Annotated in this window: 111 protein-coding genes and 1 tRNA gene (1 of these 112 only partly in view); 60 read left to right on the top strand and 52 right to left on the bottom strand. The window is 58.7% G+C overall.

Translation table 11 applies throughout. The annotated features are described in order from the left end of the window. The 3 genes from D3871_RS01435 to D3871_RS01445 all read left to right on the top strand — a co-directional run. Window positions 1–1,914, top strand: the 3' portion of a protein-coding gene (locus tag D3871_RS01435) for a bifunctional diguanylate cyclase/phosphodiesterase (protein WP_158597844.1). The gene continues 819 nt to the left of window position 1, outside the view; 1,914 of the gene's 2,733 nt are visible here — the last part of the coding sequence; its start codon lies off the left edge, out of view; the stop codon is at window positions 1,912–1,914. A 51-nt stretch (window positions 1,915–1,965) separates the two neighbouring features. Then, window positions 1,966–2,373: a DUF1294 domain-containing protein gene (locus D3871_RS01440; protein WP_119767292.1), complete on the top strand. Its 408-nt coding sequence runs from the start codon at window positions 1,966–1,968 to the stop codon at window positions 2,371–2,373. A 274-nt stretch (window positions 2,374–2,647) separates the two neighbouring features. Beyond that, window positions 2,648–3,583 carry a Tim44 domain-containing protein gene (locus D3871_RS01445; protein WP_119767293.1) on the top strand — a complete coding sequence of 312 codons (936 nt, stop codon included), beginning with the start codon at window positions 2,648–2,650 and terminating at the stop codon, window positions 3,581–3,583. A 206-nt stretch (window positions 3,584–3,789) separates the two neighbouring features. Here D3871_RS01445 and D3871_RS01450 read toward each other — a convergent pair whose 3' ends face one another. After that, a complete protein-coding gene (locus tag D3871_RS01450; protein WP_119767294.1) occupies window positions 3,790–6,417 on the bottom strand; it encodes a sensor domain-containing protein in 2,628 nt (875 codons plus the stop codon). Between the two features lie 193 nt (window positions 6,418–6,610). Between D3871_RS01450 and D3871_RS01455 the strand changes: the two genes are divergently transcribed. Together D3871_RS01455 and D3871_RS01460 are read left to right on the top strand one after the other, a co-directional pair. After that, window positions 6,611–7,747 carry a metallophosphoesterase gene (locus D3871_RS01455; protein ID WP_119767295.1) on the top strand — a complete coding sequence of 379 codons (1,137 nt, stop codon included), beginning with the start codon at window positions 6,611–6,613 and terminating at the stop codon, window positions 7,745–7,747. A gap of 288 nt (window positions 7,748–8,035) precedes the next feature. Then, a complete protein-coding gene (locus tag D3871_RS01460; RefSeq protein ID WP_119767296.1) occupies window positions 8,036–8,746 on the top strand; it encodes a hypothetical protein in 711 nt (236 codons plus the stop codon). 59 nt (window positions 8,747–8,805) lie between these two features. Here D3871_RS01460 and D3871_RS30100 read toward each other — a convergent pair whose 3' ends face one another. Continuing rightward, the gene (locus D3871_RS30100; protein ID WP_158597845.1) at window positions 8,806–8,961 is read right to left on the bottom strand and encodes a hypothetical protein; all 156 of its coding nucleotides are present in this window, start codon (window positions 8,959–8,961) and stop codon (window positions 8,806–8,808) included. A gap of 38 nt (window positions 8,962–8,999) precedes the next feature. Here D3871_RS30100 and D3871_RS01465 point away from each other — a divergent pair, with 38 nt between their 5' ends. Then, window positions 9,000–10,013, top strand: coding sequence for an AI-2E family transporter (locus D3871_RS01465; protein WP_119767297.1), 1,014 nt, complete (start codon window positions 9,000–9,002; stop codon window positions 10,011–10,013). A gap of 96 nt (window positions 10,014–10,109) precedes the next feature. After that, window positions 10,110–10,385: a hypothetical protein gene (locus tag D3871_RS01470; protein WP_233575478.1), complete on the top strand. Its 276-nt coding sequence runs from the start codon at window positions 10,110–10,112 to the stop codon at window positions 10,383–10,385. Window positions 10,386–10,476: 91 nt separating this feature from the next. On the opposite strand, the gene D3871_RS01475 is transcribed toward D3871_RS01470, so the two are convergent. Both D3871_RS01475 and D3871_RS01480 read right to left on the bottom strand, forming a co-directional pair. Continuing rightward, window positions 10,477–11,610 carry a sensor domain-containing diguanylate cyclase gene (locus D3871_RS01475; RefSeq protein WP_119767298.1) on the bottom strand — a complete coding sequence of 378 codons (1,134 nt, stop codon included), beginning with the start codon at window positions 11,608–11,610 and terminating at the stop codon, window positions 10,477–10,479. Between the two features lie 141 nt (window positions 11,611–11,751). Next, window positions 11,752–12,351 (bottom strand): short chain dehydrogenase, encoded by a 600-nt coding sequence (locus tag D3871_RS01480; RefSeq protein WP_119767299.1) that lies wholly within the window; start codon window positions 12,349–12,351, stop codon window positions 11,752–11,754. A 134-nt stretch (window positions 12,352–12,485) separates the two neighbouring features. On the opposite strand from D3871_RS01480, the gene D3871_RS01485 reads away from it, so the two are divergent. After that, complete coding sequence (locus D3871_RS01485; RefSeq protein ID WP_119767300.1) at window positions 12,486–13,385, top strand: LysR family transcriptional regulator; 900 nt, start codon at window positions 12,486–12,488, stop codon at window positions 13,383–13,385. Between the two features lie 94 nt (window positions 13,386–13,479). On the opposite strand, the gene D3871_RS01490 is transcribed toward D3871_RS01485, so the two are convergent. Then, a complete protein-coding gene (locus D3871_RS01490; RefSeq protein WP_119767301.1) occupies window positions 13,480–13,818 on the bottom strand; it encodes a hypothetical protein in 339 nt (112 codons plus the stop codon). A 157-nt stretch (window positions 13,819–13,975) separates the two neighbouring features. Between D3871_RS01490 and D3871_RS01495 the strand changes: the two genes are divergently transcribed. Then, window positions 13,976–14,956 carry a 2-dehydropantoate 2-reductase gene (locus tag D3871_RS01495; RefSeq protein ID WP_119769813.1) on the top strand — a complete coding sequence of 327 codons (981 nt, stop codon included), beginning with the start codon at window positions 13,976–13,978 and terminating at the stop codon, window positions 14,954–14,956. A gap of 30 nt (window positions 14,957–14,986) precedes the next feature. Here the strand turns inward: D3871_RS01495 and D3871_RS30460 are convergent, their stop codons facing one another. Together D3871_RS30460 and D3871_RS01505 are read right to left on the bottom strand one after the other, a co-directional pair. After that, complete coding sequence (locus tag D3871_RS30460; protein ID WP_199724713.1) at window positions 14,987–15,364, bottom strand: hypothetical protein; 378 nt, start codon at window positions 15,362–15,364, stop codon at window positions 14,987–14,989. A gap of 83 nt (window positions 15,365–15,447) precedes the next feature. Further along, window positions 15,448–16,065: a 3'-5' exonuclease gene (locus D3871_RS01505; protein ID WP_119767302.1), complete on the bottom strand. Its 618-nt coding sequence runs from the start codon at window positions 16,063–16,065 to the stop codon at window positions 15,448–15,450. Between the two features lie 332 nt (window positions 16,066–16,397). Here D3871_RS01505 and D3871_RS01510 point away from each other — a divergent pair, with 332 nt between their 5' ends. From D3871_RS01510 to D3871_RS01520, 3 genes are all read left to right on the top strand, one after another. Beyond that, entirely contained in the window at window positions 16,398–17,057 is a 660-nt protein-coding gene (locus D3871_RS01510) for a c-type cytochrome (protein ID WP_119767303.1), read from the top strand. A 9-nt stretch (window positions 17,058–17,066) separates the two neighbouring features. Then, a complete protein-coding gene (locus D3871_RS01515) occupies window positions 17,067–18,350 on the top strand; it encodes a c-type cytochrome (protein WP_119767304.1) in 1,284 nt (427 codons plus the stop codon). Between the two features lie 92 nt (window positions 18,351–18,442). After that, entirely contained in the window at window positions 18,443–19,516 is a 1,074-nt protein-coding gene (locus D3871_RS01520; RefSeq protein ID WP_119767305.1) for a 3-deoxy-7-phosphoheptulonate synthase, read from the top strand. A gap of 24 nt (window positions 19,517–19,540) precedes the next feature. Here the strand turns inward: D3871_RS01520 and D3871_RS01525 are convergent, their stop codons facing one another. From D3871_RS01525 to D3871_RS01550, 6 genes are all read right to left on the bottom strand, one after another. After that, window positions 19,541–20,242, bottom strand: coding sequence for an SOS response-associated peptidase (locus D3871_RS01525; RefSeq protein WP_119767306.1), 702 nt, complete (start codon window positions 20,240–20,242; stop codon window positions 19,541–19,543). Window positions 20,243–20,548: 306 nt separating this feature from the next. Further along, window positions 20,549–21,352, bottom strand: a complete 804-nt coding sequence (phnE, locus tag D3871_RS01530; RefSeq protein ID WP_119767307.1) for a phosphonate ABC transporter, permease protein PhnE — start codon at window positions 21,350–21,352, stop codon at window positions 20,549–20,551. Then, window positions 21,349–22,188 (bottom strand): PhnE/PtxC family ABC transporter permease, encoded by an 840-nt coding sequence (locus D3871_RS01535; RefSeq protein WP_119767308.1) that lies wholly within the window; start codon window positions 22,186–22,188, stop codon window positions 21,349–21,351. Before D3871_RS01535 ends, phnE begins: the two co-directional genes overlap by 4 nt. Window positions 22,189–22,193: 5 nt before the next feature. Further along, on the bottom strand, window positions 22,194–23,039 hold the full coding sequence (locus tag D3871_RS01540; protein WP_119767309.1) for a phosphonate ABC transporter ATP-binding protein: 846 nt from the start codon (window positions 23,037–23,039) through the stop codon (window positions 22,194–22,196). Continuing rightward, window positions 23,039–23,890, bottom strand: coding sequence for a putative selenate ABC transporter substrate-binding protein (locus D3871_RS01545; RefSeq protein ID WP_119769814.1), 852 nt, complete (start codon window positions 23,888–23,890; stop codon window positions 23,039–23,041). The genes D3871_RS01540 and D3871_RS01545 overlap by 1 nt, the downstream gene beginning before the upstream one ends. Before the next feature lie 417 nt (window positions 23,891–24,307). Next, entirely contained in the window at window positions 24,308–24,985 is a 678-nt protein-coding gene (locus D3871_RS01550) for a type 1 glutamine amidotransferase domain-containing protein (RefSeq protein WP_119767310.1), read from the bottom strand. 189 nt (window positions 24,986–25,174) lie between these two features. On the opposite strand from D3871_RS01550, the gene D3871_RS01555 reads away from it, so the two are divergent. Beyond that, window positions 25,175–27,400, top strand: a complete 2,226-nt coding sequence (locus D3871_RS01555) for a molybdopterin-dependent oxidoreductase (RefSeq protein WP_119767311.1) — start codon at window positions 25,175–25,177, stop codon at window positions 27,398–27,400. On the opposite strand, the gene D3871_RS30105 is transcribed toward D3871_RS01555, so the two are convergent. Both D3871_RS30105 and D3871_RS01560 read right to left on the bottom strand, forming a co-directional pair. Next, window positions 27,397–27,537, bottom strand: coding sequence for a hypothetical protein (locus D3871_RS30105; protein WP_158597846.1), 141 nt, complete (start codon window positions 27,535–27,537; stop codon window positions 27,397–27,399). The genes D3871_RS01555 and D3871_RS30105 overlap by 4 nt on opposite strands. Before the next feature lie 127 nt (window positions 27,538–27,664). Next, on the bottom strand, window positions 27,665–27,973 hold the full coding sequence (locus D3871_RS01560; RefSeq protein ID WP_119767312.1) for a hypothetical protein: 309 nt from the start codon (window positions 27,971–27,973) through the stop codon (window positions 27,665–27,667). 229 nt (window positions 27,974–28,202) lie between these two features. Here D3871_RS01560 and D3871_RS01565 point away from each other — a divergent pair, with 229 nt between their 5' ends. Further along, complete coding sequence (locus tag D3871_RS01565; RefSeq protein ID WP_147376731.1) at window positions 28,203–28,562, top strand: hypothetical protein; 360 nt, start codon at window positions 28,203–28,205, stop codon at window positions 28,560–28,562. Between the two features lie 349 nt (window positions 28,563–28,911). Here the strand turns inward: D3871_RS01565 and D3871_RS01570 are convergent, their stop codons facing one another. Then, window positions 28,912–29,100 (bottom strand): hypothetical protein, encoded by a 189-nt coding sequence (locus D3871_RS01570; RefSeq protein WP_119767314.1) that lies wholly within the window; start codon window positions 29,098–29,100, stop codon window positions 28,912–28,914. A 227-nt stretch (window positions 29,101–29,327) separates the two neighbouring features. On the opposite strand from D3871_RS01570, the gene D3871_RS01575 reads away from it, so the two are divergent. From D3871_RS01575 to D3871_RS01610, 8 genes are all read left to right on the top strand, one after another. Continuing rightward, window positions 29,328–29,759 carry a DUF4130 domain-containing protein gene (locus D3871_RS01575; RefSeq protein ID WP_158597847.1) on the top strand — a complete coding sequence of 144 codons (432 nt, stop codon included), beginning with the start codon at window positions 29,328–29,330 and terminating at the stop codon, window positions 29,757–29,759. Window positions 29,760–29,768: 9 nt separating this feature from the next. Then, complete coding sequence (locus D3871_RS01580; protein WP_119767316.1) at window positions 29,769–31,169, top strand: 3'-5' exonuclease family protein; 1,401 nt, start codon at window positions 29,769–29,771, stop codon at window positions 31,167–31,169. 57 nt (window positions 31,170–31,226) lie between these two features. Further along, entirely contained in the window at window positions 31,227–32,864 is a 1,638-nt protein-coding gene (locus D3871_RS01585; protein ID WP_119767317.1) for a diguanylate cyclase, read from the top strand. Between the two features lie 125 nt (window positions 32,865–32,989). After that, a complete protein-coding gene (locus D3871_RS01590) occupies window positions 32,990–33,328 on the top strand; it encodes an HPF/RaiA family ribosome-associated protein (RefSeq protein ID WP_158597848.1) in 339 nt (112 codons plus the stop codon). A gap of 51 nt (window positions 33,329–33,379) precedes the next feature. After that, complete coding sequence (gene htpX, locus D3871_RS01595) at window positions 33,380–34,252, top strand: protease HtpX (RefSeq protein ID WP_119767319.1); 873 nt, start codon at window positions 33,380–33,382, stop codon at window positions 34,250–34,252. Between the two features lie 257 nt (window positions 34,253–34,509). Then, window positions 34,510–35,094, top strand: coding sequence for a GbsR/MarR family transcriptional regulator (locus tag D3871_RS01600; RefSeq protein WP_119767320.1), 585 nt, complete (start codon window positions 34,510–34,512; stop codon window positions 35,092–35,094). 23 nt (window positions 35,095–35,117) lie between these two features. Beyond that, entirely contained in the window at window positions 35,118–36,482 is a 1,365-nt protein-coding gene (locus tag D3871_RS01605) for a cytochrome ubiquinol oxidase subunit I (RefSeq protein ID WP_420799620.1), read from the top strand. 9 nt (window positions 36,483–36,491) lie between these two features. Then, entirely contained in the window at window positions 36,492–37,514 is a 1,023-nt protein-coding gene (locus tag D3871_RS01610) for a cytochrome d ubiquinol oxidase subunit II (protein WP_119767322.1), read from the top strand. A gap of 53 nt (window positions 37,515–37,567) precedes the next feature. Here the strand turns inward: D3871_RS01610 and D3871_RS01615 are convergent. Beyond that, window positions 37,568–37,644 (bottom strand) — tRNA-Met (locus D3871_RS01615). 106 nt (window positions 37,645–37,750) lie between these two features. Between D3871_RS01615 and D3871_RS01620 the strand changes: the two genes are divergently transcribed. Beyond that, on the top strand, window positions 37,751–37,969 hold the full coding sequence (locus D3871_RS01620) for a hypothetical protein (protein ID WP_119767323.1): 219 nt from the start codon (window positions 37,751–37,753) through the stop codon (window positions 37,967–37,969). 122 nt (window positions 37,970–38,091) lie between these two features. On the opposite strand, the gene D3871_RS01625 is transcribed toward D3871_RS01620, so the two are convergent. Then, on the bottom strand, window positions 38,092–38,538 hold the full coding sequence (locus tag D3871_RS01625; protein ID WP_158597849.1) for a winged helix-turn-helix transcriptional regulator: 447 nt from the start codon (window positions 38,536–38,538) through the stop codon (window positions 38,092–38,094). Between the two features lie 156 nt (window positions 38,539–38,694). On the opposite strand from D3871_RS01625, the gene D3871_RS01630 reads away from it, so the two are divergent. Further along, the gene (locus D3871_RS01630; RefSeq protein WP_119767325.1) at window positions 38,695–39,078 is read left to right on the top strand and encodes a DUF4148 domain-containing protein; all 384 of its coding nucleotides are present in this window, start codon (window positions 38,695–38,697) and stop codon (window positions 39,076–39,078) included. 429 nt (window positions 39,079–39,507) lie between these two features. Next, window positions 39,508–41,334, top strand: coding sequence for a DUF4214 domain-containing protein (locus D3871_RS01635; protein ID WP_158597850.1), 1,827 nt, complete (start codon window positions 39,508–39,510; stop codon window positions 41,332–41,334). Window positions 41,335–41,616: 282 nt separating this feature from the next. Here the strand turns inward: D3871_RS01635 and D3871_RS01640 are convergent, their stop codons facing one another. The 7 genes from D3871_RS01640 to D3871_RS01660 all read right to left on the bottom strand — a co-directional run bounded on the left by D3871_RS01640 (window position 41,617) and on the right by D3871_RS01660 (window position 48,682). Then, window positions 41,617–43,236 (bottom strand): CHASE domain-containing protein, encoded by a 1,620-nt coding sequence (locus D3871_RS01640; protein ID WP_119769815.1) that lies wholly within the window; start codon window positions 43,234–43,236, stop codon window positions 41,617–41,619. Between the two features lie 616 nt (window positions 43,237–43,852). Beyond that, complete coding sequence (locus tag D3871_RS01645) at window positions 43,853–44,257, bottom strand: hypothetical protein (protein WP_119769816.1); 405 nt, start codon at window positions 44,255–44,257, stop codon at window positions 43,853–43,855. 112 nt (window positions 44,258–44,369) lie between these two features. After that, complete coding sequence (locus tag D3871_RS31270) at window positions 44,370–44,504, bottom strand: hypothetical protein (RefSeq protein ID WP_274381688.1); 135 nt, start codon at window positions 44,502–44,504, stop codon at window positions 44,370–44,372. Window positions 44,505–44,569: 65 nt separating this feature from the next. Then, window positions 44,570–44,977 carry a hypothetical protein gene (locus D3871_RS01650; protein ID WP_119767327.1) on the bottom strand — a complete coding sequence of 136 codons (408 nt, stop codon included), beginning with the start codon at window positions 44,975–44,977 and terminating at the stop codon, window positions 44,570–44,572. A gap of 110 nt (window positions 44,978–45,087) precedes the next feature. Continuing rightward, window positions 45,088–45,264 carry a hypothetical protein gene (locus D3871_RS30110; protein ID WP_158597851.1) on the bottom strand — a complete coding sequence of 59 codons (177 nt, stop codon included), beginning with the start codon at window positions 45,262–45,264 and terminating at the stop codon, window positions 45,088–45,090. A 115-nt stretch (window positions 45,265–45,379) separates the two neighbouring features. After that, the gene (locus D3871_RS01655) at window positions 45,380–47,290 is read right to left on the bottom strand and encodes a putative bifunctional diguanylate cyclase/phosphodiesterase (protein ID WP_119767328.1); all 1,911 of its coding nucleotides are present in this window, start codon (window positions 47,288–47,290) and stop codon (window positions 45,380–45,382) included. Window positions 47,291–47,524: 234 nt separating this feature from the next. After that, window positions 47,525–48,682, bottom strand: a complete 1,158-nt coding sequence (locus D3871_RS01660) for a GGDEF domain-containing protein (RefSeq protein WP_119767329.1) — start codon at window positions 48,680–48,682, stop codon at window positions 47,525–47,527. 394 nt (window positions 48,683–49,076) lie between these two features. On the opposite strand from D3871_RS01660, the gene D3871_RS01665 reads away from it, so the two are divergent. Beyond that, window positions 49,077–49,589, top strand: coding sequence for a septal ring lytic transglycosylase RlpA family protein (locus tag D3871_RS01665; protein ID WP_233575479.1), 513 nt, complete (start codon window positions 49,077–49,079; stop codon window positions 49,587–49,589). Between the two features lie 77 nt (window positions 49,590–49,666). Here D3871_RS01665 and D3871_RS01670 read toward each other — a convergent pair whose 3' ends face one another. From D3871_RS01670 to D3871_RS01690, 5 genes are all read right to left on the bottom strand, one after another. Beyond that, window positions 49,667–49,849, bottom strand: a complete 183-nt coding sequence (locus D3871_RS01670; RefSeq protein WP_119767330.1) for a hypothetical protein — start codon at window positions 49,847–49,849, stop codon at window positions 49,667–49,669. Between the two features lie 15 nt (window positions 49,850–49,864). Then, window positions 49,865–51,121, bottom strand: a complete 1,257-nt coding sequence (locus D3871_RS01675; RefSeq protein ID WP_119767331.1) for a metal-dependent hydrolase — start codon at window positions 51,119–51,121, stop codon at window positions 49,865–49,867. A 56-nt stretch (window positions 51,122–51,177) separates the two neighbouring features. Further along, on the bottom strand, window positions 51,178–52,071 hold the full coding sequence (locus tag D3871_RS01680) for a helix-turn-helix domain-containing protein (protein ID WP_119767332.1): 894 nt from the start codon (window positions 52,069–52,071) through the stop codon (window positions 51,178–51,180). A gap of 218 nt (window positions 52,072–52,289) precedes the next feature. Then, a complete protein-coding gene (locus D3871_RS01685; RefSeq protein ID WP_119767333.1) occupies window positions 52,290–53,057 on the bottom strand; it encodes a TerC family protein in 768 nt (255 codons plus the stop codon). Between the two features lie 291 nt (window positions 53,058–53,348). Then, window positions 53,349–54,038 carry a Bax inhibitor-1/YccA family protein gene (locus D3871_RS01690; RefSeq protein ID WP_119767334.1) on the bottom strand — a complete coding sequence of 230 codons (690 nt, stop codon included), beginning with the start codon at window positions 54,036–54,038 and terminating at the stop codon, window positions 53,349–53,351. A 176-nt stretch (window positions 54,039–54,214) separates the two neighbouring features. Between D3871_RS01690 and nhaR the strand changes: the two genes are divergently transcribed. Further along, window positions 54,215–55,138, top strand: coding sequence for a transcriptional activator NhaR (gene nhaR, locus D3871_RS01695; protein ID WP_119767335.1), 924 nt, complete (start codon window positions 54,215–54,217; stop codon window positions 55,136–55,138). 22 nt (window positions 55,139–55,160) lie between these two features. Here nhaR and D3871_RS01700 read toward each other — a convergent pair whose 3' ends face one another. Next, window positions 55,161–55,799: a LysE/ArgO family amino acid transporter gene (locus tag D3871_RS01700; RefSeq protein WP_119767336.1), complete on the bottom strand. Its 639-nt coding sequence runs from the start codon at window positions 55,797–55,799 to the stop codon at window positions 55,161–55,163. 68 nt (window positions 55,800–55,867) lie between these two features. Here D3871_RS01700 and D3871_RS01705 point away from each other — a divergent pair, with 68 nt between their 5' ends. From D3871_RS01705 to D3871_RS01725, 5 genes are all read left to right on the top strand, one after another. Continuing rightward, complete coding sequence (locus tag D3871_RS01705; RefSeq protein ID WP_199724785.1) at window positions 55,868–56,761, top strand: HTH-type transcriptional regulator ArgP; 894 nt, start codon at window positions 55,868–55,870, stop codon at window positions 56,759–56,761. Window positions 56,762–56,775: 14 nt separating this feature from the next. Continuing rightward, window positions 56,776–58,041 (top strand): MFS transporter, encoded by a 1,266-nt coding sequence (locus tag D3871_RS01710; protein WP_233575480.1) that lies wholly within the window; start codon window positions 56,776–56,778, stop codon window positions 58,039–58,041. Window positions 58,042–58,115: 74 nt separating this feature from the next. Continuing rightward, window positions 58,116–59,420 (top strand): family 1 glycosylhydrolase, encoded by a 1,305-nt coding sequence (locus D3871_RS01715; protein ID WP_119767338.1) that lies wholly within the window; start codon window positions 58,116–58,118, stop codon window positions 59,418–59,420. Between the two features lie 57 nt (window positions 59,421–59,477). Beyond that, on the top strand, window positions 59,478–59,855 hold the full coding sequence (gene pcaC, locus D3871_RS01720) for a 4-carboxymuconolactone decarboxylase (protein ID WP_119767339.1): 378 nt from the start codon (window positions 59,478–59,480) through the stop codon (window positions 59,853–59,855). Between the two features lie 139 nt (window positions 59,856–59,994). Beyond that, window positions 59,995–60,570, top strand: coding sequence for a CHRD domain-containing protein (locus D3871_RS01725; protein ID WP_158597852.1), 576 nt, complete (start codon window positions 59,995–59,997; stop codon window positions 60,568–60,570). A gap of 21 nt (window positions 60,571–60,591) precedes the next feature. Here the strand turns inward: D3871_RS01725 and D3871_RS01730 are convergent, their stop codons facing one another. Beyond that, window positions 60,592–61,863 (bottom strand): PQQ-dependent sugar dehydrogenase, encoded by a 1,272-nt coding sequence (locus D3871_RS01730; protein ID WP_158597853.1) that lies wholly within the window; start codon window positions 61,861–61,863, stop codon window positions 60,592–60,594. Between the two features lie 356 nt (window positions 61,864–62,219). Between D3871_RS01730 and D3871_RS29700 the strand changes: the two genes are divergently transcribed. Further along, window positions 62,220–62,399: a hypothetical protein gene (locus D3871_RS29700; RefSeq protein ID WP_147376733.1), complete on the top strand. Its 180-nt coding sequence runs from the start codon at window positions 62,220–62,222 to the stop codon at window positions 62,397–62,399. Here the strand turns inward: D3871_RS29700 and cls are convergent. Continuing rightward, on the bottom strand, window positions 62,396–63,826 hold the full coding sequence (cls, locus tag D3871_RS01735) for a cardiolipin synthase (protein WP_119767342.1): 1,431 nt from the start codon (window positions 63,824–63,826) through the stop codon (window positions 62,396–62,398). The two genes, D3871_RS29700 and cls, sit on opposite strands and share 4 nt — an antisense overlap. Before the next feature lie 127 nt (window positions 63,827–63,953). Between cls and D3871_RS01740 the strand changes: the two genes are divergently transcribed. Then, window positions 63,954–64,778 carry a DUF429 domain-containing protein gene (locus D3871_RS01740; protein WP_119767343.1) on the top strand — a complete coding sequence of 275 codons (825 nt, stop codon included), beginning with the start codon at window positions 63,954–63,956 and terminating at the stop codon, window positions 64,776–64,778. Window positions 64,779–64,834: 56 nt separating this feature from the next. Here D3871_RS01740 and D3871_RS01745 read toward each other — a convergent pair whose 3' ends face one another. Then, window positions 64,835–65,083 (bottom strand): DUF6139 family protein, encoded by a 249-nt coding sequence (locus tag D3871_RS01745; protein WP_119767344.1) that lies wholly within the window; start codon window positions 65,081–65,083, stop codon window positions 64,835–64,837. Window positions 65,084–65,436: 353 nt separating this feature from the next. Here D3871_RS01745 and D3871_RS01750 point away from each other — a divergent pair, with 353 nt between their 5' ends. The 5 genes from D3871_RS01750 to D3871_RS01770 all read left to right on the top strand — a co-directional run bounded on the left by D3871_RS01750 (window position 65,437) and on the right by D3871_RS01770 (window position 70,512). Then, a complete protein-coding gene (locus D3871_RS01750) occupies window positions 65,437–66,729 on the top strand; it encodes a dienelactone hydrolase family protein (RefSeq protein WP_119767345.1) in 1,293 nt (430 codons plus the stop codon). A gap of 42 nt (window positions 66,730–66,771) precedes the next feature. Then, window positions 66,772–68,022 (top strand): Hsp70 family protein, encoded by a 1,251-nt coding sequence (locus D3871_RS01755; protein WP_119767346.1) that lies wholly within the window; start codon window positions 66,772–66,774, stop codon window positions 68,020–68,022. 138 nt (window positions 68,023–68,160) lie between these two features. Then, window positions 68,161–68,931: a histidine phosphatase family protein gene (locus D3871_RS01760; RefSeq protein WP_119767347.1), complete on the top strand. Its 771-nt coding sequence runs from the start codon at window positions 68,161–68,163 to the stop codon at window positions 68,929–68,931. A 10-nt stretch (window positions 68,932–68,941) separates the two neighbouring features. After that, window positions 68,942–69,895, top strand: coding sequence for an NAD(P)H-hydrate dehydratase (locus tag D3871_RS01765; RefSeq protein ID WP_119767348.1), 954 nt, complete (start codon window positions 68,942–68,944; stop codon window positions 69,893–69,895). Between the two features lie 32 nt (window positions 69,896–69,927). Further along, a complete protein-coding gene (locus tag D3871_RS01770; RefSeq protein WP_119767349.1) occupies window positions 69,928–70,512 on the top strand; it encodes a DNA-3-methyladenine glycosylase I in 585 nt (194 codons plus the stop codon). A gap of 8 nt (window positions 70,513–70,520) precedes the next feature. Here the strand turns inward: D3871_RS01770 and D3871_RS01775 are convergent, their stop codons facing one another. Next, complete coding sequence (locus D3871_RS01775) at window positions 70,521–71,186, bottom strand: glutathione S-transferase family protein (protein ID WP_119767350.1); 666 nt, start codon at window positions 71,184–71,186, stop codon at window positions 70,521–70,523. A 91-nt stretch (window positions 71,187–71,277) separates the two neighbouring features. Here D3871_RS01775 and D3871_RS01780 point away from each other — a divergent pair, with 91 nt between their 5' ends. Continuing rightward, window positions 71,278–72,171 (top strand): LysR family transcriptional regulator, encoded by an 894-nt coding sequence (locus D3871_RS01780; RefSeq protein WP_119767351.1) that lies wholly within the window; start codon window positions 71,278–71,280, stop codon window positions 72,169–72,171. 144 nt (window positions 72,172–72,315) lie between these two features. Then, complete coding sequence (locus D3871_RS01785) at window positions 72,316–72,885, top strand: hypothetical protein (protein WP_119767352.1); 570 nt, start codon at window positions 72,316–72,318, stop codon at window positions 72,883–72,885. 215 nt (window positions 72,886–73,100) lie between these two features. Here D3871_RS01785 and D3871_RS01790 read toward each other — a convergent pair whose 3' ends face one another. Together D3871_RS01790 and D3871_RS01795 are read right to left on the bottom strand one after the other, a co-directional pair. After that, window positions 73,101–73,583 carry a L,D-transpeptidase gene (locus tag D3871_RS01790; RefSeq protein WP_119767353.1) on the bottom strand — a complete coding sequence of 161 codons (483 nt, stop codon included), beginning with the start codon at window positions 73,581–73,583 and terminating at the stop codon, window positions 73,101–73,103. Window positions 73,584–73,665: 82 nt separating this feature from the next. Next, on the bottom strand, window positions 73,666–74,556 hold the full coding sequence (locus D3871_RS01795; RefSeq protein ID WP_119767354.1) for a DMT family transporter: 891 nt from the start codon (window positions 74,554–74,556) through the stop codon (window positions 73,666–73,668). A 281-nt stretch (window positions 74,557–74,837) separates the two neighbouring features. On the opposite strand from D3871_RS01795, the gene D3871_RS01800 reads away from it, so the two are divergent. The 7 genes from D3871_RS01800 (at window position 74,838) to sugE (ending at window position 80,283) form a co-directional block, all read left to right on the top strand. After that, window positions 74,838–75,572 carry an AzlC family ABC transporter permease gene (locus D3871_RS01800; protein WP_119767355.1) on the top strand — a complete coding sequence of 245 codons (735 nt, stop codon included), beginning with the start codon at window positions 74,838–74,840 and terminating at the stop codon, window positions 75,570–75,572. Further along, window positions 75,569–75,895, top strand: coding sequence for an AzlD domain-containing protein (locus D3871_RS01805; RefSeq protein WP_119767356.1), 327 nt, complete (start codon window positions 75,569–75,571; stop codon window positions 75,893–75,895). Before D3871_RS01800 ends, D3871_RS01805 begins: the two co-directional genes overlap by 4 nt. A 169-nt stretch (window positions 75,896–76,064) precedes the next feature. Next, a complete protein-coding gene (gene siaA / locus D3871_RS01810; protein ID WP_119767357.1) occupies window positions 76,065–78,056 on the top strand; it encodes a biofilm regulation protein phosphatase SiaA in 1,992 nt (663 codons plus the stop codon). Window positions 78,057–78,086: 30 nt separating this feature from the next. Continuing rightward, window positions 78,087–78,626, top strand: coding sequence for a biofilm regulation protein kinase SiaB (gene siaB, locus D3871_RS01815; RefSeq protein WP_119767358.1), 540 nt, complete (start codon window positions 78,087–78,089; stop codon window positions 78,624–78,626). A gap of 17 nt (window positions 78,627–78,643) precedes the next feature. Beyond that, window positions 78,644–79,024 carry a biofilm regulation phosphoprotein SiaC gene (gene siaC / locus D3871_RS01820; protein WP_119767359.1) on the top strand — a complete coding sequence of 127 codons (381 nt, stop codon included), beginning with the start codon at window positions 78,644–78,646 and terminating at the stop codon, window positions 79,022–79,024. A gap of 2 nt (window positions 79,025–79,026) precedes the next feature. Continuing rightward, window positions 79,027–79,812 (top strand): biofilm regulation diguanylate cyclase SiaD, encoded by a 786-nt coding sequence (gene siaD / locus D3871_RS01825; protein WP_119769819.1) that lies wholly within the window; start codon window positions 79,027–79,029, stop codon window positions 79,810–79,812. A gap of 156 nt (window positions 79,813–79,968) precedes the next feature. After that, window positions 79,969–80,283, top strand: coding sequence for a quaternary ammonium compound efflux SMR transporter SugE (sugE, locus tag D3871_RS01830; RefSeq protein ID WP_119767360.1), 315 nt, complete (start codon window positions 79,969–79,971; stop codon window positions 80,281–80,283). Between the two features lie 12 nt (window positions 80,284–80,295). Here the strand turns inward: sugE and D3871_RS01835 are convergent, their stop codons facing one another. Further along, window positions 80,296–80,790, bottom strand: coding sequence for an SET domain-containing protein (locus D3871_RS01835; RefSeq protein WP_119769820.1), 495 nt, complete (start codon window positions 80,788–80,790; stop codon window positions 80,296–80,298). 148 nt (window positions 80,791–80,938) lie between these two features. Between D3871_RS01835 and mnmC the strand changes: the two genes are divergently transcribed. The 6 genes from mnmC (at window position 80,939) to D3871_RS01865 (ending at window position 91,294) form a co-directional block, all read left to right on the top strand. After that, on the top strand, window positions 80,939–82,867 hold the full coding sequence (gene mnmC, locus D3871_RS01840; RefSeq protein ID WP_119767361.1) for a bifunctional tRNA (5-methylaminomethyl-2-thiouridine)(34)-methyltransferase MnmC2/FAD-dependent 5-carboxymethylaminomethyl-2-thiouridine(34) oxidoreductase MnmC1: 1,929 nt from the start codon (window positions 80,939–80,941) through the stop codon (window positions 82,865–82,867). Between the two features lie 471 nt (window positions 82,868–83,338). Then, window positions 83,339–85,261, top strand: coding sequence for a PrkA family serine protein kinase (locus D3871_RS01845; RefSeq protein WP_119767362.1), 1,923 nt, complete (start codon window positions 83,339–83,341; stop codon window positions 85,259–85,261). A 217-nt stretch (window positions 85,262–85,478) separates the two neighbouring features. Next, window positions 85,479–86,744: a YeaH/YhbH family protein gene (locus D3871_RS01850; protein ID WP_119767363.1), complete on the top strand. Its 1,266-nt coding sequence runs from the start codon at window positions 85,479–85,481 to the stop codon at window positions 86,742–86,744. After that, window positions 86,741–88,321 (top strand): SpoVR family protein, encoded by a 1,581-nt coding sequence (locus D3871_RS01855; RefSeq protein WP_119767364.1) that lies wholly within the window; start codon window positions 86,741–86,743, stop codon window positions 88,319–88,321. Before D3871_RS01850 ends, D3871_RS01855 begins: the two co-directional genes overlap by 4 nt. 644 nt (window positions 88,322–88,965) lie before the next feature. Then, window positions 88,966–89,415: a PA2169 family four-helix-bundle protein gene (locus D3871_RS01860; RefSeq protein ID WP_119767365.1), complete on the top strand. Its 450-nt coding sequence runs from the start codon at window positions 88,966–88,968 to the stop codon at window positions 89,413–89,415. 220 nt (window positions 89,416–89,635) lie between these two features. After that, window positions 89,636–91,294, top strand: coding sequence for an NAD(P)/FAD-dependent oxidoreductase (locus D3871_RS01865; RefSeq protein WP_119767366.1), 1,659 nt, complete (start codon window positions 89,636–89,638; stop codon window positions 91,292–91,294). Between the two features lie 54 nt (window positions 91,295–91,348). Here the strand turns inward: D3871_RS01865 and D3871_RS01870 are convergent, their stop codons facing one another. Beyond that, entirely contained in the window at window positions 91,349–91,819 is a 471-nt protein-coding gene (locus D3871_RS01870; protein WP_119767367.1) for a metallophosphoesterase family protein, read from the bottom strand. A 331-nt stretch (window positions 91,820–92,150) separates the two neighbouring features. Between D3871_RS01870 and cysE the strand changes: the two genes are divergently transcribed. Beyond that, a complete protein-coding gene (gene cysE, locus D3871_RS01875; protein WP_119769821.1) occupies window positions 92,151–93,002 on the top strand; it encodes a serine O-acetyltransferase in 852 nt (283 codons plus the stop codon). 26 nt (window positions 93,003–93,028) lie between these two features. Here the strand turns inward: cysE and D3871_RS01880 are convergent, their stop codons facing one another. From D3871_RS01880 to D3871_RS01890, 3 genes are all read right to left on the bottom strand, one after another. Beyond that, window positions 93,029–95,308: a GGDEF/EAL domain-containing response regulator gene (locus D3871_RS01880; protein ID WP_119767368.1), complete on the bottom strand. Its 2,280-nt coding sequence runs from the start codon at window positions 95,306–95,308 to the stop codon at window positions 93,029–93,031. A 222-nt stretch (window positions 95,309–95,530) separates the two neighbouring features. Beyond that, window positions 95,531–96,325, bottom strand: a complete 795-nt coding sequence (gene ygiD / locus D3871_RS01885; protein WP_119767369.1) for a 4,5-DOPA-extradiol-dioxygenase — start codon at window positions 96,323–96,325, stop codon at window positions 95,531–95,533. A 51-nt stretch (window positions 96,326–96,376) separates the two neighbouring features. Further along, window positions 96,377–96,805: a DoxX family protein gene (locus tag D3871_RS01890; protein WP_119767370.1), complete on the bottom strand. Its 429-nt coding sequence runs from the start codon at window positions 96,803–96,805 to the stop codon at window positions 96,377–96,379. A gap of 158 nt (window positions 96,806–96,963) precedes the next feature. On the opposite strand from D3871_RS01890, the gene D3871_RS01895 reads away from it, so the two are divergent. Further along, the gene (locus tag D3871_RS01895; RefSeq protein ID WP_119767371.1) at window positions 96,964–97,878 is read left to right on the top strand and encodes a LysR family transcriptional regulator; all 915 of its coding nucleotides are present in this window, start codon (window positions 96,964–96,966) and stop codon (window positions 97,876–97,878) included. Here the strand turns inward: D3871_RS01895 and D3871_RS01900 are convergent. Together D3871_RS01900 and gstA are read right to left on the bottom strand one after the other, a co-directional pair. Then, on the bottom strand, window positions 97,875–99,029 hold the full coding sequence (locus D3871_RS01900; RefSeq protein ID WP_119767372.1) for a patatin-like phospholipase family protein: 1,155 nt from the start codon (window positions 99,027–99,029) through the stop codon (window positions 97,875–97,877). The genes D3871_RS01895 and D3871_RS01900 overlap by 4 nt on opposite strands. A gap of 199 nt (window positions 99,030–99,228) precedes the next feature. Then, complete coding sequence (gene gstA / locus D3871_RS01905; protein WP_119767373.1) at window positions 99,229–99,840, bottom strand: glutathione transferase GstA; 612 nt, start codon at window positions 99,838–99,840, stop codon at window positions 99,229–99,231. A 187-nt stretch (window positions 99,841–100,027) separates the two neighbouring features. Here gstA and D3871_RS01910 point away from each other — a divergent pair, with 187 nt between their 5' ends. Beyond that, window positions 100,028–101,686 (top strand): long-chain fatty acid--CoA ligase, encoded by a 1,659-nt coding sequence (locus tag D3871_RS01910; protein ID WP_119767374.1) that lies wholly within the window; start codon window positions 100,028–100,030, stop codon window positions 101,684–101,686. 279 nt (window positions 101,687–101,965) lie between these two features. Here D3871_RS01910 and D3871_RS01915 read toward each other — a convergent pair whose 3' ends face one another. Both D3871_RS01915 and D3871_RS31605 read right to left on the bottom strand, forming a co-directional pair. After that, window positions 101,966–102,448 carry a tyrosine-type recombinase/integrase gene (locus D3871_RS01915; RefSeq protein WP_420799621.1) on the bottom strand — a complete coding sequence of 161 codons (483 nt, stop codon included), beginning with the start codon at window positions 102,446–102,448 and terminating at the stop codon, window positions 101,966–101,968. Beyond that, window positions 102,340–102,690, bottom strand: a complete 351-nt coding sequence (locus D3871_RS31605) for a phage integrase N-terminal SAM-like domain-containing protein (protein ID WP_420799622.1) — start codon at window positions 102,688–102,690, stop codon at window positions 102,340–102,342. Before D3871_RS31605 ends, D3871_RS01915 begins: the two co-directional genes overlap by 109 nt. 154 nt (window positions 102,691–102,844) lie before the next feature. Here D3871_RS31605 and D3871_RS01920 point away from each other — a divergent pair, with 154 nt between their 5' ends. Then, a complete protein-coding gene (locus D3871_RS01920) occupies window positions 102,845–103,213 on the top strand; it encodes a VOC family protein (protein ID WP_119767375.1) in 369 nt (122 codons plus the stop codon). A 295-nt stretch (window positions 103,214–103,508) separates the two neighbouring features. Here the strand turns inward: D3871_RS01920 and D3871_RS01925 are convergent, their stop codons facing one another. Further along, complete coding sequence (locus D3871_RS01925; protein WP_119767376.1) at window positions 103,509–104,594, bottom strand: IS110 family RNA-guided transposase; 1,086 nt, start codon at window positions 104,592–104,594, stop codon at window positions 103,509–103,511. A 673-nt stretch (window positions 104,595–105,267) separates the two neighbouring features. Here D3871_RS01925 and D3871_RS01930 point away from each other — a divergent pair. Beyond that, complete coding sequence (locus D3871_RS01930) at window positions 105,268–105,930, top strand: glutathione S-transferase family protein (protein WP_119767377.1); 663 nt, start codon at window positions 105,268–105,270, stop codon at window positions 105,928–105,930. Window positions 105,931–106,299: 369 nt separating this feature from the next. On the opposite strand, the gene D3871_RS01935 is transcribed toward D3871_RS01930, so the two are convergent. Beyond that, window positions 106,300–106,803: a hypothetical protein gene (locus D3871_RS01935; protein WP_119767378.1), complete on the bottom strand. Its 504-nt coding sequence runs from the start codon at window positions 106,801–106,803 to the stop codon at window positions 106,300–106,302. Between the two features lie 116 nt (window positions 106,804–106,919). Further along, window positions 106,920–107,426 carry a DUF1269 domain-containing protein gene (locus tag D3871_RS01940; protein ID WP_119767379.1) on the bottom strand — a complete coding sequence of 169 codons (507 nt, stop codon included), beginning with the start codon at window positions 107,424–107,426 and terminating at the stop codon, window positions 106,920–106,922. A gap of 157 nt (window positions 107,427–107,583) precedes the next feature. Between D3871_RS01940 and D3871_RS01945 the strand changes: the two genes are divergently transcribed. Beyond that, a complete protein-coding gene (locus D3871_RS01945; RefSeq protein WP_119767380.1) occupies window positions 107,584–109,074 on the top strand; it encodes a B12-binding domain-containing radical SAM protein in 1,491 nt (496 codons plus the stop codon). Between the two features lie 6 nt (window positions 109,075–109,080). On the opposite strand, the gene D3871_RS01950 is transcribed toward D3871_RS01945, so the two are convergent. The 3 genes from D3871_RS01950 to aptA form a co-directional block, all read right to left on the bottom strand. Next, a complete protein-coding gene (locus D3871_RS01950; RefSeq protein ID WP_119767381.1) occupies window positions 109,081–109,296 on the bottom strand; it encodes a DUF3717 domain-containing protein in 216 nt (71 codons plus the stop codon). A gap of 193 nt (window positions 109,297–109,489) precedes the next feature. Continuing rightward, window positions 109,490–110,929, bottom strand: a complete 1,440-nt coding sequence (locus tag D3871_RS01955; protein ID WP_119769822.1) for an NAD-dependent succinate-semialdehyde dehydrogenase — start codon at window positions 110,927–110,929, stop codon at window positions 109,490–109,492. 200 nt (window positions 110,930–111,129) lie between these two features. Continuing rightward, window positions 111,130–112,467, bottom strand: coding sequence for an omega-aminotransferase AptA (gene aptA / locus D3871_RS01960; protein WP_119767382.1), 1,338 nt, complete (start codon window positions 112,465–112,467; stop codon window positions 111,130–111,132). Window positions 112,468–112,579: the final 112 nt, after the last annotated feature.

Genomic DNA, 112,579 nt, shown 5'->3' on the forward strand with positions numbered 1-112,579 from the left:
TGGAAAAAGCTCGACGACTTCCCGCTGGTCGCCCTGGCTGCCGTTTCCGAGCACCAGGCTTATGCCGGTTATCGCAGCGTGGAGCGGCGTTATATTGGCGCGGTAACCGTGGCCAGTCTGTTCCTGCTGCTGTGTGCCGCAATCGGCATGTTCTTTTCGACGCGGCTTGCTTGGCGGCGCCAGCAAGCGGAAGAAATCAAGCAAACTTACCGGCTCGCAGTCGACGCCGCGCGTGAAGGCTTTTACATGCTGCGGCCTATTCTGGATTCGAAAGGCTTGGCAATCGATTTCCAGATTGAAGACTGCAATGAACGCGGCGCCGCCATGCTCGGTTACCGGCGGGCCGACATCATCGGTACGCCATTGTCCTCGATCTATGACGAAGATTTTCTTTCGATTGCATTGATCGAGTTGCGGCGCGGGCTCGAGCTGGGTTTCTATGAAGCCGATCTGCGCGTCGACGCGCGCAGCAGAATTCACGCCGGATGGGTCAATCAGCGACTGGTCAGGTCCGGCCCTGGATTGGCGCTTACCATGCGCGATATTTCGGACGCAAAGGCACATGAAGAGGAATTGTCGACGCTGGCCAATATCGATGCGCTGACTTCCCTGCCCAACCGCCACTGGTTGACGCGCTTCCTGCCGCGCGCGCTTGAACTATCGGCCGATGCTGGTCAGGGCCTCGCGATCCTGTTCGTCGATCTCGATAATTTCAAGAACATCAACGACACGCTCGGCCATGCGGCCGGAGACGAATTGCTGCAGGCTGCCTCGATACGTCTGAAATCGCTGGTGCGCGCGAGCGATCATGTAGTGCGCCTGGGTGGCGACGAATTCACCATCGTGCTCGAACAGGTGCACAAGCTGGAAGATGTCACCCGGGTGGCGCGGCAAATCGTCAAGTCGCTGGGCGAACCGTTCACCATCGCACAGTCCAGTGGCCATCATGTACAAGCTTCTATCGGCATCAGCGTGTTTCCGCAGGATGGCAGCGATGGCGAGACCCTGCTCAAGCATGCGGATATCGCGATGTATGCCGCCAAAGCCGCCGGCAAGGGACGCTATCATTTTTACCAGTCGCATCTGTCGGACAGCCTGGTGTTGCGCATCAACCGTGAGCAGGCATTGCGGCTGGCTATTGAGCGCGATGAATTCGTACTGCACTACCAGCCGCGCGTCGATACCGCTACCGGCAGACTGAGCAGCATGGAAGCGCTGGTGCGCTGGATGCATCCCGAACGCGGCCTGGTGCCGCCGCTCGAATTCATTCCGATCGCGGAAGACACCGGGCTGATCCTGACCCTCGGCCGGCTCGTCATCGAAAAATCCTGCGCCCAGCTCGCGCAATGGAAAGCGCAAGGATTGCCAGTGGTGCCGGTGTCGATCAATGTCTCGGCCCTGCAATTCAATGAAGGCAATGTGCGTGAAATTCTCGCGGCCTGCATGGATGAGCATGGCATCGACCCTTCGCTGATCGGTGTCGAACTGACTGAATCCTGCATGGCAGGCGACGATGAAAAGGTTTCCGGCGAACTGGATGGCTTGCGTTCGCTCGGCGTCAAGTTGCTGGTCGATGATTTCGGCACCGGTTATTCATCGTTGTCGCAATTGCAGCGCCTGAACGTGGACGTCTTGAAAGTCGACCGCGCATTCACCGTCACGCTCGACCATGGCGAAGAAGGCAAGGCCTTGTTCAAGGCGATTGTATCCATGGCCGATGCACTCGATATCTGCATCGTCGCCGAAGGCGTGGAAACCGCCGAACAACTCAGCGTATTGCAGGCGCTGGATTGCGATGAAGTGCAGGGGCATTTCGTATCGAAACCGGTGCCTGAGGGCGAAATGGCGGCGCTCATGCTCAAGCGATTCCTGTTTCCGCCGGCTGCAAGGCAACCTGCCGCCATGCCGATTTAATCTGCTTGCACACTCGTGAAAACCGGCGTTTGGCCGTACCATGGGCACGCCATGGAAAATCGTCGAAACAATCAACGCGCGCCGCATAAGGCTACTACTCGCGGTAGCGGTGCTGCCTGGCTATGCGTTGCGGCCATCGCCGGCCTGCTTGCGGCGGCAGTGTATGCGGCGATTCTGTCGCCGGTGGTCGCAGCGGCGTATGCCGTGTTCAGCTTGAGTGCATTCGTCGCTTATATAATCGACAAGTCCGCTGCACGAAACGGGAACTGGCGCACGCCTGAAAAGACTTTGCACCTGTTGGCACTGATCGGTGGCTGGCCCGGAGCGCTGCTGGCGCAATCCCTGCTGCGGCACAAGTCCAGCAAGCGGTCTTTCCTCATGGTGTTCTGGCTGACCGTCATGCTCAACTGCACTGCACTAGGCTGGCTACTGTACTCGGGCTCCCGCGCGCCCGCATGAATCAGGTCTTACCGATACCCAAAGTCTTTTTCATCGCCGCTGCAGGCTTTATCGGGTCGTGAAGATATCGCGCCATGGATCACTCTTTCCGCAAGTTGATTGAGCAATCGAATTATTGTCTGTTTGATATGTTATTACTTCGTATTTTGCGAAACAAGTTTCTTCATTTATTCGCTTTTTATAATGCGCGCGTAAGCGTACGATGGCAACGTTGCGAATGGATTGACGCATAGCGCCGGACGTTTGCACGAACACATTACATTTCGGAGGAAACATGAAAAAGTTTTTGGTCACAATGCTGGTTGCCGCAAGTGCATTGTCGGTAGTTGTGTCCGAAGCCCAGGCCAAGCGCGTGGGCGGCGGCGGATCGATTGGCAAGCAGTCGCAAAGCGTGAGCCGGCAGTCGGCAGCTCCGGCGCAAAGCCAGGCCGCGCCAGCCGCTGCCAAACCCGCAGCAGCTGCCCCGGCAGCCGCAGCCAAACCGGCCAGCCCGTGGAAAGGCATACTCGGCGGCGCATTGCTCGGCCTGGGTCTGGGCGCGCTGCTGTCGCACCTTGGCCTTGGCGGCGCGATGGCCAGCATGATCAGCACCTTGCTGATGGTTGCGTTGCTGGCTGGTGCTGCGTACTTCATCTATCGCATGGTGATGCGCAAGCGTGATGGCGGAATGGCTGCAAAGAATGGCATGACGCCGGCCTACGCAGGGTCATCGAGCGGCTATACGCCGGAAATCGGTTCGCGTGTCGAACCGGTGCAGCCGGCAGCGCTGCAAGCTCCGCTCACCGCTTCCGCCGGCAATGTCGGCGATGAAGCCGGTGAAAAAGCAAGCTTCAGTGTGCCGGATGGCTTCGATACCGTAGGCTTCCTGCGCCATGCGAAGACTTACTTCATCCGTTTGCAGGCTGCATGGGATAAGGCCGACGTGAACGATTTGCGTGAATTCACTTCACCGGAAATGTTTGCCGAAATGAAACTGCAGTTGCAGGAACGCGGCGCATCGGCCAACCATACCGATGTGGTCTCGCTGGATGCCGAACTGCTTGGCATCGAGACCGTTGGCAGCGATTACATGGCGAGCGTGAAGTTCACCGGCATGATCCGCGAAATGGAAAATGCACCGGCAGAGCCGTTCACGGAAGTATGGAACCTGTCCAAGCCCGTCGCAGGCTCGGGCGGCTGGATCTTGGCCGGCATCCAGCAAGTGTCGTAATACAAACAGGCGATACAAGAGCGATAAGGCGATACGCAGCTGCTGTGTACCGCCGATGCGCGCCATAGGCAAAAAAGGAAGGGCTGGGCGACCAGCCCTTTTTTCATGCCCGCTGTGTTTGTCTCCTGCGCTTCGTCCGGCCGTTTGCCGCAGTGGTGTCGCGAGAATGCGCGTTTTAAATTACCTTGCGCGCAAATCGGTGCGCGTCAATGCATGCCGTCGCGTGTGTCCGGCAACGTCTTGTGCTGTTGATCGATCAGCATGCGTTCAAACCATTCGGCCGGAGCCGGCCTGGAAAACAGATAGCCCTGTCCGAAGTCGCAGCCGGCGGCGGTGAGCAGGTCGCGCTGTTCCTGAGTTTCGATGCCTTCGGCGATCACTTTTAATCCCAGGCGGTGCGCCATCATGATGATCGATTCGGCAATCGCACGGTCGCCTTCATTGACCGTCATGTCGCGCACGAAGGACTGGTCGATCTTCAGGTAATCGATGTCGAATTTTTTCAGGTAAGCCATCGACGAATAGCCTGTTCCGAAGTCGTCAAGCGCGACCTGCATGCCGGCGTCGCGGTATTCCAGCAGCTTGTCGGCGACTGTCTGCGACGCATTGAGCAACAGGCCTTCGGTGATTTCGACGGCAATGCTTTGTCCGGACAATCCGACATGGCGCAGATAGCTGGCCCAGTTGATGTCTTCCGAGTGTGACAGAAACTGCACTGGCGACTTGTTGACGCCGATCTGGAACGGCGTGCCGAGTATCTTGCTCCAGCGTTCGGAACACGCGGCGGCCTGGGTAAAGACCCAGTTGCCGATGTCATGGATCATGCCCGATTCCTCTGCCAGCGGAATGAAACGCGACGGATCGACCGGGCCCAGTCCCGGATGATGCCAGCGCAGCAATGCCTCGGCCTTGACGATGCAGCCGCTCGTCAGATCCACGACCGGCTGGTAATGCACTTTCAATTGGCCGGCATTCAACGCATGCCGCAGGTCGCCCGACAGCCGTAGCCGATGGTGCGCTTCTTCCTGCATCGAACGGGTGAAATAACTGAACTGGTTGCGTCCCGCCTGCTTGGCGACGTACATTGCCTGATCGGCGTTGCGCACCAATTCTTCCGGCGTGGCGGCATCGGCCGGATACATCGTGATGCCGACACTGCCGGACAGATACGCAACTTCCTTGCCGAGGCGAAAAGGCTCGGCAAGCGCCGCCAGGATCTTTTGCGCGATGCCTTCGACATGCGCCATCGTGTCAAGCTCGGTGAGGATCACCGTGAATTCATCGCCGCCCAGGCGCGCGACGGTATCCGAGTGGCGTACGCAATCGCCCAGCCGCCGTGCGGCCTGGGTCAGCAGCAGGTCGCCGATATCGTGACCGAGCAAGTCGTTCACTTCCTTGAAGCGGTCCAGGTCGATGAACAGCAAGGCCACATGTTTGCCGCTGCGCTGCGCTTTCCTGACCTCGTTTTCCAGCCGGTCGCGAAACAGGCGGCGGTTCGGCAAGCCGGTCAGCGCGTCGAAATTGGCATGGTGCCAGATCCGCTCCTCCGATTGCCGCTTTTCCGACACATCGGTCATTGTGCCTGTCATGCGCAGCGGGCGGCCCTCGCTATCGCGTGCGACCACCACCGCGCGCGATAGCATCCATTTCGAGCTGCCATCCTTGCACTGCAGCCGGTATTCGCGCGAAAAGGATGAATCCTTGCCATCGAGGCAGGCTTGCAGTGCAAACAAGGTCGGTTCGCGATCGTCCGGATAAATGCGACTTTCCCATTCATCGACGCTAGTAGAAATCTCCTCTTCGCCATACCCGAGCATTTCCTTCCAGCGGCGCGAATACGTCACTTCGTTGCGCACGATGTTCCAGTCCCAGATGCCGTCACCCGAACCTTCAAGCGCCAGCCGCAAGCGCTGATTGGAGGCGCGCAATTCATCGCGTGTGCGCATCGTTTCGCTCACGTCCTGCCCCTGCACGAAGATGCCCGAGACCCTTCCATCGTCTTCCACAATGGGCTGGAAGATGAAATCGACATACAGTTCTTCCAGCGGTCCGTCCTGGCCTCGCTGCACGATGACCTGCGACGCATGTCCGACGTATTCGGTGCCGCTTGCATACACGCGGTCGAGCAAGTCGACATAGCCGCGCGCCTCGGTTTCGGTGAGCACGTCGCGTATCGGCTTGCCGATCACATCGGTTTTGCGGAACAGTTCATGGTATGCGGCATTAGCCAGTTCGAATACATGTTCGGGACCGCGCAAAATGGCGATGAACGCGGGCGCATGATCGAACAGGCGGCGCAAGGTCGTCAGCTCCGCATCGAGGTTGCGGTTTTTGGTTTCCAGTGCCTGCGAGCGCCGGAATATGTTGCCGCGTACATGCAACAGCGCGTTCGATTCCAGTTCTGCTTTCTTGGCTGCCTGCTTCAGTTTCAGCATATCGGTAATGTCCACCGGATTCTGAATCAGGAATTCCACCTTGCCATCGGCATCGAGTATCGGCGTGTGGATAACGCTCCAGTAACGTTCTTCAAAGGTCTGTCCATGGGCCGTTGCGCAAGGCACGCCGTAACGGATCATGGAAATGAAATCGGCCTTGCCGGTTTTCAATGCGCGTTCAAGCGACTCGGTCAGCAGCGCAAGGTTGCGGTACTCGGTAATGGCAGGATTATCAGGAAACGCTGCACCGACATGCAGCCCGACGATATCTTCGCGCCTCCTGCCTACCGCTTGCAGATAAGCGTCATTGGCATCAATGATGATGAATTCCTTCGACAGGCACAGATAAAGATTGGGCGCCACGCGCAACGCGGTTTTGTAATCGAACTGTAGGGTCATTGCGGGTACCGGCGCCGTGTTCGAGCAGCGATGCAATATTGCGTTGAAACATCAAATTGCGCGGCTGCTCTGAAGAAAAGACAAAGTGACAATCATTGTAGATTGCTATGCATGCGTCGCGGTTCCCTGCAAGCATTGACATTCTCCTGCTCGCCCCTACATAGAGTCCACTGTTCACTTTTCGGTAAGCATCATGCGCGTGCGATCGTCTGCAGTTGTCGTGGTATCCATGCTGGCATTGCTGCATGCCTATATCGGCTGGCGCATTCTGCCGGCACTGCCTGTGCCTTCCTTGGTGGAGGGAGTCGGCATCGCATTGCTGCTGTTATCGTGTGCCTTGGTCCCTGCGGGTATGCTCGCACATGTCATTGTCCGCCCGCCGCTCGCGGATCGACTGTCGTGGGCCGGCATGCTGGTGCTCGGCATGTTTTCTTCATTGTTTGTACTCACTTTGCTGCGCGACCTGATGTTGTCGGCATCAGGTTTGTTTGGTGTGCATGGTGCTGAGCTGACGACATGGTCCGCAGTCGCCGTGCCTTCGCTGGCGGCATTGGCGACACTGATCGGTTTTTTCAACGCGCGGCGCGTGGCGCGGGTAGTGGATGTCGAAGTGCCCATCGACAACCTGCCAGAGGCTTTGCACGGCTTTACGATTGCGCAGATCAGCGATATCCATGTCGGGCCGACCATCAAGCGCGGCTACCTCGATGCGATCGTCGATCGCGTGAATACTTTGCAAGCCGATGCAGTTGCCGTCACTGGCGACCTGGTCGATGGCAGCGTGCGCAATCTTGCACCGCATACCGCGCCGCTGGCACGGCTGGCGGCACGTCACGGCGCATATTTTGTCACCGGCAATCATGAGTATTATTCGAATGCACATGCCTGGATCGATGAAGTGCGCAGGCTCGGCCTGACGGTACTGATGAATGAACATGTGGTCCTGCCGCATGACGGCGCTGCGGTGCTGCTCGCCGGCGTCAACGATTTCACCGCCCATCATTTCGATGCTTCCCATCGCAGCGATCCGCGCGCGGCATTGGCTGGCGCGCCCGCCGATGTCGGCGTCAAGATTTTGCTGGCGCATCAGCCGCGCAGTGCCCCGGCGGCAGCCGAAGCGGGCTTCGACCTCCAGTTGTCCGGTCATACGCATGGCGGGCAGTTTTTTCCGTGGAATTTTTTCGTGCCCATGCAGCAGCCGTACGTGGCAGGGCTCAACCGCTTGAAAAAGCTGTGGGTTTATACCAGCCGCGGCACCGGCTACTGGGGACCGCCGAAACGCTTCGGCGCGCCGTCCGAAATCACCCGCGTCACACTGGTTAGGTCATAACGACTGAAGCTTGGGCCGGCGGCGAATCGGCTGGGTCTGGTTGTGCAGTGGGCCAGCTTGCATTGTGGCGTAAAAGAAATCTCTCTTAAAGCTCATCCCGCACTGCAACAAGTAGAAACAAATCACCCGTCAAACATACTCTAAGCTAACGAACCTGCTTCCTAAAAGCAGGTCGAAACCCGGCAAGCCAACGCCGCATGGCTGTCGCGCCTACCTATGCGCGACAGCCATGCCCCGGTCCACGGCAGCAAACGGATTTGAATTGCGGAAACATGTAAGGAGATTGACGTGGGCATCCTAGGCAGCATCATGGGCAGGCGTGAGCCTGAGGTCGCATATCGCACGGTCGATGGAGGACACCCTGCCCCCTATCCGGACATGACGGATGAACAGCTCTATAACTACGAGATGACGTTCGACGTGCCGCGGCGCACATTCGATAAACCGCCGCATTCCATCAAGCCGAAGGAAGAGGAGCCAACCATACGACGCGAACTCAAGACGGAGATACGGGCCGAACCGCGCATGGAGCCGCGCGCACGACAGACCGAAACGGCATTCGACGCGCCACGCTATACCGCGCGCCCGACGCAGGGTAGCGACAACATGCGTGAACCGGCGTCGGTATTTACCCAGGCCGCTACGCCGGCGGCCGCACGCACGCTAGACTTGAGCAAGCCGGTACGGCTGACGACGACCAAGCAGTCGGTGGAAATCATTACGACCCGCGCACGGCATCCGGTCTACAAAGTGCATGGCTATATAGGCGACGATGATGTGGTGACGGTATTCACGATCGATGGACGGCTGTCGGAAAACGGTTTTCCCTATCTGGAAAACATTCCGACCAAGCAGCAATTGCATGTCAATATATATCCGAATCCCGACAACCATAGCCGCGACCGTTATCTGCTGACACAGCATGCGAGCCGGGACGAGGCGGACGCCGAGGCGCGGCCCGGAAGACTCGCTTGCGTGCCGGTGCAGTTCAATGCGTGATCTCCGGCTACGATCCTCCGGCTTCGCTCAAGCTCGCTCTTCCGTGGTGAACAAGGTCTTCAGTTCACGCGGTTGCGACCGCCAGTACCGGGACGGCGCATCGACCTGCGCTGCAAGGCGGCGCCATCTGGCGCAACCGGCGTCTCGGCAGCCTGCGTAAATGGCGGCACGACGGTGTAAAAGGTCTTCAGCCATCGGCCGCCTGATGATCGCATGCGTTTTTCCATAAGAAAGCAAAACATAACCTACAGCCATGGCCGTTCCTAGCAAGTCCCAGCTAATCATTCTTGCCTCCTATTTGCTGGCGGGAGCTGCATTGCTGCTGGTGCTGCTAAAAGGTTTGCTGGCGGCCCTGTTTTCCGGCCTGCTCGTGTATGCGCTGGTGCATGTGCTGTCGCCGCCGTTGGCGCGCAATATCAGTGACCACCGTGCGCGCATGCTGGCGGTGATCATCCTCGGCAGTGTGATCGTGCTGTTGCTGTCGCTTGCAGTCTGGGGGGCAATCAGCTTTTTTCAAAGCGATGCCGGTAACCTTGGCGTACTGATGCAAAAGATGGCCGACATCATCGAAGCCTCGCGCGACCAGATGCCGCCCTGGCTCAAGGACAGTATTCCGGCCAGCGCAGAAGCGATCCGCGAAACGATTACCGCCTGGCTGCGCGCCCATGCATCGCAGGCGCAAACAATCGGGCAGCAAGCCGGCCGTACTGTCGCCCATTTATTGATCGGCATGGCGATTGGCGCGATGGCGGCGTTGTACGACACCACCACGCCGCCCAATTACAAACCGCTCGCATCGGCCCTGCATGCGCGCGTGGTCAACCTGCATAGCGCCTTCCGCCAGATCGTGTTCGCCCAGGTGCGCATTGCCGCCATCAATGCCGCTTTTACCGCGATTTATCTGGTGGTGGTGTTGCCGCTCGCAGGTATTCATCTGCCGCTGACCAAGAGCATGATTGCGATTACCTTCGTCGCCGGCTTGCTGCCGGTGATCGGCAACCTGATTTCGAACACGGTGATCGTGATCGTCGGTCTGTCGCATTCACTGTCGATCGCATTGGCATCGCTGGTATTTTTGATCGTGATCCACAAGCTGGAATATTTTCTCAATGCGAAAATTATCGGCGCGCATATCAATGCGAAAGCATGGGAATTGCTCGCAGCAATGCTTGCCATGGAAGCGGTATTCGGATTGCCGGGGGTCATTGCCGCTCCGGTGTTTTATGCCTATGCGAAAAAAGAGCTCACCGATCGTGGCCTTGTTTGAGAAATATTCAAATCTGAAACTTCGGCAATTTGCCGCTATCCCATTGATACGGACCGGCACATCAGGTCCATGACGCATAGCTAACCGGAGAACCATATGTCGAATCTGAAGCGCACCCCTGCAGAGGATGAAAACCAGCAAGCGGCTTCATCGCATGGCAACAATTCGAAGTCGGTGACCCCGAAGGATGTATCGGCAGGCGATGCAGCGGCGCGCGATGTCCGCGAACGCAAGACCCGTTCGGCCGACAAGGCGGAAAAAGAGGAAGAGCAGATTGACGATGCGGTGGAATTGACTTTCCCTGCCAGCGATCCGATCGCGATTCCCAAGCCGGAAACCGAAGCCGACAAACGCAAAGCGGGCCGCGCCTGAGCCGGCCGCGCCTAAGCCGGCCGCGCCTGAAGTCGCGGTAAGCGTAGCGCCCGCAACGCAGATGGGTAGGTACCGGCCCATACGGTATGGACTAGGCGCGCGCACCGGTGTCAAACAATTGCCAGTTTCCCCTGCCGCGCCGCTTTGCCAGATACATTGCATTGTCGGCCGCCGTCAGCAGACGCTCGCCGTTTTCCGCATCGTGCGGGTACAGGCTGATGCCGATACTGGGAGTGATGTGGAGTTCATGGCCTTCGATCTGATAGGGTTGCGACAGCGCTTCCAGTACTTTTTGCGCAATGTCGCCGGCGGCCTTGGCGACATGGATTTCGGGCAGCACCAGCACGAATTCATCTCCACCGACGCGCGATACCGTATCGACCGCCCTTAGCAGGCCGCGCAAGCGCAGGGCGACCGCTTGCAGCAACAGATCACCGATGCGATGTCCCAAGCGATCGTTGACCGGCTTGAAGCAATCGAGATCGATGAATTGCACCGCGACCTGATGGCCATTGCGGCGCGCCATTTCCAATGCCTGTTCCAGCCTGTCTTCGAGCAGACGGCGATTGGGCAGGCCGGTGAGTGCATCGTGGTTTGCCAGGTAGCGGATCTGCTCTTCCGCTTGCAGGCGTTCCTGGATTTCGGCTTGCAGACGGGCGTTCGCCATGGCCAGCTCGGCTGTCCTTTCCTGTACCCGCAATTCCAGTTCATCGCGGGCACGCAGCAGCGCTTCCTGCGCATGCTTGCGATCGGTAATGTCTTCCGTGATGAAGATGGCGCCCTTGCTGCTGTCGCCGGGATCGACCAGGCGTCCCAGCATGCGGCACCAGAAAGTGCTACCGTCGCGGCGCGCCATCAAGACTTCGGTATCGAGCCGCTGGCCACTGCGCAGCGCCGGCGTCGCGATGCGTATCCAGTCGTCATAAGCGGCTTGGCTGGGGTACGTGATGCCGGCCGCCTGCCCGACCAGTTCATTGCTTTCCCAGCCGAACATATCGGAAAAACGGCGATTGCAATGCAGGAAAGTGCGGCGGCGGGTAAAGGCGATGCCGAGCGAAGCGTTATCGAGAATCGCCTGGTATTCCAGCAGCGTATCGCGGAGCTGGAGTTTGCCTTCCGACGGCGGATTGTGATTGATGCTTGCGGACAGGATAAGGCCTCCCGATGGACTCCCCGTTCCGTCTGCATGGATCTGATGGCACTGCCTGGCGACAGCGGGTGGCATACGGAACGCGCGGTTTATTTTTGGTGATTTTGCGCGACACCGTATCCTACTCTTTCTTTACTAAAATGGCGTTGCCAGATTTATATCGATCCCTGTACTTCGCATGGATGGGTGCGCCATCCATGCGAATCCGGCCGCTACTTACCAGACGCGATAGACGTTGCCTGTATGCAAGCCATCAACGCTTTTGACGTACGCTAGCGCCACGCGCCGCCCCGGCACCGGTTCGAAGCCATGGAAATACGGCCCGTAGTTATCCATTGATTCTTCCAGCACCGAGGGGTTGACCGCATTGATGCGTAGCCCGCGCGGCAATTCAATCGCCGCGGCGCGGACAAAGCCTTCAAGCGCGCCATTGACGGTGGCCGCGCTGGCGCCATAGCGTATCGGCTCGGCACCGACGATGCCGCTGGTCAGCGTGATCGAGCCGCCGTCGTTCAGATGGCGTTGCGCGGCCAGCGCTACATTGACCTGTCCCATCAGCTTGTGCTGCAAGCCGATATTGAATTGTTCCGGCGTAAAGTCGGCCAGCGGCCCGAAATGCACATTCCCCGCCGCGACCACCACGGCATCGGCCTTGCCGACCCGGTCGAACAGGGCTTCGACGCTGGCCAGGTTCGCAATATCCACCTGATATTGGCCACCGCTGTTGCCCACGCGGATCACTTCGTGACGTGCGGCGAGTTGTTCGGATACTGCCTGACCGATGGTGCCGGTGGCACCGATGACGATAACTTTCATGTTGTTCTCCATACGCGGGTAAGTGGGACTGCCGCATGTCGCTGCATGCGGCCAGTGAAGCCATTCTCCATTTGTTCAAAAAAGGAATAAATGAGGTAAGGTGAACAACATTACTAATCTATAGTTAGCAATCGATGGATAAGTTACGCAGCATGGAAATCTTTGTCGCGGTGGTCGACAGCGGCAGTTTTACCGCCGCCTCCGAGGCTTTCAACATTTCGCCGGTCATGGTCGGCAAGCATGTGCGGGACCTGGAAGAACGCCTGGGAGCACGACTGCTGACGCGTACCACCCGCCGCCAGAGCCTGACTGAAATCGGCCGGCAGTATGTCGAACGCTGCCGGCAGATCCTGGCCGATATCGCGGTTGCCGAATCCGGCGCCGAAGCGATGCGGGTAAGTCCGCGCGGCCTGCTCAGCATCAGCGCGCCGGTATCCTTCGGCTCGCAATTGATGGCGCCGGCAATTGCCGATTATCTCGCGCGCTATCCGGAGGTCAGCGTCGACCTCAACCTGAACGACCGGGTAGTCGATGTGGTCGACGAGGGAATCGATATCGCGGTCCGGATCGGCATACTCAATGATTCAACCCTGGTGGCGCGGCCGCTGAAGTCCTACCGCATGCTGATCTGTGCCTCATCCGATTACCTGGCGCGCGCCGGCACCCCGCGTACGCCGGAAGATCTTGCACGGCACCAGTGCCTGGATTTCATGCACTGGAACAAACAGGTACGCTGGAAACTCGCCGGCACCGGAGGTCATGCCGACGTTCCGGCCAGCCGCTTCCGTTCCAATAATGGACAGGCATTGCGCATGGCGGCCCTGCGCGGCTATGGGATTGTGATGCAGGCCGAAATCCTGCTGGGTGAAGATGTGCGCGCTGGGAGGCTGATACCTCTATTGGAAGAGTTTGTACCGGAGCCGCGTCCGATGCACCTGGTCTATCCGCGCGACCGGCAGCCTACACGCAAGCTGAGCACTTTCATCGACTTCATGCTGGAGCGCTTCGGATCGAATCCGATCGACGCGGAATAGAAAGGCGAAAAAAAAGCCGGCGATTAAGCCGGCTTGTGAACGTTGCGAATGAGGATTGGGAGATAATTCGCAACGACTTGCTGCTCAAGACAAATTATTCGAATTTGCCGCGTGCAAAAAAATTCATCAGCTTGTCGACTTCGCTGCGTTCTTCGTCGACCTTCATGCTGTTGATCAGCTTCTGGTATGCCTGGGGATCCGATGTTGCAAGTTCGGCGAATTCGAGGACCGACATCGGCTTATGTCCGGCGGCCGGCTGCACGGGCAGCGAATCGACCGTGACATTCTTGATCTGCGTGCCCGCTAGCCCCTGCAGTGGCAGCGTCGCAGGATCTTGAGCGGCGCCCGCGAGACCGATTGCCTGCATGATGTCCGGACTGCGCCAGCCGATGACGCAGAGGGATACGAGCAGCATGATCAACATGGTCTTCAAATTCTTCTCCGATGGATTGGGGCTGGTGCTTTGATCGTGCCGCGAAGTTATCACATTCAACCGAGCGCAACCATGCCATGAATATGTGATGCAGCCGTGCACGGCAAACGCGCACACTCCGCGCTACACTGCGCAATTCACTTGCGAGGGCAATCAGATGAAAGTCACTGTGTACGGCTTCGGCGCCATCGGTGGATTGATCGGTGCGCGCCTGGCTGCGGCCGGCTGTGAAGTCAGCGCGGTCGCACGCGGCGCAACGCTGGAGGCATTGCGCCGGCATGGCGCCCGCGTGCAAACCGCCGAAGGAATGGCGGCTATGCCGCTGCGTGCGGAACAAGATCCCGCGGCGCTCGGTGTGCAAGACTTGGTTATCGTTGCCGTCAAGGCTACTGCACTATCCGAAGTGGCACAGCAGATTGCACCGCTGATCGGATCGCACACCATCGTCATCACCGCAATGAACGGCGTGCCGTGGTGGTTCTTCGCGGCCGATGGTTTGCCTTATGCCGGCACCCGGCTGGCTTCGCTCGATCCGGACGGCGCATTGCTGCGCGCCGTGCCGGTTACGCAAGTGCTCGGTTGCGTGGTGCACCTGTCGAGTTCCTGTCCCGAGCCGGGACTGGTACGGCTCGGTTTCGGCAGCCGCCTGATTCTGGGTGAGCCTGGCGGCGGGGCTAGTGAGCGCGTGCAGCGTCTGGCCGCACTATTGACGAAGGCCGGTTTCCAGGCCGAGGCGAGTACCGATATCCGTACCGATATCTGGTACAAGTTGTGGGGCAACATGACAATGAATCCGGTGTCCGCGCTGACCGGCGCGACAGCAGACATGGTGCTCGATGATCCGTTGGTACGTGCATTCTGCCTGGCTGCGATGCAGGAAGCGGCAGCAATCGGTGAACGGATAGGCTGCCCAATTACGCAAAGCGGCGAAGACCGCATGCAGGTCACGCGTCAATTAGGCGCGTTCAAGACCTCGATGCTGCAGGATGCGGAAGCAGGCAAGGCGCTGGAGATCGATGCGCTGGTGACGGCCGTGCATGAAATCGGCAAGCTGGTGAACGTGCCGACGCCGACGATCGATGGCTTGCTTGGCCTGGTGCGCCTGTATGGCCGCACGCATCGACTCCATCCGGCCTGATGCGTGTACCGTCCGCAGGGCTCCATTGCATCAGCATTGCAGCAAGGCGCCGACGCTGCGGCAGGTTCTTCCCTCGGGCGATACATAGTTGCCGCCGCTGTTCAGATAACGAGTTCCGCCGCTCCAGCAACCGCCGGCATCGCAGCCGGTAACGGGTGCCGGGGCCGGCGGTCCGACCGGTTGCGGCGTCGCGATCACCGGCGGCGCGGGTACCGGCGCAGGCGCCGGAGGTTCCGGCATGCGCACGATGGTCGCGGGTACCGCGCGGCGCGTCACGGGTGGTTTGGTTCCGGAAGGGGCTTGCTGCGTATCGGTGGCGGGCAGGTCCTGTGGCAGGGGAGCGTCGGCTATCACAGCGGCTGCCGTAAAGGAGAATGCTGCAGCGATACAAACGTGAATGCGATTCATCGCGAAGTTCCAGCCAGACAGTTCAATTCAGTATCGGCGGCAAATCGCAATAAGCAAGCTGCACGCGCATTGCCGGCAAGCGGTCAGGCTGCCTGGCGGCGCAGAAAATCCGGCACCTTGGCGGCGCTCAATGCATTCACGCGCGACAGCAATTCGGTATCGACACATTCCAGACCGTAGTGGCGCTTCAAATGGTCACCGATATGCAGCAGTACATTGGCGCTGACTTCCGCATCCGCTTCGGCCCGGTGCGCCTTGCCTTGAAAGCGGATGCCGAGCGAGGACGACAGCGTGCCGAGCTTGTAACTGGGCAAGCCCGGAAACACGCGGCGCGACAGCTTCAGTGAACATACCAGACGCCGATGGCGCGGCATCATGCCGAGGTCGCGGCTTTCCGCAACCAGGAATTTTTCATCGAAACTCGCGTTATGTGCTGACAGCGCATGGTCGCCGATGAAGCGCAGCAGTTCAGGCACGACTTGCGATACGCATGGGGCAGTATCGACCATGCGCTGCGTGATGCCGGTTAGTTCCGTGATGAACGACGGAATGCGGACATGGCAATTCACCAATGACACATAACGGTCGACGATGCGCCCGTCATGGATCTTCAGCGCGGCGACTTCGGTAATGCGCGCACCGGCCGCCGGCGACAGGCCGGTGGTTTCAAAGTCGAGCATCACGATCGGTTCGTGGTACATGAAGGAGAGCAGTTATCGTTGCGGTCGGAGCGTTATAGCCCGGCAAACAACGACGACCATGGACAGTTGAAAGAAGATCAGATTTTACGGCAAGCATCGCCATGAAGCGATGTCGTAACGGCCATGAAGTCTTGCAGGCAAACTACCCAACGGAACCCGTTAGCACATGCAATGGTCTTTTTAACATGCGGATGTTTTCGGTCGGTCCATGTCATTCGCCAAGCTTGTCATTGCTTTAAAATTTCGCTGGTCTCTCTCTCGCATTCGCTATCTTGAAAACTTTCCTTTGCCGCTTTTTCCACCACCGCATAGGGGGGCTGGTCGTGATAAGCATGCTTGGCGTCAACGCAGCAGCGCAGGGAGGACCGAACGATGGGATTGCCAAGCGCGTGGCCCCCTGCATGACTTGCCATGGAAAGGAAGGTCGCGCCGCCAATGATGGCTACTATCCGCGCATTGCGGGAAAACCGGCGGGGTACCTGTACAACCAGTTGCTGAATTTTCGCGATGGCCGGCGCCAGCAGTATCCATTGATGGTTTACATGGTGCAGCACCTGTCGGACGACTATTTGCACGAGATGGCTGGCTTTTTCGCCGACCAGCATTTGCCTTATCCGTCGCCGCAAGCGGTCGGGGCATCCGCGGCCACGCTGGAACGCGGGCGTCACCTTGCGACGAAGGGCGATCCGGGCCGGAAGCTGCCCGCATGCATCGCCTGTCACGGCAATGCGTTGACCGGTGTGGCGCCGGCGATTCCGGGATTGCTCGGCTTGCCGCGCGACTATATCAATTCGCAATTCGGTGCATGGCGCGAAGGAACCCGGCGTGCGGCCGCGCCCGACTGCATGGCTGAGATTACCCGCCAGCTCAGCACCGAGGACATCAGCGCGGTATCCGCATGGCTGTCGGCTCAGCCGGTGCCGGCCGACGCAGTGCCCGTACGTTCGCTACCCGACAAGCCGCCGATCGCCTGCGGCAGCGTGCCGCAATAAGGGAAAAGCATGAAACGTATTCTGTCGCTGGTACTGGTCGTGCTGTTGGGCGCACTTGGCTTGACCGCTTATCTGGGCTTGCGTGAAGACGATGTCGGGGCGGCAGCGTCACCGACTGTCGTCAATGCGGAGGAAGTCGTCAAGCGCGGCGCTTACCTCGCACGCGCCGGCGACTGCATGGCCTGCCACACTACGCGCGGCGGTGCAGCCTATGCGGGCGGACGCGCCATTCAGACGCCGTTTGGCGCAATCCATGCGCCCAACATCACGTCCGACAAGGAAACCGGGCTCGGCAACTGGAGCGCCGACGACTTTTGGCGTGCCATTCATAACGGCAAATCGAAAGATGGAAAGCTGCTGTATCCCGCCTTTCCCTATCCAAACTACACCCGCATCACGCGTGCTGATTCCGATGCGATGTATGCGTATTTCCGTACCGTGACGCCGGTGCATCAGCCCAATCGCGAACCGGAGCTGCGCTTTCCATTCAATATGCGCTGGCTGCTGGTCGGCTGGCGCGCCTTGTATTTCCGCCCCGGTGTCTATGACACGCAGCCGCAGCAGAATGCCGAATGGAATCGCGGCGCTTATCTGGTGCAGGGACTCGGCCATTGCAGCGCCTGTCATGCGCCGCGTAATTTTCTCGGTGCCACCACCCGCGGCGATGACCTCAGCGGCGCCATGATTCCCATGCTGAACTGGTATGCAGCGTCGCTGACCGGTGAAAGCGGCGAAGGTCTCGACAAATGGGAAGTACAGCATATCGCCGATTTACTCAAGACCGGTGTGTCGATGCGTGGCGCTGCATCCGGGCCGATGGCGGAAGTGGTGCGCGAAAGCCTGCAACATCTGGACGCGAAAGACATCAGGGCGATGGCGGTCTACCTGAAATCCCTGCCGCAAAACGCGCAGCCGGAACAAACGCAGGCGCCGCCGCGCACGCCGGACACCGAACGCATGCTTGTACTCGGTGCATCGCTGTACGAAAAACATTGCGTCGAATGCCACAAGGCATCCGGTGCGGGCGAGCCGCCCGGTTATCCCGCGCTGTCAGGCAATCGCGCCTTGCTGCTGGCATCGCCGGTCAACCCGATCCGGGCGGTACTGCATGGCGGCTATCCGCCTAGCACGGCCGGCAATCCTCGTCCCTACGGCATGCCGCCGTTCAGCGCGATACTGAGCGACGATGAAGTCGCCGCGGTGGTTTCCTATGTGCGCAATAGCTGGGGTAATCAGGGGACGATGGTTTCGCCCGGCCTGGTCAATAACTATCGATCGATCGCGCTAGAGTAAGCGCTGCAGGTACACTATGGGGTTTTGACCGGGCCGGGCGAATTTCCCTGCCTACCTATCCCGTAACCATCGTTCCTGCCGCGCACACTGCCATGACCAGCTTCCACGTAGAAAACGTCAACGTCACCCGTTTCGACTCCATGCCCACACCGGAAGACTTGCATGCAAGCCTTCCACTGACCGACGCGGCCGGCATAGCGGTCACCAAGGGCCGCGAAGCGCTGCGCAATATTCTCGACCGCAAGGATTCGCGCCTGTTTGTCGTGGTCGGCCCCTGTTCAATCCATGATCCGGTCGCCGGCCTCGACTATGCGCGCCGTTTGAAAAAGCTGCAGGAAGAAGTAAAGGACACGCTAATGCTGGTCATGCGCGTCTATTTCGAAAAGCCGCGCACGACCACAGGCTGGAAGGGTTACATCAACGATCCCGACATGGATGACTCGTTCCATATCGAGCGCGGCATGGCCAACGCGCGCCAGTTCCTGCTCGATGTCTGCGAGCTGGGCTTGCCGACCGCTACCGAAGCGCTCGATCCGATTTCACCGCAGTTTCTCGGTGACCTGATCACCTGGACCGCGATCGGCGCGCGTACCACTGAGTCGCAAACCCACCGTGAAATGTCGTCCGGCCTGTCGACCCCGGTCGGTTTCAAGAACGGCACCGACGGCGATATCAGTATCGCGATCAATGCGATTCTGTCGGCATCGCATCCGCATTCCTTCCTTGGCATCAATGGCCATGGCAAGGTAGCGATCGTGCGCACCAGCGGCAACCGCTATGGACATGTGGTGCTGCGCGGCGGCGATGGCCGGCCCAATTACGATACGGTATCGGTCGCGATGGCCGAGCAGGCGCTGGCCAAAGCCAAGCTGCCGGCCAATATCGTGGTCGACTGCTCGCATGCGAACAGTTTCAAGAATCCGGAACTGCAGCCACTGGTGATGGCTGATGTGGTCAACCAGGTCAGGCTGGGCAGCAAGTCCCTGATCGGCGTGATGATCGAATCCAATATCGTGGCCGGCAAGCAATCGATTCCGGAAGACTTGTCTCAGTTGAAGTACGGCTGCTCTGTCACCGATGGCTGCGTGGACTGGGCAACCACCGAGAAAATGATTCGCGACGCGGATGCGATGCTGAAGGATGTGTTGCCGACCCGTCGCGGCTGACAAGTACACGTAAGTGCGGCCCAATCAGGCGGTGTCGTCATCGCCGATCGGCAGGATCAGGTGCGGGTCGTTATTGCCGACCCGATTCACATCGGTACTGACCCGGTACCATTCAAAGGTTTCGGGCGGCAACGCCATGGCACGGGCCAACTGCTCAGCCTGGTCCGGAGGCAAGCTGTGATCCATCCACATTTCCGCATCTTCCGCGGAAAACACGACCGGCCTGCGATCATGCACATCGACCAGGCCGCCTTCGGCAGCTGCAGTAACGATGACAAAGCCGGTATTTTCACCCGGTTCCTTGTCCGGCCGGTAACCGGTGATTGCGGCAAGGAACATCGGTCGGTCTTTTTTCAGGCGGATATACCAGGGTTGCTTGTGGCCTTTCTCGCCTGTCCATTCATACCAGCCATCGGCTGGAACGATCGCGCGTCCCGACTTCCAGAGCGGACGAAAATAGGGACCGGTTGCCGCCTTCTCCAGGCGCGCATTGATGGCAAGCGGAATTTTCTTCTCGGCAGCCCAGGAAGGACGATATCCCCAACTCACCGGGTCGATATGCTCGCGGTCGTCGCCGAAGCGATGCATCAGCCAGGGATGCGTGCCGGGCGCCACATTCCAGCTTGGACCGCGATCTGTGCCGAGCCGGCCGAAGTCGTCGACGTTCCAGCCCATTTCACGGGCATAGGCGACTTGCGATTGATGTTGGGTTATCCGTCCGCACATGAAAATAGTGTAACCATAAATGCGTTCAGCCGCGCGCAAAGCCGTACAGCATCGCGGCATTGAACGACACGATAATGGCGACGACCAGCCAGACTAAGCTTCGGGCTTGCAATAACTATTTTGAGGACGGGCTTAGGAACGTGCACGAAATAATTTCCCGATTTGGTCCACGTCCGACGGGCGCGCTGCAGCGTTGCTCGGCGTCGCCATAGCTCGCTATGACTCCTTCTCGCGCCCCTCGGCGGACCCCTTGCAACGCATCCCGTCGGACGCGTCCAAATCGGTAACTTATTCCGTACACATTCCTTAGCGCATCATGGCGCGCCGCAGTGCAAAGCTGAACGCGTCGACCATCGCTACCAGCAACAGCATGGCGATGATGACCGTGGCCGCTTGATGCATCTGGAAAAGAGAGAGATGGTATTTGAGCATTTGTCCCAGCCCACCGGCACCGACCACGCCGAGAATCGCCGCAGCGCGGATATTGTTTTCCCACCGATAGAGCGTGTACGACATCATTTGCGGAATAGCCTGCGGCAATGTCGCGTAAAAGAAAGCGGCCATGGCGGAGCTGCCATTGATGCGCAAGACCGCCTCGGGTTGCGGCGAGGTGTTTTCCAGCGCATCGGCAAACAGGCGGCCGAGCACGCCGCTGGTATGCAAGGCCAGCGCAAGCGTGCCGGCGAACGGGCCGAGGCCGGCTGCCACCAGCAAGATCGACGCCCATACCAGTTCCGGAATCGAACGCGATGCATTGAGCAGCATGCGCGTTGCCGCCCGTGCCGCCGCGCCGAATCTGCCACTCGCGGGCAAGGCGAGTGCAATGCCCGCCAAGGCTGCGAGCAAAGTGCCGAGCGCGGACATTGCCAGCGTCTCGGCTGTGCCGTTGCCGACCTTGCGCAAAAAGTTAGGCGCCATTTCCGGCGGTGCGAAACCCTGCAGAAAATCGCTGGTCGTGCGCACTGCGTCGAGGGTAAAGAACGCACGCCACTGCAACGGCAGCGTGGCAAAGCTGGCGACCACCAAGGCCAGCAAGCCGAACAAGAGCAGCAAGGTGGATGCACGCAGCAATGGTGGCGGGGCCGGCATCGCGCGATGGTCCAGCTTCATGCAAGCCTCCGTCGCAACATCTTGCTGACGCCGTCCGCGCCGGCCACGAGCAGAATGAAAATGATCAGCATCGTGGCGACCTCGCCGCCGGCCAGCATCTTCATCGATTCATCCATGCGCTGGCCCAGCCCGCCCGCACCGACGAAACCCATGACCACCGAGCCGCGTATTGCGCATTCCCAGCGATAGACGGTGTACGACACCAGTTCCGATGCCGAGTCCGGCAAGGCGCCATAAAACAGCGCGGCAACACGGCTGCTGCCGTTATGCAGCAGCATGTCGGTCGCATGCGGATCGGATGACTCCAGGATTTCTGCGTACACCTTGCCGAGCATGCCGCAGTAAGTCAGCGCAATTGCCAATACTCCGGCAGTCGGACCGAGGCCAGCGATGCGCACCAGCAGCAGTGCCCATACCAATTCCGGCACGCTGCGCAACAGGATCAGCAGCCAGCGCACGCCTTGCCGCACAATGCGGCCGGCAAGGCCGATGCGTCCGGTACCCAGGCGCGACACCGATAACCGTTCCGTGACGACCAGCGTCAGCGGTATGGCGCCGCATAAGGCGAGTGCCATGCCGGCAGTGGCCATGGCGACGGTTTGCCAAGTCGCTTCCGCCGCCAGCAAGAGAAATTCACGGGAATGTGCAGGCGGCAGGAACGACATCAGAAAATTCCCGGTCGCCTGCAGGCTTTGCGTATCGAACAATATCCATGGCTTGAATTCGCTCCATACCAGCAGGGGCCACAGGATCATCAGCACGATGAACAGCGTCGCGATCCGGCCATGCCAGGCCGGGTCTTGAAACGCAATGGAATCGGAGCGGACGGAATTCATTGGTATTAATAACAGCCGGGGGCGAAATGACGCGGCGCAGCGCCTTCTCCGTTCGGGCCGCAGACGAACGCATCGTCCTGCGCCTCAGTGGCGGACGTGCCGGACTCGGACTGGTCATACAGCGCGGCGATCATGCGATCGCTGACTTCGGCGCGAGGTGCGTCGAATATGATGCGGCCGGCGCGCAAGCCGACAATGCGTGGAAAATGCGCACGCGCGAGTTCGACCTGGTGCAGGCTGCATACCAGGCTCGCATTGCGCGCAGAGGCTTCTTGTTGCAATACGGAGAGCGTTTGCCGCGCCAGCGTAGGATCGAGTGCGGACAGCGGTTCGTCGACCAGCAGCGCTTCCGCCTGCGATACCAAGAGGCGCGCAAGGCTGCAGCGTTGGCGTTCGCCGCCCGAGAGATGGTCGACGCGCGCATACAATTTGTCTTGCAGATTAAAGCGGGCGAGGGCATCGAATGCGGCACGCGGATCGGCCGGTTTGAACAGCGACACCAGCGCCTGCGTCAGCGTCCAGTGCGGCAGGCGTCCAGCCAGCACTGCAGTGACCACGCGCTGACGCGGAGGCAGTGGTGGCGTCTGAGGCGCCAGGAACAGACGCGTGCGCAAGCCGTGCCGCTGTGCCGACGACAGTGCCCATGGTTCGGCATCGAACGCGCGAAAGCTGCCATTTTCCGGCGAACGTGCCAGCGCAAGCGTGTGCAGCAATGTCGTCTTGCCGGCGCCGGACGGACCGATCAGCGCGAGCTGTTCGCCGCGCGCGATCGAAAGCGTAATATCCGACAGGGCGTGTTGCGGCAATGACGGTGCGTAGCGCACCGATACGCCGCTCAACTCGAAGCTCATTACTTCAACAGTCCTGCTTGTTGTGCCGCCCTCTCGATCGACTCATAGTTTTCCGGCTTGGTTGGAATGAAGCGCGTTGCACGTTGCAATTCGAGGATTTCCTTGCCTTGCGGGTCGTTCTTGTCGAGCGCAAGGAAGGCATCGGTCAGTTTCTTGCGCATCGCAGGGTTCATGTCGGCGCGCACGGTCCAGTTGTAATCGTAATAGCCGGGCGTGGTGTAGAACACGCGTACTGCATTGCTGTCGACCTTGCCTTGCGAAAGCAGTTTTTCCCATACCGAGATATTCAATGCGCCGGCATCGACCTTGCCGCCCGCAACCGCCGCAACGGTCGCATCATGCGCGCCGGAGAACGCAATGCGCTTCATGTCGGTATCGGGATTGATGTTGGCGCTCAACAGATAAAAGCGCGGCATCAAATGGCCGGAGGTGGAGGATTCCGATCCGAATGCGAAGGTCTTGCCCTTCAGGTCGTCGAGCTTGTTGATCGACTTGTTGGTGGTGATGAATACCGATTTGAATTTTTCATCTTCTTCGCGTTGCACCAGCGGCACGACCTTGCCGCCGCTGCGCACCTTGGCTTGTACGAAAGTGAAGCCGCCGAACCACACCATGTCGAGCTTGTTGTTGACCAAGCCTTCGACCGATGCGGCGTAATCCGTGACCGGCACGAACTCGACTTTCATGCCGAGCTTTTGTTCGAGATAGCTGCCCAGCGGCTTGAACTTGCGCTGCAGCTCGGTCGGCGCCTCGTCGGGAATCGCGGAGACGCGAAATACTTGCTGTGCCTGTGTCAGGCTTGCAAAGGCGAGGGTGGCAATAGCCAGGCTGAAGCGAATTATTGTTTTCATATAAGCAGAAGGTTCGGAGTGAAGAAGAGAAAGCTTGTGTGCGGCGGCGCTTTGCCAGTCCGGCAAGTCAGAAACGTGCGACAAAAGTGCACTGGCCGCCATGATAACAAAGTCGCCGCTTGGCTCCGACGCTGTTGGCGGACACGGACTGTCCGGCAGGAATTTTCGCGGGCGCGGCCTCTCTTAGACGATCCTGTGCCGCCACGCGCGATATTTCCCCGTGGATGACACAGCGTCACATCCATGCCCTGATCGCCTTAGGAATGTGTACGGAATAAGTTACCGATTTGAACGCGTCCGACGGGATGCGATGCAAGGCGCGAGAAGGAGTCATAGCGAGCTATGGCGACGCCGAGCAACGCTGCAGCGCGCCCGTCGGACGTGGATCAAATCGGGAAATTATTTCGTGCACGTTCCTTACTGCAGCAGCTTCAGGGTGGCGCGTGCCGCTTCTTCGGAGGATGCCGGATTTTGTCCGGTCACAACATTGCTGTCGACCAGCACGTATGATGCCCAGTCCGGTCCCCGTGAAAACAAGCCGCCGCTTTTCTTCAGCGAATCTTCGACCAGGAAGGGAACCACCTTGGTCAATTGCACTGCTTCCTCTTCGGTATTGGTAAAGCCGGTGACGCGCTTGCCCTCGACCAGCGGGCGACCATTGTGCAGCTTTGCATGCCGGAACACGCCGGGCGCGTGACACACGGCGGTCACCGGCTTGCCGGCCGCATGCATGGCTTCGATCATCGTCAGCGAATCGCGGTCTTCCGATAGATCCCACAGCGGGCCATGGCCGCCTGGATAAAACACCGCATCGAATTCCTCATGGGATACGCTCGACAGCAGCACGGTATCGGCAAGCGCCTGCTGCACCTCCTTGTCCTGCCTGAAACGTTCGGTTGAAGGCGTCTGCGCATCGGGCGCATCGCTCTTCGGATCGAGCGGCGGCCGGCCGCCTTGCGGCGATGCCAGCGTGATTTTCGCTCCCGCATCCTTGAACACATAGTAAGGCGCGGCAAATTCTTCCAGCCAGAAACCGGTTTTCTTGCCGGTGTTTCCCAATTGGTCATGGGACGTCAGCACCATCAGGATATTCATCGCGATCCCCTTTGCTTGATATAGAGTCAACGTAGAGTGAGTGCAAGGAGCGAAAGTTCGGCCATGTAATGCAGCAACCTCGTCTGAGAGGGCTACCTTATCCGGGCGAAACGATGACCTGCAAGGTCATCGCGCTTCCCGCATAATGGTCCGACAATAAGCTACCTCGACAGCCATAAGGAGACCGCCATGCCCAGCAATGCCGAAACGATTGCCCACCGCATATGTCCGCTGTGCGAAGCCTGCTGCGGGCTGGAATTGAAGATCAGCGGCAACAAGGTGATCGGTATCCGCGGGCACGACGCCGATGTGTTCAGCCACGGCTACATCTGTCCCAAGGGCGCATCGCTGAAGGACTTGCATGAGGACCCTGACCGTTTGCGCACGCCGCTCATCAAACGCGATGGCAAGTTTGTAGAAGCGTCGTGGGATGAAGCTTTTTCTGAGATCGAGCGCCGCCTGCCGCCCCTGCTGCAGGCACATGGGGCCGATACGGTCGCCACCGTGATCGGCAATCCGTCGGCGCACAAGATCGGCTTGCTGCTGTATTTTTCGCGGCTGGTGCGCGCGCTCGGCACACGCAATGTGTTTTCGGCTTCCACGCTCGACCAGATGCCCAAGCAGCTTTCGTGCGGATTGATGTTCGGCCACTGGTTGTCATTTCCGGTACCGGATATCGAGCGCAGCGATTTTCTGCTGATTCTGGGCGCCAATCCGATGGTATCGAACGGCAGCCTGTGGACCGTGCCGGATTTTCGCGGCAAGGCCAAGGCGATGCGTGCGCGCGGCGGAAAGATCGTCGTGATCGATCCGCGTCGCACCGAGACTGCGGCTGCAGCCGACGGACATCATTTCATCCGTCCTGGCGCCGACGTGTTTCTATTGCTGGGCATGGTGCATACCTTGTTCGATGAAAAGCTGGTGCGACTGGGTGCGCTTGCCGAATATGTGAACGGCGTTGAACTGGTCGAAGCGGCGGTGCGCGAGTTTTCTCCCGAAAGCATGGCTGCGCGCTGCGGCATCGAGGCAAACGTGATTCGTACTCTCGCACGCCGGCTTGCAGGGAGCGCACGGGCGGCGGTCTATGGCCGCATGGGCACCTGCACGCAAGAGTACGGCACGCTGTGCAGCTGGCTGATCGATGTCTTGAATGCGTTGACCGGACATCTGGATCAGGAAGGCGGCGCGATGTTCGCAAAGGCGCCCGCATTCGCTGCCAATACCGCCGGCAAGCCCGGCATCGGCAAGGGCGTGGCGACCGGCCGTCGCAAGAGCCGCGTGTCGGGTGCGCCGGAAGTCATGGGCGAGTTGCCCATCGTCTGCCTGGCGGAAGAAATCCAGACACCCGGCCCCGGGCAGGTAAAGGCTTTGTTCACGATTGCCGGCAATCCGGTGTTGTCGGCGCCGAACGGGCCGCGCCTGTCCGGCGCTCTCGATTCACTCGAATTCATGGTCAGCATCGATATCTATCTGAACGAGACGACGCGCCATGCCGATGTCATCCTGCCGGGTTCGTCGCCGCTGGAAGACTTGCATTACGATGTCGCCTTTCCACAGTTCAGCTATCGCAACTATGCGCGCTACAGCGATCCGGTGCTGCCGCGCGACGATGCGCATCCGCCGGAATGGCAAATTTTGTTGCGCCTCGCCGCGATTGCGCAGGGCAAAGGTGCGCAGGTCGACGTGCTGAAACTGGATCAGGAATTGTTTGCCGAGGATGTAAAGCGCATGGCAGGCGAACATGCGGATGCCGTGTTGTCGGCGCTGGCACATCTGAACGGACCGGAGCGGCAGATCGACTTTGCATTGCGAACCGGTCCCTATGGCGATCAGTTCGGGCGCACACCGGACGGCATCAACCTTGCCAAAGTGAAGGTTGCGCCCGGCGGCATCGATCTGGGCCCATTACAGCCGCGCATACCGGAGATGTTGCGCACACCCTCGGGCAAGGTGGAACTCGCACCCGAAATGCTGCTTGCGGATCTGAGCCGGGTGCGCGCGGATCTGGCGCAGCCCGCACCGGCACTGGTCGTGGTGGGACGGCGTCAGGTTCGCTCCGGCAACAGCTGGATGCATAATCTGCCGACGTTGGCGAAGGGGCCGTTCCGCTGCACCGCCCTGGTTCATCCGACCGATGCGCACAGGCTGGGCTTGCAGTCGGGAAGCAAGGCGCGCATCAGCAGCGGCGGGCGTGCCATCGATGCACAGGTGGAAATCAGTGAGGAAATGATGCCGGGCGTCGTCAGCCTGCCCCATGGCTGGGGACATGACATGCCGGACATGCGCATGGCAGTCGCAGCCGAACGACCGGGCGTCAACCTGAATGCGATCCTGGATGAAACGCGGCGCGATCCGTTGTCAGGCAATGCTGTGCTGAGCGGGGTGGCGATTGAGATGACGGCATTGCCTGGTTAGAGCAGTTTCACCCTGACTGTGCCGTCGATGCCGGACGCTTTGCCCGTGGCACGGCGTTGCGCCTCCTTGCCATGGCTCGCCATGTCGCGTCGCCGCGCCTTGTTCCACAGGCAAATCGCCTCGGCCTCGCCTGGCAAGTCAGGGTGAAACTGCTCTAGGGTAGGGCTTTTACGCTACGACATGGCGCTCGACGGATGATGAATAAAAAAGGCAGACCATGGTCTGCCTTTTTTATCGCCATGCCGGCGTTGTCTTATGACTGCATTACTTCTTTGCCGCGTCGGCCTTATCTTCAGCCGCATCCTTCTTGGCTTCGGCAACTTCCTTCTTTGCTTTCTTGTCGGCTTTGGCTTTCTTCTTGTCTGCATCGGCATTGGCCTTGACCGCCTTTTCCTCGGCCTTTGCGTCAGCCTTTGCCGATTTTTCCGTTGCCTTTGCATCTGCCTTGGCGGCCTTCGGATCTGCAGGTGCAGTGGTTGTTGTCGTTGTCGTGCCGGCCGGTGCAGCGGCGGTCTGGGCAAATGCTGTGGTAGCAAACAGTCCGGCGATCAGTGCAGCGATCAATGTCTTCATGGGTTCCTCGTTTGATGTAATGAAAAGGTGACTACATCACGACAAACGAAGTGCTTTCGCTTGCAGTTGACCGCTGCTTTGTAAGCAATTGTTATAGCGACATCATGGGTGCTTCCATGCTCTGGTTCGTAGCTTACACCGGCTTGCGCAAGATCAAGCTTCGTGAGCATTTCCCACCGCAAAAAGTTTCGCAAAGGCAAAATTGCTCATCGTTTTCAAGGAGGCAAGCATGCGCAAGAAATCACCGCTGATTGGACAGGAAGGTTATACGCCCAACCATTTGCTCGACACGCTGATGGAAATGCTGGAAACCAAAAGCGACGCGGCACTGGCGCGGGTTTTGGCTGTACCGCCATCGACCATCAGCAAGGTAAGGCACAAGCAGGTAGCGATCAATTCCGATCTGCTGCTCGCTGCACATGAATTGACAGAGATGAGTATTCGCGAGTTGCGCGACCTGATGGGCGATACCAAGTCCAAGTACTGGCTAGGTGGTATGGATGGTGCGATTAAGCCCCGAAAAACACCGGCACTGCCGCGTTTTCGTGAAGTCATGCACCGCGATGCGGCGCAGGCGACGCATATGTAATACCCAGGGAATTGATGTCAACCTGATGTGGAGCCAGCCTACGCTGCCGACCAGGCAGGTTGGCCGGCATAGGCGCTAAGGAATGTGTACGGAATAAGTTACCGATTTGGACGCGTCCGACGGGATGCGCGGCAAGGCGCGAGAAGGAGTCATAGCGAGCTATGGCGACGCCGAGCAACGCTGCAGCGCGCCCGTCAGACGTGAACCAAATCGGGAAATTATTTCGTGCACGTTCCTAAGACCGATTGCGCGGTCCGGCTTTCGACGCGTGATCAAGGCAAGTGTGCCAATCCGACGCTATGCGGCGAGGAGCCGCTTGCGACTCCCCTTGTTTCCTGGTTTCTTTGCGCTACAAATCGCCGCCATCCTTTGCAATCACATCCTGATCGACGTGCTTGCTGCCTGTGTTTGCGCCATTCTGATTTGCCCGGCGGTCCGCCGAATTGCGTGGAACCGAACGCCGCTCGGCCATGCGACGTTCCCTGAATTTGTTCAGGTCATAACTCGCTTGTTCAAATGGGGTTTCGGGTCGCGTCATTTTAGTCTCCACCATAAAGCCCAAAACGGGCATGACTTCAGTCTAAAAGATTGTCTCTGGGCAACTTTGATGCAAAGCAAACCCGGACGATTCCCGCAGAAAGTGCAACAGTGCGCCTCTCGCTTCCGATCTGTGTGCCGAGGCGGTCGCCGGCACCTTGCCTTTGCATGCCGCCACTGATGTTCCCTCGATACAGATACCGCGATGCCTGCTGGCCATGCTCTAAAGTGCCGCCGATTGCTGGCCTTTTCTGTCAAGGTGTTGTAACACTGGAGCGTGAAAAGCACAAGATTCATGCATCCCTGCGCTTGCGGGAACGGCCGGCGGCAGAGGATGATCCAAGATTCGTTGCCTGGTTCAAAGCCGAGCATTTTTCCTCTCGCATGGGCCCGCGCAGCTGGCTGATCGCCACACCGAAGGGATCGGCCATGTGGGATCGCCGCCGCCTGCATGTTGATGCGCCCGTTGCGCTTGCGATTTGCCGCAGTACCTTCAATCCTGCCCGCCTCAATACCGGGGCAATGGAGTTGCATATGCCGGTGCGTTACCGGAAGAATCTGCCCGAAAGAAAACTGATTCCCGAACCGGCAAGCCGTAGCGCTTGCCGACATGATGAATGTGTTGCAGACCGCGCAGCGTCCGGTGGCCGAAGGCGCTGAACCATCACCATGAGCGGCCGAAAATTTCCCCGCCTTGCCTTCGTCGATCTGGAAACGACAGGTGGCACCGCTACCGAAGACCGGATCACCGAGGTCGGCATCATCGAAGTCGATGAAACGGGCGTGCGTGAATGGAGCAGCCTGGTCAATCCCGGCGTGCGAATTCCCGAATTCATCCAGTCGCTGACCGGCATTTCCAATGCGATGGTGCAGGATGCCCCGCCGTTCGCCGAGATCGCCGATGAAGTCGCGGCGCGGCTTGCCGACAGGGTATTTATCGCGCATAACGCGCGCTTCGACTATGGCTTTCTGAAGAGCGAGTTCCGGCGCACCGGCCACGCGTTCCAGCCGCCGGTATTGTGCACGGTGCGGTTGTCGCGCAAGCTGTTTCCCGGCTTCGCACGCCATAATCTGGACACGCTGGCCGAACGGCATCGCCTGCATGTCACCGAACGCCACCGTGCGCTGGGCGATGCGCAACTGATCTGGCAGTTTTGGCAGCGCATTCATGAAGAACATCCGATGGAAACCATCGATGAAGTGGTCGGAAAACTGATCAGCCGGCCTGGCTTGCCGTCGCGGCTTGATGTGCTTCAGATCGAAAGCATGCCATTCACGCATGGCGTCTATCTGTTCTACGGCGAAAATGACTTGCCGCTGTATATCGGCAAGGCGAATAACCTGCGGCGACGCGTGCTCTCGCATTTCAGCGGCAATCCTATGTCAGCCCGGGAACAACAGTTGAGCCAGCAGGTGCAGCGCGTCGAGTGGATCGAAACTTCCGGCGAACTGGGCGCACTGTTGCAGGAAGTCGCACTGGTTAAGCAGTGGAAGCCTGCTTATCATCACAAGCTGCGGGACAACGACGAAGTCTGTTCCTGGCGGCTGGCGATGCGCAGGGGCAGGCTGCAACCCATGCTGATCACGACTGACGATCTGTTCTTCGGTATTGATCCGGATCTGTTCGGCCTGTACGGCGATGCAGGTAAGGCTAACGAAGCCATGCGCGCGATCGCCGATGCGCATGGCTTGTGCCACGTGCTGCTTGGCCTTGAAAAAAGCCGAGGGAACAAGGCTTGTTTCGCCAGCCAGGTCGGCAAGTGCTACGGGGCATGCGTGGGCAAGGAAACCCTGGAAGCGCACAACGAACGGGTGCTGGCAGCCTTGAATCATCTCCGGATACAGGCATGGCCATTCAGCGGCGCGGTAGGTATACGCGAGAAAGATACTTTTCACGTAGTCGACTGCTGGTCCTATCTCGGCGCGGCACGTACTGGGGAAGAAATTGAATTGCTGCTGCAAAAAGGCCGGCATCGCTTCGACCGCGATGTATATCAGATTGCGCGCAAATGGCTGACGAAGCCCGACGTACAGATTGTCGATTTGCACCAACTGAAAGTTAATTTTTGAAGTTGCTTACAAGCCATTGATCCACGATAATGCCGGATCGTTTGTGACGGGCCGGCCATGCCACAATCTTCCCCGAATTCGATCGAAGACCGCCTTTACGTGCTGCAGAAGCGCTGGGACGTGTACGTCGCCGACGGACGTTTCGAGCAATTCATCGAGTTCGCGGTCGCGGTCAACAGCCTTGCCGAATACTTCAACCGGTTACGGCTGCCAGGCCTCGTACGCCTGTGCGAAGGCTTGGAAAATGCCGCCCTTTTCAAGCTTGGCGATAATTCCAGCCATCCAATTGCGCCGCAGGACGTCTTCTCGCTGCAGCGGCAGATCGAAACGCTCGCTGCCGCAGTCGTCTCATCCAAATCGTCCGGTGTCGCCAGACGTACTCCTGAATCCACCACTCCGGCTTCCGACATCGACTGGATCAAGCCGCGCTCGGTCTGGATGGTGGTCGGGCCGGAAAAGCGCGACATGGCCGATGCGCTGACGCGTCAGTTGCAATTCTTTGGATTCAAGGTATGCGAGCATGGCTGGGACGAGGAGGAATATGTCGAAGACAAGCCGCTTGCCGTGCTTTTCATTCCTGCCCAGGAAAATGCCAGTTCGGAAGAGATTGCACGCATTGCAGCGATTCGCGCCGAATGCCCGGCCAGCCAGCTGATTTACCTCGGCGTCGAATCGGCGATCGAACCGATCGTCGCGCTCATGCGCGCCGGCATCGATGTCACGATCCCGGCGGAAGACCAACCGGCCATGGTGCTCAACTGCATCCTCGACCTGGTGCAGACCAAGGAACAGGAGCAATACCGCGTGCTGGTGGTGGAAGATTCGCGCGTCGCGGTCGCGCTGATCCAGCGCACACTTGCCCAGCATGGCATCGACACGCACGCGATCAATGATCCCGGCAAGCTATTGGATGCGCTGGAATCCTACAAGCCCGATCTGGTGCTGATGGATATGTACATGCCGCGTTTCAACGGCGTGGAAGCGACCCGTGTGCTGCGCCAGATGGCGGCGTACAGCAGCCTGCCCATCGTCTATCTGTCCGGCGAATCCGAAGTCGGCATGCAGGTCGAAGCGTTGCGGCTCGGCGGCGACCAGTTCCTGATGAAGCCGTTCAACCCCGTGCTGCTGGCTGCAGTCGTCAAGACGCGAATCGAGCGTTTTCGTGAAGTCAGGCGTTCGACCCGGCTTGATGGCTTGACCGGCCTGTTCAACCATACGGCGGCAAAGTCGCGCCTGAAGGCATTGGTCAATGAAATCGATGACAGTGCGGCAACCGAATCCGAAGCGCTGCGGGGCAACGAACTCACCGTCGCGATGATCGACATCGATCATTTCAAGGCCATCAACGATACTTACGGGCATCCGGTCGGAGACCAAGTGATCCGCGGACTGGCCTGGCTGTTAAAGGGAAGATTGCGCTCCATCGACCTGATCGGCCGTTATGGCGGCGAAGAATTTCTTATCGCCTTGCCCGGCGTCGGTCCGGACAAGGCAATTGCGGTAATCGATCGGATCCGGCGCGACTTTTCCGGTCTGCCGCATGCCCAACCCGATGGCGCCTTGTACGCGACGTTCAGCGCGGGCATCGCGTCCTATCCTGCAATGTCTGCGGCTGCCGCCCTGACCGAAGCGGCGGATGGCGCGCTGTTGCAGGCAAAACGCCTTGGACGCAATCGCGTCGAGTATGGCGGCTGAGCAATATTCGGCATTGTCGACACTTCCATGTTCCATTTTTTTCGAATCAATCATCTTGAGAACTTCGCTTTTTCATAAGTGGCGACTTGTCTACGATGGGGGCTCCTTTTCCACCGGAGATATTGATGAAACCTACTATCGTTGCTAAAGGCGTCAAGTTGCCGCAAGTTCTGCGCGATTACGTAGTGCGGCGACTCCAATTTGCACTGAGTCATGCGCGAGAAGCCATCGGCGCCGTGGTGGTGCGCATCTCCGATCAGAATGGCCCCAAAGGCGGTGTCGACAAGCAATGCCGGATTCAGATCACGGTGCCTGGCATGCCAAGCATCATAGTGAGCAGCAAGGCTGGGCGCATTGCCGAGGCAATCGATCTTTGCGCACACCGCGCGGCCCTTGCGATTGATCGCTTGCGTTCACGCACGCGGAGTATCGAACACGCCCGCTTCCCGGCGCTGGATTCCTGATGCGGCTGTTCATTTCCCTTTTTTCCGTTAATCCTTTACTCACATAAGATCATGAAAAGAGTCATCCTGTTTATCGGTACCAACCTGGCCATCATGCTGGTGCTCGGCATCAGCGCCAGCTTGCTTGGAGTTAACAAATACCTGACCTCCAATGGCCTTAACCTGGGAACATTGTTGCTGTTTTCCGGATTGATGGGCTTTGGCGGCGCCTTTATTTCCTTGTTCTTGTCGAAGCCGATGGCCAAATGGACAACCGGTGCTCGGGTGATCGAGTCGCCATCCAATTCGACCGAACTATGGCTGGTCGACACGATCGCCGGCCAAGCGCGGCGCGCGGGCATCGCGATGCCGGAAGTGGCGATTTATGGCGGCGAAGCCAATGCCTTTGCAACCGGAGCGACAAAGAACAGTTCGTTGGTGGCCGTTTCGACCGGCTTGCTGGAATCGATGACGCGCGAAGAAGTCGAGGCCGTCCTCGCGCACGAAGTCGCCCATATCGCCAATGGCGACATGGTGACGCTGACCCTGATCCAGGGCGTGGTCAATACCTTCGTTACTTTCCTTGCCCGTGTCGTCGGTTATCTGGTCGACCAGGTAATTCGCAGGAATGAAGAAAGCACCGGCCCAGGCATTGGCTATACGGTGACCGTGATCGTGTGCGACATCGTGTTCGGCATCCTGGCCAGCATCATCGTCATGTATTTCTCGCGTCAGCGTGAATTCCGTGCCGACCGTAGCGCGGCACAACTGCTTGGCTCGCCGCGTCCGATGATTGCCGCATTACAGCGACTTGGCGGCCTGTCGCACGGCGAATTGCCGAAAAACATGGCGGCATCCGGTATTGCTGGCGGCGCCGGCATCATGGCCTTGTTCTCCAGCCACCCGCCGATCGAGGACCGCATCAGCGCATTGCACCGCGCTTAAATTGCAACCCCGGCGGCACGCGAACCAGCGTCGCCGCCGTCGCACCCTCTTCCCATCGCTGCTTGCATCTGGCTGAAAACGCCATGAGGTAAGCAGCGAATTCCTCCTCTTCGCAGAACGCGGTGCCTAAGGGCGTTCAAGCGTTTGCCTGCAACCCAGCAGCGAACCCTACAACACAACATTCGCTCACACCCGAATACAGTACGTCCATTTCTGTTAGAATTTTCAGTAATTCCTGAAAATTCAAAACGGAAACTATGAACCTCACTCCGCTAGTCCAGACGTTTGTTCTTCATTTCGGCGAAATGGGGAGCCGCTGGGGTATCAATCGCACCGTCGGTCAGATCTATGCGCTGCTCTACGTATCCGCGAATCCGCTGAATGCCGATGAAATCGCCGATGCACTCGGTTTTTCGCGCTCCAACGTCAGCATGGGTTTGAAGGAACTCGAGTCCTGGCGGCTGGTGCGGCTGCAGCATTTGCCGAATGACCGCCGCGAATATTTTTCCACTCCCGACGATGTGTGGGCCATCTTTCGCACCCTCGCCGAGGAACGCCGCAAGCGTGAAGTCGATCCCACCCTGTCCATGCTGCGCAATGCATTGATCCAGCCGCCGGGCAGTGAAGAAGAGCGATTCGCGCAGCAGCGGCTGAAAGACATGCATGACCTGATCGAACTGGTCACGCAGTGGTTCGGCGACATCCAGCAACTCGATACCAAGACCTTGGTGCAACTGATGAAACTCGGATCGAAGGCGCAAAAATTACTTGAAATGAAAAACAAGCTGACCCTGGTGGGCAAATCTGCCAAGGCAGCCAAAGGTCCGTCGCAGGACGGCTGATCGATATCTACACGGAGTGCATCATGACAGATCCATTCATGCTTGCCCGGATTCAGTTTGCAAGCAACATTACCTTCCATATATTGTTCCCGACAATTTCGATTGCTCTGGGCTGGGTGCTGTTGTTCTTCAAGCTGCGCTATAACAAGACCGCCGATCGCAAATGGTCGGAGGCCTACCAGTTCTGGGTCAAGATTTTTGCACTGACATTCGCACTCGGCGTGGTGTCGGGCATTACCATGAGTTTCCAGTTCGGCACGAACTGGCCCGGGTTCATGCAAACGGTGGGCAACATTGCCGGCCCCTTGCTCGCCTATGAAGTGTTGACCGCCTTCTTTCTCGAAGCAACCTTTCTCGGCATCATGCTGTTCGGCGCGCAACGGGTATCGAACCGGGTGCACACGCTGGCAACCCTGCTGGTCGCCGGCGGCACAACGCTGTCCGCGTTTTGGATCATCGCGCTGAACTCCTGGATGCATACACCGGCCGGCTTCAAAATGATCGATGGCAAAGCACATGCAAGTGATTGGCTGGCGATCATTTTCAATCCATCGATGCCATATCGGCTCACGCATATGCTGATCGCATCCGGGCTGACGGTCGCATTTCTGGTGGCCGGCATCTCGGCCTATCGCTGGCTGCGCAAGGATCGCACGCCAGCGGTAATCGCCGCATTAAAGACAGGGGTCACGGTCGCGGCCCTGCTTATCCCGATACAAATTCTGGTTGGTGACCTGCATGGCCTCAACACGCTTAAGCACCAACCCGCAAAGATCGCTGCGATCGAAGGCATCTGGAAAACTGAACGAGGCGCGCCGCTCCTGTTGTTCGCCTTGCCCAACGAAAGCGAACTCGCCAATCGCTATGCGATCGGCATTCCGCAACTCGCCAGCTTCGTGTTGACGCACGACTGGAAAGGCGAATTGAAAGGTCTTGATAGCTTTGGCGACAAGCGTCCACCGGTGGCACCATTGTTCTGGGGTTTTCGCATCATGGTGGGTATCGGCCTGCTGATGCTCGCCGTGTCCTGGATGAGCGCATGGCAGTTGAGGCGACGCGGCGACCTGGCGCCATGGTTGGCGCGCGCACTGGTCGTCATGAGTTTTTCCGGATGGGTGGCAACGGTCGCCGGCTGGTATGTCACCGAAATCGGTCGACAGCCTTATCTGGTGTATGGGGTATTGACGACCGCCGACGCGGCATCGACCGTGCCGGCAGCCATGATTGCCAGCACACTGGCGATGTACCTTGTGCTGTACGCGGTTCTGATCGCGGCCTACATCGCGGTTCTGTTCCATCTGGCGCGCAAGGCGGGCGACCGCAAGGACGATGCGAAATATCCAGCGCCGTCAGTGCCGGTTCCGCCATCGCAACTGATTCAATATTGAGGAGCGCACATGAGCGATTTTTCCCAACCCGACGCATGGCTGCCTCTGGTCTTTCTCGGACTCATGGGCGTGGCGATGCTGGCTTATGTCGTACTCGACGGCTTTGACCTTGGTGTCGGCATCTTGTTGCGACGCGCCGACGATGCCGACAAGGACATGATGATTGCGTCGATCGGCCCATTCTGGGATGCCAACGAAACCTGGCTGGTGCTGGGTGTCGGCATCCTGTTGGTGGCTTTCCCGCTCGCGCACGGCGTGATTCTGGGAGAGTTGTATTTGCCGGTTGCATTGATGCTTGCGGGCCTGATCCTGCGCGGCGTCGCCTTCGACTTCCGCGTGAAGGCGCGCGACGATCACAAGCATGCATGGAACATGGCATTCTATGGCGGTTCCGTGATCGCAGGCTTCGCGCAAGGGATGATGATCGGGCTGTATATCGTCGGCTTTCAGCATGGCGCGGCACAATTTGCCTTCGCGGTCTTCACCGGCTTGTCGCTGCTTGCGGGTTATGCGCTGCTCGGCGCAACCTGGCTGATCATGAAAGCGGAAGGCGAGTTGCAATACAAGGCGATTGCCTGGGCGCGCGGCAGCCTGCTGTTGTGCGCGCTTGGCGTGGCCGCGGTATCGATCGCGACGCCATTGGTCAGCGAGCAGATTTTCGACAAGTGGTTTTCATTTCCGAATATCCTGCTGCTGGCACCGGTACCGTTGGTCACAGCCGGATTATTCGTGGTGATGGAACTGGTATTACGCCGCTTACCTGCACGCCTGAAGGCGGGAAGCGATGCCTATTGCTGGGTGCCGTTCGCGGCAACGGTCGGCGTTTTCCTGCTGGCCTTCAATGGCTTGGCCTACAGTATCTTTCCGTATCTTGTGTTGGACCGTATTACGATCTGGCAGGCAGCGAGCGCGCCAGAATCGCTGATGATCATTCTGGCCGGCGTCGCCATTGTGCTTCCGACCATCATCGCGTACACCGTGTATTCGTATAGGGTGTTCTGGGGCAAGGCGAGAGAGCTCAGCTATCAATAAGCCAGGCAAGCAGAAATGAAAAAGCCGCGCATGGTGCGCGGCTTTTCAGGATTTGGTTGCGGGGACAGGATTTGAACCTGTGACCTTCGGGTTATGAGCCCGACGAGCTGCCAGACTGCTCCACCCCGCGTCTGAGGGATCGAATTGTACAGGCGATGATCTATCGATGCAATCGAAACCAGCCCCGATACATGAAATAATATCGGCTTCTTCTTCACGCTTCTTATTTTGACATCATGAGCAACAAACCTTCCCGTACCCTGACCTTCAAATGCAAGAAATGCACAAAACCGGTCACGGTCTTTTTGCAAAAAGTCTCCGCATGCTCGCATATCCAGCCTTATCAAGGCATCTGTACCTGCGGCGAAGTGATGCGCCATGCAACCGGACAAAAAGATGCAGTCGAAGCATTCCTGGCCTCGCCTGACGGCAGCTGGACGCATCACCATCACTAAAAATTCTTTACGTGCCAACTGTCGGGACGCCGCATGTTGGCACGCATGCATGTCCTCAGACGTGAATGCACGTCGTCCTTATCCCGCGTATCCCGCGTTACCGTGGCAATCCATTTGCCGTCCTACGACTCTTCTACCGTTACATTGCCAAGCTTCAGCGGGCCGCCGCATTCCGAACAGGTCTGGCCGGGCTTGGACAATTTTCCGCAATCGGCATGTCGCAGCCTGACCGGCTTTGCATCAGGACATGGCAGATATTCTTCGCCAAAACGCATCAGTTCCAGCACCACAGGAAAGAGACCGCGACCGGCATCGGTCAATTGGTAGTTGTACCGCAGCGGGCGTTCCTGATAGGGCACCTTTTCAACCAGCTTGCCTTCAATCAAACGGTTCAGCCTTGTCGTCAGGATATTGGTTGCCGCACCAGTCAGCTTCTGTAAATCATCGAAGCGCAGCGGTCCGCGAAACAGCGCGCGCAGCACAAGCAATACCCATTCATCACCCAGCAACAGGGCCGATCGCACAATCGGGCAGGAAAACGGCGCGGCACATTTGATCGATTTATCCATGATTTTCATTTTAGACGCTTGCAAATTAAAAGTCACTAGGCTATGATGAAATCGTTACTTGCAAAACGCAAGCTACTAGGGGGCATGCGCAGCAAGGGCAATTCATCGGCGGCACCGAGCCGCCTGGCGTTTCAATCAACCTGTGGAGAATGACAAATGAACATCAAAATGACCAGCATCGCTCTTGCCTTGATTGCTACTTCGGCAGCCGCTTTTGGCGCAGAATATGTTGAGCACACCAATATCACCTCGACCAGAACCCGTGCCGAAGTGTTGGCTGAACTCGATCAATCGCGTGCTTCGATCCAGGGGGCACAACAACAGGAATTCGTCGACCATCAACCGGTTGCCACCGCCAAGACTCGTGCCGAAGTTCGCGCGGAACTCGAAGCGGCCTATGCACAAGGCAACCTTGGCCATACTTCGGAATATGTCGAACACACTCATGTAGCCTCGACCAAAACGCGTGAAGAGGTTCGCGATGAGGCCATTCAGGCTGCAAAAATCGCGCGCGGCGACACCAGCCGCTTCGGCAGCTGATCCATCGATTGAAAGTCGCACGATCCTTATTCGTGCGACATGCCTGTCTGTCTCGTCCATACCGCCCGTATGGATTTGGCCCGCCACGAGCGGGCTTTTTTACATCGGGCCAGGCATCGGCAGACCGCCATGGCGTTCTGTTGTACTTCAGCCTCATCGGCATTGCGCGTTTGATACGCCTCAAGCATCGCTCAGGCGTGCTTGATATTGTTGACCACGTGTCGCAATAGGGCGGTAACTGCCAGTGCTGCACACAAACAATAAGAAGAAGTCATGCCAGGGAGTTCATTGCCATTCGCTAATGACTTGCGGCCGTTTGCCGTACGCGAATGCAAAGCAAGATTCGGGAGCCCTTACATGCTGCGCCAACGTTTGTCATGTCTTTCAAACCCACGTCCGATTCTTACCCTCACTATGCTCTGTGCAGCCTTGACCGCTTGCGGAGGCAATGACCAGACAGCATCATCGATTACGCAAAACAGTTTTGCGGCGGCAACCATATCCAATACGACTGCCGTGTTCACTGGTGTTCGCAACAACTACACCATCGTGAAGGCAGCCAGCGGCTATACCGTGATCGATAATGTCGGAACCGACGGCACAAGCAATCTCGGACCAGAGATACGCACTTTCCAGTTTACGGACATCAAAGTCGACCCGGGAATCGGTGCGAAATCGCTTACGTTGCCAGCGGCCGATCTCAAGCTACTGACCGAACTCTACATCGCGTTCTTCAACCGCGTGCCCGAGGCTGAAGGCCTCAGTTACTGGATAGACCAGTTCAAGGCTGGACAAAGCGTCAATCAGATCGCCGACATCTTCTTTAGCGCGGCAATCCAGTACACCGCACTGACCGGTTACTCGGCAAGCATGAGCGATGCCGATTTCGTTCGGGTGATCTACAGGAATGTGCTCGGCCGCAGCGGCGCAACCGCCCCGCCTGACGAAGACGTGCAGTTCTGGGTCGGTGAACTGAGCAGCGGACGGCAATCGAAAGGCACCCTGGTACGCAGCATGCTCGATTCGGCCCATACCTTTGTCGGTCATCCGACCTGGGGATTCGTCCCTTCGCTGCTCGATAACAAATATACGGTCGGTCATTACTTCGCGGTACAGCAAGGGATCAGCTACAACACGCCTGAACTATCCATCCAGAGAACGATGGACATCGCCGCTGCGGTGACGCCGACCGATACCGTGGCTGCGATCAATCGGATTCCTGTCTCGCCCAGCACGCAACCGGTCGATCCCAACACCCCGGCTGCGTATCCGGCACGCGCGCTCAATGCCCGCTTCAATGCGCCGCGCGCCCTGACGGTCGATACCAATGGCAAGCTGTATATCGCCGACAGCGGCAACGATACGGTTCGCAAGATCAACAACATTACCGGCGCGGTCACAACCTTCGCGGGCACGCCAGGCCAGTTCGGACAACCCGGCGCGCCGGCTGTCGACGGTGTCGGCGCGGCAGCGCGTTTCAACGTCCTGACTGGCATTACCCTCGATGCTGGCGGTAACCTGTATTTGACCGATACCTTCCTTGATACCGGGCGCATACGCAAGATCACCCCGGATGCGACCGTGTCGACGCCGGTCGAGTCGGTGTATGCGTTCGGCATTGCCGCGGACGCCACCGGTACGCTGTATTTCACGAACAATTTTTCCGGACTGGTCGAGCGCTTTAGTCCGCAAGGTGTCAGAAGCACCGTCGTCGCGATCCGCGAGCCGCGCGGCTTGACGCTGGATACTGCCGGAAACCTGTATGTGTCCAATACCGGCAGCGACTTCGGACCGCTCGGGCAGTCGGCCTTCAGTTGCACGGTGGACCGCATCGCACCTGCCGGCGCGGTAACGACATTGGCCGGGGCAATCGCGACGCAGCCGGTCGAAAACACCTGCGGCTATGCGGATGGCGAAGGTGCTGCAGCGAAAATCGGGCGCAATGCATTCGGCGTCGCAGTGGATGCGACCGGCAATGTCTTCGTGGCCGATACCAGCAACCATGTGATTCGCAAGGTGACGCCAGCCGGTGTCGTGACTACCGTCGCCGGGACTGCGGCGGCCCCGGGCAGCGCCGACGGCACTGGAGCGGACGCACGCTTCAACGGACCGCGCGGGATTACTGTCGATTCCGCCGGCAATCTGTATGTGGCCGATACCAACAACCACACCATCCGCAGAATTACCGCGGCCGGCGTGGTCACCACGATCGCGGGCAGAGCCGGCGAGGCCGGCACCGCCGATGTGACGCCATAACGAAGTTCTAGAGCCCTTTCGTCCTGACTGTACCGTCAATCCCGGACGATTTGCTTGCGGCACGGCGTTGCAGCTCCTTGCCATGGCTCGCCATGTCGCGTCGCCGCGCCTTGTTCCGCAACCAAATCGCCTCGGCCTTGCCTGGTCCACTCAGGACGAAAGGGCTCTAGCGACTGGACGCTGTCGCCATGGCCTTCGCCACCGCGACAGCGCCGACAAACCTTCATCGAATGCGCAATCGGCCGGTCCGGCTGTCACAGAACTGCCGCTGCCGGCAGTTCGCTAAGTCGGTTGCGGCCAATCGCCGTTGTGCACAGTCGGTGGCGCCGTCTCCTTGCGCGGGACAAACCTGACCGTTGCGCGCCCCGCATTCTTTGCGGCATACATGGCAAGGTCAGCTGCCTTGATCAGTACCTTGCCTTCCACGCCGTCCTCCGGATAGATCGCAGCGCCTATGCTTGCCGAAATCTCGAAACGATGCCCCGCAATTTCATAAGGCTGCATCACACGGTCGAGAATCTTGGTGGCGACCAGAGCCGTACCTTCTCGGCCTTCGATATCCGGTAGCAGTATCACGAATTCATCGCCGCCTAGACGCGAGGCAGTATCGGATTCGCGCATGCAGCTTTGCAGGCGCTTTGCCACCTCTTTCAACAGCAAATCGCCGTAGCCGTGGCCGAAGTTGTCGTTGACCGGTTTGAACTTGTCGAGGTCGATAAACAGCAGGGCGACATGGCTGCTACTGCGTTTTGCCTTGGTCAGTGACTGGCCCAGGCGCTCCTCCAGAAGCTTGCGGTTAGGCAGGCCGGTCAGCGCATCATATAGCGCCAGTTGCATCGCCTGATCTGCAGCATGCAGCGCCCGCGCCCGATCGTCGAGAAACAGCCAGAGCAGCAGTGCGATCAGCAGGCTGATACTGGTTCCCGACTGCAGGATGAGTTGCGGGCGGTCCCAGCGCATGCGTCGCTCGAACTCTGGCACAGCAGTGATGACGATCGTCCAGGTACGGTTGGCGGCCTGAATGAAGCGGACCCGCTTGAGCTGGTGGACGACCGATGTTGCATCGATCAGCTTGTTGCTGTCGAACATCTTTGCTTCTGCGCTAACCCGTTCATCGTCATAGATTTCTATGTCAAGGTCCTCAGCCAGTTCGCCGCTAATGCCAACCATGAAATCGTCGATCCGGAACGGTGCGTACACCCAGCCGATCAGATTGGCGCGCCGCTGTTCCAGCGTCGCATGAGGCGCATCCTTGCGATACAACGGCACATACATCAAAAAGCCGTGCTGCACATCGCCGCCGGTTTCCTGCACCAGCTTGACCTTGCCTGACACCCCCGTTGTTCCGCCGTCGCGCGCGTGATCCATTGCGGCCCTGCGTGTCGGGTCGGAATACATGTCAAAACCGAAGGCGCGCAGATTGCGGCCGAAGAAAGGTTCCAGATAAACGACCGAGGTATAGACCTCGCGTTTGCCTTCAGGCGTGATGGCGTACTCCGGGAAGCCTTCCGCACGTACTGTTGCCAGATGGCGCGACATTGCAGCGGGTGACACGATAACGCTCAAACCGATGCCCTGGATTCCTGGAAACATCTCGGGCAACGACAGGGAAGCGATGAATGAGCGGAATTCGCCGCGCGTGACATCGTCGGCGGAATTGAACAATCCCTTGGTAGCGCGCAGCATCTGTTCATAGATGGCGAGCCGCTGCTCGATCCGCACGGTCGATTCCCGAACCCGGAAATCGAACGTCATTTGCTGCGCCTGGTCTGCCGAACGCACTGCCGTATCCCAAAGCCCGTATGTAATGAAAAGCGACAAAACAAGTACCGTCACGGTCAGGAGATCGCGTGCTTTAAATACCTCGCGGAAATGTTGATGGCGCTGTCCCAGTTGATTCATGCCGATCCCTGACGGCGTGGAATTGTCGCCGCATTGTACGGTTCTGCCCCTGATCAGGACCATCCTCGATGATCGGTGTTCTGCATACCGTGCATATTGAGAACCTGCAATCGCAGGTGGAATCACGAGCGTAATCCCGATCGAACGCAAAAAGCGCAGCAAGAGCAAACACGCTAAGCTCGCGTCTTGCCATACCGTTGCCGTCAGTGCCCATCATTACCTTAATGAAAAATCCGCTGTTCGAATATCCTTCCTTTCGCCATTTTTTTCCAGTCGTATAGCAACCTCTATCTCCAACCAGAGGGTGATGGTGATCGTTGCCTGGCAGATGTACGACATTACTCGAAGTGCCTACGACCTTGGCATGGTCGGCCGGATACCTGCACCGGAACCATCAAGTAGGTGCGGCGTCTGAAAGACATCTATCGGATTTCCACAATGGAGGTTTTCATGCGCAAGATGATTTTTCTCGCGATTGCCGGTTTTTTGTGGCGTACGGTTCAGTCCCGCATCTTTCGCAAGCATGCCGGACGCACGGTGCGGCGCAGCCGCTATTGATGCCGGCACACAGCAGGATTAAAACAGGGCGGTCGATCACCGCCCTGTTTTGTTTTGGTCAGCATGCTGCGACGGCCGCATTCTTGCGCAACGCAAAGTATTCCAACTCGGCAAAGACTGCAACGACTACCGCCTGCAGGACGATGAATCCCTGTCCCAGACTATTGGGCGCAATCCAGCCCGAAAGCAAGAGGACAAAACTGTCGATGGTCCACATCGCATTGCAGGCGATGACCGCCCATACTGCGATGCGTGGCGGCTGGGCACGCGTGGCAAGCAAGGCGATCAGGCCGGCGAGGGGCAGCAGCACGATGCCCGCGCTCTGCAGTAGGGCGGCAGGAATAGCCAGCAGGCTTTCCAGTGCATCGGCACCGAACACCAACATCAAGCCTGTGGCAACGCCGGTAATGGCATCCGCCAGCAAGACGCGGCGCAGGAAAGAGGGCGATTGAACGTTGAACATGGCAAGCTCCTTTATCGGCGGCATGCGGCCGCAACAGGGTGGATGATCCGGAGCGGCACACGATTTGCCGCGTCGGTGAACACATCATCGTTGCTTGCCATGCGTGGGTCGATTACGCGTGAGGTAATAGAGTGAGTGCCGCCTGATCAGGCAGGAAGCCGGTGGCGAAATCGTCGAGCGCCACCTGCACGCCATTGTCGCGGAAACGCAGCAGCTGGTCGGTCACGCCGGCCGAAGAATCCATCAACTAAGTAAAACCCTAGAGCAGACCGCTTCGCTACCCTCACACCGATACGCAATCTGCTCTAAACCTCACCACACTTTGCGAATCTTGAAATCATGATTCACCACAATCCGCGTGGTAGCAATCAAGGGACTTAGTCCAAGAATCAACTGCGTCAACGCATCTCCCGGCAACGCCCAGATCTGCGATGCCGGCTGCGCAATATGCGTCGCCGCCGAAATCAACGGCGCCACCCATTCCGCCTCCGGCGTCACGTCCAGCACCACATCCCCGTCCTGCGTGGTATGCAGATAAATCTCTCCGCCATGCTCAAGCCCGAAGCATATGCCATGGCCATTCGTATTCTTTTTTTCTATGGCCCGCTGCAGTTCCCAATTGTAGTTATCGATCCATGCTTCGACGTCATAAGTCGTCGTCAGCACGATCCAGGGCCGCGCGACCGGTTCTTGTGTTGTTTTGTCGTTTACGCTGTCCATCGCTTTGTCCGATAACGAATATATGCAAGGTAGGGAGGAAAGAAGGTACCAGGTGCTTGCGCCCCGCCATTGTAGTCGCTCCGCGAACACTTCGTTTCAGCGTCGACTCACTATCCGCGCACCCCAAGTGCGGGAACGACATTCCAGCTCTTTTGCGTTTTTGCCGGCGACGTCGGCTGGGTCGCGGCGCGGTCGATATCGCGCGCTTTGTTATCGCATGCCGCCACGGCTGCAGTGAGCACGAAGACAAGAATCACGATGCGTTCAGGGGGCGAACGAGGAGGCATTCTTTATTCTTCCAGGATGGAGACACCTGACCTAGACAGAATTTCATTTCCCTAGTTCAATACCTTTTTGTATATCGTTCGAATACATAACAGAACGGCAATCCAGATTGACAAGCTACGATGCCAACCTGGCATAAGGAATGTTCAACAATTGCTCGAATGCTTCCGGCGGTACCGGTTCCGAAAACAGGAATCCCTGCGCAAAATCGCAACCCGCTTCCGTCAGCCAGTTGCGCTGCTCTTCTGTTTCAACGCCTTCCGCGATCACTTGCAGCCCCAGCTTATGGGCCATCACGATGATGGTTTCAGCAATCGTGCGGCTAGTGCTGTTGCATGCGGTATCGCGAATGAAAGACTGATCGACCTTCAGATAATCGACAGCGAATTTCTTCAGATAAGCCATCGATGAATAGCCGGTGCCGAAATCGTCGATCGCCACCTGTACGCCGGCATCACGCAAGCTGAACAATTTTTCCGCAGTCGCATCGGTCGCATTGAGCAGCAAGCTTTCGGTGATTTCCACCGACATGCTGTTCCAGTCCAGACCCAGATCCTTGAGATACGCGCCCCAGTTCGGCGACTTGGCATTGGCAAGAAACTGTACCGGCGATTTGTTGACGCTGATCTGGAATACGTTGCCGCGCAGCGTGCTCCAGCGTTTCGACCATGCCGCCGCCTGCATGAAAACCCAATTGCCGATTTCATTGATCAATCCGGTTTCTTCGGCCAGCACAACGAACTCGTTGGGGCATATCAGGCCGCGCACCGGATGCAACCAGCGCAGCAGCGCTTCACCCTTGACCACTTGACCGCTGCGCAAATCCACGACCGGCTGGAAATACACTTTCAGCTGCCGCTGCGGCAGCGCATTGCGCAATTCGCCGATCAGTTTCAGGCGTTGCCATGCCTGATCCTGCATCGACTTGGTAAAGAAGCTGAACTGATTGCGTCCCGCATTCTTCGCCACATACATTGCCTGATCGGCATTGCGCACCAGGCGCTCGGGTTCGCTTGCATCGCCTGGATGCAGCGTGATGCCAATGCTGCCGGAAACATAGATCTCTTCCTGATTCAGCAGGTAGGGACGGCTGATGGCGGACAGAATTTTCTCCGCGATGTTTTCCACATGCGAGCGGCCATCGAGATTGGTCAGAATGACAGTGAATTCATCGCCGCCCAGACGCGCTACGGTATCGACTTCGCGTACGCTGGCGCGGATGCGCGCCGCGGTCTGCTTGAGCAGTTCATCGCCCGCATCATGGCCGAGCAAGTCATTGACTTCCTTGAACCGGTCGAGATCGATAAACAGCAAGGCCAGCAGGCGGCCGCTGCGGCGCGAGGCGGTGACTTCATATTGCAGGCGTTCACGGAACAGGCTGCGGTTGGGCAAGCCGGTCAGCGCATCGAAATTGGCGCGCCGCAAGGTCTCCTGTTCCGATGAAATATCGACGGTGGTGCCGACCATGCGCCGCGCCCACCCATCCTCGCTCCGGTCGACCACGGCGCCGCGTGCCAGCACCCATTTCCAGTTGCCGTCACGGCAACGCACACGGTATTCGCAAGACATGAAGGAGAGGCGTCCTCGTATGCAATCCATCACATGATCACGCACACGCTGGAGATCTTCAGGATGCGTAATCGCGATCCAATGTATCAGCGATGTGCCGACATCGGTTTCGCTATAGCCCAGCATGGCACGGCCACGCCGCGACAAGATGAATTCGTCGCCGCCGATATCCCATTCCCATACGCCATCGCCTGCCGCTTCCAGCGCAAGGCGCAATCGTGCTTCGCTCGCGTGCAAGGCATCGACCGGCACCAGATCGGGGTGCGCATTATCAGCCGGCATGCTGTCGTGCTCAGGAAATAATTCAAAGATGCTGCGGCCCAGCACTTGTTCTCGCTGCAAGGCCCGGCGCTGCAAAAAAGAAGGGTTGGCATCGACAATGCGCAAGTCGCTCGACAATAACAGTAAGCCCTCCGCCACCGCATGTAACGCGGTTTGCAGGTCGGCGGAATGCGTCATCTCGCGCTCCTCGAAAGCCTAGGTGGCCATTGGGTGGAATAGCCACCTGTGCGAGAACATGTAAGTAGGACCGATCAATCCAATCAGTCATGTATCGGCAGGCGGCGCGTCAGTTCAGTATGCCTTCCGCTGTTGGAACATGAATTCGGAATGCTCAAACGAGCGGTGATTATTCTGTGCCTTGAAGCACCAAACCGAATGGATGGATACCGACAGCCCTCTACGCTGTCCCGTTCAGTCGCAGGCGACGCGATTTCGCCCCGACGCTTTCGCCGCATACAACGCTGCATCGGCCCGTCGCATCAATTCCTGGAAGGAATCGGTGTCGCGCAGCATCGCCAGGCCGATGCTCACGGTGTATGCCGGTGTCTCCGGCTGCCCTTCGATATGGATTGCGTGCGCACTGCCTTCCATTGTGATGCGTATGCGTTCGGCCACCATGACGGCGGCACTGCGGCTGGTTTCCGGCAGCAGCACCGCAAATTCCTCGCCGCCGACCCGGGAGAAATAATCGACGCCGCGAATCGCGGTTTCGGCGCGTAGCACTGCATCAATCAACACCTGGTCACCGGTTGCATGTCCCCAGGTATCGTTGATCGCCTTGAAGTTATCGATGTCGAGCAGCAGTAAGGCCATCGAACGGCTGGTACGCCTTGTCAGCGATAATTCACGCTCGGCCAGTTCAAACAGTGCACGGCGCGACCAGGCGCCGGTCAGGAAATCGCGGTTGGCTGCATGCTCCGCCTTGGCCAGCATGGTGTCATGCACCATCATGACGGCGCCGATGGTGAGCACCGGGAGTACAAAGGTACCTGCCGACAGGAAAAACAGATTCCATGGCGACGGTTGCAGCAGCGAGGTCAATTCGCCTTGGCGTGACAGATACAGAATGGCACGCATTGCGTGCCCGGCCATAATCAGGCCTGCCATGCCAGCCGTGAAGAAATAAGGATAGCGCGAGCGCCACGCCTGGCGCGACCGCATGATCGTCATGCCGATGCCTAGGCAGATTGCGCCTTGGAAAAGCGCGACCGATACTGTACGCAGTGCGAATGAATCGATAAGGTAATGGAAGACTGCAATGGCGGCGACCATCGCCACTACGGCTGCCGCCAGGATACGCATATGCAGTTTGCGACTGAAAAAGCGTCGGAAGCCGGCCAGGATGGCTGCGCTCGCCGCTGCATAGATTCCATTGGCGACTTCATACGCGACCGGTGCCGACAACTCCTTGCCGAACGCATATAACAGCAGGGCAACGAAGCCCAAGCCATTGGCAACTGCCCATTCACGTATGCCAGGTGTACCGCTGCGCAATAGCGAAATCAGCACGAGCAGCATGACGACGCAAAATAGCGCGCCAATGATGAGAATGTTGAACGTGCTCGGCATGATGGCTTAAAGACAGAAGTCGATCGGATGAAATGCGCAAGAGACGGCATGGGCAAGCTGCTCAGGCGCACTGCACGATGAGATTGCAGCATTGCACTGTAATTCATTCTAAGATGCCATGGAAGCGAAGAATGTTCCGCTTCGAAAGAACAAGAATTGCATGGTTTTTATGCGTACGATCAAAGTCGAATCGCGGCAGTTATCCGATGTTAGCCAAGAGCAGAAACTTTCGTAGTACAGGCCTATCGAACCGGTAACCCTATAGAGCGCTGCGATCACGCAATTGCCGCATTCTTCCCTCGCGGCCGATCCACGCTCCCTGCGCGCATCATCATCAATTTCCCCGCATTTCCCGGCGCGCATTTCGGAGTCCATTCTATGAGGAGTACCGACGATGAAGCATCTGTCATGCTGTCTGCATATCGGCGCCGCGCTAATGGTTTCCTGCCTTGCAGCTCCGGCCCTGGCGGAAACAGCTAAAGACGCAGCCAAGCCGCAAGCCACGCAAAAAGCGACTAAGCCCAAGCTGGATCATTCCGGTCAGCCACGCAAAGGCGAGGCCTCGTATTACGCAAAAAAATTCACAGGGCGGAAAATGGCGGATGGTACGCCGATGGACCCCAATTCCAATAGCGCCGCCAGCAAAACCTTGCCCCTTGGTACCAAAGCTGAAGTGACCAATCTCGACAACGGCAAGTCCGAAGTGGTGGAAATCCGCGATCGTGGTCCGTATGTCGATGGCCGCATCGTCGACTTGACGCCGCAGACCGCAAAGAAACTGGATATCCAGGAAAAGGGCGTCGCACCGGTCGTGGTCACCCCTATCGAAGTGCCGCAGCCGGACGGCAGCGTCAAACCCGGCGCTGCAGCCCTTGACCATGTGAAAGAGGCTGCCAACAACCGCTGATGTGGAAGTACGGCGACACGCGCCACTCTCACGCCGATACGCGAACAGGCTCTATTGGTGCGGTGTTCGAAGTGCCGTCACATTAGCTTCGTAAAGCGGGGATGGCGCAAGACCGCCAGCGGATTGTGCAGCGGCGCCGTCGGTTCATGCGGCAGCTTCCTGCCAAGCGCCAGTACACCGACCACGCACCGCGCACCATATAGCCGGTACACATGGTCGCTGCGCTCGGTCAGCAGCGCTGCAGGAAAGAGGCTCCGCACGGAAATTTCTGTACGTTATTGCGCGGCGTGATTGAAAGAGGAATCCGGAATCAATAGATCAAGCCGCGGGTAACCCCATGCCGGGACATTCTCAGGACAGGCGGATTCGGCAAATGCGGCAAATTCCAGCGTCGAAAAATTGCCGCGCGGCGAGCTGGCAAAGCGGATATCGGTAGCCTGTTTGTTATCGACCAGCGGTGTGCGCGCAAAGCGCAGCCATGCATCGAAATGACAATTTTCCGAGCGCAGCGAACGCAGGGCATGCAAGTTCCCTTGGTCTTCCGCAAACAGCGCAATGGCCGGGGTGGCGGCTTTCTGGCGCGCCACGTCGGCGAAATTTTCCGGACAGGAGGCGGGCGGCATGATGTCGGGCGCGATGCTGACGATGCCGCGCTTGAGATCATAGGTGCCGGCGATTTCATTACTCTCGACGGAGACGAACGCCCAACACAAGGGATTGGCCGGAAAGGCCGACATCGATGCATCGAGTACCCGCGTGCCGGCATCGCGCTGTACCAGAAAGTGCGCGACGATTTCTTTCGCGCGCTGCGAAGCCTGGTACTGCAGCAAGACAAAGCCGCAAGCAAAGACAATGGACAGTGCAAGCGCAGCGCGCCCTTGCACCGATGCGCGCCACTGCACAATGCCGGTCGCGGCGGCAATCGCCAGCAGCGCCGCAAGCGATCCCCATGACAGAAAGCCGCGCAGGGTAAAGTACACCGAGATCGCAACCAGCAGCGCGGCCAGCAGCGCTTTGAGCGCACGGCCCGGCACCATCAGCGCCAGCGGCATGCCGAACGCGATCCAGAATACCGGTTCCAGGATGAACACCATGTCGCCATACAGCCAGCGCGAATCGAAAGGGTGAAATGGATGGATGCCGTAGGAGTTCAGGTAATCCATCATCAGATGCAGTCCGAAACCGATCGCCAGGCTCAGGGCGAATCCGATGCGCGCGGTACGGCTTGCCGTGAGCAGGCGCCGTGCGGCAGGCCATAACAGCCAGAACAGCAGCGCCAGCAGCAAGGCTTGCGGCAAAGCGTACAGCATCGTATGCGTATGCCCGCGGTGATGCAGCAGATAGCCCAGCGGCGCCGGCATCAGCGGCGTCAGTATCAGATCCAGATCGGGGAAATTACTCGCCAGCCAGCAGGACAGCAATAGGAGGCGATGACGGACGCTTTGGCGGGCAGGGTCGGATTCGGGGGTAAGGCTGCGATGGAGCAGTTCGCCGGCAGCGAGGCCGGCGACAGAGTGGCTGAGATTATCCATCGCCAGATATTACCGGCTTTGGATTGGCGCCGTCATTTGCCGGCGGCGGCATTGCGCTATGCCGATGTGGCTTCCGGGCTGATGCGGCCATTGGCCGCGACTGCGTGAAACCATGCGGCGGTTGCGGCGTCGGCCGGAAAGAAGGACTCGACGCGCAATTCGTGCACGGTCACATCGTGCGGTGTACCCAGCGTCGCAATGGTGGTGAACAGATTGAGCGACACACCACCCTTTTTCAGCATCACCGGCAGGAAAGGCAACGCGCGCGCATCGAGATTGGGCGTCCGCGTGGCAGCGGCAATCCCGTCGAACGCCAGCAATTCATCCAGCAGCAGCATTGCATCGCTGCCCGGTCCGTCGCTCATCGCTTCCCGCTGTATCCAGTGCAGCATGTCGCCGCATACATCGCGCCAGTTTGGAATATAGGGCCGCAGGCCGGCCGGGTCGAGCATCAGTCTTGCCATGTTGATTTGCCCGTCGCGCGGAATCGGTTGCTGTTCCGGCATCCCGAGCAACCACCGGACCATCATCGCTGCCGGACCGTTCGGCATCACCAGGTTCCACAGACGGTCGACCACCACTGCCGGATACGGTGCCTGCTGTTGCAGCATGAAATCGAGCGCCTGCTTGACAGCATGCAGTTCGGGGTCGGACAGGCTGCGTTCCTGGTAAGCCGGCGCAAAGCCGGCCGCAAGCAACATCACGTTGCGCTGCCGTAGCGGAACCTCCAGCACGATCCCGAGCTTGAGCACCATTTCCTTGCTCGGTTGCGAACGGCCACTTTCCAGGAAGCTGATATGGCGCTGCGAAATGCCGCTTTCCGCGGACAGCCGCAACTGCGTAAAACCCCGCTTTTCACGCCAATAGCGCAACGCCGACGCGAAGTCGCTGAAATAGCGCTCGTGGGTGGCGTTCGGTGTACGGACTGCCTGTGCCTGAACTGGTGTCATGGTCGTTCCCGTGAAAATTGCAGCTTCTGTGAATTTGCAAGCAGCAGTGTATCGCTTGCGCAGCGATCTGTTTTGCTGTTGCAACAAGTGTCGGCCTGAACGGGAGTTACGTCGATTACCTGGCAAGTAATCGATCGGCGCAGCACGAAAAAAAGCCGGCAGGAAGCAGATGCTCCGTGCCGGCCAAGTAGCAGCATAGTGCTGCTTCAGAGGAGGTATCAGTGGTGTTTGTGTAGGCCCGAGTCCGGTGTATAAGTGGTCGCCGCCAATTCCTCGCGCGTGGAACGCCTTCTCAGGCGGATATTCAGCATTTCCACGATGACCGAGAATGCCATTGCACTGTAGATATAGCCTTTCGGCACGTGGTGACCGAAGCCTTCGGCGATCAGCACCACCGAAACGACAACCAGGAAAGACAGCGCGAGCATCTTGATGGTCGGATGTTCGGACACGAAGCGTCCGATCGGACCGGCGAAAAACATCATCAATGCGACCGATACCACGACGGCGGCAATCATCACGGCAATCTGGTCCACCATGCCGACGGCAGTGATGATCGAATCGAGCGAAAACACCAGGTCGATCACCATGATTTGCAACACGATCCCGGCAAACGTGCTTTTCACCGCAGCGCTTGCGCCATGTTCGGCGCCTTCAAAGGTTTCGTGAATCTCGCCGACGCTCTTGTATAGCAGGAACAATCCGCCAAGCAGCAGCACGATATCGCGTCCCGAGAAGCCTTGTCCCAATATCGTAAACAGCGGTTGCGTCATGCCGACGATCCATGACAAGGTCAGCAGCAAGCCGATACGCATGAACATGGCGAGGAACAAGCCCAGGCGCCGCGTGAATTCCTGTTTTTCCTTCGGCAGCTTGTCGACCAGAATGGAAATGAAAATGATGTTGTCGATACCCAGCACCAGTTCCAGCGCGGTGAGGGTGAGGAAGGCAATCCAGACCTGCGGATCAGAAAGTAATTCAATCATGCTGCTGTCCTATTTCAATTGTCGTTGTTATGCCCAAAAAGCGAGGGCGCCGGTTGCGTTGGCGCCCTCGATCGATCCGCGGGCCAGGGGGAGCGGCGAGACACGCTCGCCGCCTGTTGCTTGTTCGTTACTTAGGAACGTGCACGAAATAATTTCCCGATTTGGTTCACGTCTGACGGGCGCGCTGCAGCGTTGCTCGGCGTCGCCATAGCTCGCTATGACTCCTTCTCGCGCCTTGCAGCGCATCCCGTCGGACGCGTCCAAATCGGTAACTTATTCCGTACACGTTCCTTAGTCGCTGGTGCTGAATCCCAGCAAATGCAGCAGGCTGGTGAACAGATTGAAGATGGATACAAACAAGCTTAGTGTCGCCATCACATAGTTGGTTTCGCCTCCGCGTACGATGCTGTTGGTTTCATACAGGATCATGCCCGACATCAGCAGCACGAATACCGCCGATACCGTCAGCGACAGGGCTGGGATCTTCAGAAAGATCGCTGCCAGCCCCGCCAGGAAGGCGACCAGTATGCCGATGGCGAGGAAGCCACCCATGAATGACAGATCGCGCTTGGTCACCAGCGCATATGCTGACAGCCCCATGAAAATTGCGCCGGTACCGCCCATGGCCAGCATCACCGTCTGCGTGCCGTTGGGCATGTTCAGATAATGGTTCAGCACGGGACCGAGGGTGTAGCCCATGAAACCGGTCAATGCAAAGACAAGTGCCACGCCAAGGCCGCGGTCTTTATACTTGTTAACCAAAAACAGCAGGCCGAAGTAGCCGACCATGGTGAGCAGTATGCCTGGGTGCGGCAGTCGCAGAGCGGCCGAGACGCCTGCAGTGATGGCGCTGAAACCCAGCGTCAATGCCAGCAGCATGTAGGTATTGCGCAGTACCTTGTGCGATGCGGCGTCAATAATGGCAGTCGCGTTTTGCGCGCCGAAAGGCGCACGACGCAGCGAACCGGTGCGTTCATTCATGATGTTGTCCTTTTAAAAATGCTTAAACAGTGTCATTTACTTATTCCTTACAGCGATCTAATAACTGTTGTCACTGTTGCATCGGACTCTCCTTTCAAATGCAGCCAGAATGGTAAAACGCTTGCCATCCGTGAAAAAGCGAAGATAATCAGAACCTGACTTCGAAAAAACAGAATATGAAAACAACCGGACTGAATTTTCGCCATCTCTACTATTTTTGGGTAGTAGCCAAAGAAGGCAGCGTGACCCGGGCAGCAGAACGGCTCGACGTTGCCATCCAGACAATCAGCGCTCAGCTCGCGTTGCTCGAGCAGTCGATCGGCAAGGCCTTGCTTGCGCCGCAGGGACGCCGTCTGGTGCTGACCGAGGCAGGCCGGGTGGCGCTCGGATATGCCGATCAGATTTTTCTGCTCGGCGAGCAGATGCAGGAAGTGCTGACCGAAACCGATATCGGCAAGACCATGCGCCTGACCGTCGGTCTTTCCGATTCCTTGCCGAAACTGATCGCATCGCGTTTGCTTGAGGCGGCGCTGAAACTGCCGCAAAAGGTCAAGCTGGTTTGTCACGAAGACGATTTCGAATCCTTGCTCGGAGACCTGTCGGTTCACAAGCTCGATGTGATTCTTACCGACCGGCCGGTACCGTCAGGCACGACCCTGCGGGTGTTCAGTCATTTGCTGGGGGAAAGCGAACTAAGTCTGTTCGGTTTGCCCGCGCTGGCCGAGCGTTATCGCGAAGGCTTTCCCAAAAGCCTGCATGGCGCGCCGCTATTGCTGCCGACGCGCAATCATGCGATTCGCGGCCGCTTCGATCAATGGTTTGAAAGCCATGACGTGCGGCCCGATATAGTCGGCGAATTCGATGACAATGCCTTGCTCAATACCTTTGCGCGCCATGGACACGGCTTGTTCCCGGCACCATCGGCGCTGGCCGATGATGTGCGCGAAGAAATCGGGGCCGAACCCGTCGGCGAACTGTCGCAATTGCGGGAGCAGTTTTATGCGATATCGAATGAGCGCAAGATCAAGCATCCGGCGGTCGACGCGATTCTGACGGCGGTGCATGGCGGACTTTTCATCAAGGGATCGACTTCGGGTTGATCGGCTTTGTTAGCCGCCACGCTCATCCCGGCTGCAGGATCAGCGTGGCGGCCAACAACAGCATGACCGCACCGATCACGCCATCGAGCATACGCCATGCCGCCGGCTTGACGAACCAGTGTGACAATAGCCGCGCGCCGAAGCCAAGCAGCGTGAACCAGACCAACGCTGCACTCATTGCGCCCGCTGCAAACCACCATTTCTGCTGCGGTCCCTGCTGTGCCCCGACTGTGCCGAGCAAGAGCACGGTGTCGAGATAGACATGCGGATTGAGCAGGGTAACAGCGAGCACCGTCAGTAGCGCTTGGCGCAGATTCAATTGGGCTGATGCCCGCGCCTGCAAGGCTTGAGGCGCAAATGCGGATCGCCACGCCCGTAATCCATACCAGGCCAGGAAGCTAGCGCCACCCCAGCGCGCCAAGTCGACCAGCAGAGGTTGCCGCTCGATTGCCGCGCCCACGCCCGCCACACCGGCAGCAATCAGCAAGGTTTCACATACGATGCATACCAGCACCGTAAGCGCGACATGCTGACGTTGCAAACCCATGCGCAACACATGCGCGTTCTGCGAACCGATTGCAACGATCAATCCGGCGCCCAGGCCCAGCCCTTTCAGGTAATACGTTAGCAAGGCAATCTCCTTCTCATGAATGACTGCCATTCTTGCCGGTCGCAGGTATTTAATGAACAAAACTTAATATAATTTAATTATCCTTAATTTTTCTTCATATTAAAATGAAGCTCGATATCCGCCAGTCGGAAGCAGTGCTTGCCGTGATTGAAAGCGGCAGCTTTGAACAAGCCGCGATAGTGCTCCACCTGACGCCGTCGGCAGTGTCGCAACGCGTGCGTGCACTGGAAACCACGCTGGGTGCGCCGCTGGTTGTGCGCACCCGTCCTTGCCGCGCCACCCCGGCCGGCCAGCGGCTGTTGCAGTATCTGCGCCGCGTGCAATCGCTGGAACAGGACCTGCAGGCAGAGCTGGCCGACAGCGAGGCAGCACCGCTGTCCGTCGCCATCGCCGTCAATGCAGATACGCTGGACAGTTGGCTGTTGCCTGCACTTGCACCGTTTCTGCTGCGGGAGAGAATGCTGCTCGATCTGAGCGTCGACGATCAAGACCATACCTATACCCTGCTTGAAGCCGGTCTGGCGCTCGGTTGCATCTCGACCGAAGCGCTTCCCATGCGCGGATGCAATGCAGAAATGCTGGGCAAGATGCGTTATCGCTGCATGGCATCGCCGGATTTTCGCGCGCAGTGGTTTGCCAAAGGCATGACTCGCGCGGCCGTGCGTCAGGCGCCGGTGATCGTTTTCAATCGCAAGGACCGGTTGCAAGCCGATTTTTTGCTGAAGCATTACGGTTTGACCGATGGCGCCTATCCCTGTCATTACGTTCCGGCGTCCGAAGCGTATATGCAGGCGATTGCGCTGGGGTTGGGGTGGGGCATGGTGCCTGAACTGCAGATGGGCGCATTGCAGCGGCAAGGCGCATTGGTCGATATCGCGCCGCAGCGCCCGACCGATGTTGCGTTGTACTGGCATAGCTGGAAAGTGCAGTCGCCGCGTATGGAACGTCTGTCGAAGGCGCTGACAATGGCCGCACGCAAACTGCTCGGCTGAGAGCTGCACCGTACATGAAACGCGGCACTGGCATCCCGGTTACACTGGAACCCGACTTAGCCGCCACCTGCGCCATGACCGTCCGCGAACCCTGGAAAATCGTCCGCCTGCTCGCCTTCACCCAAATCGTATCGTGGGGTTCGCTGTATTACGCGTTTGCCATCGTCGCTTTGGATATTCAGCGCGAGCTTGGCTGGCGCACCGACATCGTATTCGGCGCATTTTCCTTGAGCCTGCTGGTGGCTGGCCTGGCAGCCACCCCGGCCGGCATGCTGATCGACCGCATCGGTGGCCGCGTGGTGATGACCACCGGCTCGCTGCTCGCCGGGCTGGGCATGATCGGCGTCGGACTCAGCCACTCGCTGGCGATGTATTTTGGCGCATGGACGCTGATCGGCATCGCAATGGCGATGACCTTGTACGAAGCCGCGTTTGCCACCATCAACCGGGAATTCACGCATGCATCGCGCAAGGGCATTTCGGTGCTTACCTTGTTCGGCGGTCTGGCCAGTACCGTGTTCTGGCCGCTGACGCTCAAGCTCAATACGCTCTACGGCTGGCGCGATACCTTGCTGATCTATGGCGCGATGCATCTGGCGCTATGCATGCCGCTGCATGCGCTGCTGGCTGCCGGCGTGCGGCGGGCGCGGCAAGTGACAGCCCATGCTTCACGCAGCTTTACCCTGCATGAAGCGCTGCGCGAGCCTGCATTCTGGAAACTCGCGTTTGCGTTTTCGACCAACCTGTTCATTTTTTCCGCGCTGTCGGTGCACCTGATTCCGCTGCTGCAACGTTTCGGTCACTCGGTCGCCGCTGCGGTACTCGTATCGATGCTGATCGGTCCGATGCAGGTGGCGGGCCGGGTCGGCGAAATGGTGTTCGCGCACAGGGTGCGGCCGCAAGCGGTGGGCATATTGACGTTTTCCATGCTGCCCGCCGCGCTGGGTGCTTTATTGCTGCTGGGGGAGCAACAGATCGCCGTCGCGGTGTTTTGCATCCTTTACGGAATGAGCAACGGCATCCTGACCATCGTGCGCGGCATCGTGCCGCAGGCCTTGTTCGGGCGCGAAAACTATGGCGCGATTGCCGGCGCGCTGGCAGGACCGTCGCTGCTATCGAAAGCGGCCGGACCGCTGGCCGCCGCTGCATTCGTCGAATACAACGCATCGCCCGCATGGCTGGTTGGCATTCTGTTTGCGGTATCCATTTTGTCGCTTGGCTGTTTTCTGGCTGCGATCAGATCGCGCAGCGGCGCTGCAGCCATGGCGACCGCCGATTGAGCGCGCTTTAGCTTTAACATGGCGAAACTTCGCTGCCGGCCGGCAGTCTACGAGGCATCTGGAAAGGATTCCAAATGTCGCCCGGATTTATTTTCGCTACCGGTATTGAAAACAGCGCACCTACCATCGCCGGCGGTCGCATCCGCATGGACGAGATGGAGAAATGCGGACACTACCGCGACTGGGATACCGACTTCGATCTGGTACAGGAACTCGGCATTCATTTCCTGCGTTATGGTCCGCCGCTGCATACCTCGCTGCTAGGCCCGCGGCGCTATGACTGGTCGTTTGCCGACGAAACATTTTTTGCGCTGCGTACGCGCGACCTGGTGCCCATCGTCGATCTGTGCCACTTCGGCGTGCCAGACTGGATAGGTAACTTCCAGAACCCCGATTTCCCCGCATTGTTTGCTGACTATGCGCGATCGTTTGCCGAACGCTTTCCCTGGGTGCAGTTGTATACGCCGGTCAATGAAATGTTCGTCTGCGCGATGTTTTCCGCGATGTATGGCTGGTGGAATGAACAGTTGAGCAGCGACCGTGCGTTCGTGAAAGCGCTGACGCATCTGGTCAAGGCGAATGTGCTGGCGATGCGTGCCATCCTGCAAGTGCGTCCCGACGCCTTGTTCATTCAGAGTGAATCGTCCGAATACTTTCATGCGGAAAACCCGCGCGCGATCCGGCCGGCCGAGCTGGCTAACGCGCGGCGCTTCCTGTCGCTCGACCTGAACTATGGCAGGCGGGTAGATTCCGAAATGTATGAATATCTGATGGACAACGGCATGAGCCGTGACGAATACCACTTCTTCATGCACAACAACCTGAAGCATCATTGCATCATGGGCAATGACTATTACATGACCAACGAGCACCTGGTGCACGAAGACGGGAGCATGCAGGCGTCGGGTGAAATTTTCGGATATTCGGTCATCACCAATCAATACCATGCCCGTTATGGCTTGCCGGTCATGCATACGGAAACCAATCTGGTGCAAGGCCAGAAAGGCGATGAAGCGGTGTGCTGGCTGCGCAAGCAATGGGCGAATGTGCTGCGCGTGCGCAACGATGGCGTGCCTATCGTCGGATTCACCTGGTATTCGTTGACCGATCAGGTCGACTGGGACAGCGCGTTGCGCGAAAACAATGGCAACGTCAATGCCTTGGGCTTGTACGATCTCGAACGCAATATCCGTCCGGTCGGTGTCGCCTATGCGAAATTGATCCATGACTGGCGGCAGGTATTGCCGACGCAAAGTGTCTGCCTGCAGGTACCGGTCGTGATGCCGAGCGAAGCCGACCAGGAATGGGCGCGGCGCCAGCGTGCCCAAGCTTACCTGACCCGGCACTCGACTACTGCGGCACCGAGCAATGCCGAATGACCACGGTGCCTGTTATATCCCTATAATTTGCGGCTTCACCATACACCGGAGAAACGCATGGATCAGCAGTTCGAAAACGGCCTGGAAAAGCGCAAGCAGGTCATGGGCGAAGACTTTGTCGAAAAAGCCTTTGCCAATGCCGATGACTTCACCATGCCCCTGCAGGAATTCATCACGCGCAATGCCTGGGGCACGGTGTGGTGCCGTGAGGGCCTGGAAATGAAAACGCGTAGCTTGATCACCGTCTCGATGCTGACCGCGCTGGGACGGGCGCATGAATTGAAGGGACATCTACGCGGCGCGCTGAACAATGGCGCGACACCGGAAGAAATCCGTGAAGTGCTGCTGCATGCCGCAGTCTATTGCGGCGCACCGCTGGCAGTCGATGCTTTCCGCGTCGCGCAGGAAGTCGTGGCAGACTGGAAAATGAAGTAGCCCACTCATCGCTCATTTCGCCATCGCGATAACCGCTCCCTGAACAGGCATGTTCCTTGTCTATCGTTTCCGCAACAATAGGTAGGCCGATCAATGCTGTATGTTCTACAGTGTAAGTAGCTGTCACGAGGAGGCGGAAATGAACACTTTTTTCCTTCGTATTTTTTACATCGTGTGCGGCTGTTTGCTGCTGTCATCCTGCGGCGGCGGCCACGATACCGCGTTGAGGGCATTCAACGCGATCCTGATCGGCGCGGAACAAGTGCCCCCGACGGCCAGCAATGCCTTCGGCACCGCGATTGTCACGGTCAACCGGGATAGCGGGGCCATGGTCGCCAGCATCGTCACTACCGGACTCAATGACGGCGAGGCACACCTTCATCTGGGTGCGCCAGGTACGGCCGGACCTGCGCAATTCGCGCTCACGCGTGGCCAAGGTGCGACAGTCTGGCTTGCCAGCGCGGTGCTGACCGAGGCCCAATGGCTTGCGCTTCGCTCCGGCAATTTTTATATCGATGTGCATAGCGCCACGTTTCCGAACGGCGAAATACGCGGTCAACTGGTGCGCGGTTTTCCATTTTCAGACCAGATCGTGCGACTGCAGCAGGCGCGCACACAGTCGCCGCTGGTCGACGAGCAATTGCGGCAACTGGATGAAATCGAAGATGCGCATGACGGCATCTTCACCGGCATCGGCCTGACGATAGGCTTTTGACGCCGGGTAGAAGCAGATGCGTCAGCGCGGATAGAGCTGATAGATGGCGTTTGCGTAGTCGTCCGATATCAGCAGGTTGCCCCTGGCATCCGGGACGACATCAACCGGCCTGCCCCACACGGTACGTGCAGCGGGATTGATGACAAAACCAGTCACCAGGTCAATTTCCATCCCCGCATTGCCGACTGCATCAAAAGGAAAGAACGATACTTTATAGCCGGCACGCAGGCTGGTGCAATTCCAGCAGCCATGCTGCGCGACCGCCGCACCGGTGCGGTAGGCCGCCGGCACTGCGCTCGCATGCAGGAAGCTGAAGCCGAGCGGCGCGGAATGCGCGAGTATCCCCTTGGCCGAGCGATCCACGCTTGCGCAATTGAGCACGCTATTGTCCCTATTGAATTCATAATCGGGCAGTGTGTCCAGCGTGCTCATGCTCGAACTTGGGATTGCATTGCAGAATGGCCAACCGTAATTGCCGCCCGCGCGTACGGAAGTGAATAATTCGGGCGGGTTGTCGTCGACATACGATGGCATCAATTTTCCACGGTCGCTGATGTAATCGCCGTCAAGATCGGCATCGATCGGCACCCTCACGTCATCGCGATTGTTGACCGATACCCACAGCGTTGTTGTTCCTGGCAGGAAATCCAATCCTTCAGCGTTGCGCAAGCCGCGCGCGAACAGCCGGGGGCTGGTTCCATCGGCAGAGTATTCATAAATCGCGCCGCGCACCGGATCGCTATTGTCATCTTCGACACAGGCATTGCAGGTCGAGGCGATCGAGACATACAGCTTGTGGTCGGGCGACAGTGCGATGTTTTTCAACTCGTGGCCATAGCGGCCCTGCAGCTCCGGCGTTGAATTGTCCGGCAAGCCGTCAATTAAGATTTCTCGCGCCGCGCTCCCCACTTCGCCGCCTTGATAGACCGAGCGCGTGATGCGGTTGGATTCCGCTACGTACAGATAGGTCACATCGCCTATGCGATGAAACACCATGTCATGCGGATTGCGCATGCCGGTCGCGTAATCGAAAGCTTGCGGCGTATCGTTGGGGCGCTCGCGCAGCAGTACGATCTTGCCGGCGCTCGGCACCGATACCAGCACATCGCCGTTCGGCGCTACTGCCATGAAGCGCGCCTTTGCCACCCGGGCAAAAACGCGCACGCCGAATCCGGGCGGCACCAACAGGTTTTTCGGTTCGTCGAATGGCGATTGCGCCAGTGCGGGCGGCACTTCCAGCGGCTGAATGACCGAGGCCACCAAGTCCGCAGCTTGCAGTGCCTGTGGTGTCAATGAGGCAGAAACCGTTGCTTCAGATGCAAACGCCGCGTTAGCGCTGGTGCCTCCGTCGCCGCAAGCGGAAAGAAATGTTGCGCAGAACAGCAGTGGCAATGCGGCACCCTTCCTGCGACGGCGCACAGATTGAATTGGAGAATGCATTAATTACGAACTTTCTCGAATTGTTTCCACTGAACAGATGGATGCGAGATCGTTAATTTGGTTCAAATTTGATAAAGGCCAAATCCATGCATGACAAATATTCGCGTGGATCAATACAATTTAGAAAAGTGCCATTGAAACCTATAACCTGAATGGCTTATCGATAGAAGAACTGCATATTCGACGTCAACAGACAGGCCTGCTGTCGCTTGCTAGAGCAGCTTCACCCTGACTTGCCAGGCGAGGCCGAGGCGATTTGCCTGTGGAACAAGGCGCGGCGACGCGACATGGCGAGCCATGGCAAGGAGGCCTCGGCGGCCCCGCGACAACGCCGTGCCACTGGCAAAGCGTCCGGCATCGACGGCACAGTCAGGGTGAAGCTGCTCTAAAGCCAGTACTGCAATATGCGCACCGACCATTCACGGAACCGATCGCGCAAGCCACGCCGGCTCCAGGCTTCTGCGGTAATTTCATCCGACTCCTGCAAGTCGCGCTGGAACAGCGATTCCATGCGATCCGCGAATTCGGTGCTCAATACCACGGCGTTGATTTCATCGTTGTGCAGGAAGCTGCGGATATCCAGATTGGTGGAACCGATGGTCGACCAGACGCCATCGATGACGGCGGTTTTTGCATGCAGCATCGCCCGTTTGCGTTCATAGACCTTGATGCCGGCGGCGAGCAATTCTTCATAGTAGGAACGGCCGGCATACAGGATCATCCCGACATCGGTAAAGCTGGGAAAGATGATGCGTATATCGACGCCGCGCCGCGCCGCCTCCACCATCGCCTGCACGATCTGTTGGTCGGGCACGAAGTAAGCGGTCGTGATGTGCGCATACTTGTCGGCATGGGTCAGCGCCGATACATAGGTCTTGTACACCGCGAAGTCGGCATTGTCGGGCGTGCTGCCGATCGCGCGCACCAGCGAATCGCCTTCCGCCTTCAGCGGTGGAAAATAGCGTGCGTCAGTCAAGGCCTTGCCGGTTTGCCGCTGCCAGGTGCCCAGAAACAGTTTTTGAAATTCGGCGACCACCGGTCCTTCGACTTGCATGTGCGTGTCGCGCCACGCGGCTTCCTGCGCGTTTTGCGGCGCGGGTTTGCTGCGCCGGCTCTTGAGGAAAGAACTTTTGCCGTAGACCTTGCTGATATTGACGCCGCCGGTAAAAGCGATGCGGCCGTCGACGATCAAGAGTTTGCGATGATCGCGCTGGTTGATGTCCCAGTTACCCTTGGCATTGAGCGGATTGACCGGATTGAATTCCAGGACGCCGATCCCGGCGGCACGCATCCTATCGAAGAATTCGCGCGGCGTATCGAGTGCGCCGACACTGTCGTAGATCAGCGTGACCCGCACCCCTGCGGTCTGCTTCGCGATCAGCAGATCGGCCAGCGCGTGGCCGACTTCATCGGCTTCAAAAATGTAGGTTTCCAGATTGATGTGATCACGCGCGTTCCGGATGGCAGCAGTCATCGCGTGTATCGTGGCGGGGCCGTCGTCGAGCAGCACGACCTTGTTGCCGGCAACCAGCGGCTGGCCGCTGATCGCTTCTTCGGCGGCGATATGTTTGGCAAGGATGTCGGTATCGCCCGCCCGGGCCGCCATGCCGTCGATCAGACTCTTTCGCTTGCCGTCGGATAGGGTGCCGCTTGCAGTAACAATGGTGGGATTGGCCTTGCCGACCAGTTCGCGGTTGCTCAGGTAGCGCACATCCGGCAGGCTGGCGCATCCGCTGGCGAAGGCAATCAACAATAGCGCGCCCAAGCGGCCCAGGCGGCGGGGTAATCTCCATGACAATGCAGTCGCACTGCACATTCGGCTCTCTCTTTTTGTTATGCAACGCTACGCCCTGCGGGTATGCGCCATGTGTATTGGAACCTATTTTCCGCTTGATAATTCCACATTAAATCAAACAAGCTGCAGAACGGATACACTCGCCGCCATGCAGATTGTTGGAATCGACTTTACTTCGGCGCCGCGCCGCGCAAAACCGATCACCGTTGCTCATGGCGAGACACACGGTGCACAGTTACGCATCGATACGATTGCCATTCATTCCGACTGGCAATCGTATGAAGCCTGGCTGGCCCAACCCGGCCCCTGGATAGGCGCCTTCGATTTTCCTTTCGGCTTATCGCGCGAATTGGTCGAGCATCTCGGCTGGCCGCAAACCTGGTCTTCATTGGTCACGCATTGCTCGACACTGGAACGCGCCGAACTGCGTGCAATATTCAAGGCGTTTTGCGATGCGCGTCCGGTTGGCAACAAATTCGCTCACCGGATCACCGATGGTCCCGCCGGCTCAAGTCCTTCGATGAAATGGGTGAACCCGCCGGTCGCCTACATGTTTCATGAAGGTACGCGCCGCTTGCTCGCTGCCGGCGTGACGGTATTCGGCCTGCATGAAGGCGATCCGCAACGGATCGCGCTGGAAGGGTATCCCGGCCTGGTCGCCCGTGCCGTCACGCGTGCATCCTACAAGAGCGATGAACGCGCCAAGCAAACCCCGGAACGGCGCGCCGCGCGGCAGGCCATCGTCGCTGCGCTGGAAGACGGCAGCCATCCGCTGGGTATTACGGTAAGCATGAAGAAAGCACTACGTCGTCAACTGATCGACGACGGCAGTGCCGATAGGCTGGATGCGGTGCTGTGCGCCGTCGCGGCGGCATGGGCGGCACAGCGACCGCACTATGGATTGCCGCTTCAGATGGATCCCGTCGAAGGCTGGACCGCGGGAGCGGACCAGCCTTCGACGGGATCCATCTGAAGCGCATGGCCAGCCGCGCAAATGGACCGGCCTGAAAAGGGAGGCAGGCAGGAGGCTCAGACGTTCGGGCCTATCCTTATCTTGTTGACGCTGGAAATCGCGTAACCCTTGGCACTGATCTGCTGGAATGCATCTTCCGCAGAAATGCCGTGGATCGGCTCATTGTCTTCATCGAGATCGACATTGTTCTCGGCAGTTTCCCAATCAATGTTGGTGGCTTCCTCGGGAATTGGACGTCCCTCGGGTACGGCGAGATAAGAAAACTTGCCTTCCTGATCGGGGCGTTTATACACATCAACTTTCATGGTGACATCCTTATAGGAACAGGTGTCTGCTATTGACCTTTCGCTACCTTAAAAGGTTGCGCATGGCAGCAAAAACAGCTCGTGTTTTTCACATGCCTTGTTTGCAAGCGCCGTTGCGTTTGCTCTCCCTCCTTTCCCTCCGCCTTAACGATTACGCAAGTTCCTCTGCGGAAGTCTTGCTACATCGTCACGCATTCGTAAATAAATGTTTCAGAGTTGCATAAACGAATATTGAACCCCGGAAAGTGCCTCTTTAGAATGGGCAACATTGCGTAACGTCAAGAGAGGGCGTAACGCGATTCGGTGGTTCGCACGACGAGCCGTGTGTTCGCAGTTCGACGTGGATCGGGTATATGTCATTCTTACTCCTACAGAAGCGCGATGCAAGGAAAGGCCGAATCCTTTCTGTCATTTGCTCGACAGCCTTCGCCGCTGTTGCCTTCGCAAGCAGCTTCGGCTTCTCCACACCGGCTCGTGCGCTGTCGCTCGATGCCGCACTCAATGAACAAGTCGTGATGGTGCCAGCGGTTTCCGGGGCGCGTAACGTGGAACTGGAAACGACCATCTTCAAGCCAGCCGGTAACGGTCCGTTCCCGCTGGTAATCATGAACCATGGAAAAGCCCTCGGCAATCCACGCAACCAGAACCGCGACCGCTTCGTCGTCATCAGCCGCGAGTTCGTCAAGCGCGGCTATGCAGTCATCATCCCGATGCGCAAAGGCTTTTCCAAATCCAGCGGCGACTATGTCGATCCCGGTTGCAACATGACCGCGCACGGTCAGGTACAAGCCGATGATCTGCAAGCCACACTGGAATATCTGCGCACCCAGAGTTGGGCCGACAAGGATCGCATCGTCGTCGCGGGCCAGTCTTACGGCGGCTTGACGGCACTGGCAGCCGGCACGCGCGACATGCCTGGCGTCAAGGGTTTGATCAATTTTGCCGGCGGGCTGAAAATGCATGGCGGCGATTGCCGCTGGCAAGATTCGCTGGTGCAGGCATTTGCCACCTATGGCGCAAAAACCGCCTTGCCCAGCCTATGGTTCTATGGCGAAAACGATCACCACTTCAATCCCGATCTGGCTGCGCGCCTGCATAGCGCGTATGTGCGCGCCGGCGGGCATGCCACGCTGATCGCCTACGGTCCATTCAAGCGCGATGCGCACGGCATGAGCGGCAGCCGCGACGGCGTCAAGATCTGGTGGCCGGAAACCGAAAAGTTCTTGAGGGAACTGGGGATGCCGACCGATCCGGTTTACGCGATCAATGACGAGATCAAGGTGCCGAAGAATGTGTATGCGGCAATTGACAACATCGATGCGCTTCCTTATCTGCGCGGCAGTGCGCGCGAACAATACCGGGTCTTTCTCGGCAAATCGTCGCCGCGCGCCTTTGCCGTATCGCCGACCGGCGCATGGAGCTGGGCGGAAGATGGCGACGATCCGGTGCGTCAGGCGCTGGAAGATTGCCAGAAGAACAGTAGCGTGCCTTGCCGCCTCTATGCTGTCGATAACCAGGTGGTCTGGTCCGACGACCAGGGGATCAACCTCAACGACACAGCCACCGCGGCAGTTGCACCACCCGCAACGCCGCTGATACCTGCGGCGCCCACACCGGCCAGCACGGCTGCTGTGACCGGGCCTTGATTCACGTATCATGGGCGGCCTTTTTGTGAATCAAAGCCGGCCATGAGCAACGCATGCGGTGTCGATTTCGGCACATCCAATTCCACCATCGGTTTTCACCGTCCCGGACAATCGGCCTTGTTGGCGCTGGAAGACAGCAAGCCGACGTTGCCTTCCGTCGTCTTTTTCAATGCCGATGACAATGCGGTCAGCTTTGGCCGCGCGGCGTTGACCGATTACCTTGCCGGGCATGAAGGCCGCCTGATGCGTTCGCTGAAAAGCCTGCTCGGCACCAGCCTGATCGATGGCCAGACCGAAGTGCAGGGCAGGGCATTGTCATTTCGTGACTTGCTCGCGCAATTTCTGCGCGAATTGAAGCGGCGCGCCGAGCACTCCGCCGGGCGCGGCTTTACGCAGGCAGTGTTCGGCCGGCCAGTCCATTTCGTCGACGACGATGCCAAGGCCGACAAACTGGCCGAGTCCACACTGCTCGACATCGCGCGCAGCGCCGGCTTTAGCGATATTGCTTTTCAGTACGAGCCGATTGCCGCCGCATTCGATTACGAATCCAGCATTGCACGCGAAGAACTGGTGCTGATCGTCGATATCGGCGGCGGCACGTCCGATTTTTCGCTGGTGCGCCTGTCGCCGCAGCGTGCCAGCAGGCAAGAGCGACGCGACGATATCCTCGCGACTGCCGGCGTGCATATCGGCGGCACCGACTTCGACAAATACCTGAACCTGTCATGCGCGATGCCCTTGCTCGGCCTTGGCACGCGGTTGATCAACAATAATGAAGTGCCGTCGAGCACCTATTTCAACCTGGCGACATGGCACACGATCAACTTCGCGTATACGCAGAAAGTGTGGCGCGAATTGCAGGATGTCTACCGCGATGCGCGCGAGCGCGACAAGCTTGCACGCCTGCTCAAACTGATCGAGCAGCGCGATGGCCATTGGCTGGCCTTGAAGATGGAAGAAGGAAAAATCGCCTTGTCCGGCGCCGAGCGCACCGAATTGCATCTGGACCGGCTTGCCGCCGATTTGCGCCTGGTCGTGCATCGGGCCAGCTTCGATAGCGCCATCGGTCATCTGGTTGACAGCGTCGCCAGCACGGTCGATGGCTTGCTGCGCAATGCCGGCGTCAATGCCGCGGCAATCGACACGGTTTTCTTTACCGGCGGTTCGAGCGGCGTGCAACTGCTGCGGCAAAAGATTTCCGCCTTGCTGCCCTCGGCGCGGCGCGTCGAAGGCGATCTGTTCGGCAGCATCGGCGCAGGGCTGGCACTCGACGCGGTGCGCAAGTTCGGTTAACCCTCCGATTACCCTCTGATAGTTGCGGCCAGGCAGCGCAATCACCGCATTACGAAGAATGCAGGGTTTGCGCTTGCGCAGGCGCGCGAAACTTCGCGTCAGCCTGGTTGTCATTCCTTTCGTGGAAAGGAATGCAACATGCCAGAACAAAAATGGCCGCAAACGATCTGGGTCGTGCGCCACGGCCAGAGCGCCGGCAACGTCGCCCGTGATGCTGCAGAAGAAGCCGGCCTGCATTTGATCGATATCGCCACGCGCGATGTCGATGTGCCGCTGTCAGCGCTGGGGGAGCAGCAGGCCACGGCGCTGGGCCACTGGTTCGGTGAAATGCCGCCCGAGCACAGGCCGAGCGTAGTGCTGTGCTCACCCTACGTGCGCGCCAGGAGCACGGCGGAACTGGCGATGCGCACGGCCGGTATCGATCGCGACGACATTACCTTCGTTGCCGATGAACGGCTGCGCGAAAAAGAATTCGGCATCCTTGACCGCCTGACCAAGTTCGGCATCGTGCAGAAATATCCGGAATTGCATGAACAGCGCACGCATGTCGGCAAGTTCTATTTCCGCCCACCCGGCGGCGAAAGCTGGTGTGACGTGATTCTGCGTCTGCGCAGCGTGCTCGACACCATATCGCGCGAATACCGGAAGGAGCGCGTGCTGATCGTCGGCCACCAGGTCATCGTCAATTGCTTCCGCTATCTGCTGGAGCGCATGGATGAACGCCTGATCCTGGAAGTCGATCGTGCGGCCGACGTGCCCAATTGCTCAGTGACCTCGTACGATTACGATCCTACGCGCGGCAAGAACGGCAAGCTGGTGCCACACCTGGTCAACTTCGTCGCACCTTTGCGCGAAGCGGGCGCCAAGGTCACCACCGAACCCGACGTGCCGGCGGCACCGAAGTCGTGACGGGATGCACATGAACGATCATCCGGGCAAGGTTCAAGACAGCGACGTCATCAAGGTCGACGATGCATTCCTGCGTGGCTGGCCCTTGCCCATGCCATCCGACGATGGCGACAAGGAAGAGCGCGGCCGCGTGCTGGTGATTGCCGGTTCACGCGAAATGCCGGGCGCCGTCATCCTGGCCGCGACCGCGGCATTGCGTGCCGGCGCGGGCAAGCTGACCATTGCGACCGCAGGCAGCGTCGCAACGCTGGTTGCGCTGGCCATTCCCGAGTCGCGCGTGATCGGCTTGCCGGAAACGGCGACCGGCGGCATCGCGCCGTCGGCAGTCGATGTCATCGGCACGCTCGCGTCGCGCTGCGGCGCGGTGCTGATCGGCCCCGGCATGCTCGACGAGCCGGCGATCTGCGCCTTCATCCTTTCGCTCTTGCCGCGTCTGGCCGAGACCAAGGTCGTGCTCGATGCCTGCGCCATGAATGTGGTGCGGCGGCAGCTGCAGGCGGTCGATGCCAGTCATCATGCGCAGCAAAAATACGTGTCGAGCTTCAGCTCGCCGGTGCTGCTGACCCCGCATGCCGGCGAGATGGCGCATCTGGCCGCGCTCGACAAGCAGGCAGTGCTCGACAACCCCGTCGAAGCTGCCCGGCAGTCTGCGCGGCGCTGGAATGCGCTGGTGGCTCTCAAGGGAGCCACCAGCGTGATGGCCGCACCCGACGGCCGGATCTGGCGTCATGAAGGCGGCAATGTCGGCCTTGCGACGTCGGGCTCGGGTGACACGCTCGCCGGCATCATCGCCGGCCTGGCCGCGCGTGGCGCGCCGCTTGAGCAAGCCTGTGTCTGGGGTATCGCGCTGCATGCGCGCGCCGGAGTACGCCTGGCGCTGCGCCATGGCCCGCTCGGCTACCTGGCCGGCGAACTGGCGATGGAAATCCCGGCGCTGATGCATGCATTGCGACCGGACGAGTAGAATCGACGGCTCCAGAACTATCACCGACTACCGTGACGACTCCGATTCGCTGTGCCTGGGCCAATCCGGCCAACCCGCGTTATCTTGCCTACCATGACGAAGAATGGGGCGTGCCCTGCCATGATGAATTGTGCCTGTTCGAAATGCTCAACCTGGAAGGCGCGCAGGCGGGATTGAGCTGGGAAACCGTACTCAACAAGCGCGACAGTTATCGGCTTGCATTTGACGGTTGGGATGCTGAAAAAATCGCCCGCTACGACGATGTCAAGGTGGCCGAACTGCTTGCCAACCCGGGCATCATCCGCAATCGATTGAAAGTCGCCGCCACCATCGTCAATGCCCAGGCCTACCTGCGGCTGCGCGACGAGGTCGGCGGCCTGGCCCCCTATCTATGGGCTTTTGTCGATGGCAAGCCGGTACAGAATGCCTGGAATGGTAAGGGCGATACGCCGGCGAAAACCCCGCTGTCCGATCGCATTTCCAAGGACTTGAGCAAGCGCGGTTTCAAGTTTGTCGGGTCGACCATCGTGTATGCCTACATGCAGGCGATCGGCATGGTGAATGACCATGCGACCGGTTGCTTCAAGCATCCGCGACATTCACCGAGCGCCGGATAGCGCCAGCATTACGCCGCTGCTTGCAAGCGTTTGCCCAGTATGCCGCCCTGGCGTATCACGAAATTTGTCAGCAACACCGAATAGTCGGATGAGACGGCTTCCCGCACCGAGGGGCGCGCGGCAAGCGCTGCGCGCCATGCACGGGTTTTCGGCAGCGCGGCCAGGAAGTCGATTCCGCTGGCGCCGTCGAATACATCGAAGTAACGGAATGCCGGTGCAAACGCGGCATCGACCAGGCTGAAGTGGCTTCCGCTGAAGTAGGGGCCAGCACCAAGCACCGCTTCGATTTGCGCAAAGCGTTCGGCCAGTGCGGCGGCGCTGCGTTCGTATGAGGTGCCGTCGGTAGCGACATAAAAATTCCAGATTGCGTTCAGCGTCCCGGACGCGAACTCACTCCATGCGCGATGCCGGGCGCGCTGCAACGGGTCGGCCGGATGCAGTGCGGGGCCGATGGTGTCTTCCAGGTATTCGCAGATGACGGCGGATTCGAAGATCGCTTCGTTGCCGACCTGCAGCACCGGGGTTTTGCCGGTGGGGGAAAGTGCGAGAAACCAGGCGGGTTTGGCGCTGAGATCGATGTCGATGCGGTCGTAGTCGGCCTGTTTTTCGGCGAGGGTGATGACTGCGCGCTGCACATAGGGGCAAAGTGTGTGGCTGATGAGGGTGGGTTTCATGTTGTCGTCCTAAGCGTCGGTGTGCTTTATCGGTTACAGGTTGGTGTGGTGCTAATCTACGTTTGCATTTATCCAATGAAAATAGGCATTCATGAAACCTTCCTATGCAAATACGCAATCGCCGCTGTCGTTGGCCGATCTTGAACTGCTGCTGGCGCTGATACGCGGTCGCACGCTGAACGGCGCGGCTGAACGGCTGAAGGTCGATACCTCGACCGTATTCCGTTCCATCAAGCGGCTGGAAAAGGAACTGGGTGAATTGCTGTTCGAGCGCAGCCGCCAGGGGTACCTGCCGACCGAGCTGGGGCGCGAACTTGCCGCCCATGCGGAGCGCATCGAATCGCATTTGCAGCAGGCGCGTGAAACGGCATCCAAGAGCGGCAGTGAAGCGGCCGGCGTGCTGCGCATCACGACCACCGACACCATTCTCAACGGCTTGCTGTTACCGGCGCTGGCCGGCTTTGCGTCTGCCTATCCAAAAATCGACCTTGAGCTTGTTGTCAGCAATGCGCTTGCCAATCTGAGCCAGCGCGATGCCGATGTCGCTATTCGCGCGACCCGCAAGCCGCCCGAACATCTGGTCGGCAGCCGCATCGGCACCTTGCCGTCGGGCGTGTTCGCCGCGCACGCCTATCTGCAGCGGTTCGCGCAAAAGCCGACGCTGGAAGAAATGGAATGGATAGCGCTGGACGAATCGCTGGCCGATCATCCTTCGCAAAAATGGCGACGGCAGCGGCTGCCGCGCATCCATCCGCGCTATCGCTGCAACAGCGTACTGTCGGTGGCCGGTGCGGTAGTGTGGGGCATGGGGGCTGGCGTTGTACCCTTGTTCCTGCTCAAGGACAACCCGGCGGTGAGCATGGTCGCAGGACCTTTGCCGGAACTGGAAACGGATTTGTGGATGCTGGCGCATCCGGATATTCGCCACCTGCAACGGGTGCGGTTGTTGTTCGATTTCCTGAAGAGCAATCTGTCGCTCGCATAGATCCGAATCGACTGTGCAGCCGGGTTTGATCGGCGACAGGCAGCGTTTGGCTTTGTCGTTGCGCAAGTTCAAGAAGAATGGGCGTGAATTCTGTTACATCTGGAGAAGCCCGCATTTTCATCATCGAACCACGGAGACTTGTTCATGACTCGCCTGTTGATGCTGTCGACGCTACTCGCGCTGGCCCCGGCTGCCGTTGCCGACGACGATTTCAGCGGGGCCTGGGTTGCTTCGCTATGTCCGCCCGGCGTGCAGCGCGAATCGGGCCAGTGTGCCAACTTCGTGCTTGAACTGCACCAGCAAGACGACCGCTTGTGCGGCGCGCACCTGTTTTCCACGGCCGGCGCGGAACGCATCGATGAAGGCGCGGCGCCTTCCATCAGCGGAGAGATTTCCAACGGTGTCGTCAATGCTATTGCCATCAGTGGGCGTGCACCGATACGGGTGCGCGCGGAAATCCGCAAGAGCGGTGCAACGCTGCAATGGTTGCGGCAGGATAATCCCCGCGGCGACTATTTGTTGCCCCCTTCTGCGCGCCTGACCAAAGCCAGAAAAAAAACCTTGTTCGCGCCACTGTTCGAGCAGGAACTGAAGGCGGCATGTTCATCGGTATTCGCAATGGCTGCCGAAGCAGCCGCCCGGCAAAAGGCGCAACAGGCCGCTCCGGACACGTCCGGCCGGACCGGGACACCGCCGGAACCCCCAACGCGCTAAATCTTCTTAGAAGAACACACGCTCTTTCAAGATTTTCTCCGGCCTGAGGACTGCTACATTGCTATGCGTGCCCGGTTGATCCCGGTTATGCATGCGTCATCAAGTTGTGCCATGCGCCCGTATCCGGCGCGCATGTCCCAGTAGTCTCCTCAGTGTCTCCTGGGGTTTCGGGGTGGAGATGAAATGTCTCCATCCCTTTTTTTGCGCCCACAATATCAACCGCAGATAGCAACCGGCGTTCCTGCGGGAACGAGCTCAAACAGTTCAATGATGTCAGCGTTGCGCATGCGAACGCAGCCTATCGATGCGGGTATGCCCATCGGTGCGGTGTCGGGGCAGCCGTGGATATAGATATAGCGGCGCATCGTATCGACATCGCCCAGGCGGTTGATGCCGGGTTCGCAACCGGATAGCCAAAGAATGCGCGACAGGATCCAGTCGCGTTCCGGCTGCTGTGCCGCCAACGCGGGAGAGTGGATTTCGCCGGTCGCGCGGCGGCCGACAAACACGGTGCCGGCCGGCATGCCTGCGCCGATTTTGGCCCGAATGATATGCGCGCCGCGCGGCGTGCAATTGCTGCCTTGCTGTTCGCCAGGACCGTTGGCGGCGGTCGAGATGGAATAAGAGCGCAGACGGCTGCCGCTGTCGTCGAACAGTGCTAGCGTCTGGTGCGGAATGCTGATCAGGATGCGCGGCATGATGAAGGCTTGTGTAGCAGATGACAGCTACGATAGCAGCCCTCATGCCGTCAAACAAGCATACGTCTAAGGCGGCGCCTACCTAAGCACGCAGCATACTGCGCCACTTTCCGAAGATGCCCAGTGCCAGTGCGGTTGCACACAGTACGGTCGCAATACCGGCCACCGTGCCGAGGGTCACCGCTTCGCCAAGGAACAGCCAGGCCCAGATCGATGCGGTCGCCGGGACCAGGAAGGTGACAGTGATCGCCTTGCTCGCGCCTTCGGTCGCAATCAGATGGAAGAACAGTGCATAGGCCAGCCCGGTACAGACTACGCCAAGAAAAATGACCGAGATCGCAACCGTCCAGTTCAGGTTCGCTGCCGCTTGCGGCAGGTCGGGCAAGGCGAACGGTAACAGCGCCAGCGATGCGGTGATTTGACTGCCGGTCGCGGTCGCCAGCGAGGGCAGGCTGCTCGCCTTCATCCGTGTATAGGTCGCCGCGTAACCGTAGCAAACAGCCGCGCCCATACCGGCCATCACGCCGAGCAGCGTATACAGCGTGACTTCGGTCGGGCCAACCCCCACCAGCACCGCAACGCCCATCAATCCGAGCACGCATGCGGCCATGCGTGACGCAGTCATTCGTTCCGACAGCAGCAGAAAGCCGAACAGGCCGGTAAAGATCGGTGCGAGCGAATTCATCGTCGCCATGTAGGCCGATGGAATATGCAAGGCAGACCAGGCAAACAGTGCAAACGGGATCGCGGTATTGAACAAGCCGATGATGAGATAGGTGCGGGCATTTTCACGCCAGCCGAACTCGATCCCGCGCGAGCGCGCAAACAGATAAAGCGCTGCGCCGCCAAGCAGGGCGCGCAGGAAGGTCGTCAGGATGGGGCCCAGTGCCGGCGACGCGATACGCATCAGCATGAAGCTGGTTCCCCAGATTGCGCCGAGCAGTATCAATCTCAACAGATTGGCGGTGGACATAGGTATCGGCCTCTAAAAAAGAATCGGACAACTTGGCATCGAACAAGCGCAATACGGAACAGGATTGGGATCAGGATAGCGATTGAAACATGTGGGGCAGAGTGAGGATTGTAGGAGGCGATATGCCAAACCGCTAACGACATTTATTGACATGACCTGTTAGTAAAACTAACAAGCGAGCATGCGTCGGGCAATCATCGCGCTGCCATGCGACGCTGCGCAAGAATGTACAAGCGCGTCGTTTCCATTCGTACTAATATCCGCGGCTGAAAGGAATTTTCATGTCGCATCCTACCCGCCTGTCCAGCTTTGCCGCCGGCGCGCGCGATACCTTGCCGATGCTGGTCGGCGCCGCGCCGTTCGGCATTATTTTCGGCACCCTTGTCACCGCCGGCCCGCTTGCCGCATGGCAGGGACAGCTGATGTCGCTCAGCGTGTATGCCGGTTCCAGCCAATTCATTGCGGTCGGGCTGGTGGCCAGCCATACCGGCATGCTGGTCATCTGGCTGACCACCTTCATTGTCAACCTGCGTCACATGTTGTATGCAGCGACCCTGTTGCCGTACGTTGCGCATCTGCCGGCGCGGTGGCGCTGGGCGCTCGGTTTTTTCATGACCGATGAAACCTTTGCGGTCATGAACGGCTATTACCGGCAGCACCCGAATGCTCCGCTTGGGCATTGGTATTTTCTCGGTTCCTGCATGTCGATGTACGTCAACTGGCAGACCTGGACCGTGGTCGGTCTCCTGTTCGGCGCGGTGTTCCCGCAACTGCAGTCGCTGGGACTCGATTTCGCCATGGTGGCAACCTTTATTGCGATCGTGGTGCCGCAACTGACGCGGCTTCCGCATTTCTGTGCCGCTGTGGCGGCCGGCAGCTTTGCCTATCTGCTGCGCGATCTTCCCTACAAACTGGGCCTGATGTCGGCAGTATTGACCGGCGTCGCCGTGGGAATGATGCTGTCGCGCTGGCAGGCAAGATCGGAGGCAATCGCCGACAACAAGGAGCCGGCATGAATGCGACCTGGATGATACTCGGCATGGCGGCGATCACCGTCGCTATCAAGGCGACGATCTTCGTGCTGGGCGGACGGATAGTGTTCCCACCGTTGCTGCAACAGGCACTCGGCTTTGTACCGGTCACCGTGCTGACGGCGATCATCGTCCCGATGATCCTGGCGCCGCATGGCGAAGGACTGGAACTGACATGGCGCAATCCGCAACTGGTCGCCGCGATTGCCGCAGTGCTGGTGTGTGCAGGAACACGCCGTCAATTGCTGACGATTGTCGTTGCTCTTTGCGTGTTTTTTGGCTGGCAGTTCGGTGTGCTTGCCACATAGCTAAGCAATCTTCGTCGAGTTGCGTAAAGCTGCTGCATCATTTCGTTAGCAATCCGCCAAGCCTGCGCCTGCTGATCACCATCGCAGGAAGCCCGCAGGCCTTTTTCATTGCAGAGCAGCAGAATGGCTGTCAAAATTTCCATTATTCATCATTTTTGCTGGAGAAGAGATGGCACGCGTGTTCGGACTTCGCGGAAAATCCGTTCTTGCGCTGCTCGCTACCTGTGTATTCGTATTGCTGATGGCAAGCGTGGCCGGTTGGCAGGCCGTCGCGTCGGTGCGTTCCCATCTCGGAACTGCATTTACCCGTAACTTCACCCTGCTCAACCGCGAGCGCATTCTCGCGCCCGTGACGCGGGAACTTGCCTTGTCGCTGCGCCTGGGGCGTTCCGAAGCGATCCGCCTGTGGCTGCTCGACGAAAACGATCCCGAGAAAAAAGCGCGGGCGCTGCATGAGGCGGAAAGCTTCCGCCAGGACTTTTCCAACAAGTCTTATTTCATTGTCTCGGCCTTGTCGAATCACTATTATTTCGGCGACGCGAAGTCGCCGCAGACCACGGCTCCGCGCTATACCGCCGAGGCCAGCGATCCGACCGACGCATGGTTCTTCAACACCATGAAAACCGATGCGGTGTTCAATATCAACGTCGATCCGGACGTCAAGCTTGAGGTAACCAAGATCTGGTTCAATGTGTTGGTGCGCGATGGCGAGCGCAAGATCGGCTTGAGCGGCACCGGGTTGGATCTGTCCGACTTCGTGCGCGATTTCATCGGCACCAAGGAACCCGGGGTGACGCCGCTGATCGTCGATGTCAACGGCGCGGTGCAGGCGCATCCCGACAGTCGCCATATCGCCTTCAATTCCGCCACCAGTACCGCCGCCAGCGACAAATCGCTGTTTGGACTGCTCTCCGGCGCCGGGGATGCCGAGGTTGCGCGGACCGCGCTGGAGGCTGCCGCACGCCGCCCCGGCGAAGCAGAACTGTTCGAGGCCAGCCTGCATGGCAAGAAGCAGATGCTGGCCGTGGCCTTCATCCCGGAATTGAAATGGCATGTGCTGACCGCCGTCGACCTGGATGCGGCCGAAGTCCTCGATGAGAATCTGCTCATCTGGATTGCGGCTGCGGTTGTCATCCTGCTTGCCGCCGTGATGGCTGGATTCGTATTCGCGCTGAACCGCCTGATGCTGTCGCCGCTGGTCAGGCTGACCCAGTCGGCGCGCGAGATGGCCGCCGGGAATTATTCGCTCGCATTGCCGCCGGCACGCAACGATGAAATCGGAGAACTGACCGCTGCCTTCGGTGCGATGGCCGGCAAGGTCCGTCACCACACCGGCGAACTGGAAGACATGGTGCGCGAACGCACCCGTGCGCTGGTCGACGCCAACCGGGAAATGAGCGTCGCGCACAAGAAGATCAGCGATTCGATTTCGTATGCGAGCCTGATCCAGCGCGCCATTCTGCCCGACCGTGAACTCGCCGGTGCGCTGGGCGACAATCATGTCGTATTGTGGCGGCCGCGCGATGTGGTGGGCGGCGATTTTTACGTGTATCGAAAGGTGGATAACGGTTGCCTGCTCGGCGTGGTCGATTGCGCCGGCCATGGCGTGCCCGGCGCGTTCATGACCATGCTGGCGCGCGCGGCCATCGATCAGGCGATCGATGAAGCCGGCGCCGCCGATCCAGCCGGCATTCTGGCGCGCACCGATCATGCGATGCGCGCGATGCTGCATGCCGGCGGACACCAGCGTGACATTGCCACCATGATGGATGCCGGTCTCGTGCATATCGACTTCGGCACGCGCCGCCTTACCTTTGCCGGCGCCAAGATCGCCCTTTATTGGAGCGACGGCCAGACCGTCGAAACCGTCAAGGGCGCACGTCGCTCGCTGGGCGATCGACAGCCTGGGCAGTATGGCAACGAGACGCTGGATCTGCTGCCGGCGCGGACCTTTTACCTGACGACCGATGGCTTCCTCGATCAGGCCGGCGGCGAAAAAGGTTTCGGTTTTGGCAATGTCCGTTTTGTCGACATGCTGCGCCAGCATGCGAACCGGCCGCTATCCGAGCAGGGCGACGCATTTGCTTCTACACTGGCTGCTTACCAGGGAAGCCACCAGCAGCGCGATGACATAACGATAATATGCTTTCGGTTTGCCTGAGCGCGAAGCGGAATAACGAAGGGAGAAACCATGCAGATCGATCTTTTCTCGCTGCAGCAAACGTATAACCAGCAGCGCATCATGCTGTGCTTTAACGGGCCGCTGACCAAGAGCCTGATCGAGGAAATCGGACATGCGCTGCGCAATTACATGGAACGCGAACATGCGACCGCTTCGTCGTCCATGGATGTGTTCGGCGCGTATATCGAAATGACGCAAAACATACGTCACTACGCATCGAGCCGGGGATGGAGTGATGCCGATGCGTCGGCGACAGTGGTGATTGCGCGCGATGCCGAAGGCCGCTACGTGGTTTCGGCCGGCAATATCGTCGACAGCACCGACGGCAACTCCCTCGCCGCGCGCGTCAATGCGCTCGGTGCGCTGGACAAGGCGGCGCTCAAGGCGCAATACAAGGAGCAATTGCGCAAGCCCCGTTCCGAAGGAAGCGCCAGCGGCGCCGGACTGGGCTTGATCGACCTGGCGCGCAAGGCGAGCGAACCGCTGGCCTGTTCGCTGCAGACCCTGGATGACGGCCGTGCGTTCTTCAGTATTCGTGTCGTGATGTAATCTGGAAGGATAAATAAATGGATAACCTGAATATTGGCATCACGCCATCGACGCCGGCCATCATTGCCGATGCAGCGGCCGGCACGGTCGAGATGCGCGGCGATTCTTACCCGGAAAACTCGTTCGAACTGTTTTCACCGGTCATGCGCTGGATCGAAGACTACCTGCGCGACACCTCGGGCAAACTCACATTGAACCTGCATCTGCTGTACCTCAACACCAGCAGCGTCAAGGCGATGATGGATATCTTCGATCTGCTGGAAGAGGCGCATCGCGCGGAGCGCCCGGTGGCGGTCAACTGGTATTACGACGAACAGAACGAACGAGTGGCCGAGCTGGCGGAAGAGTTCAAGGAAGACTGCAGCTTTCCTTTCCATATCACCAGCCAGGTTTCTTGATCGTGCGCGACGACAAGCATGTCGCGCCGCGGATCGAAGAGCTGCTCGCCGATCCGGCACACAGCGAAAATCCGCTGCGGATTCCGCTCGACGATCTGTATGCGGAGTTCCGCAGCCTGCTGCACCAGATCGACCGCGTTACGCGCATCTCCGACCGCTACCAGAGCGTCAGCCAGGAAGAAAAGATCTCGCTGACCGACCGCTACCGTAAGCAGTTGCGCCAGCTGGAAAAGATCGCGCGCATTTCGGATCGCTACCAGTCGATGATGCGTGACCTCAACGAGGCGCTGAAGGATGCATCGACGCGCGACGCACTCACTGGAATCGGCAACCGGCGCATGCTGATGGACAGGGTCAAGGCCGAGGCCGCGCGCATGGAACGCATGTCGCGGCCGATGACCGTGGCGCTGCTCGATGTCGATCGTTTCAAGGCGGTCAACGATGCGCACGGCCACGAAGCCGGCGATCGCGCGCTGATCGAAATCGCGCAGGTGATCCAGTCCAGCGTGCGCGATTACGATATCTGCGGCCGCTGGGGCGGTGAGGAATTCATGGTGATCATGCCGGAAGTCGGCGCCGCCGACGCCGCGATGGTGATCGAACGCGTGCGCAGCACGATTGCTGGACTCGACCTGCGGGTGGGCGATACCCAGCTCGTCCTATCGGCCAGTTTCGGCATTGCCGAGCGCCGGGCCGGCGAAAACGCATCCGATACCATCAATCGTGCCGATGCCGCGCTGTTCGAAGCCAAGCGCGCCGGTCGTAATCGCGCCCAAGTCGCGATTTGAAGGATCGGGTATACTAGAATCCTGCTGCCAATCGGCGGCAATCCATGCGGATATTGCTGCCGCATACACTACGCTGTTTCCCGCAGCGGGGACGACCCCGCTTCCCGTTTTATTTATCGTGGACGACCACATACACACTAACTAGGTAGGTGGAATATGTCCTGGACGCTACTTTTGATCGCCGGTTTGATGGAAATCGGCTGGGCCGTCGGCCTGAAATACACGGAAGGTTTCACCAAGCTGTGGCCGTCGGTCGGCACGCTTGTCTCCATGGTGCTGAGCGTGGTCTTGCTCGGTATCGCGATGAAGACCCTGCCGGCCGGCACTTCATATGCGGTCTGGACCGGCATAGGCACGGTGGGAACCGCCGTGCTGGGCATGGTGCTGCTCGGCGAATCGGTATCGGTGCCCAGGATCGCCTGCGTGCTGCTGATTCTATGCGGGGTGGCGGGGTTGAAGTATTTCGATTGAATCGGCAGGCGGTCAGGCCGCCTGCTTTTTCTTTCGCTTCGGCGCCAGCAGGGTGCCGCGGCAGCTCGGCGTGCCGCACAGGCAGCAATAGGCGCGCTTGAGCGCCGCCGTGTGCCGCTCTTCCATGATCAGCCCGTAGTCGTAGTACAGCTCTTCCCCGCGTGCAATATCGCGCAGCGCATAGATGAACACTTTGCCATCGTCTTCCTGCGCCTCGCAATTCGGTTCGCAGGAATGATTGATCCAGCGCGAATCGTTGCCCTGGTCGCCGCCATCGATGATCTTGCCGCTATCCAGGCTGAAAAAGAAGGTGTGGAAGCAGTCGGCCGGCTTGTCGTTTTCGCGGCGCACCGCTTCCTTCCAGCTGATGCGCTGCCCCTGGTATTCGATGATGCAGGTCCCTTGCGGGATCTTGCGCGTCGCGAAGACGCCGTTGCCATGGATTTTCGAATGCCTGACGGCGTAGAACGGTTTGTCGGTCGGAACGGTGGTGCTGGAGCGGGTCATGGGAAGATCAAAGCCTGTCACAGGGAATTCGATTGCGAAAGCACGCAGTGTAAACAATGATTGCTTTTTGTGCATGCGGTCGCAGCCGCTTTTTTGAGCGGCACGACCTGCGCCGTTAAAATGAATGCTCTTTTGTCTGATCGCCATCATGCCCGGCCGCCGTCTCGTTCCTGCTACCTTGTCCTTTGCCGATGGCATTCCGTATTCGGAAAGCTTCGGCGATGTCTACCATTCGGCCGATGGCGGGCTGGCGCAGGCACGTCATGTCTATATCGGCGGCAATCGACTGCCGCAACGCTGGGCTCATCGGCCCCGCTTCGTCATCCTTGAGACCGGCTTCGGGCTCGGCCTGAACTTCCTGGCCACCTGGCATGCATGGCGTGCCGATCCTTCGCGCCCGGAGCAACTGCATTACATCGCGATCGAAAAGCATCCGTTCAGCGCGGCCGACCTGCATACCATCCACGGCTTATGGCCTGAGCTGGCCGAGGTCGCGCATGCGTTGCGCGCCTGCTGGCCACCGTTAGTGCCCGGCTTTCACCGCCTGTTGCTGGATGAAGGACGCGTCGTGCTGACCCTGGTGTTCGGCGATATCGCCGATTGCCTGCCCGAGATCCATGCGGCCGCCGATGCGTTTTATCTGGATGGTTTTGCGCCGAGCAAGAACCCGGACATGTGGGCGCCGGCGATACTCACCCGCCTGAACCGGCTGGCCGCGCCGGATGCCACGCTGGCGACCTACAGCATCGCCAGCGCGGTGCGTGCGGCTTTGACGCAAGCCGGCTTCGTTTGTGAACGCGTGCCCGGCTTTGGCCGCAAGCCGGAAATGCTGGCGGCGCGCTTTGCACCGCGCTGGCCGCAACCGGCACGGGCGGAGCCGGTGTCTAGGCGGGCGCTGGTGATCGGCGCCGGCATCGCTGGCAGTGCGGCCTGCGAACGTCTGGCCGCGCGCGGCTGGCAAGTCACGCTGATCGAGCGACACGCCGCGCCGGCGCAGGAAGCCTCCGGCAATTTGGCCGGCATCGTCATGCCGCTGCTATCGCGCGATGACAATCTTGCATCGCGCCTGGCGCGCGCCGCCTATCTGTTCACCTTGCATTTGTGGGGCCGGCTCGGCGGCGCCGGTCGCGCATTCGATGGCGCTGCATGCGGCGTATTGCAACTGGCAGCCGATGCGCGCCAGGCGCTACTGCAGCAGGCGACATTGGCCGATAGCGGTTTTCCTGAAGATTATGCGCGCTGGGCCGATCCGTCATGGGTGGCCGGGCACACCGGCAATGTCGCATCGCATGGCGGCTGGTTCTTTCCGCACGGCGGATGGGTGACGCCAGCCAGCCTGTGCGATGCCTTGCTTGCCGCTTGCGACACCCGCCTGAATACGCGGTTCGGACAAACGGTGACATCGCTGCAGCGCATCGGTTACGACTGGGTCGCCTGTAATGAGAGCGGCGCAGCAATCGCGCAGGCACCGGTCGTGGTGATCGCCAGCGGTGCCGGCGCCAGCCTGCTGCCGCAGACGCAGGCATTGCCACTGCAAGCGATACGCGGACAGGTCACGCATCTGCCGCCGGCAACCATGACAGCGCCCTCCATCGTGATTTGCGGCGAGGGCTATGTCACGCCAGTAGTGCAGGGCATCTGTCCGGTTGGCGCATCGTATGACTTCGACGTCGACAAATCCTTGCGCGCGAGCAGCCATGCGGAAAACCTGCAACGGCTGACGCAGCTTTTGCCGCAAGCGCACATTCCCGATGAGCATGCTGTGCAAGCGGCCGGCCGCGTCGGCTTTCGCAGCGTAGCGCCGGATCGCCTGCCGTTGATTGGCGCCTTGCCCGATCCCTCGGCGGCGATTGCCGGCACCCGCTTGCGCGATGTGCCGCGCCTGCCCGGACTGTACGGTTTGCTCGGCTATGCGTCGCGTGGTTTGATCTGGGCGCCATTTGCGGCGGAGTTGCTGGTCGCTTCGCTGGAAGGTGAGCCGCTGCCGATCGAACAATCATTGCTCGATGCGGTCGATCCCGCGCGCTTTGCATTGAAAGCCTATCGACGCGATAGCAAAGAATTGAACACGGATTGATGAAATGCGGATTCGCCGCAATGGCGAAGGCTTTTTATCTGCCCCGCGGCATGATGTCATTGCACCATCGCAGACCGCAATCCGACGAATTGCAATGTCTTTTCATTTTAGTTTTCGCGATTGAAAACTAAGCGCAGCAATCGCCGCGAAAAAAAACGGACGAATGTTTTTTAGGCTGTGGCGTTTATGCTGCAGCGCTATTGCATGGTGATTCACAAAATGCGTTGCGCACGACAGCTTATGCGCAAAAAAGTTTTACGCAATCGAATCGTAAAACTAAAAAAATACGCCATAAATAGCTCTTTGAAAAGAGCATTTATTAAGCCTATTTTTTAACATTCTCTCTCTATGAAAAAAAGCCGAAAATTTCCTAGCGACCAGAGAAAATCGGGCGTAGTATGAAATTGCGGAGTGGAAATTCAGTCTTGAATCCGACCCACAAACGACCGGCAATTACATCAAAGGACCCCCATGAAAATCTTTGACAACTACGCAGCACGGTATGAGCGGACTCGGGAAGAGGAATACTCCCTGCAGGAATATCTGGAACTGTGCAAGCGCGATCGACTCGCCTTCGCCACCGCTGCCGAGCGCATGCTCGAGGCGATCGGCGAACCTGAGATGATCGACACGCGCCATGATTCGCGCCTGTCGCGTATCTTCGCCAACAAGGTTATCAAGATCTATCCGGCGTTCCGTGAGTTCTACGGCACGGAAGAAGTGATCGAGCAGGTGGTGTCTTACTTCCGTCATGCCGCGCAAGGCCTCGAAGAGCGCAAGCAGGTGCTGTACCTGCTCGGCCCCGTCGGCGGCGGCAAATCCTCGATCGCAGAAAAGCTCAAATCGCTGATGGAGCAAGTCCCGTTCTATGCGATCAAGGGATCGCCCGTCAACGAATCGCCGCTCGGCCTGTTCAATGAAATCGAAGACGGCGACATTCTCGAAGAAGACTACGGCATCCCGCGCCGTTACCTGAAAACCATTCCCAGTCCGTGGGCGGTCAAGCGCCTGCACGAGTTCAATGGCGACATCAACCAGTTCCGCGTGGTCAAGCGTTATCCATCGATCCTGAAACAGGTCGCGATCTCCAAGACCGAACCGGGCGATGAAAACAATCAGGACATCTCCTCGCTGGTCGGCAAGGTCGATATCCGCAAGCTCGAAGACTATTCGCAGGATGATCCGGATGCGTACAGCTACTCCGGCGGTCTGTGCCTGTCGAACCAGGGCTTGATGGAATTCGTCGAAATGTTCAAGGCCCCGATTAAGGTGCTGCACCCGTTGCTGACCGCAACGCAGGAAGGCAACTACAAGGGGACCGAAGGCTTCGGCGCGATCCCGTTCGACGGCGTGGTGCTCGCACACTCGAACGAGTCGGAGTGGAAGGCATTCCGCAACAACAAGAACAATGAAGCGTTCCTCGATCGTATCTATATCGTGAAGGTTCCGTACTGCCTGCGCGTGTCGGAAGAGATCAAGATTTACGACAAGCTGATCCAGAATTCGTCGCTGTCGAAAGCGCCGTGCGCACCCGGCACCCTGAAGATGATGGCGCAGTTTGCGGTGCTGTCGCGAGTGAAGGACCCGGAAAATTCCAGCATCTTCAGCAAGATGCAGGTATATGACGGCGAAAACCTGAAGGATACCGATCCGAAGGCGAAGTCGCGCCAGGAGTACACCGATTACGCCGGCGTCGATGAAGGCATGAACGGTCTGTCGACCCGCTTCGCGTACAAGATCCTGTCCAAGGTCTTCAACTTCGACAATACCGAAGTCGCGGCCAATCCGGTGCACCTGCTGTATGTGCTGGAACAGCAGATCGAGCGCGAACAGTTTGCGCCCGAACTCGAACAGCGCTACATGTCCTATATCAAGGAATACTTGGCGCAGCGTTACGTCGAATTCATCGGCAAGGAAATCCAGACCGCCTACCTGGAAAGCTATTCCGAGTATGGCCAGAACATCTTCGACCGTTATGTGACGTTCGCTGACTTCTGGATCCAGGACCAGGAATTCCGCGATCCGGATACCGGCGAAAGCTTCGACCGCGATTCGCTCAACAACGAACTGGAAAAGATCGAGAAGCCGGCAGGGATTTCGAACCCGAAAGACTTCCGCAACGAGATCGTCAATTTCGTGTTGCGTGCCCGCGCGCAGAACAACGGCAAGAACCCGGCATGGACCAGCTATGAAAAGCTGCGTACCGTGATCGAGAAGAAGATGTTCTCGAATACCGAGGAACTGCTGCCGGTGATCTCGTTCAACGCCAAGGCCAGCGCCGACGATGCGAACAAGCATCAGGAGTTCGTTGCCCGCATGGTCGCCAAGGGTTACACCGCGAAGCAGGTTCGCCTGCTGTGCGAATGGTACCTGCGCGTACGCAAATCGTCGTGATGTAATACCCGCTCCGCACGGACTCCTTCCCCCTCTCAGGGGGAAGGGCGGGATGGGGGTAGGGAGGTTGTGCGAAAGCCGTTGTTGATTCGACCTCACTACCCCCACCCTAGCCCTCCCCCTGAGAGGGGGAAGGGACCGGTAGGATGGAGCGAAACCCCTTTCCCGCTCGCGGGAGAGGGGAATAACAAACGCCCATACTGTTTCAGGAGGCATTTTGGCTTACCTCATCGACCGGCGCTTGCAGGGTAAGAACAAGTCCGCTGGCAATCGCGAACGCTTTCTCAGGCGTTACAAGGGCCAGATCAAGGACGCCGTTGCACGCGCAATCAAAGGCCGCTCGATCAAGGATATCGAGCACGGCGAAAAAGTCTCGATCCCCGTCAAGGATATCAACGAACCCAACTTCGGCCATGCACATGGCGGCGTCTGGGAAGTCGTGCGGCCGGGTAACAAGGAATACCAGAAGGGCGACCAGATCCAGCGGCCGAAAAGCGGCAGCGGTTCCGGCAAGGGCAAGGCTGGCAATAGCGAGGAAACCAGCGAAGACGATTTCGCTTTCGAGCTGACGCGCGAAGAGTTCATGAATTACTTCTTCGAAGACCTCGAACTGCCGAACCTGGTCAAGACCCAGCTCAAATCGATCACCGAGTTCAAGCAGCAGCGCGCCGGTTATACCGTGTCCGGTACGCCGTCCAACATCCATGTGCTGCGCTCGCTGCGCGGCGCGCTGGGACGACGCATCGCCGTCGGTTCCAAGTCGCGCAAGCGCCTGAAGGAAGCCGAAGAAGAACTTGAAGTCCTGATGCGGACCGCATTCGAAGACGATCATCGCATCCTGGCGCTGCGCAAGGAAATCCATCACCTGCGCACCAGGCTGCATGCGATCCCGTTTCTCGACCCGATCGATCTGCGTTACAGCAACCGCATCAAGGTACCCAAGCCCTCGAGCCAGGCCGTGATGTTTTGTGTGATGGACGTGTCGGGATCGATGGATCAGGCCAAGAAGGATGCGGCAAAACGCTTCTTCATCCTGCTCTATCTGTTCCTCGAGCGCGCGTATGAAAAGATCGAGGTCGTCTTCATCCGTCACCATACGCAGGCGACCGAAGTCACCGAAGACGAGTTTTTCAATTCACGCGAATCGGGCGGCACCGTCGTGTCTTCCGCGCTGTACTTGCTCGACAAGGTGATCCAGGAGCGCTACGCCAGCAGCGACTGGAATGTCTACGTCGCGCAGGCGTCGGACGGCGACAACTGGGACAACGATTCCGTCACCTGCCGCGAACTGCTGATCAACAAGATCATGCCGATGGTGCAGTACTACGCCTACGTCGAAATCACCGATGGCGAGCCGCAAAACCTGTGGCATGAGTACACGCAGATCCCCGATGCATGTCCGCACTTCGCGATGCAGAAAATCGAGTCACCGGCCGACATCTATCCGGTTTTCCGTGAACTGTTCAAGAAACAACCGAAATGACGACGACAGCGATCAAGAAACCCGCAAGGAAGACGGCCGCCAAGCCCGCTCGCAAAAAGGCCGGCAAGCCGTTCCGCCTGCCCGAGCAATCCGAATGGACTTTCGAGCTGATCGAAAACATCCATCAGGAAATCCGCCGCGTGGCCGAAGGCTTTGGCCTGGAAACTTATCCGAACCAGCTCGAGATCATCACCGCCGAGCAGATGATGGATGCGTATGCCTCGGTCGGCATGCCGGTGTCGTATGCGCACTGGTCTTACGGCAAGCAGTTCCTGGCGACGGAAAAGAGTTACAAGCGCGGTCACATGGGCCTGGCCTATGAAATCGTGATCAACTCCAATCCCTGCATCGCCTACCTGATGGAAGAGAACAGCCTGATGATGCAGGCGCTGGTGATCGCGCATGCCTCGTACGGCCACAACTCCTTCTTCAAGAATAACTATCTGTTCCGCACCTGGACCGATGCCGAAGCGATCATCGACTACATGGTGTTCGCGAAGAATTACATCGCCGACTGCGAGCAGCGCTATGGCATCGAAGCGGTCGAACTCTTGCTCGACTCTTGCCATGCCCTGCAAAACTATGGCGTGGATCGTTACAAGCGTCCGGCCAAGCTGTCGATGGCCGAAGAGCGCGAGCGCCAGGAAGATCGCGAGCGTTATCTGCAGTCGCAGGTCAACGACTTGTGGCGCACGGTGCCGCGCAAGGCCGAGGTGGTGCAGGAAGCCGGACCGTCGCGCTTTCCCGCCGAACCGCAGGAAAACCTGCTGTACTTCATCGAGAAATCGGCGCCGCTGCTGGAGCCATGGCAGCGCGAGATCGTGCGCATCGTACGCAAGATTTCGCAATACTTCTATCCGCAGCGCCAGACCCAGGTGATGAATGAGGGTTGGGCGACGTTCTGGCATTACACGATCCTGAACCAGCTGTATGACGAAGGCGTGGTCGGCAATGGCTTCATGATGGAGTTCCTGCAAAGCCATACCAATGTCGTGTACCAGCCGCCGATCACCAGCAAGTATTTCAATGGGATCAATCCGTACGCACTGGGCTTTGCGATGATGCAGGACATTCGCCGTATCTGTGAAAACCCGACTGACGAAGATCGTCAATGGTTTCCCGATATTGCCGGCAGCGACTGGAAGAAGACGCTCGACTTCGCGATGCGCAACTTCAAGGATGAAAGCTTCATCGCGCAGTATCTGTCGCCCAAGGTGATCCGCGACTTCCATTTCTTTTCAGTGTTGGACGACGACAAGAAGGACAAGCTGGCGATTTCCGCGATCCATGACGATGCCGGTTATCGCTATCTGCGCGAACAGCTTGCGGGCCAGTACAACCTGGGCAACCGCGAGCCGAACATCCAGGTGTGGTCGGTCGACACGCATGGCCATCGTTCGCTGACCTTGCGCCATAACCAGTATCAGCGCCGGCCGCTGAACAATCAGACGAATGAGGTGTTGAAGCATGTCGCACGCTTGTGGGGATTCGACGTGATTCTTGAAACGGTCAATCCCGAAGGAGCCGTGCTCGACATCATCGAATGCAAATGCGAGAAGAGGCAACGCGGTAGTTAAGAGGGAGGGGCTCGCAGGGCGCCGCAGAAAAAGGGGAGCGTCGCAAGACGCTGCGGCGCCCGTTGCGGCCCGGCCGTGTTGGCTTGCTTTGCATCCAGGGCGGTCATGCTCCGTCGCGTCTCTTTTCATGGGCGCTTGCCGGGAAACCGGCAAGACTTGATGCCAAGGCGAAAGCCTTGGCATTTTTTTGTTTACTTCCAATACACCTGTACGCGTAATTCCTCGATTCAATGCAAGTTGTCAGGAGAAAAAGCGCCGGCCTTCTTGCCAGCCGTCTCTCTTCCTGTTCAGCCGAGCTGTCGCCTCAACAAACTTATACATCTGTAATTTTTTCCGCTCCTCTGTAGCCTCTGCCAGAGATATCCGCATTTAAACGCCATTTCAGCGTTTTTCAATCCTTGAATCGTCGCGAAAACGACTGGCACGCACATTGCCTGCATGTCGTCCACATCAAGCGATGTAGTTCGATGGCGCATGCCATTACGTTACCAAGGAGATTTTTCATGCAACGCCATAAAAAGTATGTCGCATGCTTGGCGTTGCTGCGCTGGAATCGTAGCGGTGATGCGGTCGACCGGTTCTGCCGGACGGCTTGCAGTATTTCATGAATTGCCCGAATTTCCACCAACCCTCATGGAGCCAACATGGATAACGATGATGTGATCACTACACTGAACAACCTGATCGAAACCAGCAAGGATGGCGAAGAAGGTTTTCGCGCCTGCGCGGAAGATGCCAAGGATCCGACGCTCAAGGCATTTTTCTCCACTCGCGCGCAAAGCTGCGCCGCAGCCGCGGTGGAATTGCAAAATGCCGTGCGGTCCTATGGCGGCGACCCGGAAACCAGTGGCGGCCTGGGCGGCGCGATTCACCGCCGATGGCTCGATATCAAGGCGATGGTGACTGGCAAGGATGACAAGGCCGTGCTGCAGGAATGCGAGCGTGGCGAAGACGTCGCCGCTGCCAGCTATCGCAGCGCACTGGAAAAAAATCTGCCGGTCGAAGTACGCGCAATGGTCGAGCGCCAGTACCAAGGCGTGCTGCAAAACCACGACAAGGTGAAAAGCCTGCGCGACCAGTATCGCAGCGCTTAAGTAAGCACTCAGCTCGGCGCCTGCCCGTTTGCCAGGGCGGGCGCCAGTGAACCGACTACCCATTGCATGCCGCAGGATGCCGGCCCCGTCACCTGTTGGGCCAGGATTGGTATAAGATACCGGCCTGCCGATGCCATCCCCTCCCGTGCCGGCCACGACCGCGCCAAGCCGCCACGACGTCGCGAAAGCCGGTCCGCATAGAACTTTCCGGATTGCCCGCATGCTGCGACTCACCAATGTACAACTTCCGCTCGACCATCCCGAAGCCGACCTCAGCGCTGCCATACTCGCGCGCCTGCAGATCCCGGCCGAGGATCTGCTCGGGTACACCGTTTTTCGTCGTGGCTACGATGCCCGCAAGCGCAGCGCGATCAACCTGGTCTACACCATCGATGCCAGCGTACGCGATGAAGCGCTGGTGCTGGCCCGGGTGCAGGGCATACCCAATATCGCCATCAGTCCGGATACCAGTTATAAATTCGTCACGAACGCGCCCGCGCAACTGCCGCTGCGCCCGGTCGTGATCGGTTTCGGGCCGTGCGGCATCTTTGCCGCGCTGATCCTGGCGCAAATGGGATTTCGCCCCATCATTCTTGAGCGCGGCAAGGTGGTGCGCGAACGGACCAAGGATACCTGGGGCCTGTGGCGCAAGCGTGAACTGCATCCGGAGTCGAATGTGCAATTCGGCGAGGGTGGCGCGGGAACGTTTTCCGACGGTAAACTGCATAGCCAGATCAAGGATCCCAAGCATTACAGCCGCAAGGTCTTGACCGAATTCGTGAAAGCGCATGCGCCGGAAGAGATCCTGTTTGTCAGCAAACCGCATATCGGTACCTTCCGCCTGGTGAAGATGGTCGAGGCGATGCGCGAGACGATTACCTCGCTGGGCGGCGAATTCCGGTTCGAGACCAAGGTTACCGATTTCGATATCGACCACGGAAAAATGCGCGGCGTCGTTCTGGAAAGCGGCGAACGCATCGCGGCCGACCATGTGGTGCTGGCTGTCGGACACAGTGCGCGCGATACCTTCCAGATGCTGTACGACCGGGGTGTCTATGTCGAAGCCAAACCGTTTTCGATCGGCTTCCGCGCCGAACATCCGCAATCGCTGATCGACCGCGCCCGCTTTGGCAAATTCGCCGGCCACCCGCTGCTCGGAGCGGCCGACTACAAGCTGGTGCATCACGCGAAAAACGGCCGCTCGGTGTACAGCTTTTGCATGTGCCCCGGCGGCACGGTGGTCGCCGCCACGTCGGAGCCGGAGCGCGTGGTCACCAATGGCATGAGCCAGTATTCGCGCAATGAGCGCAACGCCAATAGCGGCATCGTCGTCGGCATCACGCCCGACGACTATCCGACCGATCGCGGCCCGGGCCACCCACTGGCGGGCATTGATTTTCAACGTGAACTTGAATCGCGGGCCTATGTGCTGGGCGGACGCAACTACGATGCACCCGGCCAGCTGGTCGGCGACTTCATCGCCGGTATCCCGTCCAGCGCGCTCGGTTCGGTGCAGCCTTCGTACAAGCCCGGCGTGCATCTGACCGACCTGTCGCCTTCATTGCCCGATTATGCGATCGAAGCGATCCGCGAAGCGCTGCCGGCGTTCGACCGGCAGATCAAGGGTTATGCGATGCGCGATGCGGTGCTGACCGGCGTGGAAACCCGCACGTCGTCACCGGTACGCGTCAGGCGGCAGGAAAATTTCCAGAGCATGAACACGGTCGGCCTGTTTCCCGCCGGCGAAGGTGCGGGTTATGCCGGCGGCATCCTGTCGGCCGCGGTCGACGGCATCAAGGTCGCCGAAGCGGTGGCGCTCAGCATCGCGGGCAATACCGACGTGCGCGGCGGCGGGCATGCGGGGGAATTGCTGTATTGATCGCGAATACCATCTGCGGCGCGACCCGCAGAAGCCGGCGCTGACTACCTCGCATCAATCGACTTCGAGCATCTGCAACTCCGCCTTTGCCACGCCGTCGGCAATTTCCAGAAACGCTATCGAGATCGGCAGGCGAAAGCGACGCGGGCCGGCGCTGCCGGGATTCACGTACAACACGCCCTTGTCCCGGCGCACCGCCGGCCGGTGCGAATGTCCCGATACCACCACCTTGATGCCTGCCGATACCGGATCGACATCCATGTCGTGCAGGTCGTGCACCACGTAGACGGTCACGCCATCGATGTCGATCACTTCCTTGTCCTGCAGGTGGTTTGCCCATTCTCCGTGGTCGTTGTTGCCCCGTACCGCGACCACGGGTGCAATTTCTTCCAGTTGCTGCAGGACCCCGGCATTGCAGATATCGCCGGCGTGGATGATGCGGCTAACGCCCGACAGCGCCAGGCGTGCCTCCGGCCGCAGCAAGCCATGCGTATCCGAAATCAAGCCAATACGTTGTATCTCCATGATGAAATGCCAAAGCGGAATTCAAAAAACCAATGCACGAAAGGTATGCAAGACGCATACCTTCGTCCATTTCGCTGCCCTGTACGGGAAAAATAAAATTATGTTTTAATGTCTGCACAGATTTCGCATATCGATATTATTTTTTTGACACATGAACAAGCAGCACGTTTCCAACCACATGATTGGATGTTGTCGCGGTCGGCCTGAGGGGCTGCCGACACGCTGACGTTCGCGTTTTTCGTCGATTACCCATGGCCGCAAAGTTGCAAGACTTGCGGCCATTTTGTTTTTCCGTCCGCTCGCGCGGCAGGAAAATTGCAAAGGATTTTTCATGAACAGCTTGGCCAGCAGATCACCGCAGCTTGTCGTGCCGTTTCCAACCGGCATCGAAAGCGCAGCATTGCCGTTACAGCCGGACGCTGCCGTTGTATGGGAAGACATGCGTACGGAGGCAGAGGACATCGCACGGCGCGAATCATTTCTGCGGCCGCGGCTGCAGTCACTGGTGCTGGCGCAGCCGGATTTGCCGAATGCGATGGCCGCTACGCTGGCGCGCCGGCTCGCCAGTGCCGACATGGGAGAGGGCGCGCTGAAAGCCTTGTTTGCAGGCCTGCTCGATGAGCACCTGAACGCGCATGTCGTCGCTGATCTGTTCGCGGTAAGAAGCCGTGACCCGGCTTGCGGCGGTTACCTGCATGTCATGCTGAACCTGAAAGGCTTTCAGGCATTGCAGACTTACCGCATCGCGCATGCGCTATGGCAGCAGCAGCGTAGCGCACTGGGGCACGCGCTGAGCAGCCAGGCATCGCTGGTGTTCGCGCTCGATATCCATCCGGCCGCGCGCATCGGCAGCGGCGTGATGTTCGACCATGGCACCGGCATCGTGATCGGTGAAACCACTGTCATCGAAGACAATGTCTCTATCCTGCAGAACGTCACCCTGGGCGGTACCGGCAAGGAGCATGGCGACCGTCATCCGAAGATCCGCAGCGGCGTGATGATAGGTGCCGGCGCCAAGGTGTTGGGCAATATCGAAGTCGGGACCATGAGCAAGGTGGCGGCCGGCAGCGTCGTGCTGCGTCCGGTGCCGCCGCATTGCACGGTCGCCGGTGTGCCGGCGCGCGTGGTCAGGCATCACGATGATGCGGCATGTCCATCGGTCGATATGGACCAGATGATTTGAGCCCGGGCGCGACAACGATGGCTCGATCAGGCCTCCAACGTTTGCCAGCCCTGTCGTTGCAGCAGTTCGGTGAAGGCGTCGGCCGATACCGGTTTACTGTAGTAATACCCCTGTGCCGACGGGCAGCCATGACTTTGCAGGAAATCGATTTGCTCCAGCGTTTCCACGCCTTCGGCTAAAACCTGCAAATGCAGGCTGTTCGCCATGGAAATGATCGCGGCGACCAGCGCGGTATCGCTTGAATCCTGACCTATGCCGCTGACGAAAGAGCGGTCGATCTTGAGCGCGTTGACCGGAAAGCGCTGCAGGTAGGCCAGGCTGGAATAACCGGTGCCGAAATCGTCGATCGATAGCTTGATGCCCATGTGCGACAGCTGGGTCAGGGTTTCGACATTGTCTTCGGTGCGATGCATCAGCGTGCCTTCGGTAATTTCCAGATCGAGGCGGTCGGCCGGAATGCCGGTTTCATTCAGTACATCGACGATCATGTTTTGAAAGTTGGGCTGGAAGAACTGGCGCGGCGACAGATTGACTGCAATCGTGAGGTCGGTATAACCGCTTTCGCGCCAGCGCTTGAGTTGTTCGCAAGCCTGGCGCAATACCCATTCGCCGATCGGCAGGATCAGGCCGGTCTCTTCGGCAATCGTGATGAACTCATGACAAGGCACCGGCGGTTCGTCATCCTGTTTCCAGCGCAACAAGGCTTCCGCCGAAAAAATCGCGCCGCTTTCCAGCGTCACTTGCGGCTGGTAATACAGCATCAGTTCGCCGCGTGTCAATGCATGGCGCAAGGCCATCGTCAGCTGATGACGTCTCTGCGCCGCCTTGTTGAGGCTCTGTGTAAAAAACTGAAAATTGCGGCGTCCCTTTTCCTTCGCGTAGTACATGGCGGTGTCGGCGGCGCGCATCAGCGTATCGACATCCCGGCCATCATCCGGATACATGCTGATGCCGATACTGCCGGCCACATGCAACTCGTGCGTGCTGCAATGAAACGGCGCATCCAGCGCATCGAGCACTTTTTGCGCGACCATCGCGACATCGCTGGCGCCGCCGACGAGCGGCAGCGCCAAAACGAATTCATCGCCTCCCAGGCGCGCCACACTGTCGCCTTCGCGCACGCAATGCAGCAGACGGTCGGCGACAAAACGCAACGATGCATCACCGACCTGATGGCCCAGCGAATCGTTAATATGCTTGAAGTAATCGAGATCGATGAATAGTACTGCGGCGTTGGTATGGGTACGGGCGGCATGGGCAAGCGCCTGCTGCAACCGGTCGCGCAATAGTGCGCGATTCGGCAATCCGGTCAGGGCATCGTGGTCGGCCATGTAGCGTATGCGATCTTCTGCCTGCTTGCGCTCGCTCAGATCGAGCACGAAGGCAGCCCCGGTTTTCTGACGCTGGCTGATGACCGCCCCGCCGATCAGGATCGGCACCCGGCTGCCATCCTTGCGCATATATTCTTTTTCATAAGGCGTAAAGCATCCGGTTTCGACCAGTTCCTTGATTCCGCGCTCGGTCTCCATCTGGTATTCCGCCGGAGTCAGCTGATCCCAGCGTACCTGTCCGGCCAGCACGTCTTGCTGGGTATAGCCGATCATGCGCAAGAAAGCATCGTTGGCTTCGACAATGCGGCCATCGGCTTCCCAAAAATAAATTCCGATGATGTTGGCATCGATCAAACGGCGCATGCGCAATTCGCTGCGGCGCAGCGAATGTTCTACGCGGCGGCGTTCATCGATTTCGGCGGTCAATTGGGCATTGGCCTGCGCAAGTTCTTCGGTGCGATGCGCGACTCTTTCTTCCAGCAGTTCATACGCGTATTGCAGATAGGATTCGATTTCCTCGCGCAACGCGACTTCACGCTGCAGCATCTCGTTTTGTTCGGCAAGGCGGCATTGCGTCCAGCGCAACGCCAGATGCGTATGCATGCGCGCCAGTACTTCATCGATCCGGAAAGGTTTGGTCACGTAGTCGACACCGCCCGCAGCAAAGCAGGCCAGCGTCTGGGCATTGTCATCCGACGCCGTCATGAAGATGACTGGAACCTCGCGCAAGTCCTCTTGTTCCTTCAGGTGGCGGCAGGTTGTCGGGCCATCCATGCCTGGCATCATGACATTCAGCAAAACGAGATCGGGTAAGACATGCTGCACGTATTGCAGCGCCTGTTCTCCATTCTCAAGCACCACGACGCGATCACCGCGTTGTTCCAGCAAATGTACCAGTGGCGCGAGTTCGGCAGGCTGGGCATCGACGATCAGGATGAGGTGGCTGCCCGCCGGCGCATCCTCGCTTGCAGTCATGTGAGCGTCCCTTCAATACGCGGGCGGCGCCGCCTGCGAACGATGCCGCCGCGCGCTGATGCGGGCGGTATCGGACGGGAATGCAGGTCGAAGATCATGAGGTCGCTGTCGTCGAATCGCATCGCATGCCTGCGACGCGCTGGTTGCTCTTGCACCACGGTGAGATGGTGTTATACAGCCGCAACGGCCGTGCAGGATTAGATGCACCGCTCCGCGCTGAGTTCAGACAGTCGCGCCAACGACCGCCGTCAGCATGCTGATCGAACCGAGCTCGATACCGTCGACCGCAATGCTTACCGCTTCGTCATCACGTCGTGCGCCTGCGATATAGAGCAGCGGCAGAAAATGCTCCGGCGTCGGAACCGAGAGCATCGCATCGCTGCCCCAGCTCGCGTAATCGACCAGCTTCGCATTGTCGCCTTGCAGCAATGCGTCACGGACTTGCTGGTTGAAACGTTCGGCCCAGTCATAGGAACCGGTCGCCCCACGCCGCATTGCGCGCAGGTTATGCACCACGTCGCCGCTGGCAATCAGCAGCACACCTTCATCGCGCAGCGCGGACAGCTGCCGACCCAGTTCAAAATGAAAGTCATTGGGCCGGGTTGCATCGATGCTGAGCTGCACGACTGGCACGTCGGCCTGCGGATAGGCCTTGACCAGTACCGACCAGGTGCCATGATCCAGCCCCCATGCATGATCGAGTTGGACCGGCACCGGATCGAGCAAGGCTTGTACCCGCCTTGCGAGAGCCGGATCGCCCGGCGCCGGATAGCGGATATCGAACAAAGCCTGTGGAAACCCGCCAAAGTCATGAATCGTCGGCGGACGCTCCATCGCTGTGATGGCCGTGCCTTCGGTGTACCAGTGGGCGGAAATCGCCAGTATCGCCTTCGGCTTTGGAATCGATTGTCCGAGGCGTGTCCATGCCTGGGTATAAGCATTGTCGTCGAGCGCATTCATCGGACTGCCATGACCGAAGAAAATGGCAGGCATGTGGGTGGAACGTGAACTGTTCATGATTATCCTTTTGCGGGCCCCGTCAGGTAGCGGGACCGCTCAATCGCTGGTTCAGGCGGTACGCAATTTGTGTGACGTGCGCGGCAGGCTTAGGTTCGCGAGCGCAAAGGCGCCATCGCCAAGCAGTGCAACCACCGCTGAGGTCACTACCAGGAACGCGGGATATTCCCAGCCACCATTCTGCGCGGTGAATAGCCAGCCATTTCCAATATGCACGAAAAGTGCGCCGACGAGTACTGGCAGAGAAACGATGGCGGCAACACGGCTGTGCAAGCCAACAATCATGGCAGCGCCAGCGAGGATTTCCACTGCGATGACCGGGTAAGCCATCCATCCCGGAAAGCCCTGGCTGGCAAAAAAGCCGACGGTGCCGGGCAGCGTGAAGACGAAAACTTTCAACAGTCCATGCGCAAGCAGGACGGCGCCGAGAGAAATGCGAAGGAAAGCCGCTGCGTAGCCGGAGAAGTGTTGCTGATTCATGATAGGTCCTTTATGGGTAGAGGTTCAGGTGGCCGCCGCCGGTACCGTTCGGTTCGGTTCGGCTTGTGGCATTTCCAGCACTGTAATCCTTTCCGATTTACTGAAAAATACGATAGTGAGAAAATGATTGTTCCGAAATCCGTAAATATGGTGGGATCATGGATCTGTTTCAGGCTATGAAGGTATTTGCCAAGGTTGCCGAGGCGGGAAGTTTGTCCGGTGCGGCACGCGCGCTGGACATGTCGAACCCGTCGGTGACCCGGCATATCGCCGAGCTTGAGGCCTATCTGAATGCGCGGCTTTTCAACCGCACCACGCGCCGCCTCAGCCTGACCGAAACCGGCAGCAACTACCTCGAACGCTGCCGCCAGCTATTGCAGGATCTTGACGATGCGACACTGGCGGCCGGCAGCAGCGCAGTCAAGCCGGGCGGGACCTTGCGCATCAGTGCGCCGGTATCGTTCGCAGTTAATCACCTCGGGCCCATGCTGGCCGACTATCACGAACGCTATTCGGATGTGGCGCTCGATATCACGCTGTCGGACCGGACGGTGGATCTGGTCGAAGAAGGTTTCGATCTTGCGATACGGATCAGCCGCATCCGCGATTCGGCACTGGTCGCCCGCCAGTTCGCCAGCGCGCGCAGCATCGCGTGCGCGGCGCCAGCCTATCTGAAGAAGCATGGCATGCCGCGCGTGCCGGAAGATCTGGCGAGGCACGCCTGCCTCAGCTACACCTACCATGCGACGCGCGGCGAGTGGCATTTCCAGCGCGGAGGAAAAAGCCATGCGGTGCGTGTCAAGGGACCGGTCGACGCCAATAACGGTGACCTGTTGCGCGAAGCGGCGATCGCCGGCATGGGGATCGTGCTGCAACCCTCGTTCATCGTCGGCGACGCGCTGCGCAGCAAGAAACTGGTACCGGTGCTGGCCGGTTACGACATGGCGCCATTGCCTATCTATGCGGTCTACCCAAGCCGGCGTCATTTGTCGGCCAAGGTACGCACTTTCGTCGATTATCTGGTGGAGCGTTTCGGTAATACACCGGACTGGGACCGCGACATGCAGGCCTAGCCAGGCATGCTTCGATCGCGAATTCCCGAAGGCCCAACTTCATGTACCAGCACACCGGCACCTTCAGGCGCACCCACGCGCCAAGCGCCGTGCTCGATTCCGCGCAATGCATCCTGGTAGCCCTGGTCCCAGCGCCATTCAATCGATCCGCGTGAAAAATTGATGTCCTTGGATGCCATCTGCCAGTCGCGTCCCGCATACGCCAGCCGCACGATATGGATGGTCGACTCGGTGCCTACCGTATCGACTTCGCGCTGCTGCTCCGGACTGAGCGCGCCATCCGGCAGGAGGGCGCGCAGCATGCGCACGGTGCGGCGCAGGCGGTGGCCGCGCAGATAGGCATCGATATGGCGCTGCGAACGCGATGCAAACATCACATCCTTTTGCCGTGTCTGCACCTGTTCCAGCGTTGTCGGTTCGGGCCCGTCCGCGCTCCACAGATCGACCATGAAGCACACGGTATCGACGCGCGGTTCGTCGGCAAGCACCATCTCCAGCGGCGTGTTGGAATACAGTCCGCCATCCCAGTACAACTCGCCATCGATGCGTACCGGCGGAAACCCCGGCGGCAGCGCGCCGCTGGCCATCACATGCCGGATGCCGACAGTCTGCTTTGCGGTGTCGAAGTTGTCGAGCTGGCCGCAACTCACCCGGATCGCGCTGACAGTCATGCGTATGCCGCGCGGACTGTTGAGACAATCGAGATCGACCAGACGCGCAAGCGTGTCTTCCAGCGGCTGCGTTTTGAAATAGCTGGCATGGTCCGGCGCGACCGGCCAGCCTGCGGCAAAAGGATTGAACCAGCGCGGTGAATAGAAACCGGGCACGCCTTGCGTCATCGCGCACCAGGTCGTCAGCATGATGTTGAAGCGGCGCACCGAATCGGGCACGCGCTGCATGTCGAACAGGTCGCGCTGTGCGACCTCGTCCCAGAACTGTTTGACACGCACAAGCCGGTTGGCGCGTTCGTTACCCGCGATCAGGGCGGCATTGATCGCGCCGATCGAGGTTCCGACCACCCAGTCCGGCGACAGTCCGTGTTCATGCAAGGCTTGATAGACGCCTGCCTGATAGGCGCCAAGCGCGCCGCCGCCCTGCAGCACCATCACGATGCGCGGCCTGGCGCTGATGGGGGTAACGATAGAACCCATGTGCCTGTCCTCCCGAATGCGCGCACGGGAATGCGTGCGTTATACCAATCCTGACCTGTAACGTGACAAATGAAATCGATGGATTTTTTCGTCTGGCAAGGCGCAGGAGGAGTCAATAGCGGTGCTATTGACGACGAATGCAACGCAGCCAGACGGAAAAAGACGCGGTTTCATGTCACGTTACAGGTCGGGATTGGTATTACTCCTTGATCAGCCCTTCCGCAACCAGGGCCGCCTTGACTGCCGGTCGTTCCGCCACCCGCTGATGAAAGCCGTGCACCGCAGGCCAGCGGCCCAGGTCGAGCTTCACATGGCGCGCCCATCCCAGGATGGTGAACATATACGCGTCTGCAACGGTGAATAGATTGCCTGTCAGGAAGTCACGGCCCTGCAACTGCTGTTCGACAAAATCCAGACGCAGCGCAATGGTGTCCAATGCGGTCTTCTTGCTTTCTTCAGGCGTCGCCGGTTTGAACAGCGGCGAAAAGGTTTTGTGCAGTTCGGTCGAGATAAAGTTCAGCCATTCCACCAGCCGATAGCGTTCCATGGTCCCGGCCGGCGGCGCCAAATGTTTTTCCGGTGCCTGGTCCGCCAGATATTGCACGATTGCCGGACCTTCGGTCAGCACCTCGCCGCTGTCGAGTTGCAGCGCCGGGACATATCCCTTGGGATTGATTTGCCTGTAGTCGCCGCCGCTTGCGGTTTTCTTGTCTGCAAGATTGACCTTCTCGGTATCGAACTGCATGCCGAGTTCGCGCAGCACGATATGCGGTGAAAGAGAGCAGGCGCCGGGGGAAAAGTACAGTTTCATGCGAACTCCTAAGTAACGGTGCGGTGTGCGTTTAATGCATATCAAAATGTGAACGCGTTGACAGTCTTGATGGTAGCCCAGAGTGCAGAATCCTGCTGTCGGGTGCGCACATGCATCCCAAGTGCAACGAAAATAAGCCCGGCCTATAATGAATTTCCAATACAAAATTCAAAACGAGACGGAGACTATGAACGCCCCCCACTACGCCCATTGGCCGAAGGGCTTGCCCCATGCCATCACAACGCCCGATACCAGCGTGTACGTCAATCTGCAGGTGGCCGCGATGCGTTATTCGCGCAAGCCCGCCATCATTTTTTACGACACCGTCCTGAGTTATGCGCAGGTGCATGAACAGGTACTCGCACTGGCCGGTTACCTGCAACAGGTATGCGGCGTGCAGCGCGGCGACCGTGTACTGCTCGACATGCAGAACAGTCCGCAATTCATCATCGGCTATTACGCGATCATGCGTGCCGACGCGATGGTGGTGCCGGTCAACCCGATGCTGATGACCGACGAACTGCATCACTATGTCGACGACAGCGGCGCGAAGGCTGCGCTGGTGTCGCAGGAAATCTTTTCACGCATTGCTCCATTGGTCGGCAAGACTTGCCTGTCGCAAGTAGTGGTGGCTGCGTATTCCGATTACCTGATTGCGCCGACCGAGTTGAACGTGCCGGACTTTGTGCGTGCGCCCTATGCGGTAACGGCGATGCCCGGCGTAACGCCATGGAAGCAAGCACTTGATGCCGGCCATGCGCCGCGCGCGCATGCAGCCGGACCCGATGACCTCGCGTGCATGCCCTATACCTCCGGCACGACCGGCAAACCCAAGGGCTGTGTGCATACGCATCGCTCGGTGATGTTCAATTCGGTCGCCAGTCCGACCTGGTCGGGTCCGATGGCGCCGGACCATGTGACGCTGGCGGTGCTGCCGTTCTTCCATGTGACCGGGATGCAATCGGTGATGAATGCAATGATCTATACCGGCGGCACCATCGTCGTGCTGCCGCGCTGGGACCGCGACGCAGCCGGGCAATTGATCACGCGCTACAAGGTCACGACCTGGACACTGATTCCGACCATGATGATCGACTTCCTGTCCAATCCGCGCCTGGCCGAATACGATATTTCCCGCCTGCAGCGCGTGTCCGGCGGCGGCGCGGCAATGCCAGCCGCGATTGCACAAAAGCTGCTGGACCTGACCGGCCAGACCTATATGGAAGGCTATGGCCTGTCTGAAACGATGGCTGCATCGCATGTCAATCCCCCTAACCGCATGAAGCAGCAATGCCTGGGCGTGCCCTACCTGAACGTCGATGCGCGCATCGTCGATCCGGTGACGCTGAAGGAAGTGCCACAGGGAGAAAACGGCGAAATCTGGATTCATGGTCCGCAGGTATTCCAGGGTTACTGGAACGATCCGAAGAAGACTGCCGAAGCTTTCGCCGAACTCGACGGCAAACGCTTCTTCCGCTCCGGTGACCTCGGCTATGTGGATGAAGAAGGTTTCTTCTTCTTTACCGATCGCTTGAAGCGCATGATCAATGCCAGCGGCTTCAAGGTCTGGCCGGCCGAAGTGGAAGCCATGATGTATCAGCACCCGGCCGTGCAGGAATGCTGCATCATCGCCGCGCGCGATCCATATCGAGGAGAAACCGTCAAGGCCGTGATCGTACGACGGCCCGGCTCGGATGCGAGCGCGGAAGACGTGATGAAGTGGGCGCAGGAAAAGATGGCGGCGTACAAGGTTCCCAAGCTCGTCGAGTTTGTCGATGCCTTACCCAAGTCGGCAACCGGGAAAGTGATGTGGCGCAGCCTGCAGGAAAAAGAGATGGAAAAATAAGCCGCCTGATGTGGGTTGGGTAGATCGCCAATGTTATTCAAACCTATGCGACAGGTTTGCAACTGACGGGCGCAGGTTCAGTGAAAGGCCGAACAGAAAGGGCTAACCATCGGGTTAGCCCTGTTTGCTGATGTCTTTATGAGATTGGTTTTTCGCTCAATGGCCGCTTTGGGATGGTACCGGTCAGTGTGAGGTGTTATGGGTATTTCTGCAGGCATCCTACAACCCTTAACATTTCCGGCCGCTCGCAATTCAATTTCAGCGCTCCGAAGCGGACTCTCAGCATGGAGCCGGAAGATCGATTGGTGATGAAACACCTCTTCCTCCTTTATTGAGGACGTGGGCGTACACCATCGTGGTCGAAACATCGGCATGACCGAGCAGTTCCTGTACCGTTCGAATCTCCTCATACATCGACTTCGCATATGTCAGTTGGTCGCGCAATGGTTGTTTAAGGGAAAGCGGCAGCATGGTAAGGCGGTCCTTGCCACCTTTGCCACGCCGGATCGTTATTTCCCGTCGTTGAAAATCGATATCCTTGACCCGCAACTGTGCGCATTCCATCAGCCGCATTCCGGTGCCGTACAGCAGTCTGGCAATCAACAGGTGGACTCCATTCATCTGCGCAAAGATGAGGTCAACCTCCTGCCGCGTCAGTACGGTGGGCTGCCGTGGTGGCTTCGATGGCTTTGGCAGGTTATCGATCCAAGGCAGTTCCATTTGCAGCACATGTTTGTACAGAAAAAGCAAAGCACACAGCACTTGATGATGCGTTGATAGCGAAACGTTTCTTTCGTTGGACAGGTACGACAAAAAGCATGGATTTCAGGGTCTCCCATATCATTGGGATGGCGCAGCTGGTGAAAGCGGATATACCATCTTGCCCAGTACACATAAACGCGTTCGGTTCGTAGGCTATAGTGCTTATCTCTGAGGCAACGTCGTAGCTGATCGAGCAGCTTTGGCGGTTGCCCGGAAGCAGTATTTAGAGAGGCGTTTTCCATATTAATTAACACTGTGTATATGTACAGTATTCTGCTGTGTGCTAGACGGCAGGCACCTTGCGGAGGATCAAGCGAAATGACTTATCAGGCAGCACACTGGTTTATCAGTCAGACCACGCCGTTGAAATCTAGTTAGGTGCTTGGAGAAGCCCACATGACCACAAAGCCAAAGTTCACTGCTGGCCGCAACATCGCTCTGAAAGTGCCACCTCATTTATACGAGGCCACCATTCAGTTTTATCGCAATGTGCTCGGCCTCAAAGAAATAACGAAGCACGCGCCGTCTGTAGTCTTTGAGTTCGGCTCCAACAATCTTTGGATAGATCGTGTTCCCGGCATAAGCCAAGCCGAAACATGGCTTGAGGTTGTCACCGATGACATTGCGGCAGCGTCAGAGCATCTCAAAGCCGCTGGCGTAGTACGCTGCGACGAAATCGAGCCATTGCCCGAAGGCTTGCAAGCATTCTGGGTTTCAAGCCCAGCATCAATTATTCACCTCGTCTGCGAAGATACCGAGTCATAGTCGTAGGCGCACCTAACAAGTCGTATATGGACTCCCTCCGAAGTACAAGGGACTGATCGACAGGGATGACATGAGGGATAAGCCTGCAGTCGTATATCCGGCATCTGAAGTGGACTCTTTTTTGGTCCGTGCCGACATGGAATCTGCGTCACCGCTGCGCCAATCGATACAAGCGGCAGGCGTGAAGCTGCCGGAAGAGTTATCGGCGTCAAGCGGTGTGGGTGCGTCCCGGTGTGCCATGATGGGCGATCAATCTCTGTGCAAAGGCGGGTGGGTCAAACGTGGTCCAATCGATTCAGGCTGGCATCGCGTAAGCAGTGCGTTCCATTTTCTTGCTCATGCGCGTCACCGTTCCGGTATAGGGTTCCCCGTCGCGCAGCGTCGCGTAGCAAATGCGAGCGAGTTTGTTGGCCAGCGCACAGGTGGCCTTGTTGTGGTTCGACCTTCCCTGAACAGTGAGCGCCCAAATTCGCAAGTGATCGATGCGCTTGCCGGCGGCCTGTGCAACACTGGCGGCACGCAGTATCGACCGGGCACCGTGGGTGAGCAACATGCGCAGGTAGCGGTCGCCGCGCTTGGAGATGTGGCCGAGAGAGCGGCTGCTGCCGGAGGAGTATTCCTTGGGTGTGAGGCCGAACCAGCTGGCGAAGTGGCGGGCATCTCGGAAGTGTTCGACGTTGCCACTGGTGGCGGCAACCATGGCGGTGGCAGTGAGCAGACCGACGCCGGGGATCGACAGCAGAGTGGTGCAGGCAGGGCTGTGCCTGGCCAGCTCAGTCAGTTCGCGTTCCAGTTGCGCGATGCGCGCTTCGAGCAGGTGGATTTCTTCGACCAGCAGTTTCATGGTGCCGCGGATCAATACAGGAACAGCGGAATTCGGATCGGCCAGGACACGGCTGATTTGTTCCAGGCCGTTGCGGCTGCCAGCCGTAACGGAAATACCGAATTCCCGACAGAAACCGCGCAGTGCATTGATACGCGAGGTGCGGGTGCCCATCCACAGGGAGCGGGTGCGATGCAACCCTTGCAGCGCCTGCTGCTCAATCGACTTGACCTTGACGGGTACGATGTCGGCGCAGCGGGCGGCCTCGAGCAAGGCACAGGCATCAGCGGCATCAGTCTTGTTGCGCTTGACGTAGGCGCGGATGTAGGCCGCAGGCAGCAACTTGACGGTAATGCCCAGGGCATTGAACTGGCGCGCCCAGTGGTGAGCCGAACCGCAGGATTCCATGATGACGAGGGAAACATTACGATTGACGAACCAGCGCTCGAACTGGCTGCGGGTCAGGCGGTGCTGTTCAATGACATGCCAGGAGGAATTGGCCACGGCGAGCTGAAAGACGGATTTGGCCAGATCGACGGCCACAGTAGTAGCATTCATAGTGGGCTCCTTTCGTTAACTGATTCCCGTCTCCACGTGAACCAGTACGCCTACTTTGGCGCAAAAAGACGGAGGGAGTCCATCCCATCATTCAAGGCGGACGCGCTCCGCGCCGCCTTAACTCCAACGTTAAACATCACTAAGTAGCCATGCCGCTGACTCGACCGTTTCGATTCTTTGCATTTACTGCAGTTTGGTTCTTAGTCGTAGGGCCGGCAGTTGTTATTCCTATTCCTTTTTTAATTCCTTGGGCGTACGTAGTTGGTAGCCTTCCTGCGCTCGCCGCTGGGGTGGTTTTCGGTGTCAGATACAGATCAAGACAGATTCCTTCTCAATGGTTGCGTCGCGCATGGTCAGGAGTACAAGTCGGGTCAACGACGGCAGTCTTGGCGTCTTTGGTTTGGTTCGTATCGTATGAGCAGTTTTCTTTGATTCCTGTCGGCTTCGAAGGAACTGCTGCGGTGACATGGCTATTTGCGGTATTCGGGGCGCTTGGCGGCGGACTAGCGGCCGTAATAATGCCAGCCGCTTTGCGGAATTCAGGTATCGTAAATGACGTTTAACATTTCAATTGACACATATGGCTACGCCATTGGTCATCTTCAGCGTTAGACGGCTTATCAAGACGTGTCGTTGTTTGAAGCCTTTGCTGTTTTGAGTGTTGGAGGTCTCCATGATTACCCTCTATTGTTATGGACGCGTTTACCCTGGGATGATTGGCGAGGCGCGCGACCTACGGGCGCAATGGGCGCTTGAGGAAACCGGGTTGCCCTACCGCGTCCATGCCCTCGATTTCATCGCCGGCGAACTCGACGGTCCAGACTATGGCCGGCTCAGCTATTTCCGTCAGGTGCCGGTGATTGACGATGACGGCTTCGTCATCGGCGAGTCCGGCGCGATTGTTCTCTACATCGCCGAGAAGGCAGGCAAGCTAATCCCCACTGACTTCTCTGGACGCACGAAGGTCGTGCAATGGTGCTTCGTCGCGCTCGCGACCGTCGAGCGACTGTTGTTCGAGATCCAGATGATCGACGCGGGCATGGGTGGAATGGGAGCTGAAGAGCGGCGGGCGGCGCTAGTCAAGGAAGCCCACCGTCGGGCGCTCCCCGGGCTGGAACGCCGGCTCGACGGCCGCGAATGGATCGCCTGTGAGGGGTTCACGGTCGCCGACATTCTCCTTGCCACAGTACTGCGGCAAGTGCGCCATACCGATCTTCTAGCGCCATATCCGCGCCTGGAGGCCTATTACGCGAGGGCCCTGGCACGCCCTGCGTGGCAGCGCACGCTGAGCCTTTGCGCCGAGCGGCAGGGTGGAACCGTTGCCGACATTCCTTGAGAATTCGCACAGCCGCCTAACAAGTCGTTCAAGGCCGACGCCTTCGGCACGGGCTTACCTCCAACCTTAGGGCCGTCTACAGCAGTTCATCGATCGATTCGTGATGGCCGCATACCGATGCAATCCAAACGAAAAATGCCTCTTCTCTGATGCGTTCACGAAGGGCGGTGTATCCAGTCAGATCCTCTGGTTTGGTTGCACTTGCCATCGCGCGAATTAGGCCAGTTGCACAAGTATGGCCCTAGCCCTATTCCATCAGTGCTGCGACATCCGTTCAATGCTTCATCTTTTCGAATGATCAGCAATTACTCAGTCGCTCACAGGATGGATCCGGCGTCGGGCGTGATGGCCGACGCCGAAGCCGCGCCGTCATGTCGTCGGAGGATGCTCTTCCAGCCGCAGATACATGCCGCTTGCCACCATGCCGAACAGCAGATGTCCCATGACCGCGGCCCAGCCGCGCATTTCCTCGAACCATGGGAACAGGCGCACCATCACGAAAAAGTTAAACAGGTAGAGCAGCAGCCCGAATACCGCGCCGGCGAACAAGGCCATGCCGGGATTGCGGTCCATTTGCATCGAGGCGACGATCGTTGCGAACACGATTGCAAACAGCACGCCCAGCAGGTAATGGGTGATCAGCGCGACAGTGATGACGCCGACGTTGAAATCGAACGATTGCAGTACGCCTTGCCCCATGATGATCGCGGCGACCATATGGGATACTTCCCAAGGCGATTTTCCCAAGGTGGTGGTCGACCACAGCAGTTCGAGTACCATCAGCACCGCGCCGGCGACCAGGCCGGCCGCGACTGCTGCTTTCCAGTCTGGCGCATGTGCATGCCAGCGACGCATGTTGAGATGCAGTTCCATCTAAACCTCCGAGTCAGAGATGAGTTAACTTAGTCGTTACTGAATCGTTACTTAGCGTTACGTTACTTAGGCGTCAGCTTTGCAACTGCGCAGGCCTGCTCCAGCACAGCTCTTGTTCAGGGAAAGACCGGTACTCCCGCCGCCTCGCCCGCGAATCGCATTTCAGGATGACGGTCGGCCATGACTTTCTCGATCTTGCGCACTTGGCGCGCCGGCACGTCCACAATCATCAGCAGCTTACCTTTGTCCAGTTCCGGATAAAACGATTTGAGGCGGGAATTGGGCAAGGCTGCAGCCACCATGCTGGCTGCCCAGCCGCCGAACACCATCGCCGCCAATGTGATGGCAATTGCCAGCGTGGCTTTTGCCACCGGATCGAAATAGGCAACCACGCCAGTCGCTACCATCATTCCCAGCAGCGCGCCGACCAGCATGCCGGCCTGGGCACCGTGAACCACATCGGTCTTTTGCAGTACATTCGCTTCGGGCAGATCCGGCGGCACCGGGCTGCGTTCGCTCATGAAATGAATATGCCGCACCTCTATGCGATTGAGCAGCATGTCATCCAATGCACGGCGCGCACTGTCGATATCGGGAAGCAGATAGAAAAGGCGATGTCGCATGGTTCACTCCTTGGGATCGGTTATCCGTCAAACCAGTATATGCAGGATTTTCAGGGTTGCAATCAAGCTTGAAAATCCACGCTCTCATTGCCTGGCTGAATCCGCTGCCGATGGGGACAAGCGTAAAATAGTCGCTCATTCATCCTGTTGTTGCCTTATGACTATCCTGTTGTCGACCCTTAACGCCCGCTATACGCACGCGTCGCTTGGTTTGCGTTATCTGCTCGCCAATATGGGGGAGTTGCGGGAATTGACCCGCTTGCAGGAATTCGTGATCGGCGCAAAAACCGCCGATGTGGTCGAGCGCCTGCTCGCGCATCAGCCGCGCATTATCGGGTTTGGCGTGTATATCTGGAATGTCGAGGAAACAACGCGGGTGGTGGCGTTGCTCAAGCGCATCGCGCCTCAAGTGAGCATCGTTCTTGGCGGACCGGAAGTATCGTATGAAGTGGCCGAGCAGCCTATCGTGCAACTGGCCGATTACCTCGTAACGGGCTGGGGCGATGTGACTTTTCCCCAGCTCTGTCGGCAACTCTTGCACGGCCCCAAGCCGCTGATGAAAATCCATGCCGGGGTGCAACCACCGCTCGATCAGATCAGGCTGCCGTATGCCGACTACAGTGACCGGGATATCGCACATCGCACGCTGTATGTCGAAGCGTCGCGCGGCTGTCCGTTCAAATGCGAATTCTGTCTGTCCTCGCTCGACAAGACCGCGTGGCCCTTCGACCTCGATGCATTTCTGGCGGAACTGGAAGCACTGCATGCGCGTGGCGCGCGGCTATTCAAGTTCGTCGACCGCACCTTCAACCTGAATATCAAGTCCAGCCTGAAGATCATGCAGTTCTTCCTCGACAAGCTGGCCGCGCAGCCGGACGATCCGGTATTTGCGCATTTCGAAGTGGTGCCGGATCATTTACCGGATGCCTTAAAGCAAGCAATCCAGTTATTTCCACCGGGAACACTGCAATTCGAAATCGGGATCCAGAGCTTCAACCCTGAAGTGCAATCCGTGATCAGCCGCAAGCAAAACAATGATAAGTCGGCCGACAACATCCGCTGGCTGCGCGAACATTCACATGCGCATCTGCATGTGGATTTGATCGCCGGCCTGCCGGGCGAAGACCTGGACAGTTTTGCGCAGGGTTTCGATCGTCTGGTGGCGCTTGCACCGCATGAAATCCAGTTCGGCATACTCAAACGCCTGCGCGGTACGCCCATCATTCGCCATACCGATGCTTACGGGCTGATATTCGATCCGTATCCGCCGTATACGATCCTGGCGACCGATTGCATCGATTTCGCCACCATGCAGCGCCTGGTGCGTTTTGCGCGTTACTGGGATCTGGTCGCCAATTCCGGCCGTTTCGCCAATACGCTGCCGGCCATCCTCGGCGGCGCGCCGTTTGCCAATTTCATGATGTTGTCGGATTGGCTGTATGCGCATACCGATGCGACGCACCGGATTGCGCTCGACAAGCTGGCTGCGCTAGTTGCGCAATGGCTGCGCAGCCGCGGCATGGCCGCGGATCGGGCCGCGGCGCTGATCGACAGCGATTATGCGGGACAGGCGCACAAGGGACGAGTGAAAACCGCGGCAAATGCCGAGGCGACGCCGCAGCGGCAGGCGCGGCATCTCGCCGCATAAACGAGACTAAACTTTTTTCTCGCGCCAGTTATCCAACAGCTGGCGCACCGGCTGATCCAGCGAGTCCAGCGGCACCGCATGCGCCTTGTTGAAAATCATGATCGCGTAAACCGTCGCCAGCAGGTTGACTTCGGGCGATAGCGCGCGTTCTTCACCGCTCGATGGCCGCAGCGCGCGCCAGTAATTGATCGCTTGTTCCAGCTCGGGAAGGGTAATGTCCATCCGGCTATTGTAAAGCAGGGCTAAGCGGCACGGGCTAACCCGAATACCGCGCCGAAGCGCGTTGTTATTGGTTCCTACGCCAAACAACAACCGGAATCGCCGATGTCTGGGCGACCCCGCCAAATTGTACCGTTGATGCTATTGAACTGGGGAAGGTTGGACGTCATACCGGGCCCGGGTACTCGATGTTGTCTCAATCGTGTGCAAGAGAAATCGACTTGGTCGTCAAGTAGGCGGCCAGTCCTTCGGTGCCGCCCTCGGTGCCGTAGCCGCTGTCTTTTACTCCACCGAACGGCAGTTCGGCCAGCGACAGCCGGCAAGTGTTGATGCCAACCATGCCGGCTTCCAATGCGTCCGCGACACGATGCGCAGTGCCAAGCGACTGTGTGAATGCATACGTGGCAAGTCCATACGGCACGCCGTTGGCGATCTGCATCGCTTCATCGAAGCTGTTGAAACGCACGCACGGCGCGAGCGGACTGAACGACTCTTCCTGCAGAATATTTGTGTCCGGCGGTACATCGCTCAACACCGTCGCAGGCCAATAATAGCCGTCGCGATTCAATCTTTCTCCGCCGCAGGCGATCCGTGCGCCCTTCGCTCGGGCGTCCGCAGTCAGCGCTTCTGCATGTGCGATCCGCCGCGCATTGGCAAGCGGGCCGAGTTCGGTGGCGGAGTCCAGGCCGGGGCCGATCCTGAGCGACGATGCAAATCTTGTCAGGCGCTCGACGAATGCATCATAAACCGAGGCATGCACGATGAAGCGCGTCGGCGCGACGCAGATCTGGCCGGAATTGCGGAACTTCGCCGAGCCGGCGAGTGCAACGGCGCGGTCCAGGTCGGCGTCGGCAAAGATCAGTACCGGCGCGTGGCCGCCGAGTTCGAGCGTTGCCGGTTTCGCCAGCGCCGCGGCCTGCGCGGCGAGCAGTTTGCCGACGGCGGTCGAGCCGGTGAACGACATCTTGCGGATGATCGGCGACTCGATCAGTTGCTGTGCAATTGCCGGTGCATCGCCGAAGACAACATTGAGCACGCCGGCGGGCAAGCCGGCATCAATCAGCGCCTGCGCGATTGCCAGCGTGGATAAGGGCGTTTCCTCGGCCGGCTTGATGATGCAACTGCAGCCCGCGGCAAGCGCGCCGGCGATTTTTCGCATCGGCGTCAACGCCGGAAAATTCCAGGGCGCGAATGCCGCCACCGGCCCGATCGGCTCGCGCACCACGAGTTGGCGGGTGTTTGCCTGCCGTGCGGGAATCACGCGGCCGTACGCGCGCAGTCCTTCATCCGCATACCATTCGAGTACTTCAATCGCATTGGCCCATTCAGTGCGCGCTTCGGACAGTGGCTTGCCTTGCTCGAGTGTGAGCACCGGCGCAAGCTCATCGCGCCGCGCCTGCAATAACACTGCGGCTTTACGCAGCATGCGTGAGCGTTCGACCGCAGGTGTGGCGCGCCACAGAGGGAAAGCTGCTTGTGCCGCGTCGAGCGCTTGCTCGATCTGGCGCGCGCTTGCGCCACCATATTCGCGCAAAGGGCGGCCATCGGCCGGATTCAACAGGTTTCGGGCAACGCCATTGCCTTGCACCCAGTTGCCGCCAATTAGCTGGCGCGGAATATCAATGTCGGAAGTCATGTTCGCCTCGTTTGCTGCAATTGCCATTCGGGTTATACCAATCCCATGTCATAAGGTGCCGGATGACATTGATGGATTTTCTCGACTGGCAAGGCGCAAGAGGAGTCAATAGCGAGCTATTGACGACGAGTGCAACGCCGCCAGGCGGAAAAAGACGCGATGTCATGGCGCGTTATGGCATGGGATTGGTATTAGTCGCATTACATGTTCTTGAGTACGTCGGTCAGCGTCGAGAACAGCGTGTCCACTTCCTCTTTCTCGATGATCAGCGGCGGCGAGAAAACCATCGTATCGCCGGTCGCGCGGATCAACGCGCCTTTTTCCAGGCAACGCATATGGCAATCGTAGCCGCGCTTGCCCGGCTGACCGGGGATCGGTTCCAGCTCGATCGCGGCCAGCAGGCCGATGTTGCGTATGTCGACCACGTAGGGCAGGCCTTTCAATGAGTGCGCCGCGTCTTCCCAATAGGGCGACATGCGCTGCGCTCGGGAAAACAATTCTTCGTCGCGATATATCTTCAATGCCGCCAGGCCGGCGGCGCACGCGAGCGGATGACCGGAGTAGGTGTAGCCGTGCGGCAGTTCGATCGCATCCGGCGCGCCTTGCATCAGCGCGTCATACACATGGCTGCGCACCAGTGTCGCGCCCATCGGCACCGCGCCATTGGTCAAGCCTTTCGCGCTGGTGATGATGTCCGGGACCACACCGAAGAAGTCGGCCGAGAACGCGCCGCCGACGCGTCCGAAGCCGGTGATCACTTCATCGAAAATCAGCAGAATGCCGTGCTCGTCGCAAATCTTGCGCAAGCGTTGCAGGTAGTCGACCGGCGGCACCAGCACGCCGGTAGAACCTGACACCGGCTCGACGATGACGGCGGCGACGGTCGATGCATCGTGCAATGCGACGAGGTTGGACAAGTCGTCCGCCAGATGCGCGCCCCATGTCGGCTGGCCGCGCGAAAAACCCATCTCTGCGCGGTTGTAGGTATGCGGCAGGTGATCAGTGTAAGGAGGCAGGTTGCCGAATGCCTTGCGGTGACTGGAAATGCCCGACACCGACAAACCGCCAAAGCCGACGCCATGATAGGCGCGTGCGCGCCCGATCAGGCGCACTCGCGACGCATTGCCGCGTGCGCGCTGGTAGGCGAGCGCAATCTTCAACGCGGTATCGACCGCCTCGGAACCCGAATTCGAAAAGAACACATTGGAAAAACCGGCGGGCGCTTCGCTGACGAGTTGCTCCGCGAACTCGAATGCGAGCGGATGCCCCGACTGGAACGAGGGCGCGTAATCCAGTTGGTGCGCCATGCAGGAAATGGCCTCGACGATCTCGCGCCGGCGGTGTCCCGCATTGACGCACCACAGACCGGCAATGCCGTCCAGCACGCGCTTGCCGTCGGCGCGCGTGTAATACATGCCGTCGGCTTCCACCAGCAACTGCGGGTTTTGCTTGAAGCGGCGGTTCGAAGTGAACGGCATCCAGTAAGGATCGAGGGAAGCCGGAGATGGAATTGCAGAAGGGTTTTGTATTTGGCTCATGGTGGTCAGTTCTCAATCGCTGCGTTAAATGTATTTAATATGTTAAAGATACACTTGATTGTTGAGGTAGTCTAGGGTGCCTATTTGAGAGATTTTGTTTTTCATGACATCA

Source organism: Noviherbaspirillum saxi, assembly GCF_003591035.1.
Classification (GTDB): domain Bacteria; phylum Pseudomonadota; class Gammaproteobacteria; order Burkholderiales; family Burkholderiaceae_D; genus Noviherbaspirillum; species Noviherbaspirillum saxi.

What these genes read in the sequence shown, in the direction of transcription:
- D3871_RS01940 (WP_119767379.1), bottom strand. Translation starts at nt 107,426, where the DNA reads ATGCGACATCGCCTTTTCTATCTGCTTCCCGATATCGACAGTGCGCGC.
- D3871_RS01540 (WP_119767309.1), bottom strand. Translation starts at nt 23,039, where the DNA reads ATGAGCTTCGAGTTGAGCGGCGTATCGGTGCGCTACGCACCGTCATTG.
- D3871_RS01660 (WP_119767329.1), bottom strand. Translation starts at nt 48,682, where the DNA reads ATGCCGAGCACGTTCAACATTCTCATCATTGGCGCGCTATTTTGCGTC.
- D3871_RS01555 (WP_119767311.1), top strand. Translation starts at nt 25,175, where the DNA reads ATGCCCAGCAATGCCGAAACGATTGCCCACCGCATATGTCCGCTGTGC.
- cls (WP_119767342.1), bottom strand. Translation starts at nt 63,826, where the DNA reads ATGTGCAGTGCGACTGCATTGTCATGGAGATTACCCCGCCGCCTGGGC.
- pcaC (WP_119767339.1), top strand. Translation starts at nt 59,478, where the DNA reads ATGGATCAGCAGTTCGAAAACGGCCTGGAAAAGCGCAAGCAGGTCATG.
- D3871_RS01950 (WP_119767381.1), bottom strand. Translation starts at nt 109,296, where the DNA reads ATGGACATTACCCTTCCCGAGCTGGAACAAGCGATCAATTACTGGCGC.
- D3871_RS01700 (WP_119767336.1), bottom strand. Translation starts at nt 55,799, where the DNA reads ATGGCAGTCATTCATGAGAAGGAGATTGCCTTGCTAACGTATTACCTG.
- D3871_RS01835 (WP_119769820.1), bottom strand. Translation starts at nt 80,790, where the DNA reads ATGACCCGCTCCAGCACCACCGTTCCGACCGACAAACCGTTCTACGCC.
- D3871_RS01710 (WP_233575480.1), top strand. Translation starts at nt 56,776, where the DNA reads ATGAAACGCGGCACTGGCATCCCGGTTACACTGGAACCCGACTTAGCC.
- phnE (WP_119767307.1), bottom strand. Translation starts at nt 21,352, where the DNA reads ATGAAGCTGGACCATCGCGCGATGCCGGCCCCGCCACCATTGCTGCGT.
- D3871_RS01780 (WP_119767351.1), top strand. Translation starts at nt 71,278, where the DNA reads ATGAAACCTTCCTATGCAAATACGCAATCGCCGCTGTCGTTGGCCGAT.
- D3871_RS01580 (WP_119767316.1), top strand. Translation starts at nt 29,769, where the DNA reads ATGAGCGGCCGAAAATTTCCCCGCCTTGCCTTCGTCGATCTGGAAACG.
- sugE (WP_119767360.1), top strand. Translation starts at nt 79,969, where the DNA reads ATGTCCTGGACGCTACTTTTGATCGCCGGTTTGATGGAAATCGGCTGG.
- D3871_RS01900 (WP_119767372.1), bottom strand. Translation starts at nt 99,029, where the DNA reads ATGGGTTCTATCGTTACCCCCATCAGCGCCAGGCCGCGCATCGTGATG.
- D3871_RS01855 (WP_119767364.1), top strand. Translation starts at nt 86,741, where the DNA reads ATGACGACGACAGCGATCAAGAAACCCGCAAGGAAGACGGCCGCCAAG.
- D3871_RS01655 (WP_119767328.1), bottom strand. Translation starts at nt 47,290, where the DNA reads ATGACGCATTCCGCCGACCTGCAAACCGCGTTACATGCGGTGGCGGAG.
- D3871_RS01795 (WP_119767354.1), bottom strand. Translation starts at nt 74,556, where the DNA reads ATGTCCACCGCCAATCTGTTGAGATTGATACTGCTCGGCGCAATCTGG.
- D3871_RS01630 (WP_119767325.1), top strand. Translation starts at nt 38,695, where the DNA reads ATGAACATCAAAATGACCAGCATCGCTCTTGCCTTGATTGCTACTTCG.
- D3871_RS01715 (WP_119767338.1), top strand. Translation starts at nt 58,116, where the DNA reads ATGTCGCCCGGATTTATTTTCGCTACCGGTATTGAAAACAGCGCACCT.
- ygiD (WP_119767369.1), bottom strand. Translation starts at nt 96,325, where the DNA reads ATGAACAGTTCACGTTCCACCCACATGCCTGCCATTTTCTTCGGTCAT.
- D3871_RS01790 (WP_119767353.1), bottom strand. Translation starts at nt 73,583, where the DNA reads ATGCCGCGCATCCTGATCAGCATTCCGCACCAGACGCTAGCACTGTTC.
- D3871_RS01470 (WP_233575478.1), top strand. Translation starts at nt 10,110, where the DNA reads ATGTCGAATCTGAAGCGCACCCCTGCAGAGGATGAAAACCAGCAAGCG.
- D3871_RS01805 (WP_119767356.1), top strand. Translation starts at nt 75,569, where the DNA reads ATGAATGCGACCTGGATGATACTCGGCATGGCGGCGATCACCGTCGCT.
- D3871_RS01880 (WP_119767368.1), bottom strand. Translation starts at nt 95,308, where the DNA reads ATGACTGCAAGCGAGGATGCGCCGGCGGGCAGCCACCTCATCCTGATC.
- D3871_RS01740 (WP_119767343.1), top strand. Translation starts at nt 63,954, where the DNA reads ATGCAGATTGTTGGAATCGACTTTACTTCGGCGCCGCGCCGCGCAAAA.
- gstA (WP_119767373.1), bottom strand. Translation starts at nt 99,840, where the DNA reads ATGAAACTGTACTTTTCCCCCGGCGCCTGCTCTCTTTCACCGCATATC.
- D3871_RS01545 (WP_119769814.1), bottom strand. Translation starts at nt 23,890, where the DNA reads ATGAAAACAATAATTCGCTTCAGCCTGGCTATTGCCACCCTCGCCTTT.
- D3871_RS01450 (WP_119767294.1), bottom strand. Translation starts at nt 6,417, where the DNA reads ATGACCCTACAGTTCGATTACAAAACCGCGTTGCGCGTGGCGCCCAAT.
- D3871_RS01775 (WP_119767350.1), bottom strand. Translation starts at nt 71,186, where the DNA reads ATGAAACCCACCCTCATCAGCCACACACTTTGCCCCTATGTGCAGCGC.
- htpX (WP_119767319.1), top strand. Translation starts at nt 33,380, where the DNA reads ATGAAAAGAGTCATCCTGTTTATCGGTACCAACCTGGCCATCATGCTG.
- D3871_RS01475 (WP_119767298.1), bottom strand. Translation starts at nt 11,610, where the DNA reads ATGCCACCCGCTGTCGCCAGGCAGTGCCATCAGATCCATGCAGACGGA.
- D3871_RS01585 (WP_119767317.1), top strand. Translation starts at nt 31,227, where the DNA reads ATGCCACAATCTTCCCCGAATTCGATCGAAGACCGCCTTTACGTGCTG.
- D3871_RS01510 (WP_119767303.1), top strand. Translation starts at nt 16,398, where the DNA reads ATGCTTGGCGTCAACGCAGCAGCGCAGGGAGGACCGAACGATGGGATT.
- D3871_RS01685 (WP_119767333.1), bottom strand. Translation starts at nt 53,057, where the DNA reads ATGATTGAATTACTTTCTGATCCGCAGGTCTGGATTGCCTTCCTCACC.
- siaA (WP_119767357.1), top strand. Translation starts at nt 76,065, where the DNA reads ATGGCACGCGTGTTCGGACTTCGCGGAAAATCCGTTCTTGCGCTGCTC.
- D3871_RS01640 (WP_119769815.1), bottom strand. Translation starts at nt 43,236, where the DNA reads ATGAATCAACTGGGACAGCGCCATCAACATTTCCGCGAGGTATTTAAA.
- D3871_RS01570 (WP_119767314.1), bottom strand. Translation starts at nt 29,100, where the DNA reads ATGACGCGACCCGAAACCCCATTTGAACAAGCGAGTTATGACCTGAAC.
- D3871_RS30460 (WP_199724713.1), bottom strand. Translation starts at nt 15,364, where the DNA reads ATGAATCGCATTCACGTTTGTATCGCTGCAGCATTCTCCTTTACGGCA.
- nhaR (WP_119767335.1), top strand. Translation starts at nt 54,215, where the DNA reads ATGAAAACAACCGGACTGAATTTTCGCCATCTCTACTATTTTTGGGTA.
- D3871_RS01520 (WP_119767305.1), top strand. Translation starts at nt 18,443, where the DNA reads ATGACCAGCTTCCACGTAGAAAACGTCAACGTCACCCGTTTCGACTCC.
- D3871_RS01675 (WP_119767331.1), bottom strand. Translation starts at nt 51,121, where the DNA reads ATGGATAATCTCAGCCACTCTGTCGCCGGCCTCGCTGCCGGCGAACTG.
- aptA (WP_119767382.1), bottom strand. Translation starts at nt 112,467, where the DNA reads ATGAGCCAAATACAAAACCCTTCTGCAATTCCATCTCCGGCTTCCCTC.
- D3871_RS01455 (WP_119767295.1), top strand. Translation starts at nt 6,611, where the DNA reads ATGCGCGTGCGATCGTCTGCAGTTGTCGTGGTATCCATGCTGGCATTG.
- D3871_RS01480 (WP_119767299.1), bottom strand. Translation starts at nt 12,351, where the DNA reads ATGAAAGTTATCGTCATCGGTGCCACCGGCACCATCGGTCAGGCAGTA.
- D3871_RS30110 (WP_158597851.1), bottom strand. Translation starts at nt 45,264, where the DNA reads ATGCCTCCTCGTTCGCCCCCTGAACGCATCGTGATTCTTGTCTTCGTG.
- D3871_RS31605 (WP_420799622.1), bottom strand. Translation starts at nt 102,690, where the DNA reads ATGGAAAACGCCTCTCTAAATACTGCTTCCGGGCAACCGCCAAAGCTG.
- D3871_RS01560 (WP_119767312.1), bottom strand. Translation starts at nt 27,973, where the DNA reads ATGAAGACATTGATCGCTGCACTGATCGCCGGACTGTTTGCTACCACA.
- D3871_RS01665 (WP_233575479.1), top strand. Translation starts at nt 49,077, where the DNA reads ATGAAGCATCTGTCATGCTGTCTGCATATCGGCGCCGCGCTAATGGTT.
- D3871_RS01895 (WP_119767371.1), top strand. Translation starts at nt 96,964, where the DNA reads ATGGATCTGTTTCAGGCTATGAAGGTATTTGCCAAGGTTGCCGAGGCG.
- D3871_RS01465 (WP_119767297.1), top strand. Translation starts at nt 9,000, where the DNA reads ATGGCCGTTCCTAGCAAGTCCCAGCTAATCATTCTTGCCTCCTATTTG.
- D3871_RS01845 (WP_119767362.1), top strand. Translation starts at nt 83,339, where the DNA reads ATGAAAATCTTTGACAACTACGCAGCACGGTATGAGCGGACTCGGGAA.
- D3871_RS01800 (WP_119767355.1), top strand. Translation starts at nt 74,838, where the DNA reads ATGTCGCATCCTACCCGCCTGTCCAGCTTTGCCGCCGGCGCGCGCGAT.
- D3871_RS01550 (WP_119767310.1), bottom strand. Translation starts at nt 24,985, where the DNA reads ATGAATATCCTGATGGTGCTGACGTCCCATGACCAATTGGGAAACACC.
- D3871_RS01945 (WP_119767380.1), top strand. Translation starts at nt 107,584, where the DNA reads ATGACTATCCTGTTGTCGACCCTTAACGCCCGCTATACGCACGCGTCG.
- mnmC (WP_119767361.1), top strand. Translation starts at nt 80,939, where the DNA reads ATGCCCGGCCGCCGTCTCGTTCCTGCTACCTTGTCCTTTGCCGATGGC.
- D3871_RS30100 (WP_158597845.1), bottom strand. Translation starts at nt 8,961, where the DNA reads ATGCGATCATCAGGCGGCCGATGGCTGAAGACCTTTTACACCGTCGTG.
- D3871_RS01620 (WP_119767323.1), top strand. Translation starts at nt 37,751, where the DNA reads ATGAGCAACAAACCTTCCCGTACCCTGACCTTCAAATGCAAGAAATGC.
- D3871_RS01445 (WP_119767293.1), top strand. Translation starts at nt 2,648, where the DNA reads ATGAAAAAGTTTTTGGTCACAATGCTGGTTGCCGCAAGTGCATTGTCG.
- D3871_RS01690 (WP_119767334.1), bottom strand. Translation starts at nt 54,038, where the DNA reads ATGAATGAACGCACCGGTTCGCTGCGTCGTGCGCCTTTCGGCGCGCAA.
- D3871_RS01765 (WP_119767348.1), top strand. Translation starts at nt 68,942, where the DNA reads ATGAACGATCATCCGGGCAAGGTTCAAGACAGCGACGTCATCAAGGTC.
- D3871_RS01750 (WP_119767345.1), top strand. Translation starts at nt 65,437, where the DNA reads ATGTCATTCTTACTCCTACAGAAGCGCGATGCAAGGAAAGGCCGAATC.
- siaC (WP_119767359.1), top strand. Translation starts at nt 78,644, where the DNA reads ATGGATAACCTGAATATTGGCATCACGCCATCGACGCCGGCCATCATT.
- D3871_RS01785 (WP_119767352.1), top strand. Translation starts at nt 72,316, where the DNA reads ATGACTCGCCTGTTGATGCTGTCGACGCTACTCGCGCTGGCCCCGGCT.
- D3871_RS01535 (WP_119767308.1), bottom strand. Translation starts at nt 22,188, where the DNA reads ATGAATTCCGTCCGCTCCGATTCCATTGCGTTTCAAGACCCGGCCTGG.
- D3871_RS01680 (WP_119767332.1), bottom strand. Translation starts at nt 52,071, where the DNA reads ATGACACCAGTTCAGGCACAGGCAGTCCGTACACCGAACGCCACCCAC.
- D3871_RS01610 (WP_119767322.1), top strand. Translation starts at nt 36,492, where the DNA reads ATGAGCGATTTTTCCCAACCCGACGCATGGCTGCCTCTGGTCTTTCTC.
- D3871_RS01860 (WP_119767365.1), top strand. Translation starts at nt 88,966, where the DNA reads ATGGATAACGATGATGTGATCACTACACTGAACAACCTGATCGAAACC.
- D3871_RS01485 (WP_119767300.1), top strand. Translation starts at nt 12,486, where the DNA reads ATGGATAAGTTACGCAGCATGGAAATCTTTGTCGCGGTGGTCGACAGC.
- D3871_RS01725 (WP_158597852.1), top strand. Translation starts at nt 59,995, where the DNA reads ATGAACACTTTTTTCCTTCGTATTTTTTACATCGTGTGCGGCTGTTTG.
- D3871_RS01890 (WP_119767370.1), bottom strand. Translation starts at nt 96,805, where the DNA reads ATGAATCAGCAACACTTCTCCGGCTACGCAGCGGCTTTCCTTCGCATT.
- D3871_RS01755 (WP_119767346.1), top strand. Translation starts at nt 66,772, where the DNA reads ATGAGCAACGCATGCGGTGTCGATTTCGGCACATCCAATTCCACCATC.
- D3871_RS01935 (WP_119767378.1), bottom strand. Translation starts at nt 106,803, where the DNA reads ATGGAACTGCATCTCAACATGCGTCGCTGGCATGCACATGCGCCAGAC.
- D3871_RS01440 (WP_119767292.1), top strand. Translation starts at nt 1,966, where the DNA reads ATGGAAAATCGTCGAAACAATCAACGCGCGCCGCATAAGGCTACTACT.
- D3871_RS01565 (WP_147376731.1), top strand. Translation starts at nt 28,203, where the DNA reads ATGCGCAAGAAATCACCGCTGATTGGACAGGAAGGTTATACGCCCAAC.
- D3871_RS01760 (WP_119767347.1), top strand. Translation starts at nt 68,161, where the DNA reads ATGCCAGAACAAAAATGGCCGCAAACGATCTGGGTCGTGCGCCACGGC.
- D3871_RS01925 (WP_119767376.1), bottom strand. Translation starts at nt 104,594, where the DNA reads ATGAATGCTACTACTGTGGCCGTCGATCTGGCCAAATCCGTCTTTCAG.
- D3871_RS01745 (WP_119767344.1), bottom strand. Translation starts at nt 65,083, where the DNA reads ATGAAAGTTGATGTGTATAAACGCCCCGATCAGGAAGGCAAGTTTTCT.
- D3871_RS01910 (WP_119767374.1), top strand. Translation starts at nt 100,028, where the DNA reads ATGAACGCCCCCCACTACGCCCATTGGCCGAAGGGCTTGCCCCATGCC.
- D3871_RS01920 (WP_119767375.1), top strand. Translation starts at nt 102,845, where the DNA reads ATGACCACAAAGCCAAAGTTCACTGCTGGCCGCAACATCGCTCTGAAA.
- D3871_RS01650 (WP_119767327.1), bottom strand. Translation starts at nt 44,977, where the DNA reads ATGGACAGCGTAAACGACAAAACAACACAAGAACCGGTCGCGCGGCCC.
- D3871_RS01525 (WP_119767306.1), bottom strand. Translation starts at nt 20,242, where the DNA reads ATGTGCGGACGGATAACCCAACATCAATCGCAAGTCGCCTATGCCCGT.
- D3871_RS01605 (WP_420799620.1), top strand. Translation starts at nt 35,118, where the DNA reads ATGACAGATCCATTCATGCTTGCCCGGATTCAGTTTGCAAGCAACATT.
- D3871_RS01645 (WP_119769816.1), bottom strand. Translation starts at nt 44,257, where the DNA reads ATGTTCAACGTTCAATCGCCCTCTTTCCTGCGCCGCGTCTTGCTGGCG.
- cysE (WP_119769821.1), top strand. Translation starts at nt 92,151, where the DNA reads ATGAACAGCTTGGCCAGCAGATCACCGCAGCTTGTCGTGCCGTTTCCA.
- D3871_RS01625 (WP_158597849.1), bottom strand. Translation starts at nt 38,538, where the DNA reads ATGGATAAATCGATCAAATGTGCCGCGCCGTTTTCCTGCCCGATTGTG.
- D3871_RS01870 (WP_119767367.1), bottom strand. Translation starts at nt 91,819, where the DNA reads ATGGAGATACAACGTATTGGCTTGATTTCGGATACGCATGGCTTGCTG.
- D3871_RS01515 (WP_119767304.1), top strand. Translation starts at nt 17,067, where the DNA reads ATGAAACGTATTCTGTCGCTGGTACTGGTCGTGCTGTTGGGCGCACTT.
- D3871_RS01955 (WP_119769822.1), bottom strand. Translation starts at nt 110,929, where the DNA reads ATGACTTCCGACATTGATATTCCGCGCCAGCTAATTGGCGGCAACTGG.
- D3871_RS01930 (WP_119767377.1), top strand. Translation starts at nt 105,268, where the DNA reads ATGATTACCCTCTATTGTTATGGACGCGTTTACCCTGGGATGATTGGC.
- D3871_RS01590 (WP_158597848.1), top strand. Translation starts at nt 32,990, where the DNA reads ATGAAACCTACTATCGTTGCTAAAGGCGTCAAGTTGCCGCAAGTTCTG.
- siaB (WP_119767358.1), top strand. Translation starts at nt 78,087, where the DNA reads ATGCAGATCGATCTTTTCTCGCTGCAGCAAACGTATAACCAGCAGCGC.
- D3871_RS01495 (WP_119769813.1), top strand. Translation starts at nt 13,976, where the DNA reads ATGAAAGTCACTGTGTACGGCTTCGGCGCCATCGGTGGATTGATCGGT.
- D3871_RS01600 (WP_119767320.1), top strand. Translation starts at nt 34,510, where the DNA reads ATGAACCTCACTCCGCTAGTCCAGACGTTTGTTCTTCATTTCGGCGAA.
- D3871_RS01505 (WP_119767302.1), bottom strand. Translation starts at nt 16,065, where the DNA reads ATGTACCACGAACCGATCGTGATGCTCGACTTTGAAACCACCGGCCTG.
- D3871_RS01865 (WP_119767366.1), top strand. Translation starts at nt 89,636, where the DNA reads ATGCTGCGACTCACCAATGTACAACTTCCGCTCGACCATCCCGAAGCC.